This is a genomic window from Bradyrhizobium sp. NDS-1 (genome assembly GCF_032918005.1).
GTDB classification, from domain to species: domain Bacteria; phylum Pseudomonadota; class Alphaproteobacteria; order Rhizobiales; family Xanthobacteraceae; genus Bradyrhizobium; species Bradyrhizobium tunisiense.
Map to the genome: position 1 here is coordinate 6820906 of NZ_CP136628.1, position 113153 is coordinate 6934058.

109 protein-coding genes and 1 other RNA gene (2 of these 110 only partly in view) are annotated in these 113153 nt (G+C 64.6%); 49 read left to right on the forward strand and 61 right to left on the reverse strand.

Features of this window, described 5'->3' with window-relative positions; genetic code table 11:
- The 4 genes from ruvB to RX330_RS31845 all read right to left on the reverse strand — a co-directional run.
- Nucleotides 1-324, reverse strand: partial view of a Holliday junction branch migration DNA helicase RuvB gene (gene ruvB, locus RX330_RS31830; protein WP_317244010.1) — the 5' portion only. It extends 714 nt beyond the left edge of the window; only the first 324 of its 1038 coding nucleotides appear in the window; the start codon lies at nucleotides 322-324; its stop codon lies beyond the left edge, outside the window.
- Between the two features lie 20 nt (nucleotides 325-344).
- Nucleotides 345-962 (reverse strand): Holliday junction branch migration protein RuvA, encoded by a 618-nt coding sequence (gene ruvA / locus RX330_RS31835; protein ID WP_194404391.1) that lies wholly within the window; start codon nucleotides 960-962, stop codon nucleotides 345-347.
- The gene (gene ruvC, locus RX330_RS31840) at nucleotides 959-1486 is read right to left on the reverse strand and encodes a crossover junction endodeoxyribonuclease RuvC (RefSeq protein ID WP_212088033.1); all 528 of its coding nucleotides are present in this window, start codon (nucleotides 1484-1486) and stop codon (nucleotides 959-961) included. Before ruvC ends, ruvA begins: the two co-directional genes overlap by 4 nt.
- A gap of 127 nt (nucleotides 1487-1613) precedes the next feature.
- A complete protein-coding gene (locus RX330_RS31845) occupies nucleotides 1614-2360 on the reverse strand; it encodes a YebC/PmpR family DNA-binding transcriptional regulator (protein WP_014492334.1) in 747 nt (248 codons plus the stop codon).
- A 223-nt stretch (nucleotides 2361-2583) separates the two neighbouring features.
- On the opposite strand from RX330_RS31845, the gene RX330_RS31850 reads away from it, so the two are divergent.
- Nucleotides 2584-4332 (forward strand): methyl-accepting chemotaxis protein, encoded by a 1749-nt coding sequence (locus RX330_RS31850; protein WP_317241123.1) that lies wholly within the window; start codon nucleotides 2584-2586, stop codon nucleotides 4330-4332.
- Nucleotides 4333-4440: 108 nt separating this feature from the next.
- Entirely contained in the window at nucleotides 4441-5865 is a 1425-nt protein-coding gene (locus RX330_RS31855; protein ID WP_317241124.1) for a methyl-accepting chemotaxis protein, read from the forward strand.
- 288 nt (nucleotides 5866-6153) lie between these two features.
- Here RX330_RS31855 and RX330_RS31860 read toward each other — a convergent pair whose 3' ends face one another.
- A complete protein-coding gene (locus RX330_RS31860; protein ID WP_317241125.1) occupies nucleotides 6154-7251 on the reverse strand; it encodes a cyclase family protein in 1098 nt (365 codons plus the stop codon).
- A 120-nt stretch (nucleotides 7252-7371) separates the two neighbouring features.
- On the opposite strand from RX330_RS31860, the gene RX330_RS31865 reads away from it, so the two are divergent.
- Nucleotides 7372-8439, forward strand: a complete 1068-nt coding sequence (locus RX330_RS31865; RefSeq protein ID WP_317241126.1) for a CobW family GTP-binding protein — start codon at nucleotides 7372-7374, stop codon at nucleotides 8437-8439.
- Nucleotides 8440-8456: 17 nt separating this feature from the next.
- Here the strand turns inward: RX330_RS31865 and RX330_RS31870 are convergent, their stop codons facing one another.
- The 5 genes from RX330_RS31870 to RX330_RS31890 form a co-directional block, all read right to left on the reverse strand.
- Nucleotides 8457-9281: a TIGR00282 family metallophosphoesterase gene (locus RX330_RS31870; RefSeq protein ID WP_317241127.1), complete on the reverse strand. Its 825-nt coding sequence runs from the start codon at nucleotides 9279-9281 to the stop codon at nucleotides 8457-8459.
- Entirely contained in the window at nucleotides 9259-9855 is a 597-nt protein-coding gene (locus RX330_RS31875) for a 5-formyltetrahydrofolate cyclo-ligase (RefSeq protein ID WP_317241128.1), read from the reverse strand. The genes RX330_RS31870 and RX330_RS31875 overlap by 23 nt, the downstream gene beginning before the upstream one ends.
- A 225-nt stretch (nucleotides 9856-10080) precedes the next feature.
- A non-coding RNA gene (gene ssrS / locus RX330_RS31880) (6S RNA) lies at nucleotides 10081-10241 on the reverse strand.
- A 216-nt stretch (nucleotides 10242-10457) separates the two neighbouring features.
- Nucleotides 10458-10841, reverse strand: coding sequence for a cell division protein ZapA (locus tag RX330_RS31885; protein WP_317241129.1), 384 nt, complete (start codon nucleotides 10839-10841; stop codon nucleotides 10458-10460).
- Complete coding sequence (locus RX330_RS31890) at nucleotides 10838-11158, reverse strand: DUF4164 domain-containing protein (RefSeq protein ID WP_020608063.1); 321 nt, start codon at nucleotides 11156-11158, stop codon at nucleotides 10838-10840. Before RX330_RS31890 ends, RX330_RS31885 begins: the two co-directional genes overlap by 4 nt.
- A 373-nt stretch (nucleotides 11159-11531) precedes the next feature.
- Here RX330_RS31890 and tkt point away from each other — a divergent pair, with 373 nt between their 5' ends.
- The 8 genes from tkt to RX330_RS31930 all read left to right on the forward strand — a co-directional run bounded on the left by tkt (nucleotide 11532) and on the right by RX330_RS31930 (nucleotide 21050).
- Nucleotides 11532-13517 (forward strand): transketolase, encoded by a 1986-nt coding sequence (gene tkt, locus RX330_RS31895; protein WP_317241130.1) that lies wholly within the window; start codon nucleotides 11532-11534, stop codon nucleotides 13515-13517.
- Nucleotides 13518-13665: 148 nt separating this feature from the next.
- Nucleotides 13666-14673, forward strand: a complete 1008-nt coding sequence (gene gap / locus RX330_RS31900; protein ID WP_212088019.1) for a type I glyceraldehyde-3-phosphate dehydrogenase — start codon at nucleotides 13666-13668, stop codon at nucleotides 14671-14673.
- A 134-nt stretch (nucleotides 14674-14807) separates the two neighbouring features.
- Entirely contained in the window at nucleotides 14808-16004 is a 1197-nt protein-coding gene (locus RX330_RS31905; protein ID WP_317241131.1) for a phosphoglycerate kinase, read from the forward strand.
- Between the two features lie 57 nt (nucleotides 16005-16061).
- Complete coding sequence (gene fba, locus RX330_RS31910; RefSeq protein ID WP_211415912.1) at nucleotides 16062-17129, forward strand: class II fructose-bisphosphate aldolase; 1068 nt, start codon at nucleotides 16062-16064, stop codon at nucleotides 17127-17129.
- Nucleotides 17130-17355: 226 nt separating this feature from the next.
- On the forward strand, nucleotides 17356-18381 hold the full coding sequence (locus tag RX330_RS31915) for a class I fructose-bisphosphate aldolase (protein ID WP_317241132.1): 1026 nt from the start codon (nucleotides 17356-17358) through the stop codon (nucleotides 18379-18381).
- A gap of 3 nt (nucleotides 18382-18384) precedes the next feature.
- Complete coding sequence (locus RX330_RS31920) at nucleotides 18385-19068, forward strand: thiamine phosphate synthase (protein ID WP_317241133.1); 684 nt, start codon at nucleotides 18385-18387, stop codon at nucleotides 19066-19068.
- An 8-nt stretch (nucleotides 19069-19076) separates the two neighbouring features.
- A complete protein-coding gene (locus RX330_RS31925; RefSeq protein ID WP_317241134.1) occupies nucleotides 19077-20144 on the forward strand; it encodes a tetratricopeptide repeat protein in 1068 nt (355 codons plus the stop codon).
- A 114-nt stretch (nucleotides 20145-20258) separates the two neighbouring features.
- A complete protein-coding gene (locus RX330_RS31930) occupies nucleotides 20259-21050 on the forward strand; it encodes an inositol monophosphatase family protein (RefSeq protein ID WP_317241136.1) in 792 nt (263 codons plus the stop codon).
- A gap of 145 nt (nucleotides 21051-21195) precedes the next feature.
- Here the strand turns inward: RX330_RS31930 and RX330_RS31935 are convergent, their stop codons facing one another.
- The 4 genes from RX330_RS31935 to RX330_RS31950 all read right to left on the reverse strand — a co-directional run bounded on the left by RX330_RS31935 (nucleotide 21196) and on the right by RX330_RS31950 (nucleotide 29741).
- Nucleotides 21196-24354, reverse strand: a complete 3159-nt coding sequence (locus tag RX330_RS31935; protein ID WP_212088001.1) for a multidrug efflux RND transporter permease subunit — start codon at nucleotides 24352-24354, stop codon at nucleotides 21196-21198.
- Nucleotides 24355-24360: 6 nt separating this feature from the next.
- Nucleotides 24361-25557 (reverse strand): efflux RND transporter periplasmic adaptor subunit, encoded by a 1197-nt coding sequence (locus tag RX330_RS31940; RefSeq protein WP_212088000.1) that lies wholly within the window; start codon nucleotides 25555-25557, stop codon nucleotides 24361-24363.
- A gap of 267 nt (nucleotides 25558-25824) precedes the next feature.
- A complete protein-coding gene (locus tag RX330_RS31945; RefSeq protein ID WP_317241138.1) occupies nucleotides 25825-28422 on the reverse strand; it encodes an autotransporter outer membrane beta-barrel domain-containing protein in 2598 nt (865 codons plus the stop codon).
- Nucleotides 28423-28715: 293 nt separating this feature from the next.
- Nucleotides 28716-29741 carry an SAM-dependent methyltransferase gene (locus RX330_RS31950; RefSeq protein ID WP_317241139.1) on the reverse strand — a complete coding sequence of 342 codons (1026 nt, stop codon included), beginning with the start codon at nucleotides 29739-29741 and terminating at the stop codon, nucleotides 28716-28718.
- Between the two features lie 169 nt (nucleotides 29742-29910).
- Between RX330_RS31950 and RX330_RS31955 the strand changes: the two genes are divergently transcribed.
- Genes RX330_RS31955 through RX330_RS31965 form a run of 3 tightly spaced genes read left to right on the forward strand, consistent with a single transcriptional unit; the run spans nucleotide 29911 to nucleotide 32409 of the window.
- On the forward strand, nucleotides 29911-30930 hold the full coding sequence (locus RX330_RS31955; protein ID WP_212087997.1) for a flagellar motor protein MotA: 1020 nt from the start codon (nucleotides 29911-29913) through the stop codon (nucleotides 30928-30930).
- 4 nt (nucleotides 30931-30934) lie between these two features.
- Nucleotides 30935-31963, forward strand: a complete 1029-nt coding sequence (locus RX330_RS31960) for a peptidoglycan -binding protein (protein ID WP_212087995.1) — start codon at nucleotides 30935-30937, stop codon at nucleotides 31961-31963.
- Complete coding sequence (locus RX330_RS31965) at nucleotides 31963-32409, forward strand: GNAT family N-acetyltransferase (protein ID WP_317241140.1); 447 nt, start codon at nucleotides 31963-31965, stop codon at nucleotides 32407-32409. The genes RX330_RS31960 and RX330_RS31965 overlap by 1 nt, the downstream gene beginning before the upstream one ends.
- Nucleotides 32410-32465: 56 nt before the next feature.
- On the opposite strand, the gene RX330_RS31970 is transcribed toward RX330_RS31965, so the two are convergent.
- A complete protein-coding gene (locus tag RX330_RS31970) occupies nucleotides 32466-34328 on the reverse strand; it encodes an ABC transporter ATP-binding protein/permease (RefSeq protein ID WP_375848081.1) in 1863 nt (620 codons plus the stop codon).
- 194 nt (nucleotides 34329-34522) lie between these two features.
- On the opposite strand from RX330_RS31970, the gene rpmE reads away from it, so the two are divergent.
- Nucleotides 34523-34750 carry a 50S ribosomal protein L31 gene (gene rpmE, locus RX330_RS31975; RefSeq protein WP_007599895.1) on the forward strand — a complete coding sequence of 76 codons (228 nt, stop codon included), beginning with the start codon at nucleotides 34523-34525 and terminating at the stop codon, nucleotides 34748-34750.
- Nucleotides 34751-34963: 213 nt separating this feature from the next.
- Here rpmE and RX330_RS31980 read toward each other — a convergent pair whose 3' ends face one another.
- Both RX330_RS31980 and RX330_RS31985 read right to left on the reverse strand, forming a co-directional pair.
- Entirely contained in the window at nucleotides 34964-35473 is a 510-nt protein-coding gene (locus RX330_RS31980) for a DUF1465 family protein (protein WP_212087990.1), read from the reverse strand.
- Between the two features lie 497 nt (nucleotides 35474-35970).
- A complete protein-coding gene (locus tag RX330_RS31985) occupies nucleotides 35971-36162 on the reverse strand; it encodes a DUF1192 domain-containing protein (RefSeq protein WP_212087988.1) in 192 nt (63 codons plus the stop codon).
- 106 nt (nucleotides 36163-36268) lie between these two features.
- Between RX330_RS31985 and RX330_RS31990 the strand changes: the two genes are divergently transcribed.
- Entirely contained in the window at nucleotides 36269-37267 is a 999-nt protein-coding gene (locus RX330_RS31990; protein WP_212087986.1) for an NAD(P)H-quinone oxidoreductase, read from the forward strand.
- A gap of 163 nt (nucleotides 37268-37430) precedes the next feature.
- Entirely contained in the window at nucleotides 37431-40307 is a 2877-nt protein-coding gene (locus tag RX330_RS31995; protein ID WP_212087984.1) for an EAL domain-containing protein, read from the forward strand.
- A gap of 79 nt (nucleotides 40308-40386) precedes the next feature.
- Here the strand turns inward: RX330_RS31995 and RX330_RS32000 are convergent, their stop codons facing one another.
- Complete coding sequence (locus RX330_RS32000; protein ID WP_212087982.1) at nucleotides 40387-40656, reverse strand: hypothetical protein; 270 nt, start codon at nucleotides 40654-40656, stop codon at nucleotides 40387-40389.
- A 147-nt stretch (nucleotides 40657-40803) separates the two neighbouring features.
- On the opposite strand from RX330_RS32000, the gene RX330_RS32005 reads away from it, so the two are divergent.
- Nucleotides 40804-42300: a diguanylate cyclase gene (locus RX330_RS32005; RefSeq protein WP_317241144.1), complete on the forward strand. Its 1497-nt coding sequence runs from the start codon at nucleotides 40804-40806 to the stop codon at nucleotides 42298-42300.
- Nucleotides 42301-42406: 106 nt separating this feature from the next.
- Here the strand turns inward: RX330_RS32005 and galU are convergent, their stop codons facing one another.
- Nucleotides 42407-43282, reverse strand: a complete 876-nt coding sequence (gene galU / locus RX330_RS32010; RefSeq protein ID WP_317241145.1) for a UTP--glucose-1-phosphate uridylyltransferase GalU — start codon at nucleotides 43280-43282, stop codon at nucleotides 42407-42409.
- Between the two features lie 205 nt (nucleotides 43283-43487).
- Here galU and RX330_RS32015 point away from each other — a divergent pair, with 205 nt between their 5' ends.
- Both RX330_RS32015 and RX330_RS32020 read left to right on the forward strand, forming a co-directional pair.
- A complete protein-coding gene (locus tag RX330_RS32015) occupies nucleotides 43488-44885 on the forward strand; it encodes a lytic murein transglycosylase (protein WP_375848080.1) in 1398 nt (465 codons plus the stop codon).
- Nucleotides 44886-45055: 170 nt separating this feature from the next.
- On the forward strand, nucleotides 45056-46744 hold the full coding sequence (locus RX330_RS32020) for an SGNH family hydrolase (protein ID WP_317241146.1): 1689 nt from the start codon (nucleotides 45056-45058) through the stop codon (nucleotides 46742-46744).
- A 181-nt stretch (nucleotides 46745-46925) separates the two neighbouring features.
- Here RX330_RS32020 and RX330_RS32025 read toward each other — a convergent pair whose 3' ends face one another.
- A complete protein-coding gene (locus RX330_RS32025; protein ID WP_212087974.1) occupies nucleotides 46926-47294 on the reverse strand; it encodes a CsbD family protein in 369 nt (122 codons plus the stop codon).
- A gap of 83 nt (nucleotides 47295-47377) precedes the next feature.
- Nucleotides 47378-48115, reverse strand: a complete 738-nt coding sequence (locus RX330_RS32030; protein WP_212087973.1) for an SDR family NAD(P)-dependent oxidoreductase — start codon at nucleotides 48113-48115, stop codon at nucleotides 47378-47380.
- Between the two features lie 97 nt (nucleotides 48116-48212).
- On the opposite strand from RX330_RS32030, the gene RX330_RS32035 reads away from it, so the two are divergent.
- Both RX330_RS32035 and RX330_RS32040 read left to right on the forward strand, forming a co-directional pair.
- Nucleotides 48213-48992: an SDR family NAD(P)-dependent oxidoreductase gene (locus RX330_RS32035; protein WP_317241147.1), complete on the forward strand. Its 780-nt coding sequence runs from the start codon at nucleotides 48213-48215 to the stop codon at nucleotides 48990-48992.
- A 97-nt stretch (nucleotides 48993-49089) separates the two neighbouring features.
- Complete coding sequence (locus RX330_RS32040) at nucleotides 49090-49977, forward strand: TauD/TfdA dioxygenase family protein (protein ID WP_212087969.1); 888 nt, start codon at nucleotides 49090-49092, stop codon at nucleotides 49975-49977.
- Between the two features lie 93 nt (nucleotides 49978-50070).
- Here RX330_RS32040 and RX330_RS32045 read toward each other — a convergent pair whose 3' ends face one another.
- Nucleotides 50071-50715, reverse strand: a complete 645-nt coding sequence (locus tag RX330_RS32045) for a YqgE/AlgH family protein (protein ID WP_317241148.1) — start codon at nucleotides 50713-50715, stop codon at nucleotides 50071-50073.
- Between the two features lie 141 nt (nucleotides 50716-50856).
- On the opposite strand from RX330_RS32045, the gene RX330_RS32050 reads away from it, so the two are divergent.
- The 3 genes from RX330_RS32050 (at nucleotide 50857) to RX330_RS32060 (ending at nucleotide 54254) form a co-directional block, all read left to right on the forward strand.
- Nucleotides 50857-51696 (forward strand): protein-disulfide reductase DsbD domain-containing protein, encoded by an 840-nt coding sequence (locus RX330_RS32050; protein ID WP_317241149.1) that lies wholly within the window; start codon nucleotides 50857-50859, stop codon nucleotides 51694-51696.
- A gap of 167 nt (nucleotides 51697-51863) precedes the next feature.
- The gene (locus tag RX330_RS32055; RefSeq protein WP_375848079.1) at nucleotides 51864-53231 is read left to right on the forward strand and encodes a lipopolysaccharide biosynthesis protein; all 1368 of its coding nucleotides are present in this window, start codon (nucleotides 51864-51866) and stop codon (nucleotides 53229-53231) included.
- 198 nt (nucleotides 53232-53429) lie between these two features.
- Nucleotides 53430-54254, forward strand: coding sequence for a sulfite exporter TauE/SafE family protein (locus RX330_RS32060; RefSeq protein WP_317241152.1), 825 nt, complete (start codon nucleotides 53430-53432; stop codon nucleotides 54252-54254).
- A 122-nt stretch (nucleotides 54255-54376) separates the two neighbouring features.
- Here RX330_RS32060 and RX330_RS32065 read toward each other — a convergent pair whose 3' ends face one another.
- The 12 genes from RX330_RS32065 to cysG all read right to left on the reverse strand — a co-directional run bounded on the left by RX330_RS32065 (nucleotide 54377) and on the right by cysG (nucleotide 65678).
- Complete coding sequence (locus RX330_RS32065) at nucleotides 54377-55165, reverse strand: 3-hydroxybutyrate dehydrogenase (protein ID WP_212087953.1); 789 nt, start codon at nucleotides 55163-55165, stop codon at nucleotides 54377-54379.
- Entirely contained in the window at nucleotides 55158-56342 is a 1185-nt protein-coding gene (locus tag RX330_RS32070; protein ID WP_212087951.1) for a DUF3734 domain-containing protein, read from the reverse strand. Before RX330_RS32070 ends, RX330_RS32065 begins: the two co-directional genes overlap by 8 nt.
- Nucleotides 56343-56420: 78 nt before the next feature.
- The gene (locus RX330_RS32075) at nucleotides 56421-56924 is read right to left on the reverse strand and encodes a CAP domain-containing protein (protein ID WP_212087949.1); all 504 of its coding nucleotides are present in this window, start codon (nucleotides 56922-56924) and stop codon (nucleotides 56421-56423) included.
- A 199-nt stretch (nucleotides 56925-57123) separates the two neighbouring features.
- A complete protein-coding gene (locus RX330_RS32080; protein WP_212087947.1) occupies nucleotides 57124-58158 on the reverse strand; it encodes a sulfate/molybdate ABC transporter ATP-binding protein in 1035 nt (344 codons plus the stop codon).
- On the reverse strand, nucleotides 58148-59053 hold the full coding sequence (cysW, locus tag RX330_RS32085; protein ID WP_212087945.1) for a sulfate ABC transporter permease subunit CysW: 906 nt from the start codon (nucleotides 59051-59053) through the stop codon (nucleotides 58148-58150). Before cysW ends, RX330_RS32080 begins: the two co-directional genes overlap by 11 nt.
- A gap of 10 nt (nucleotides 59054-59063) precedes the next feature.
- Complete coding sequence (gene cysT, locus RX330_RS32090) at nucleotides 59064-59849, reverse strand: sulfate ABC transporter permease subunit CysT (protein WP_249153371.1); 786 nt, start codon at nucleotides 59847-59849, stop codon at nucleotides 59064-59066.
- An 88-nt stretch (nucleotides 59850-59937) separates the two neighbouring features.
- A complete protein-coding gene (locus tag RX330_RS32095; protein ID WP_375848078.1) occupies nucleotides 59938-60939 on the reverse strand; it encodes a sulfate ABC transporter substrate-binding protein in 1002 nt (333 codons plus the stop codon).
- A gap of 112 nt (nucleotides 60940-61051) precedes the next feature.
- On the reverse strand, nucleotides 61052-61777 hold the full coding sequence (locus RX330_RS32100) for a phosphoadenylyl-sulfate reductase (protein ID WP_317241154.1): 726 nt from the start codon (nucleotides 61775-61777) through the stop codon (nucleotides 61052-61054).
- The gene (locus RX330_RS32105; protein ID WP_212087933.1) at nucleotides 61774-62289 is read right to left on the reverse strand and encodes a DUF934 domain-containing protein; all 516 of its coding nucleotides are present in this window, start codon (nucleotides 62287-62289) and stop codon (nucleotides 61774-61776) included. The genes RX330_RS32100 and RX330_RS32105 overlap by 4 nt, the downstream gene beginning before the upstream one ends.
- Nucleotides 62276-63931 (reverse strand): nitrite/sulfite reductase, encoded by a 1656-nt coding sequence (locus tag RX330_RS32110; protein WP_212087932.1) that lies wholly within the window; start codon nucleotides 63929-63931, stop codon nucleotides 62276-62278. The genes RX330_RS32105 and RX330_RS32110 overlap by 14 nt, the downstream gene beginning before the upstream one ends.
- 11 nt (nucleotides 63932-63942) lie before the next feature.
- Entirely contained in the window at nucleotides 63943-64260 is a 318-nt protein-coding gene (locus RX330_RS32115) for a DUF2849 domain-containing protein (RefSeq protein WP_135166566.1), read from the reverse strand.
- The gene (gene cysG, locus RX330_RS32120; RefSeq protein ID WP_317241155.1) at nucleotides 64257-65678 is read right to left on the reverse strand and encodes a siroheme synthase CysG; all 1422 of its coding nucleotides are present in this window, start codon (nucleotides 65676-65678) and stop codon (nucleotides 64257-64259) included. Before cysG ends, RX330_RS32115 begins: the two co-directional genes overlap by 4 nt.
- Nucleotides 65679-65923: 245 nt before the next feature.
- Here cysG and cysD point away from each other — a divergent pair, with 245 nt between their 5' ends.
- The 4 genes from cysD (at nucleotide 65924) to RX330_RS32140 (ending at nucleotide 71499) form a co-directional block, all read left to right on the forward strand.
- Nucleotides 65924-66718 (forward strand): sulfate adenylyltransferase subunit CysD, encoded by a 795-nt coding sequence (gene cysD / locus RX330_RS32125; protein ID WP_212089073.1) that lies wholly within the window; start codon nucleotides 65924-65926, stop codon nucleotides 66716-66718.
- 22 nt (nucleotides 66719-66740) lie between these two features.
- Nucleotides 66741-68678, forward strand: a complete 1938-nt coding sequence (gene cysC / locus RX330_RS32130; protein ID WP_317241156.1) for an adenylyl-sulfate kinase — start codon at nucleotides 66741-66743, stop codon at nucleotides 68676-68678.
- Between the two features lie 325 nt (nucleotides 68679-69003).
- Nucleotides 69004-71169 carry a malate synthase G gene (locus tag RX330_RS32135; protein WP_317241157.1) on the forward strand — a complete coding sequence of 722 codons (2166 nt, stop codon included), beginning with the start codon at nucleotides 69004-69006 and terminating at the stop codon, nucleotides 71167-71169.
- A 129-nt stretch (nucleotides 71170-71298) separates the two neighbouring features.
- Nucleotides 71299-71499: a CsbD family protein gene (locus RX330_RS32140; protein ID WP_164718867.1), complete on the forward strand. Its 201-nt coding sequence runs from the start codon at nucleotides 71299-71301 to the stop codon at nucleotides 71497-71499.
- Between the two features lie 68 nt (nucleotides 71500-71567).
- On the opposite strand, the gene RX330_RS32145 is transcribed toward RX330_RS32140, so the two are convergent.
- From RX330_RS32145 to RX330_RS32155, 3 genes are all read right to left on the reverse strand, one after another.
- Complete coding sequence (locus RX330_RS32145; RefSeq protein ID WP_008546817.1) at nucleotides 71568-71723, reverse strand: Thivi_2564 family membrane protein; 156 nt, start codon at nucleotides 71721-71723, stop codon at nucleotides 71568-71570.
- A gap of 192 nt (nucleotides 71724-71915) precedes the next feature.
- Nucleotides 71916-72566 (reverse strand): DUF2865 domain-containing protein, encoded by a 651-nt coding sequence (locus RX330_RS32150; protein WP_317241158.1) that lies wholly within the window; start codon nucleotides 72564-72566, stop codon nucleotides 71916-71918.
- 16 nt (nucleotides 72567-72582) lie between these two features.
- On the reverse strand, nucleotides 72583-73356 hold the full coding sequence (locus tag RX330_RS32155) for a L,D-transpeptidase (RefSeq protein WP_317241159.1): 774 nt from the start codon (nucleotides 73354-73356) through the stop codon (nucleotides 72583-72585).
- A 209-nt stretch (nucleotides 73357-73565) separates the two neighbouring features.
- Here RX330_RS32155 and RX330_RS32160 point away from each other — a divergent pair, with 209 nt between their 5' ends.
- The 5 genes from RX330_RS32160 to RX330_RS32180 all read left to right on the forward strand — a co-directional run bounded on the left by RX330_RS32160 (nucleotide 73566) and on the right by RX330_RS32180 (nucleotide 77677).
- Entirely contained in the window at nucleotides 73566-74678 is a 1113-nt protein-coding gene (locus tag RX330_RS32160) for an AI-2E family transporter (protein ID WP_317241160.1), read from the forward strand.
- Between the two features lie 78 nt (nucleotides 74679-74756).
- The gene (locus tag RX330_RS32165) at nucleotides 74757-75128 is read left to right on the forward strand and encodes a YqjD family protein (RefSeq protein ID WP_212087921.1); all 372 of its coding nucleotides are present in this window, start codon (nucleotides 74757-74759) and stop codon (nucleotides 75126-75128) included.
- Nucleotides 75129-75221: 93 nt separating this feature from the next.
- Nucleotides 75222-75677, forward strand: a complete 456-nt coding sequence (locus RX330_RS32170) for a hypothetical protein (protein WP_317241161.1) — start codon at nucleotides 75222-75224, stop codon at nucleotides 75675-75677.
- Nucleotides 75678-75841: 164 nt separating this feature from the next.
- Complete coding sequence (locus RX330_RS32175) at nucleotides 75842-76984, forward strand: OpgC domain-containing protein (protein ID WP_317241162.1); 1143 nt, start codon at nucleotides 75842-75844, stop codon at nucleotides 76982-76984.
- 78 nt (nucleotides 76985-77062) lie between these two features.
- Nucleotides 77063-77677: a TetR/AcrR family transcriptional regulator gene (locus tag RX330_RS32180; RefSeq protein WP_317241163.1), complete on the forward strand. Its 615-nt coding sequence runs from the start codon at nucleotides 77063-77065 to the stop codon at nucleotides 77675-77677.
- Nucleotides 77678-77688: 11 nt separating this feature from the next.
- Here the strand turns inward: RX330_RS32180 and RX330_RS32185 are convergent, their stop codons facing one another.
- The 16 genes from RX330_RS32185 to urtA form a co-directional block, all read right to left on the reverse strand.
- Nucleotides 77689-79347 (reverse strand): HWE histidine kinase domain-containing protein, encoded by a 1659-nt coding sequence (locus tag RX330_RS32185; RefSeq protein ID WP_212087911.1) that lies wholly within the window; start codon nucleotides 79345-79347, stop codon nucleotides 77689-77691.
- Between the two features lie 294 nt (nucleotides 79348-79641).
- Nucleotides 79642-80265, reverse strand: a complete 624-nt coding sequence (gene ureG / locus RX330_RS32190) for an urease accessory protein UreG (RefSeq protein WP_008131868.1) — start codon at nucleotides 80263-80265, stop codon at nucleotides 79642-79644.
- Between the two features lie 41 nt (nucleotides 80266-80306).
- A complete protein-coding gene (locus RX330_RS32195) occupies nucleotides 80307-81035 on the reverse strand; it encodes an urease accessory protein UreF (RefSeq protein WP_317244012.1) in 729 nt (242 codons plus the stop codon).
- Nucleotides 81016-81654 (reverse strand): urease accessory protein UreE, encoded by a 639-nt coding sequence (locus RX330_RS32200; RefSeq protein ID WP_317241164.1) that lies wholly within the window; start codon nucleotides 81652-81654, stop codon nucleotides 81016-81018. The genes RX330_RS32195 and RX330_RS32200 overlap by 20 nt, the downstream gene beginning before the upstream one ends.
- 14 nt (nucleotides 81655-81668) lie before the next feature.
- A complete protein-coding gene (locus RX330_RS32205; protein ID WP_317241165.1) occupies nucleotides 81669-81968 on the reverse strand; it encodes a putative quinol monooxygenase in 300 nt (99 codons plus the stop codon).
- 125 nt (nucleotides 81969-82093) lie between these two features.
- Nucleotides 82094-83809, reverse strand: a complete 1716-nt coding sequence (gene ureC / locus RX330_RS32210) for an urease subunit alpha (protein ID WP_212087904.1) — start codon at nucleotides 83807-83809, stop codon at nucleotides 82094-82096.
- Nucleotides 83810-83843: 34 nt separating this feature from the next.
- The gene (locus RX330_RS32215; protein ID WP_317241166.1) at nucleotides 83844-84383 is read right to left on the reverse strand and encodes an HD domain-containing protein; all 540 of its coding nucleotides are present in this window, start codon (nucleotides 84381-84383) and stop codon (nucleotides 83844-83846) included.
- Between the two features lie 2 nt (nucleotides 84384-84385).
- The gene (locus RX330_RS32220) at nucleotides 84386-84715 is read right to left on the reverse strand and encodes an endonuclease domain-containing protein (RefSeq protein ID WP_317241167.1); all 330 of its coding nucleotides are present in this window, start codon (nucleotides 84713-84715) and stop codon (nucleotides 84386-84388) included.
- Nucleotides 84716-84807: 92 nt separating this feature from the next.
- Nucleotides 84808-85113, reverse strand: coding sequence for an urease subunit beta (locus RX330_RS32225; RefSeq protein ID WP_317241168.1), 306 nt, complete (start codon nucleotides 85111-85113; stop codon nucleotides 84808-84810).
- Between the two features lie 9 nt (nucleotides 85114-85122).
- Nucleotides 85123-85425 carry an urease subunit gamma gene (locus RX330_RS32230; RefSeq protein ID WP_007605424.1) on the reverse strand — a complete coding sequence of 101 codons (303 nt, stop codon included), beginning with the start codon at nucleotides 85423-85425 and terminating at the stop codon, nucleotides 85123-85125.
- Between the two features lie 37 nt (nucleotides 85426-85462).
- Nucleotides 85463-86293, reverse strand: coding sequence for an urease accessory protein UreD (locus tag RX330_RS32235; protein WP_317241169.1), 831 nt, complete (start codon nucleotides 86291-86293; stop codon nucleotides 85463-85465).
- A gap of 31 nt (nucleotides 86294-86324) precedes the next feature.
- A complete protein-coding gene (gene urtE / locus RX330_RS32240; RefSeq protein WP_317241170.1) occupies nucleotides 86325-87020 on the reverse strand; it encodes an urea ABC transporter ATP-binding subunit UrtE in 696 nt (231 codons plus the stop codon).
- Nucleotides 87021-87023: 3 nt separating this feature from the next.
- Entirely contained in the window at nucleotides 87024-87785 is a 762-nt protein-coding gene (gene urtD / locus RX330_RS32245) for an urea ABC transporter ATP-binding protein UrtD (RefSeq protein ID WP_317241171.1), read from the reverse strand.
- Nucleotides 87786-87789: 4 nt separating this feature from the next.
- Nucleotides 87790-88959, reverse strand: a complete 1170-nt coding sequence (urtC, locus tag RX330_RS32250; protein ID WP_317241172.1) for an urea ABC transporter permease subunit UrtC — start codon at nucleotides 88957-88959, stop codon at nucleotides 87790-87792.
- Nucleotides 88956-90563, reverse strand: a complete 1608-nt coding sequence (gene urtB, locus RX330_RS32255) for an urea ABC transporter permease subunit UrtB (protein WP_317241173.1) — start codon at nucleotides 90561-90563, stop codon at nucleotides 88956-88958. Before urtB ends, urtC begins: the two co-directional genes overlap by 4 nt.
- 83 nt (nucleotides 90564-90646) lie before the next feature.
- Nucleotides 90647-91975 (reverse strand): urea ABC transporter substrate-binding protein, encoded by a 1329-nt coding sequence (urtA, locus tag RX330_RS32260; RefSeq protein ID WP_212087875.1) that lies wholly within the window; start codon nucleotides 91973-91975, stop codon nucleotides 90647-90649.
- A 480-nt stretch (nucleotides 91976-92455) separates the two neighbouring features.
- Here urtA and RX330_RS32265 point away from each other — a divergent pair, with 480 nt between their 5' ends.
- The 3 genes from RX330_RS32265 to RX330_RS32275 all read left to right on the forward strand — a co-directional run bounded on the left by RX330_RS32265 (nucleotide 92456) and on the right by RX330_RS32275 (nucleotide 94833).
- Nucleotides 92456-94039 carry a DEAD/DEAH box helicase gene (locus RX330_RS32265; protein WP_212087873.1) on the forward strand — a complete coding sequence of 528 codons (1584 nt, stop codon included), beginning with the start codon at nucleotides 92456-92458 and terminating at the stop codon, nucleotides 94037-94039.
- Between the two features lie 25 nt (nucleotides 94040-94064).
- The gene (gene infA / locus RX330_RS32270) at nucleotides 94065-94352 is read left to right on the forward strand and encodes a translation initiation factor IF-1 (protein ID WP_008131890.1); all 288 of its coding nucleotides are present in this window, start codon (nucleotides 94065-94067) and stop codon (nucleotides 94350-94352) included.
- A gap of 268 nt (nucleotides 94353-94620) precedes the next feature.
- On the forward strand, nucleotides 94621-94833 hold the full coding sequence (locus RX330_RS32275; protein WP_007599788.1) for a cold-shock protein: 213 nt from the start codon (nucleotides 94621-94623) through the stop codon (nucleotides 94831-94833).
- Nucleotides 94834-94933: 100 nt separating this feature from the next.
- Here RX330_RS32275 and RX330_RS32280 read toward each other — a convergent pair whose 3' ends face one another.
- The 4 genes from RX330_RS32280 to RX330_RS32295 all read right to left on the reverse strand — a co-directional run bounded on the left by RX330_RS32280 (nucleotide 94934) and on the right by RX330_RS32295 (nucleotide 97867).
- Nucleotides 94934-95548, reverse strand: coding sequence for a TadE/TadG family type IV pilus assembly protein (locus tag RX330_RS32280; protein WP_249153341.1), 615 nt, complete (start codon nucleotides 95546-95548; stop codon nucleotides 94934-94936).
- A 23-nt stretch (nucleotides 95549-95571) separates the two neighbouring features.
- The gene (locus RX330_RS32285) at nucleotides 95572-96153 is read right to left on the reverse strand and encodes a TadE/TadG family type IV pilus assembly protein (RefSeq protein ID WP_317241175.1); all 582 of its coding nucleotides are present in this window, start codon (nucleotides 96151-96153) and stop codon (nucleotides 95572-95574) included.
- 233 nt (nucleotides 96154-96386) lie between these two features.
- Nucleotides 96387-96884: a pilus assembly protein N-terminal domain-containing protein gene (locus RX330_RS32290; RefSeq protein WP_212087869.1), complete on the reverse strand. Its 498-nt coding sequence runs from the start codon at nucleotides 96882-96884 to the stop codon at nucleotides 96387-96389.
- A 155-nt stretch (nucleotides 96885-97039) separates the two neighbouring features.
- Nucleotides 97040-97867: a sterol desaturase family protein gene (locus RX330_RS32295; RefSeq protein ID WP_212087867.1), complete on the reverse strand. Its 828-nt coding sequence runs from the start codon at nucleotides 97865-97867 to the stop codon at nucleotides 97040-97042.
- A 270-nt stretch (nucleotides 97868-98137) separates the two neighbouring features.
- Here RX330_RS32295 and RX330_RS32300 point away from each other — a divergent pair, with 270 nt between their 5' ends.
- The 10 genes from RX330_RS32300 to RX330_RS32345 all read left to right on the forward strand — a co-directional run bounded on the left by RX330_RS32300 (nucleotide 98138) and on the right by RX330_RS32345 (nucleotide 107067).
- The gene (locus RX330_RS32300) at nucleotides 98138-98302 is read left to right on the forward strand and encodes a Flp family type IVb pilin (protein WP_027544253.1); all 165 of its coding nucleotides are present in this window, start codon (nucleotides 98138-98140) and stop codon (nucleotides 98300-98302) included.
- 74 nt (nucleotides 98303-98376) lie between these two features.
- Nucleotides 98377-98517, forward strand: a complete 141-nt coding sequence (locus RX330_RS32305; RefSeq protein ID WP_317244058.1) for a hypothetical protein — start codon at nucleotides 98377-98379, stop codon at nucleotides 98515-98517.
- Between the two features lie 123 nt (nucleotides 98518-98640).
- A complete protein-coding gene (locus RX330_RS32310; RefSeq protein WP_212087865.1) occupies nucleotides 98641-99165 on the forward strand; it encodes a prepilin peptidase in 525 nt (174 codons plus the stop codon).
- A 128-nt stretch (nucleotides 99166-99293) separates the two neighbouring features.
- On the forward strand, nucleotides 99294-100091 hold the full coding sequence (gene cpaB / locus RX330_RS32315) for a Flp pilus assembly protein CpaB (protein WP_212087863.1): 798 nt from the start codon (nucleotides 99294-99296) through the stop codon (nucleotides 100089-100091).
- 11 nt (nucleotides 100092-100102) lie between these two features.
- Nucleotides 100103-101578 (forward strand): type II and III secretion system protein family protein, encoded by a 1476-nt coding sequence (locus tag RX330_RS32320; RefSeq protein ID WP_212089067.1) that lies wholly within the window; start codon nucleotides 100103-100105, stop codon nucleotides 101576-101578.
- Nucleotides 101579-101598: 20 nt separating this feature from the next.
- A complete protein-coding gene (locus RX330_RS32325) occupies nucleotides 101599-102333 on the forward strand; it encodes a CpaD family pilus assembly protein (RefSeq protein WP_212087861.1) in 735 nt (244 codons plus the stop codon).
- Complete coding sequence (locus RX330_RS32330; protein WP_212087859.1) at nucleotides 102330-103598, forward strand: CpaE family protein; 1269 nt, start codon at nucleotides 102330-102332, stop codon at nucleotides 103596-103598. Before RX330_RS32325 ends, RX330_RS32330 begins: the two co-directional genes overlap by 4 nt.
- 21 nt (nucleotides 103599-103619) lie before the next feature.
- Entirely contained in the window at nucleotides 103620-105089 is a 1470-nt protein-coding gene (locus tag RX330_RS32335) for a CpaF family protein (protein ID WP_317241176.1), read from the forward strand.
- Between the two features lie 16 nt (nucleotides 105090-105105).
- On the forward strand, nucleotides 105106-106083 hold the full coding sequence (locus RX330_RS32340; protein WP_317241177.1) for a type II secretion system F family protein: 978 nt from the start codon (nucleotides 105106-105108) through the stop codon (nucleotides 106081-106083).
- 9 nt (nucleotides 106084-106092) lie between these two features.
- Nucleotides 106093-107067: a type II secretion system F family protein gene (locus RX330_RS32345; protein ID WP_212087853.1), complete on the forward strand. Its 975-nt coding sequence runs from the start codon at nucleotides 106093-106095 to the stop codon at nucleotides 107065-107067.
- A 50-nt stretch (nucleotides 107068-107117) separates the two neighbouring features.
- On the opposite strand, the gene RX330_RS32350 is transcribed toward RX330_RS32345, so the two are convergent.
- The 3 genes from RX330_RS32350 to RX330_RS32360 all read right to left on the reverse strand — a co-directional run bounded on the left by RX330_RS32350 (nucleotide 107118) and on the right by RX330_RS32360 (nucleotide 109992).
- Nucleotides 107118-107948, reverse strand: a complete 831-nt coding sequence (locus RX330_RS32350) for a tetratricopeptide repeat protein (protein WP_212087851.1) — start codon at nucleotides 107946-107948, stop codon at nucleotides 107118-107120.
- A gap of 71 nt (nucleotides 107949-108019) precedes the next feature.
- Complete coding sequence (locus RX330_RS32355) at nucleotides 108020-109531, reverse strand: metallophosphoesterase family protein (protein ID WP_317241178.1); 1512 nt, start codon at nucleotides 109529-109531, stop codon at nucleotides 108020-108022.
- 257 nt (nucleotides 109532-109788) lie between these two features.
- On the reverse strand, nucleotides 109789-109992 hold the full coding sequence (locus RX330_RS32360) for a hypothetical protein (RefSeq protein ID WP_212087840.1): 204 nt from the start codon (nucleotides 109990-109992) through the stop codon (nucleotides 109789-109791).
- A gap of 197 nt (nucleotides 109993-110189) precedes the next feature.
- Here RX330_RS32360 and RX330_RS32365 point away from each other — a divergent pair, with 197 nt between their 5' ends.
- Nucleotides 110190-111563 (forward strand): leucyl aminopeptidase family protein, encoded by a 1374-nt coding sequence (locus RX330_RS32365; RefSeq protein WP_317241179.1) that lies wholly within the window; start codon nucleotides 110190-110192, stop codon nucleotides 111561-111563.
- Nucleotides 111556-112410: an NlpC/P60 family protein gene (locus RX330_RS32370; protein WP_317241180.1), complete on the forward strand. Its 855-nt coding sequence runs from the start codon at nucleotides 111556-111558 to the stop codon at nucleotides 112408-112410. Before RX330_RS32365 ends, RX330_RS32370 begins: the two co-directional genes overlap by 8 nt.
- Before the next feature lie 6 nt (nucleotides 112411-112416).
- Here the strand turns inward: RX330_RS32370 and RX330_RS32375 are convergent, their stop codons facing one another.
- Nucleotides 112417-113153 carry the end of an ABC transporter ATP-binding protein gene (locus RX330_RS32375; protein WP_317241181.1) on the reverse strand. Its footprint extends 901 nt past the window's final position, so 737 of the gene's 1638 nt are visible here — the last part of the coding sequence; its start codon lies off the right edge, out of view; its stop codon occupies nucleotides 112417-112419.

Sequence of the window (113153 nt, forward strand, 5' to 3'; positions counted from 1 at the left end):
GATCTCGTCGATGAAGAGCACGTCGCGCTCTTCGAGATTGGTCAGCAGCGCAGCAAGATCGCCGGCCTTGGCGATGACAGGCCCTGACGTGGCGCGGAAACCGACGCCGAGCTCCTTGGCCACGATCTGCGCCAGCGTGGTCTTGCCGAGGCCGGGGGGACCGACGAACAGCACGTGATCCAGCGCCTCGCCGCGCTTGCGCGCCGCCTCGATGAAGATCGAGAGGTTCTTGCGCGCCTGCTGCTGGCCGACGAAATCGGACAGCGATTGCGGACGCAGCGCGGTATCGCCGACATCGTCGCTGCGGCGTTCGGGCGAGACCATGCGGTTGGCCTTGGGATCGCTCACTTCGCGAGCTCCTTCAGGCCGAGACGAATGAGCTGTGCCGTTTCGGCATTCTCACCGGCACTACGCGACGCAGACGCAATCGCCGCAGCCGCCTGCGGCTGGCCATAGCCGAGATTGACCAATGCAGAGATCGCATCCGCCACGGGGCGCGGCGCGCGCTGGTCATCGACGGCGCCGGCGAGATGCACCACGGCCGGATCGACATTGGCGAAGGCCGGCGCCTTGTCCTTCAACTCGGTGACGATGCGCTCGGCGACCTTGGGGCCGACGCCGGGCGTCCGCGCCACCGCCGCCTTGTCACGCAACGCAATGGCATTGGCGAGATCGGACGGCGCCAGCGTGCCGAGCACCGCGAGCGCGACCTTGGCGCCGACGCCCTGCACGGTCTGAAGCAGGCGAAACCATTCGCGCTCCTGATCGGTGCGAAAGCCGAACAGCTTGATCTGGTCCTCGCGGACATAGGTCTCGATCGACAGCACGGCGGCTTCGCCCGGCGAGGGCAGATGCTGCAAGGTGCGCGAGGAGCAATGCACCTGATAGCCGACGCCGCCGACGTCGAGGATGACGAAATCCTCGCCGTAGGAATCGATCAGGCCCTTGAGCTTGCCGATCATATCCCCACCACCTTCAGCCTGAGCGCGGTGCTCTGGCGGTGATGGGCGTGGGTGATGGCGATGGCGAGTGCGTCGGCGGCATCCGCGGACGGCGGCTCGGCCTTGGGCAGCAGGATCTTCAGCATCATCGCGATCTGTTGCTTGTCGGCGTGACCGGCGCCGACCACGGTTTTCTTGACCTGGTTCGGCGCGTATTCGGCGACCGGGATGCCGAACATCGCGGGCGCCAGCATGGCGACGCCGCGGGCCTGGCCGAGCTTCAGCGTCGCAACGCCATCCTTATTGACGAAAGTCTGCTCGACCGCGGCTTCCATCGGCTGATGATTCGCGAGCACGGCCGCGAGCCCTTCATGGATCGCGAGCAGCCGGCTCGCCAGCGGCAGATCGTCCGGCGGCTCCACCGAACCGCAGGCGATGTAGATCAGGCGGTTGCCCTCGGTCTCGATCACGCCCCAGCCGGTGCGGCGCAGGCCGGGGTCAATGCCGATGATGCGAACGGGGCCACGAATCGGGAGCGCAGTCATGGGCCAGTGATAGCGGCTGGCCGTCGCGGGGGAAACAGAAACAGAACGGAAGTAACAGGGGAGTGGGGGGTCCCGGCTCTGCGCGGCCGCGTTCACGCTGCAGCGCGTCCGGGACACGAGAGCGGCATCAGCCGCCCATCTTCGCCATCAGCGCGTCCGACACCTCGAAATTGGCGTAGACCTGCTGGACGTCGTCGTGCTCGTTGAGCAAATCCATCAGCTTGAGCAGCTTCTCGCCGGTCTCGTCGTCGACCGCGACCGTGTTCTGCGGCTTCCAGATCAAAGCGGCCTTGCGCGGCTCGCCGAACTTGGCTTCCAGCGCCTTGGCGACGTCGCGGTAGCCTTCGGTCGAGGCGTAGATCTCGTGGCCGCCCTCGCCGGAGACCACGTCGTCGGCGCCGGCCTCGATTGCGGCATCCAGCACGGCGTCATCGGAGGCGACGCTGCGGTCGTATTCGATGATGCCGGTACGGTCGAACATGAAGGAGACCGAGCCGGTTTCGCCGAGATTGCCGCCCGATTTGGTGAAGAAGGAGCGGATGTCGGAGGCGGCGCGGTTGCGGTTGTCGGTCAGCGCCTCGACGATGACGGCGACACCACCGGGGCCATAGCCTTCGTAGCGGATCTCGTCATAGTTCTCGCCCTCATTGCCGAGCGCCTTCTTGACGGCGCGCTCGATATTGTCCTTCGGCATGTTCTCTTGGCGCGCCGCGATGATGGCGGCTCGCAGGCGGGGGTTCATGTTGGGGTCGGGCGTGCCCAGCTTGGCGGCGACCGTGATTTCCCGCGCCAGCTTGCCGAACAGCTTCGACTTCTGCGCATCCTGCCGCCCCTTGCGGTGCATGATGTTCTTGAATTGGGAATGTCCGGCCATGCGTGGTCTCTTGAATGGTCTTTGGAGGTGTTCGCCGATGGGGTGGGAAGCGCGGCCTTATAGGCCGCCGGCCCACCGGAATCAAAGGGCTCTGGTGCCCTAAGGTAGCACTGTAGAGGTAGCCGCCGTAATGGTTCGTGCCTAGAGGTCGGGCATCGTTAACCCTGATTTCATTCCGGACTGCGAAAATAGCGTCCACCCGTTCCACGACAAGAGAGACGTGATGGCGTTCGGACTATTTCGGAAGCGTCTGCCGGAGGCGGCTGCGCCTGCACCAGCCCCGCAGGCTGCGCAGCCGGCGGCCCATTCCGATCTCGTGGCCGCGGCCCAAACTGATTCGGCCCGGGAAATCCTCGAACTGCTGGAACTCGAGCTCGGCGCCATGATCCGCCAGCTCGAGCGCGCCGCCAATTCGGTGGCCGGCGGCGCCGAGGCGACCGCGACGACGCTTGCCGCCATTCGCGACCGCACCGACGCCCTGACCGGCCGCACCAATGCCGCGCAATCGAACGCCTCCACCTTCGCCCATGCCGCCGACAAATTCACCCAGTCCGCCCTCGGCATCGGGGCCCAGGTCCGCGAAGCCGGCAAGCTTGCCGACGAGGCCAGTGCCGCGGCGCAGGAAGCCCGTGCCAATGTCGACCGCTTGCGCGAATCCTCTGCCGCCATCGGCAACGTCGTCAATCTGATCGCCCAGATCGCGCGGCAGACGACGCTGCTCGCGCTGAACTCGACCATCGAGGCCGCGCGTGCGGGTGCCGCCGGCAAGGGCTTTGCGGTCGTCGCGACCGAGGTCAAGGCCCTCGCGGTGCAGACGCAAGGCGCCACGGAAGAGATCACGAAGAAGATCGACGCGCTCCAGCGCGACGCCGCCGGCTCCGCAGATGCCGTGCACCGCATTTCGCAGGCGATCGAGGCGATCCGCCCCGTGTTCGAAACCGTCAACGGCGCGGTCGCCGAGCAGAACGCCACCACCAGCGAAGTCTCCGGCAATGCCGCCAGCGCCTCGGAGTTCATCGTCGCGGTCGGCGAGAGCGCGGCCGAAATCGACGCCGCGACCAAGGCGGCCGAGAGCCACGGCGAAAACGTCGCCAGCGCCGGCAAGGCCGTCACGACTTTTGCTCAAAAGCTGAAATCGCGCTGCGCCGTGCTGCTCCGCCAGAGCGAGCACGACGATCGCCGCAAGACGGAACGGCTGCCCTGCCACCTCAAGTTCGAGAGCGCGCGCGGCGTGATGCCGGTCTATGAAATCTCGATGGACGGCGTGTTGATCGGCGGCGCGGATGCAGGTCGGCTCACACCGCAAGCGATGATCGAAGGCACGCTCGAAAACGTCGGCGCCTGCCGTCTGCGCGTGATCGAGCAATCCAAGGCCGGTGCCCGCGCGCAATTCGCCAGCCCCGATGCCGAGCTCCGCGAAAGGATCGAGGACAGGCTCTGGTCGATCCACGAGGAGAACACCGAGTTCGTCACCCGCGCCATGGAGGCGGGCAATGCGCTGACGAAGATATTCGAACAGGCGGTTGCGCGCGGCGAGGTCAAGATCGACGACCTCTTCGATACCGACTATGTCGAAATCGCCGGAACCGACCCCCAGCAATACCGTACGAAATATCTCGACTGGGCCGACCGCGCCCTGCCGCCGTTCCAGGAAGCATTCCTGGCGAAGGACCCGCGCATGGCGTTCTGCGCCATGGTCGATCGCAACGGCTTCCTGCCGGTGCACAACAAGATCTATTCGCATCCGCAGCGGCCGGGCGACGTCGCCTGGAACACGGCCAACAGCCGCAACCGGCGGATATTCAACGATCCGGCGGGGTTGGCCGCCGCACGCAACCTGCGATCGTATCTGGTCCAGAGCTATGCGCGCGACATGGGCAACGGGAATACCGTCATGATGCGGGAGATCGACGTCGCGATCCGCGTGCAGGGCCGTCACTGGGGTGGATTCAGGACGGCCTACAAACTGTAGTGCACGCTCAGGCAAGACGCCGGGCGCGAATCATCCCTTAAGATCGAGATTGGAATGGGAATGCCGCCGCGAGCCGGCTTACGGCTCTGACTGGAGGACTCATCGAACATGTCCGTCGCACAACTTGCCGTCATGGACACCGGCTCCAACCGCACGCTGGCCGAACGGCTGATTGATCAGCTCGCCGACCGCATCGGCGGCCTCGGCGTGGAACTCGCCGACATTGCCGGCAACGTTCAGGAAGTCGCAAACCGCGTCGCGAACCAGTCGGAACGGTTCCACCACCTCCAGAAGACGGCCGAGACGATGGTCTCGGCCAACCACGACATCGCCAATGCATCGCAGGCGGTGCAAACGACCACGACCGCCGCGGTCGGCGAGATCGCGCAGTCGCGCGGCGCCGTCGACACCGCAGTCAGCCACATCTCCGAGCTGGTCGCAGCGGTGGAGCGCATCGAAACGCGCCTCAGCGCCGTCGGCTCGGCGCTGGCGCAGGTCGCGAAAGTCTCCGGCTCGATCGAGGCGATCGCGAAGCAGACCAATCTGCTCGCGCTGAATGCGACGATCGAAGCCGCGCGCGCCGGCAACGCCGGCCGCGGCTTCGCAGTGGTCGCAAGCGAGGTGAAGAACCTCGCGGAGGCCACCCGCCAGGCCACGCATCAGATCTCCGACACCGTGCGCGATCTCGACGGCCAGATCGAAGGCCTGATCGGCGAAAGCAGCGACGCATCGCAGCGCGCGAAGACCGCAGGTGAAGGCGCGCAAGCGATCTCCGGCATCATCTCGCGGGTCCAGCAGGGCTTTGCCTCCGTGGAGGCGGAGATCGGCAGCGTCACGCGCGCGGCGACCTCCAATCTCGGACATTGCGACACCGTCATCAGCGAGCTGAACGAGCTCGCCAAGGGCGTCGACCTCTCCTCTCGCGATCTCAGAAGCGCCGATCAGCGGGTGACGAAGCTGCTCGACACCTCGGAAGGCCTGATCGCGTTGATCGCGGACAGCGGCGTCGAGACATCGGACGCACCGCTGATCCGAATCGTCGTCGAGACCGCGAAGCGGATCTCGGCCGAATTCGAGGCCGCGATCGACCGCGGCGACATCACGCTCGACCGGCTCATGGACGAGACCTATCGCGAGATCCCCGGTACCGATCCGAAGCAGTACCTCACCAACTACGTCGACTTCACCGACCGCGTGCTGCCCGCGATCCAGGACCCGATCCAGAAATCCGATCCCCGCATCGTGTTCTGCGTCGCCTGGGCCAGGGGCGGCTATCTGCCGACCCACAATCCCAACTACCGCCTGCCGCAGGGCAAGGACCCGGTCTGGAATAACGCCAACTGCCGCAACCGCCGCCTGTTCACCGATCGCGCGGTGCAGAAGGTCGCAGGCAACACCAAGCCGTTCCTGCTGCAGACCTACCGCCGCGACATGGGCGGCGGACAGTTCGTGCTGATGAAGGACCTGTCCTCGCCGATCATGGTTCGCGGCAAGCACTGGGGCGCCTTCCGGATGGGTTTCCGGCAGAGCTGACGGCCGCGGGAAGGCGTCCTTGAAACCATAAAATCTCGAAAACAACCCCATGCACAGTAGCCGGGGCGTGCGGAATCAATGGCTTGCGACGGCAGGTCATGGGCGTATTTTGACACGTCGGGCAAAACAGGAGCGTGATGCTCCTGTTCTGAAAGACCATCGTCGCGTTGCCGTCGTCTCCGCCGGGATAGAGCTGCTCCGCGCTGCAGCCCGGGCTTTTCCAAGCATTGGTTCGGCACATCGTGCATCGGTGCAGGCATCTCGTCCGCCCGCACCGATGCGCTTTTCTCATGTGATCGCGATGGGGCAGCCGTTGCTTCCGGTAGCGCCCTTGATCGGGGCCGGGGTGAAACTATAGACGAACTGGTACTTCTTGTCGGCGATCAGCTCGTCGAAGATCAGGTTCTCGTGGTTGTGGATGCCGTTCTTGGTTTGCAGTTCGGCGTGAACCACGAAGGCGAGCGTCTTGTCGGGATTGGGCACCACCTCGACTGCCCAGGTGTCGGCCCCCGTCAGCGCGAGATCCTTCTCGACGATCCATTTCGCAGCGTCGAGGCCGATGCCCGGCTCTCCGCTGTTGAAGCGATCGTTGTTCTTCATCCAGAGCGAGCCCCAACCGGTGTGGAACATGATCGCGTCGCCGGGCTTGATGTCGCTCTCGGGGATATTCTGCTTCGCCAGCGCCGCCTTGATATCGGCTGAGGTGATCTCCTGCCCCGCATCCATCATGCCGCCCTTGAGCGCGACCATGTCGATCAGATGCGCGCGGGTGAAAATCGGCTTGAGCTTCTCGATGCCGAGCTTCTTCAGGCCGTAGGCGTCGCTGATCTCGGCCGCTGTGAAGCCGTTGTAGAATCGCATCTCGCTCTTGTCGCCCTCCTTGCCCATCTGGATGCCGATGTGACCAAGACCGTCGAACTGCGTGCCGGTCTGGCCGATCTCGGTCGCAAGAAACTCGTCGTGATACACGAGCTTGTTGTCGCCGAACGGTCCGCCAGTCGGGCTGCCGGGAATACGCAGTGCGAACACGCGCGCGCCGAACAGCGGCATCGCGGCCTCATAGACGCGACCGATCTTGTAGATCTTGCCGTCCTTGATCCATTTCGCCGCGTCGAGGACCTTCGCCGGGGTGATGTGGTTGGATGCGCCAGCCTCGTCATCCTTGCCCCATTTCGAGGGCCACCATGGCTTGTCGACGTTCTTGGGCATGGAGGCTGCAGTCTGTGCCTGGGCTTGGCTGATCGGCGCGAGCGAGAACTTGCCGTGCATCGAGCCGGCGAGCGCCGCGCCGGCGACGCCAGCGATGCCCGCAGTGCGGAGCAAGGTCCGGCGGTCGGTCGTGGCGCCGCTGGCATCTTGATCTACGTCGTTGATCTCATTAGACATTGCACCCTCCCAGGTTGTGGCCCAGATAAGCCTGGACTCTAAAATGATTTCTGCCACCCTCCCCCTCCGCTAGGTTGTTGTCCAGCGACAAAAATAAGACCGTTGGTGCGAGTGATTCCAATGAGCCTATTTGAAGGCGACAAATCCGCGCAGCGACTTCCTGTTTCGCTGATCACCGGCTTTCTCGGCAGCGGCAAGACGACGTTGCTCAATCGCCTGCTGCGCCACGACGGTATGAAGGACAGCGCCGTTATCATCAACGAGTATGGCGAGGTCAGTCTCGATCATCTTCTGGTCGAGCGCGTCGATGGCGAGGTCGCCGTGCTCGCAAGTGGCTGCATCTGCTGCACCATCCGCAGCGATCTCGAGGAGACGCTGCGAAGCCTTCTTGTGAAGCGCGACCGCGGCGAGATTCCGCCATTCCGGCGTATCCTGGTCGAGACCACCGGTCTTGCCGACCCCGCGCCGATCGTGCAGCTCCTGCTCAACAATCCCCTCGTCTCCCACTTCCTGCGGCTCGACACGGTCGTGACCACGGTCGATGCCATCAACGCGCCGCATCAGCTCGATCGGCAATATGAGGCGGTGAAGCAGGTGGCGCTGGCCGACCGGCTGCTGATCACCAAGAGCGATCTGGTCGAGAACATCGCGACGCTGGAGCTACGCCTGCGGCGGCTCAATCCCGGGGCCAGAATCGAAAGCGTCAGTCATGGCGAGATCGATCCCGCACGGCTATTCGGTGCCGGCCTGATCGATCCCGAGTTGAAGAGGATAGACGTAGAGCGGTGGCTCAACGAGCGGGCCTTCGCGGAACCCCATACGCATGCCGGTCAATCGCATCGCGATCATCACGCGCACCATGACCACGGCCATCATGATCACGATGCGTCGATTGCCAGCTTCATGCTAGCGTTCGACGAGCCGCTCGACTGGATGGCGGTGACGCACTGGCTTTCCTATCTGCGCAACGCGCGCGGAGAGGACCTGCTGCGAGTAAAGGGAATTCTCAATCTCCGTGGGGAGCCGACGCCGATCGTGATCCACGGCGTGCACCACGTCTTCCATCCGCCGGTCGCGCTTGGTGACTGGCCCGACAGCGATCGCCGCTCGCGCATCGTTTTCATCACGCGCGGGATCGCGCGTGATGAAGTGCTCGAGCTCTGGCAGGCCGTCCGCGCGGCGGCCTGAGACAGCCGAACTTGCCGTCAGCTCAACCAGAATTTCGGCGTTGCCGGCTCCAGCCTTCCCCCGACGCGCACCGGCGCAATCCTGAGCGCAAGCCCCGTCGCGTCGTCCGTCTCGACCGCCACGCCGCTGAGCGTTGCAGCGCCCGCGGCCGGCTCGAACCGGCCTGACGGAATTCCCGATGTGAACCGCCGCAGCGGTTCTTCCTTCTGCATGCCGATGATGGAATCGTAGTCGCCGGTCATGCCGGCATCGGTCATGTAGGCGGTGCCGCCTGAGAGGATCTGGTGATCGGCGGTGGGCACATGGGTGTGGGTGCCGACGACGAGGCTGGCGCGGCCGTCGCAGAAGAAGCCGATGCCCTGCTTCTCGCTCGACGCCTCGCAATGGAAATCGACGACGATGGCGTCGGCGGCAACGCCGAGCGGGCAGGCCCCTAACTCGCGCTCCAGCGCGGCGAAGGGATCGTCGAACGGAGTCATGAAGACGCGGCCGAGCGCGTTGACGACGAGCGCATGCTTGCCGTTCTTGGTCTCGACCAGAGCGGCACCGCGGCCGGGCGTGCCGCGCGGATAGTTCGCCGGACGCACCAGCCGCTCGGCGCGTTCGATGAACACCAGGGCTTCGCGCTGATCCCAGGAGTGATTGCCGAGCGTCACCGCATCGGCGCCGGCATCGAGAAACTCCTGATAGATCGCTTCCGTGATGCCGAAGCCTCCGGCCGAATTCTCGCCGTTGACGACGACGAAATCGAGCGACCAGTCCTTGACCAAGCCGGGCAGATATTCGGCAATGGCATTGCGGCCGCTGCGGCCGACGACATCACCCACGAAGAGAATGCGCAACTTCAGAACTCCGGAAATCGAACACGTCCGATTCCGTTAGCACATAATCCAGCGCCACGTCGTGGGCCAATGCCGGAACCGCCTTGATCTCCTGCGCTGCAAAAGCGAGCCCGATGCCGACGATGTTCTTGGTCTTGCGCAGATGCGCGAAGGTGAAATCGTAATGCCCCGCACCATAGCCGATGCGGTGGCCGAGACGGTCGAACGCCGCGAGCGGCGTCAGCATGACGTCCGGAATGACTTCAGCCGCCGCCGGCGACGGCTCAGGGATGCCGAGCGGGCCCAGCATCAGACGATCGTTCGGATGGAAGATGCGGAAGATCAGCGACTGCCCGCGCGCGGAGACGCAAGGCAGCGCCAGCCTGGCCCCCTGCTCCGCGAGCCTCGTGAGCAGCGGCATCGGATCGATCTCGCTGCGGATCGGCGAATAGCCGGAGACGATGCTGCCGAGCAGCAGGTCGAACGGCAGCCCGCGCTTGGCGAGCTTTGCGGCGGCGGCGGCGCGCTTCTTCTCGCTCAGCGCGTCACGCGCCGCGAGAGCTTTGGCGCGGAGTTCGGCTTTGGAAGCAGGCATGTGCGTTTTCCCCCGAAGACAGAGCCTTGCTCCGCCGTCATCGTCCGCCTTGTGCGCCTTTGCGCACTGGGGCGGACGATCAGTATTCCAGAGACGCCAGTGCTAGACCTCGACGCCGCGGCGTACCGGATGCCCCGCTTTCGCGGGGCATGACACCGAGATTGATTGAACCGCAGGCGTGTCGGGGACGCAATTCGACAGGCACGAACCAGAAGGAAGAAACAGTGCGAAGCCGCGTACGCCGTTGAAGCACTCGATCCCGGAGTTCCCTACGAAAGTAGGTGGGCACCATATGTCCGGGCCCACGGGCCCGGCCAGGGACAGTTCCCTAAAGGATCGATAAGGCCCCGGGGATATATGGCTCCTGACGCGCGTCGCAGCCTCGCGGAGCCAATGTAACAACGATACTGACGAATCGCCAGTGGCGTGAAGTGGGGCTGTGGCCATCCTTCGAGACGCCCGCTTTGCGGGCTCCTCAGGATGAGGACTGAGCGCTTGGCAGCAATTCTATAGGCAAAGCTGTCGGTCAGCCTCATCCTGAGGAGACCGCGGAGCGGTCGTCTCGAAGGACGAGGCGCTTGCGCAGGCCGCGCGGCAGCCCCCTAGCCGATCGCGATGCCGTTGCCGACGGTGCGGTTCAGGACCTGGGTCGACTTCTCGATGCGTTCGGCGGCGGCGTTCAGGGCGTTCACTACCGCGGTCTGCGTCATCCTGGCGCGCTCGACGGCGGCATTGCGGAAATCGCGAAGCTCGGTCAACTCCTGCTCCAGGGCGCGGACACGGTTGCCGACGTCGACAAGCTCGTCGCAGACGGTCAGCGCCGCCATCACGGTGAGGCGCGCATCGCCGATCTCGCCGAATTTTCCGCGCAGCGACTGAATCCGTGTCTCCAGGCTTTCGGCGAGCTTGAGCAGCCGCACCTCCTGGCCCTCCTCGCAGGCCATGCGGTATTGCCGGCCGTTGATGGTGACGTTGATGTGGCTCATCCGTCCTCTCCGGTATCGAGCACCGAGCGTATCGTGACGATCGCGGAATCCAGCCGGTCGGAGATCTCGCGATTGGTGCGCTCGAGCTTGCGCGCCTTCACCAGCGCGCCGTCGAGCTCGTCGGCGAGGCGCGAGCGGTCGGCGCCGAGGGCCTGGATCCGCGCCGCGAGCTCGTTCTCGTCGCGATCGGCATCGCGCCGCCGCTCCACCGCGCTTTCGAGCGCGTCGAGCGCTGCCATCAGCCTGCGGGTCGCGATCTCGATCTCGACCGCGGAGGACTCCGTCATGGCGGAACTGTTGGACACGCGATCGTTCATTGCAGTCAGCGGTGGAACCTGGCGGCCTTTGCCCAGTGGCCTTTTTCCTGGGGCTTGCCGCCCGGCAAAAGACTCGGTTCGGCAAGCGGTTAGAAGCAGAAATTTACGTGGCAAGCTAGGGAAGCGCAACGTCGCCGCGAAACTATGCACCGATAGATCGGATGGAGCTCGTCCCAATTCGACCGTTGCTCCCACGCGCGAGCCCGGTGGAAAAGCGATCTCCACAGAGGCAACTTTTGCGGCCAAATCCGCGTTTGACTGCCTTGGACTCCCGGAACCGAGGTGCTATCCCAGCCCCGACCTTCAGTGGCCGCCAGGCTCCTCCCGCGCGGGCGTGCATCGCCAAGCGCCTCATTTCAGACGGATTTCAGACATGACGCAGGTCGATCACTCCCGTATGGCCAACGCGATCCGCGGCCTTTCGATGGACGCTGTCGAGAAGGCGAAATCGGGCCATCCCGGCCTGCCGATGGGCGCCGCCGACATCGCCACGGTGCTGTTCACGCAGTTCCTGAAATTCGACGCCGCCGCGCCCGCCTGGCCGGACCGCGACCGCTTCGTGCTCTCGGCCGGTCACGGCTCGATGCTGCTCTATTCGCTGCTGTATCTGACCGGCAATGCCGAGATGACGCTGGACCAGATCAAGCAATTCCGCCAGGTAGACTCGCTCACCCCTGGCCATCCCGAGAATTTCCGTACCAAGGGCATCGAGACCACGACCGGTCCGCTCGGCCAGGGCATCTCGACCGCGGTCGGCATGGCGCTCGCCGAGAAGATGCTCGCCGCCGAGTTCGGCAAGAAGATCGTCGATCACCACACCTATGTGCTCGCCTCCGACGGCGACCTGATGGAGGGCGTGTCGCAGGAAGCGATCGCGATGGCCGGGCACTGGAAGCTCAACAAGCTGATCGTGCTCTACGACGACAACGGCATCTCGATCGACGGCCCGACCTCGATCTCCGATTCCGTCGACCAGGTGAAGCGCTTCAAGTCGGCGGGCTGGGCCGCCGAGAAGATCGACGGCCACGACCAGGCGGCGATCGCCGACGCGATCACGCGCGCCAAGAAGTCCAACAAGCCGACGCTGATCGCCTGCCGCACCACCATCGGCTTCGGCGCGCCCACCAAGGCCGGCACCTCGAAGGTGCATGGCGAGGCGCTGGGGGCCGACGAGCTCAAGGCCGCCAAGGAGAAGCTCGGTCTCTCGCTCGAGCCGTTCGCGGTCGCCGAGGACGTGCTGAAGGCGTGGCGCGCAGCCGGTAGCCGCGGCGCAGCCGCACGACAGGAATGGGAAACACGACTTGGCGAGCTCGGCAGCCGCAAGCGCGCCGAATTCGAACGCCGCCTGCGCCATGAGCGTCCGGCCTCGCTGGCAAAGGCGCTGCGCGCGTACAAGAAGGAATTGCTGGAAAAGCCGATGACCGCGGCGACCCGCAAATCCTCGGAAGCCGTGATCGAAGTCATTGCCGGCGCGATGCCGATGGAATTCCTGGCAGGCTCCGCCGATCTGACCGGCTCCAACAACAACAAGGCGAAATCGGCGACCGCGTTCTCGGCCAAGACGCCGAAGGGGCGTTTCATCCATTACGGCATTCGCGAGCACGGCATGGCCGCCGCGATGAACGGCATCTTCCTGCACGGCGGCTACGCGCCGAACGGCGCGACCTTCCTGGTGTTCACCGACTACGCACGTCCAGCGATGCGGCTTGCCGCGCTGATGGGCTCCGGCGTCGTCTATGTGATGACGCATGATTCCATCGGCCTCGGCGAAGACGGTCCGACCCATCAGCCGGTCGAGCATCTCGCCGCGCTTCGCGCCATTCCGAACATGCGCGTGTTCCGCCCGTGCGATGCGATGGAGGTCGCCGAATGCTGGGAGCTCGCGCTCAATCGCGTGGACGGACCGACCGTGCTGGCACTGACGCGCCAGAACCTGCCGCAGCTCCGCACCACCGCACCGAACGACAATCCGTGCGCGGCCGGCGCCTATGAGCTGGTCGCAGCCCAGGGCGAAGCCAAGGCGACGCTGTTCGCGTCCGGCTCCGAGGTCGAGATCGCGGTCGCCGCCCAGAAGCAGCTTGCGGAACGCGGCATCGCCTCGCGCGTTGTCTCCGTTCCCTCGCTCGAGCTGTTGTTAGCGCAACCAGAGGCCAAGCGCGCAGCCATCATCGGCAACGCGCCGGTCAGGATTGCAATCGAGGCCGCCGTGCGCTGGGGTTGGGACGCCGTGATCGGCCAGGATGGCGAATTCATCGGCATGCATTCCTTCGGCGAAAGCGGTCCTGCCAAGGAGCTATACAAGCATTTCGGCATTACCGCCGAGGCCGCGGTTAACGCCGTGCTGAAACGCGTTTCCTGAGAGTTGAGCTTGCCCCAAAAAAGGACTACGTAGTCTCTCATATGATCAAGCACCGCCCGGCCGAACCGGGCGCCCGCCCCTAAAAAACCCTCGCAGGCGCGCATAGCGCGTTGTGCGGGATGACAACGGTCATTGAAGGAGACGAAACATGGCAGTCCGCGTTGGAATTAACGGTTTTGGCCGCATTGGCCGCAACATCCTGCGGGCTATTGCCGAGTCGGGCCGCAAGGACATCGAGGTCGTCGGCATCAACGACCTCGGTCCGGTCGAAACCAACGCCCATCTGCTCCGCTTCGACAGCGTCCATGGCCGTTTTCCCGGTACCGTCACCGTCGACGGCGACTCGATCAACCTCGGCGGCGGCAAGATCAAGGTGACCGCCGAGCGCGATCCCTCGAAGCTGCCGTGGAAGGATCTCGGCGTCGACATCGCGATGGAATGCACCGGCATCTTCACCTCGAAGGACAAGGCTTCCGCGCACCTGACCGCCGGCGCCAAGCGCGTTCTGGTCTCCGCGCCCGCCGACGGCGCCGATGCCACCATCGTCTACGGCGTCAACCACGACACGCTGACCAGGGATCATCTGGTCATCTCGAACGGTTCCTGCACCACCAACTGCCTCGCGCCAGTCGCCAAGGTGCTGAACGACCTCGTCGGCATCGAGACCGGCTTCATGACCACGATCCACGCCTATACCGGCGACCAGCCGACGCTCGATACAATGCACAAGGATCTCTATCGCGGCCGTGCGGCTGCGATGTCGATGATCCCGACCTCGACCGGTGCGGCGAAGGCGATCGGCCTCGTGCTACCCGAGCTGAAGGGCAAGCTCGACGGCGTCGCGATTCGCGTGCCGACCCCGAACGTCTCGGTGGTCGATCTCAAGATCGTCGCCAAGCGCGCCACCGACGCCAAGGAAATCAACGCGGCGATGAAGCGCGCCAGCGAGCAGCAGCTCAAGGGCATCCTCGGCTACACCAGTGCGCCGAACGTCTCGATCGACTTCAACCACGACCCGCACTCCTCGACCTTCCACGAGGACCAGACCAAGGTGCAGAACGGCACGCTGGTGCGCGTGATGTCATGGTACGACAACGAGTGGGGCTTCTCGAACCGCATGGCGGACACCGCCGCTGCGATCGCGAAGGTGATCTGAGTATCCGGCGTTCCAGTTGCACCGTCATTCCGGGATGGTCCGAAGGACCAGACCCGGAATCTCGAGATTCCGGGTTCGTGCTAGCGCACCGCCCCGGAATGACCTCCTAGAGGCCCGGGACAAGAGAGCCGAGCATGACCAACAAATTCCGCACCCTCGACGACGTCGACGTGAAGGGCAAGCGCGTGCTGCTGCGCGTCGATCTCAACGTCCCCATGGACAATGGCCGCGTCAGCGACACGACCCGGCTCGAGCGCGTCGCGCCGACCATCACCGAAATCGCGGACAAGGGCGGCAAGGTCATCCTGCTCGCGCATTTCGGCCGGCCGAAGGGACGCGATGCCAAGGACTCGCTCAAGCCGGTTGCCGAGGCGCTGTCGAAGGTCGTGAAGAAGCCCGTCGCCTTCGCTGAGGACTGCATCGGCGAGCCCGCGGCCAAGGCGGTCGCCGGCCTGAAGGACGGCGATATCCTCTGTCTCGAAAACACCCGCTTCCACAAGGAAGAGGAAAAGAACGATGCCGCCTTCGTCGCGGAGCTCGCAAAGCTCGGCGACATCTGGGTCAATGATGCGTTCTCGGCGGCGCACCGCGCCCACGCATCGACCGAAGGTCTCGGCCACAAGCTGCCCGCCTATGCCGGCCGCACCATGCAGGCCGAGCTCGACGCGCTGGAGAAGGCGCTGGGCTCGCCGACCAAGCCTGTCATCGCGATCATCGGAGGCGCCAAGGTCTCGACCAAGATCGACCTGCTCGAAAACCTCGTCAGCAAGGTCGATGCGCTGGTGATCGGCGGCGGCATGGCCAACACTTTCCTGCACGCCCAGGGCGTCGGCGTCGGCAAGTCGCTGGCCGAGAAGGATCTCGCCGCCACCGCGCTACGCATCATGGAGAAGGCGGAAGCCGCCAACTGCGCCATCATTCTCCCCGTGGATGCCACCGTCGCCTATCATTTCGCCGCCAACGCGCCCTCGCATGCCTATGGGCTCGACGCGATCCCGGCCGACGGCATGATCCTCGACGTCGGTCCGCAGTCGATCGCCCGCGTCCACGCCGCGATCGACGACGCTGCGACGCTGGTCTGGAACGGACCGCTGGGCGCCTTCGAGATGCAGCCATTCGACCGCGGCACGGTCGCGGCCGCCAAGCACGCTGCCGAGCGCACCAAGGCCAAGAAGCTGATCTCGATCGCGGGCGGCGGCGACACCGTCGCGGCGCTCAACCAGGCCGGCGTCGCCGGCAGTTTCACCTATGTCTCGACCGCCGGTGGCGCGTTCCTTGAATGGATGGAAGGCAAGCCCCTGCCCGGCGTTGAGGTGCTGCGCGTCAAGTAAGCTTCGATCGGCAAACATTGAGCGGCCTTGGAAGGCCCAAACGGGAGAAAAAGACAGATGGCTCGGATCACGTTACGTCAATTGCTCGACCACGCGGCGGAGAACGATTACGGCGTACCGGCCTTCAACATCAACAACATGGAGCAGGCGCTGGCGATCATGGACGCGGCCAACCAGGTCGATGCCCCCGTCATCATCCAGGCCTCGCGCGGCGCGCGCTCCTATGCCAACGACATCATGCTCAAGCACATGATGGACGCGGTCACCGAAATCTACCCGCACATCCCGGTCTGCGTTCATCTCGACCACGGCAATGAAGCGGCGACCTGCATGACCGCGATCCAGGCCGGCTTCACCTCGGTGATGATGGACGGCTCGCTCAAGGCCGACGGCAAGACCCCCGGCGACTGGGCCTACAATGTCGGCGTCACCAAGACCGTGACCGACATGGCCCATCTCGGCGGCATCTCGGTCGAAGGCGAGCTCGGGGTGCTCGGCTCGCTCGAAACCGGCATGGGCGACAAGGAAGACGGCCACGGCGCCGAAGGCAAGCTCAGCCACGACCAGCTCCTGACCAATCCGGACGAGGCCGTGAAGTTCGTCCAGGAGACCAAGGTCGACGCGCTCGCGATCGCGATGGGGACTTCTCACGGCGCCTACAAGTTCACCCGCAAGCCCGATGGCGACATCCTCGCCATGAACGTGATCGAGGAGATCCATCGCAAGCTGCCGAACATGCATCTCGTCATGCACGGCTCCTCCTCCGTACCGCAGGACCTGCAGGAGATCATCAACGCCAATGGCGGCAAGATGAAGCCGACCTGGGGCGTGCCGGTGGCCGAGATCCAGCGCGGCATCAAGAACGGCGTGCGCAAGATTAACATCGACACCGACAACCGCATGGCGATGACCGGCCAGATCCGCAAGGTGCTCAAGGACAGCCCGGAAGAGTTCGATCCGCGCAAGTACCTGAAGCCGGCGATGGAAGCCATGACCAAGCTGTGCAAGCAGCGGCTCCAGGAGTTCAACACCGCGGGGCAAGCCTCCAAGATCAAGCGGGTCCTGACCACCGCCGAGATGGCCAAGCGCTACGCCAAGGGCGAGCTGGATCCGAAGGTGGCGTAAGCGACGTAAGGGCAGGCACCGTCATTCCGGGGCGCGCGCAGCGCGGGCCCGGAATCCACGGTGCCACCGTCGACGCGGATCAATGGATTCCGGGCTCGCGCCAAGGGGCGCGCCCCGGAATGACCGGCCTCCCCCCTTTACCCTGCGACGAACGTTAACTCGGCAATTGCCCGAGAACGGTCTATTTTCACGGGCAAGGGCAGAATCGTTTTGGGAGGACCTCTCGATGAATCTGACTGAGCTCAACAGGGTGGCGACCGCCATGGTCGCATCAGGCAAGGGTATCCTTGCCGCCGACGAATCCTCCGGCACCATCAAGAAGCGCTTTGACGCGATCGGCGTGGACTCGACCGAAGAGAACCGCCGCGACTATCGCGAGATGCTGTTCCGCTCCAAGGATGCCATGAGCCAGTACATCTCCGGCGTAATCCTCTATGATGAGACGATCTGGCAGGATGCCAAGGACGGCACACCGCTGGTCAGGTTGATCGAACAGAGCGGCGCCATTCCCGGCATCAAGGTGGACGAGGGCACGCAAGCTCTGCCGATGTGCCCGGGAGAACTCGTCACAGTCGGGCTCGACAAGCTCGCCGAGCGGCTGAAGAAATATCATGAGCGCGGTGCACGCTTCGCCAAATGGCGCGCCGTGATCGACATCGGCGGCGGGATTCCCTCGATGACCGCGATCAGCGTCAACGCCCACGCGCTGGCGCGCTATGCCGCGCTGTGCCAGGCCGCCCAGATCGTGCCGATCGTCGAGCCCGAGGTGCTGATGGACGGCGACCACGACATCGACCGCTGCTATGACGTCACGCAACGCGTGCTCAACAAGACGTTTCAGGAATTGCGGGTGCAGCGGGTCGCACTCGAAGGCATGGTGCTGAAGCCCAACATGGCGATCTCAGGCAAGAAATGCGCGAAACAGGCCTCCGTCGAGGAAGTCGCGGAGAAGACGATCCGGCTCTTGAAGGCCTGCGTGCCCGCGGCGGTGCCCGGCATCGCCTTCCTGTCCGGCGGACAGTCGGATGAAGAGGCGACCGCGCATCTCAACGCCATGCACAAGCTGGGCCCGCTCCCCTGGGGCCTGACGTTCTCCTACGGCCGCGCGCTGCAGGCCGCGCCGCAGAAGGCCTGGTCCGGCAAAGCCGAGAACGTCGCGGCCGGACAACGCGCCTTCAGCCATCGCGCGCGGATGAACGGACTAGCTTCCAAGGGCGAATGGCAAAGCAGCCTGGAAAAGAAGGCGGCCTAGATCTTGTCGAACAAACCACCTCCGCCGCGCCCGGCGCCGCGTCTCTATCTCGCGACGCCTGTCGTCGATGATCCCGCTTCGCTTCTTGCCGAGCTGCCGGGCCTGCTCGCCGCCGCCGATGTCGCGGCCGTGCTGCTGCGGTTGAAGGAGACCGACCAGCGCACCATGATCTCGCGTATCAAGGCCTTCGCACCGCCGGTGCAGAAGGCGGGCGCCGCGCTGCTGGTCGACGGCCACGCCGAGCTGGTCGCGCGGGGCGGTGCCGACGGCGCGCACCTGCCCGGCATCGCCGCGCTGAAGGAGGCGCTGCCATCGCTGAAGCCCGATCGCATCGCCGGCGTCGGCGGGCTGACGACGCGGCACCATTCCATGGATGCGGGCGAGATGGGGGCGGATTATTTGCTGTTCGGCGAGCCCGATGCGAAAGGCCAGCGTCCCCAGGCGCAAGCGATCGCGGAACGGCTGGACTGGTGGGCCGAGCTGTTCGAGCCGCCCTGCGTCGGCTTTGCGATGTCGCTGGAAGAAGCCCACGACTTCGCCGCCAGCGGCGCCGATTTTGTGCTGGTCGGCGACTTCATCTGGTTCGATCCGCGCGGGCCCAAGACCGCGCTGATCGAGGCGGATGCTGCGATCAAGAAGGCCCATGCGACCGCGAGCCAAGATCCTGCGAGCCGGGAGCACGGCTAGCGCCCGACATGAAGCTCCCGCGCATCACCATCCTGATCACGCTGCTGCTCACGACGCCCGCGGCGGCACAGCTCCAGATCACCCCGCCGGCCACGACGCCGAGCGCGGCGCCTGAGAAGCAGAAGGCCAAGCCGCCCGCGCCTGCCAAGAAGAAGGAGGCGGCGCCGAAGGCGTCACCATCCCCCAAGCCGTCGCCGTCGCCCAAGCCCGCGACCGTCATCCCTGCGCCTCCGGCCGACAATCCCAATGTCGATCTGGTGTACGGCGCCTATCAGCGCGGCCAGTACAAGACGGCGTTCGAGCTGGCCACTGCCCGCGCGCAAGCCGGCGATCCCAAGGCGATGACCATGCTCGGCGAGCTCTATTCCAACGCCATGGGGATCCGGCGCGACTACGCCAAGGCCGCCGAATGGTACAAGCGCGCTGCGGACGCCGGCGACCGCGAGGCGATGTTCGCGCTCGCCATGCTGCGCATTTCGGGCCGCGGCGGCACGGTCGACAAGGGCGAAGCGGTGAAGCTGATGGCGTCCGCCGCCAAGCTCGGCGAACCCAAGGCGGCCTACAACCTCGCTTTGCTCTATCTCGACGGCCAGACCCTGCCGCAGGACGTCAAGCGCTCCGCCGAGCTACTGCGCCAGGCCGCCGATGCCGGCCTGCCCGAGGCGCAATACGCGCTCGCGACCTTCTACAAGGAAGGCACCGGCGTCGCGAAGGACGCCGAACGCGCCGTGCGGCTGCTTCAAGCCGCCTCGCTCGCCGACAATGTCGACGCCGAGGTCGAATATGCCATCGCCATGTTCAACGGCACGGGCACGCCGAAGAACCAGCCGGCCGCCGTGGCCCTGCTCCGCAAGGCATCCCGCCAGGGCAGTGCGGTCGCGCAGAACCGGCTGGCGTGGGTGCTGATCAACGGCGTGGGCGCATCCGTGGACAAGGTCGAGGGCTTCAAATGGCACCTGGTGGCCAAGACCGCCGGCAAGGGCGACCCGGAGCTCGACAAGCAATTGTCCGACTTGCCGGCCGAAGACCGGGCCAAGGCGGAGGCCGCCGCCAAAAAATGGCTCGGAACCAAATGACTTGACCCCGAAATGACTTGACCCAATGACTTGACGCAAGCGCCCTCGCAGGGCACCCCATTGCTCAAACAGGCGCGATTTCCCGCCCTTTCCCCCGATCAAATCCGAAGGCTCATGCTGTATTCCGCCACTATCAATGTCATGGTCAAGGCCGCGCGCCGCGCCGGCCGCAGCCTCAAGCGCGATCTCGGCGAGATCGAGCATCTCCAGGTCTCGCTGAAAGGGCCGGCAAATTTCGTGTCGCTCGCCGACAAGCGCGCCGAGGAGATCGTCTATCAGGATCTCGCCAAGGCCCGTCCCGGCTACGGCTTCATCGGCGAGGAAGGCGGCACCCGCGAGGGCTCCGACAAGAGCCACACCTGGATCGTCGACCCGCTCGACGGCACCACCAACTTCCTGCACGGCATTCCGCAATTCGCGATCTCGATCGGCCTCGTGCGCGAGGGCACGATCATTGCGGGCGTGATCTACAACCCCGCCAATGACGAGCTCTACATCGCCGAGCGCGGCAAGGGCGCCTTCCTCAACGACCAGCGTCTGCGGGTGGCCGGGCGCCGCCAGCTCAACGAATGCGTGGTCGCCTGCGGCCTGCCCCATATCGGCCGCGGCGACCACGAGGAATTCCGCCGCGAGATGACCGCGATCCAGGACCGCGTCGCAGGCCTGCGCCGCTTCGGCGCCGCCTCGCTCGACCTCGCCTTCGTCGCCGCCGGCCGCCTCGACGGCTATTGGGAGCGCAACCTGCAATCCTGGGACATCGCCGCCGGCATGCTGATGGTGCGCGAGGCAGGTGGAACGGTGAGCGACATCGCGACGCCCGGCGATCCGCTGGTCACGGGCCACGTGGTATGCGGCAACGAGTTCGTCCACGGGGAATTGGTGAAGATCTTGAGGAAGCCCGCGTAAGGCGGCGCTCCGTCATCGGGGCCGCGCCTTTTGGCGCTGGCCTGGAATCCATTGGTCTGCATCGCTACTGTCGCGATGGATTCCCAGATGCGCATTTGCGCATCGGAGTTCGCGCTACGCGCGCCCCGGAATGACGGAAAAACCGTCAGTGGCCGGTCCTTGCCGGCGCGGGCGGTCCGTACGCCGCGCCCTCCTTCGCCTTCGGCTCCCGGTCTCCCGCGAGCACGCGCTGCACGGAGACGAAGAACACCGGCACCATCAAGAGCGCCAGGATCACGACCGCGATCATGCCGCCCATCACGACGCTGCCGAGCGCCTGCTGGCTGGCGCCGCCGGCGCCATGCGCAATCGCCATCGGCAGCACGCCGCAGATGAAGGCAAGACCCGTCATCAGGATCGGGCGGAAGCGCAGGCGGCAGGCTTCGATGGTCGCTTCCACCAGCGGCTTGCCCTCTTTTCGCAGATCCTTGGCGAATTCGATGATCAGGATCGCGTCCTTTGCCGCAAGGCCGATGATGGTGATCAGGCCGACGGTGAAGTAGACGTCGTTGGGCAGGCTCCGCAGCGTCGCTGCGACGACCGCGCCGACGATGCCCAGCGGCACGGTGAGCAGCACCGCGAGCGGGATGGTCCAGCTCTCGTAGAGTGCCGCGAGGCACAGGAACACCACGAACACCGACAGCGCCAGCAGGAACGGCGCCTGCGAGCCCGAGAGCTTCTCCTGCAGCGACTGCCCGGTCCATTCATAGCCGAAGCCGCGCGGCAACCTGCCGGCGAGCCGCTCCATCTCGGCGATGGCGTCGCCCGAGGTGAAACCGGGTTTCGCCTCACCGGAGATGCGCACCGCCGGATAATAATTGAAGCCGGCGATCTGCGTCGGTCCCCGCGCCCATTCCACCGTGGCAAAGGACGAGAACGGCACAAGCTGGCCGCGGCTGTTCTTGACGTTGTAGTTGAGGATGTCCTCGGTCCGCATGCGGTCGCGGGCGTCGGCCTGCACCACGACGCGCTGCATGCGGCCGCGGTTCGGGAAGTCGTTGATGTAGTTCGAGCCGAGATTGGTCGAGATCGTGTTGTTGATGTCCTCGAAGGTGACGCCGAAGGCGCCGGCCTTCTCGCGATCGATCATGAGATTGACCACGCCCGCCTCGGGCAGGCCCTCGATATAGACCTTCTGCAGCACCGGGCTCGCATTGGCCTCGGCAATCAGTTGATCGGCGGCGCGCATCAATTGCTGATAGCCCTTCTGGCCGCGGTCCTGGAGGCGGAACGAGAAGCCAGAGGAGTTGCCGAGATTGTCGATCGGCGGCGGCTGCAGCGCCGAGATTTTTGCGTCGCGGATCGACGAGCCCAGGTCGCGGTTGACGTCGTTGACGATCGCTGAAGCGGAATCCTTCGGCCCGCGCTCCGACCAGTCCTTCAAGGTGATGAAGGCCTGCGCGGTGTTCATGCCCTGGCCGGAGAAGCTGAAGCCGGTGAGGAAGGTGACGTTGTCGACGCCCGGCCGTGCGGCAAGGTATTTTTCCACCTTCTCGATCACGGCCTCGGTACGGGCATAGGACGAATCCGAGGGCGTCTGCACGTCGGTGGTGATGAAGCCCTGGTCGTCGACGGGCAGGAAGCCGCCAGGCAGATTGACGAAGGCCCAGGACAGGCCGACCAGCAGAGCGACATAGACCAGCATCAGGCGGCCGGTGCGGTTCAGCGAGAAGCCGACGGTGCGCGAATAGCGTTCCTTGATGCCTTCGAGCAGGCGGTTGAACCAGCCGAACACGCCCTTCTTCGCATGACCGTGCCCGGCCGCGACCGGCTTGAGCAGGGTCGCGCACAGCGCCGGTGTCAACGACAGCGCAAGGAAGGCGGAGAAACCGATCGCGGCGACCATGGTCACCGAGAACTGGCGATAGATGATGCCGACCGACCCCGGGAAGAATGCCATCGGCACGAACACTGCCATCAGCACCAGCGTGATGCCGATGATGGCGCCGGATATCTGCGACATCGCCTTGCGCGTCGCTTCCTTCGGCGGCAGTCCTTCCTCGGACATGATGCGCTCGACGTTCTCGACCACGACGATGGCGTCGTCGACGAGGATGCCGACCGCGAGCACCATGCCGAACATCGAGAGCATGTTGATGGAGTAGCCGGCGAGCAGAAGCGTGGTGCAGGCGCCCAGAAGCGCCACGGGCACCACGATGGTGGGGATGATGGTATAGCGGATGTTCTGGAGGAACAGGAACATCACCACGAACACCAGCACCACGGCTTCGACCAGCGTCGTCAGCACCTTCTTGATCGAGGCCTCGACCACGGGCGTGATGTTGTAGGGGATCTCGTAGGTGATGTTGGCCGGGAAGAAGCGCGACAGCTCCTTCATCTTCTCTTCGACCGCGCTCGCGGTCGCCAGCGCGTTGCCGGTCGGCGACATCAGGACGGAGAGGCCCGCGGTCGGCTTGCCGTCGAGCCGCGTGTTGAACTGATAGCTGAGACCACCGACCTCGACACGCGCGACGTCGCGCAAGCGCACGGTCGAACCGTCGGCATTGGCGCGCAGGATGATGGCGCCGAACTCGTCCGGTGACGAGAGCTGGCCTTTGACCAGCACCAGCGCGGAGGTGCGCTGGCTCGACGTCGACGGCTCGGCGCCGATGCTGCCCGAGGCGACCTGCGCGTTCTGTGCGGTGATGGCCTTGTTGACGTCGTCGGCGGTCAACCCGTAGCCGACGAGCTTGGCCGGATCGACCCAGACGCGCAAGCTGCGCTCGGTAGAGTACAGCGTGGCGCGGCCCACGCCGGGAATGCGGCGGACCTCGCCCAGCACGTTGCGGATCATGAAGTCGCCGAGGCCGACCTCGTCGAGGCTGCCATCGGTCGAATTCAGCGTGATGATCTGCAGCACCGCGCTGGATGCTTCCTCGATCAGAATGCCCTGCTGCATCACCGCGCGCGGCAGGCGCGCCTCGACGCGCTTGATGCGGTTCTGCACCTCGACCGAGGCGGCGCTGGTATCGGTGCCCGGCTGGAAGTTGGCGATGATCTCGACCTGGCCGAGCGAGTCGCTGGTCGATTCGAAGTTGAGGATGTTGGCGGCGCCGTTGAGCTCCTCCTCGATCAGCCGCGTGACGCTGTTGTAGAGGTTTTCCGGCGAGGCGCCGGGATAGCTGGTCGAGATAGAGATCGAGGGCGGCGCGATGATCGGATATTGCGCGATCGGGAGCAGCGGCACGGCGATCGCGCCGATCAAGCAGATGAACAGCGCGACCACCCAGGCGAAGATTGGCCTGTCGATGAAAAAGCTCGCCATGCCGCGTTACCGCGTGAGTTGCTGGGCGGCGTGCCGGTTGTCCGCGGTCGCGTCGGCTTCCGACCAGGATTGCGGTTTGACCTTGTCGCCGGCTGCGAACTTCTGGAAGCCTTCGACCACGACCTTGTCACCGGCTTTCAGGCCTTCAGTGACGAACCAGAGGCCGTCCTGCACCGAACCGGTGCGCACCGCCTGCACGGCGATGTGGTTGTCGTCCTTGACGACGAACACCTCGCTGCCGCCGCCGCCATTGCGCTGGATCGCCTGCTGCGGCACCGCGATCGCGTCGGAATCGAGACCCTGGTCGAGACGGACGCGGACATACATGCCGGGCAGGAGCTCACGCTTGGGATTGGGAAACTGGCCACGCAGCGTCACCTGTCCGGTATGGGCATCGACCTTGGCATCGGAGAACAACAGCTTGCCGTCGAGCGCATAGATCGTGTTGTCGTCGAGCACGAGCCGGACCTTGGCGGTGTCGGACGCAATACGCTCGAGATCGCCGGTTTCGAAGGCGCGGCGAAGCTGATTGAGTTCGTTCACCGACTGGGTGAAGTCTGCATAGATCGGATCGAGCTGCTGGATGCTGGCGAGATTGGTCTCGTTCTGCACGACGAGCGCGCCCTCGCTGACGAGGGCCGCACCGACGACGCCGTCGATCGGCGCACGCACGGTCGCATAGTCGAGATTGAGCTTGGCGCGCGCGAGGTCCGCCTTGCGTCCCTCGACGTCGGCATGGGCCTGGCGCTCGGCCGCGATCGCCTTCTCGTTTTCGGCCTCCGGCGCGGCGCGGTCCTTGGTGAGCGCAGCGACGCGGCGTGCCTGCTGATGCGCCTGCATCGCAGCGGCCTCGGCCTTGGCCAGCGCCGCCTCGTTAGCCTGCACCTCGACCTCGAACGGGCGCGTATCGATGCGGTAGAGCGGATCGCCCGCCTTCACCTCGCTGCCCTGGCGGAACAGGCGCTCCACCACGATGCCGGAGACGCGCGGCCGCACGTCGGAGACGCGGGTCGGCGCGATGCGGCCCGGCAGCTCACGCACGATGGCGCGCGACTGTGGCTTCACGATCACGATGCTGACGTCAGGAGCCGACGGAGGCGCGGCAGAAATCGCGGAGCTGGATTCATCGCAGCCCGCCAACAGCGGCGCCAAGGCCGCGAGCATCATTGCAACGCATGCCGATCGCGCACGAAGTCCTGACATGAAGTGGGGTGCCCCAAAATTGTTGAAACTGGTCATGCTCGCGCGAGGCCCGTTCTGGGCCTTTTGCACGCGGCTGATGCCGCCAAAATAGAGTGCATCTGCTGCAATGCAACGCATCGCGCGGGCGGCTCAATGTCACACGGGCTATGGTGCTGAGTTCTTGGCGTTTTTTACAGCTCACCCGATTGTGAGTCCGGTTCCATCCCCGCGTGCCGCGACAGAAGACCGCAACGAGCGGTGCTCCCGCCCACCGGCAGGCGGCGTCGATCACCAGGTGAGGCGGAAGCCGCCGGTACCCTTGTAATTGCGGTTGTCCGCACTGTTGTTGAGGCTCGCATTGTAGGAGACCTCGCCGAACACAGCGTAGCGCCCATTGGCCCAGCTATAGGTGCCGCCACCGCCGATGCTGCCCCACAGCCGGTCCTGCGCATTGGCAAAACCGGTGCCGGCGACATCGACGTTGGTGCCGTTGAGAAACTCGTAGCGCAGGTTGGCGATGCCGTAGACGTCGGAGCGCACGATGCCGGTGCCGTCGTTCCAGGTCCTCTGATGGTTGAGGGCAAGCCCGGCGCGGCCGAGCAGGCTGTCGCCATCGCGCAACGCCACCGGCGCGCCGAACCGATCGGCAAAGCCGTCGAAGGCAACCTTCGAATAGGACAGCTGCGCCTGCGGCGTCAGCAGCCAGCCGTTGCCCAAACCGATCCGCTTGCCGGCTTCGGCGCTGAAGGCGTAGCCGAAGCCTTCATTGCCGTGGATCAGGCTGCCGGCCGGCACGGAGGACAGATCGCTGCGATAGAACATCGACTGCGCCTGACCGTCGACATAGAAGCCGTTGTCGCCATACCAGGTCAGGGTGCTGCCGACGCCCGTGCCCTCGACGCGGATACGCCCGTTGCCGAAGAACGAGGCGACATCGGCGGTCGTCAGGCCGTATTGCGCCGTGAGGCCGACGAACAAGCGGCCCCGCTCGTTCTCCAGCACAAGGCCGTCGAGCCCGGTCTGCACTTTCAGATGGTCGGCCTTGTAGGTCGAGCCGGTGGTGCTGGCAGGCTGCAGGTCGGAATGCCCGCCTTCGATACGGCCCCAGAACGCCGTCGGCGGCGGTGAAGCCGCGCCCGGCATCGTCGTCGCGCCACCGGCGCGCGCAAACGCATCGCTGCCGCCCCAATAACGGTTGCCGACGCGCTGCTGCAGCGTCGGCAGATCGTTCATGCCGAGCAGCACCTGCGCATAATTCTCGTACAGCGGAACGCCGGGCTGGTAGAGCGGACCGGGGGGTGTCACCGGCGGCGGGTTGATCAGGCTCGAGCGCAGATACCAATCGCCGTCGCCGAGACTAGCGATGCCGTTCTTCTGCAACGTATAGGCATAGGCCCCGCCGACCACCGCCTGCTCGCCGTGAAAGACATAGCTGCCCAGCAGCGAAAAGCTGCCGTTGGACGCGCCTGCTACGTCGACCACCTTGATGCCCTCGACGGTCTGCGCGCCGCTGCCGCCGACATTGGTGATGCGCAGCGACGATGTGCCCGACGTGCTCCCCTGCACCCGCAACAGGTCGGTCGGCGAACTGTCGTCGCCGAGCCGGGTGTTGAGCTGCACGGTGCCGCCATTGCCGACATAATTGCCGGCCACGGTCAGCGTGGTGCCCGACGCGCCGCCGAGGCTGACCGTGCCGGCATTGTCCAGCGAAGTCAGCGTTTGATTGAAGCCGGCCAGGTCGAGCGTGCCGCCGGAGGCCACGGTGAAGGCCGAGGCGGCGCTGAATGTATTCGCGGCTCCGGCGCGGAGGATGCCGCCGTTCACAGTGGTCGCGCCGGTGTAATTGTTGCTCCCCGACAGCGTCTGGGTGCCGCCAGCGAGCGTCACGCCGCCGGTGCCGCCGATCACTCCGGCGAACTGATCGTTCGCGTTGGTGATGGTGAGATTCTTCGCGCCCAGCGCGACGGTGCCGGTTCCTGCCAGGCTTTGAATGCTGGTGCCGGCAGCAGTGATGCCCGAGATGCTGAAGGCTCCGTTTGCGACGACCCGGCTCGACGCTGCAACCGAGCCACTGCTAGCGAGGGCGAGCGTGCCGGCCTGGATCACCGTCGCACCAGCATAGGTATTGGCTGCGCGGAGATTGAAGGTGCCCGCGCCGGTCTTGGTCAATCCGCCGACGCCGGAAAAACCGGCGCCCGCGCTCACAGTGAAAGCCTGGCTGTCGACGGTCAGGCCGCCCGCCGCGATATTGAGCGTCCCTGGCGAAAATCCACTGATGAAGAAGTTGTTGTTTATCCGGGCGCGCAGGGTGGCGTTATCGAAATTGACCTGCCCGGCTCCTGAACCGCCCTTCGCGAGGTTGATCGTCTCGAGCGTGCCGCCACTATTGATATTCAGCGTGCCTGTGCCGCCTGCGAAGGTTCCGAGAAAAACCCCTGTTTGGGCGACGACTCTGGCGCCGCTCTGGATGTTGAGCGTACCGTTGCCACTGGCGCCGATTTCGATCTGATCGCCGGATGTGATCCATTGCGATCCGGCGCCGCTGACAGTCACGGTGCCGTTATTCCCGCCTGCGACTCCAATCGCGAGAGACGCGCCGTTGCTCGTCAGCGTGCTGCCGTTCTGAATCGTCAGACTGCTGGAAGATCCGCCAAGGAAGAGGCTTCCGGTCGCTCCGACCGCTGCGCCACTGGCGCCGAGCACGGTCGGGTTTGGCGAGGTCGAATTGATGTTGACGACGTTGCCTGCGATTGGGACCACTCCGCCCGACCAGTTGCTGCCGACCGTCCAGTCGTTGCTGGTCGCGCCGGTCCAGTTGGCCTGGGCCGAGGCCGATCCTATCGAGGCGACCGTCAGCGCCGCTGCCGACAGGCTGGCCAGAAGCAAGCGAAATATTCGGGTACAGAGGGAAGATGGTCTGGTTCGAAACTGATTCCGGAAGGGCCGATTTTCCTGCCGTCTACGGATCGAGGCAGCCCGGATGCATTCACGCATACACTATTCCAATTGGGTCCACAGCTTCGAGGGTGCGGATTTTCTTATCATGTGATTCACGAAGGACGTCTGCGAGGCTTAAGCGAGCGGAAACAATCAGACAACAATCGAAACGTGTTTGCTCGAAGAAATACCCGGCGTGTGCCGTCCGCACAACGCAACACACTTAACGACTTCTTTAGAAGTCAATCCGCTCCGGCCGCTTTCATCCGATACTGGCTGACGCCCCATTCGGTTCCATCGGCGTAGCCGAACAGGCCCGAGGTCGCGAGCAGGAACCAGCGCCAGCGCCGCAGCCAAAGTGCGGTCTCCTCGCCATGGGCCTTGCGCAACGACGCCTCGATCGCGTCCCGATGCGTATCGAAATTGGCGAGCCAGTCGTTCGCGGTGCGCTGATAATGCGTGCCGCTCCAGCACCATTCCTTTTCGACCGTGAAGATGTCGCCGAATTGCCTCACGAGGTGATGGCTCGGCATCAGCCCGCCGGTGAAGACGTGCTGCGCGATCCAGTCGTCGCGATCCAGCCGGTCGAACAGCTGCGAGCCGGAGCGATGGGTGACGATCTGCATGAAGAAGCGGCCGTCGGGCGCGAGCCATGTCCGCAGGCGCGTCATCAGCTTCCGCCAGTTCATCATCCGCTCGAACATCTCGACCGAGACGATGCGGTCGAACTGGCCGTCGGGCGCGAACACGTTCATGTCCGCTGTGACCACGCGAAGGTTCGGCAAACCGCGCCGCTGCGCCTGCTCCTCGACATGGGCGCGCTGCGCCTGCGAGATCGCCACCGCCGTCACCTCAGCATGCGGAAACTGCCGGGCCATCCACAGCGACAGCGAGCCCCAGCCGCAGCCGAGCTCGAGGATGGTCTGGCCGTCGGCAAGACCGGCATGCTCGACAGTCTGGCGCAGCGCCTCCTCCTCCGCCTCCTGCAGGGTGGTCGCACCGGTCTTGTAGAAACAGCAGGAGAATTTGCGGCTGGGGCCGAGCATCTCGGCGAAGAACGAAGCGGGCACCTCGCCGCCCCCGGCCTCGGCATCCCCAGCGATCGGCCGCAGCATCATCCGGCCGGCGAAAGCGGCATCGGCGGCGGCGTCATGTGCGGCGAGGCGGGTTGCGCTGCGGGAGCACAGGCGCTGGATCGCGGCACGGACCACCACGTCCGGAAGCGGCACCCGTTCGGCAGTCCCGATGATCGCGGAAACGACGCTCATGCGCCCCCCCGAATGGCGAACTTCTGCAGATACCCGGCTATCAAAGCGCCGCTTCGGCTCCGGGTTCCCCGAGCTGTCCCCGAAATCGGCGCATCCGGCGCTTTTTTTGGGCCGGCGCTGTGCCATAGTGCGCGCCGCAAGCAAGCTTTCGTAATGGATGATACCGGCCATGCCGCCTGGCACTTCCCGCTCCACCATGGATATCGAGTACACCAAACTGTCCTCACCCAGCGTCTTCCTGGTGCGGATGCTCGTCTTCCTGGTGCTGTGCACGCTGGTGGGCGTGGTGCTCTACAAGCAGATCATCCAGGCCTTCTTCGCCAATCCCGGGCTCAACGCCCTGATCGGGGCGGTGCTGTTCATCGGCATCATCCTGGCCTTCCGCCAGGTCATCCGGCTCTATCCTGAGGTATCCTGGGTCAACAATTTCCGCATTGCCGATCCCGGCCTGGCACCGGCGCGGCACCCGAAACTGCTGGCGCCGATGGCGGCGATCCTCGGCGGCGAGCGCTCGGGGCGGATGTCGATCACCCAGACCACCATGCGACACCTGCTCGATTCGATCGCGACTCGCCTGGACGAAGCCCGCGACATCTCGCGCTACATGACCGGCCTTTTGGTCTTCCTCGGCCTGCTCGGCACCTTCTGGGGCCTGATCGAGACGGTCGGCTCGGTCGGCAAGGTGATCGACGGGCTCAAGGTCGGCGGCGATTCCGGCGCATTGTTCGACACGCTGAAGGAGGGCCTCGCCGCCCCGCTCGGCGGCATGGGCATCTCGTTCTCGAGCTCCCTGTTCGGCCTCGCCGGCTCGCTGATCCTCGGCTTCCTCGATCTGCAATCGAGCCAGGCGCAGAACCGCTTCTACACCGACCTCGAAGACTGGCTCGCCACCACGGTGCGGGAATATGGCAGCGGCGAAGTCGCGGTCGCTTCCGGGGGCGGCGGCGGTGTCGCCAGCGGCGAGCTCCAGGCCGCGGTCGAACGCTTGCGCTCCGTGCTCGAGGAAGGCAGCGCCAGCCGCGGCACCACGGCCGCGATGGCAAGCCTTGCCGAAGCCATCCAGGCACTGGTCTCGCACATGCGCACCGAGCAGCAGATGATCCGCGAATGGGCCGATGGCCAGGGCGAGCAGAACCGCGAGATCCGGCGGCTGCTGGAACGGCTCGCACGCCAGCCGGAGAAGAGTTAGCGATATGGCTCTAGCGCGCGGCCGCCGCAGCGACGGCGGCCTCAACTACTGGCCCGGCTTCGTCGACGCACTGTCGACGCTGGTGCTGTCGATCGTGTTCCTGCTGTCGGTATTCCTGGTGGTGCAGTTCTTCCTGTCGCAGGAGGTCACTGGCAAGGACAAGGCGCTGGAGCAACTCAACGCCAAGATCGCGCAGCTCAACGAGCTGTTGTCGCTCGAAAAGCTCGGCAAGCTCACGCTCGACGATCAGGTCTCATCGCTGAAGGCCGGCCTCGCCTCCGCCGAGAGCGAGCGCGACCGCATCAAGGGCCTCTATGACGGCCTGGCTGCCGCCGGCAACGACGCGCAAGGCAAGACCTCGGAGCTCGGCAAGGCGCTGGACTCGGAGAAGGCCGTTTCGGCGCGGGCGCTGGCGCAGATCGAGGTGCTGAACCAGCAGATCAGCGCTTTGCGCCGGCAGCTGGCGGCGCTGGAAGAAGCGCTCGACGCCAGCGAGAAGCGCGACAAGGAATCACAGAACCGGATCGCCGATCTCGGCTCTCGCCTCAACGTGGCACTGGCGCAGCGCGTGCAGGAATTGTCGCGCTACCGCTCGGAGTTCTTCGGCCGGCTGCGCGCCATCCTCGGCAACCGGCCCGACATCCGCATCGTCGGCGACCGCTTCGTGTTCCAGTCCGAAGTGTTCTTCGACACCGGACAGGCGATGCTGCTGCCCGAGGGCCGTGCGGAACTCGACACATTGGCGACCGCGCTGATCGAGCTCGACAAGAAGATCCCGAGCGAGATCCCCTGGGTGCTGCGGGTCGACGGCCATACCGACGTCCGCCCGGTGAGCGGTGCGAACTTCAAGTCGAACTGGGACCTGTCGGCTGCGCGCTCGATCTCGGTGGTGCAATATCTGGTCTCGCTCGGCGTGCCGGCCCAGCGCCTCGTCGCGGCCGGCTTCGGCGAATTCCAGCCGCTCGATGCCGGCAACACGGAAGAAGCCTACAAGCGCAACCGCCGCATCGAGCTGAAGCTGACGGAGCGGTAGTGAGCGCCCTCCACCTCCGCGCCTATCGCCCCGAGGACGAAGCAGCCTCGATCGACCTCTGGCATCGCACCTGGCAGCAGGCCTATCCGCAGATCGACTTCGCGGCCCGTCTGGAATGGTGGCGCGAGCGCTGGCGCAAGGATCTGGTGCCGAAAGCCCGGATCGTGGTGGCGGAACTGAATGGCGGGCCGATCGGTTTCGTCACGATCGATGGCGAAGGCTATCTCGACCAGCTCGTGGTCGACCCCGATCACTGGGGCTCGGATGCCGCAAAGCTGCTGGTCGAAGAGGCCAAGCGCCTGTCGCCGTCGGGCATCACGTTGCTCGTCAACAAGGACAACAGCCGCGCCATCCGCTTCTACGAACGCAACGGCTTTGCCCATGCCGGGGACGATGTGAACCCGACCTCGGGGCGACCGGTGCTGAAAATGGAATGGCGGGCGTGATGACAGTGCGGGTGAGGCGACGATCGCAGCGCTGCACGTCGCCCCGGCTCGGCGCCTCAAGCGCCCTCGAACTGCAGCCGCGCCAGCCGCGCATAAAGCCCGTTCGCAGCGACGAGCTCGGCATGCGTGCCCTGCTCGACGATCCTGCCCTGGTCCATCACTAGGATGCGGTCGCAGGACAGCACGGTGGCGAGGCGGTGCGCGATCACAAGCGTGGTGCGGTGGCGCATCAGCTCTTCGAGCGCGGTCTGCACCAGCGTCTCGCTTTCGGCATCGAGCGCGGAGGTGGCTTCATCGAGCAGCAGCAGAGGCGCATCGCGCAGGATCGCGCGGGCGATCGCGATGCGCTGGCGCTGGCCGCCCGACAGCGTCACGCCGCGCTCGCCGAGCGGGGTGTCGAAACCTTCGGGCAGGCGGCGGATGAATTCGGCGGCATGGGCGAGCTCGGCGGCGCGCTCGACCTCGGCGTCGGTCGCATCGGGCCGTCCGAAGCGGATGTTCTCGCGCGCGCTCGCGGCGAACACGTTGGATTCCTGCGGCACCAGCGCGATGCGCGCGCGGAAATCCCGAGGATCGGCGGATTTGACCGGCACGCCGTCGAGCGAGATCGCGCCGCTGCGCGGATCGTAGAAGCGCAGCAAGAGGTGAAAGATCGTGCTCTTGCCGGCGCCGGACGGACCGACGATCGCGACCTTCTCGCCGGGGCGCACCGTGAATGACACGGCATCGAGCACATTGACGTCGCGCCGCACCGGATAGGCAAAGCTGACCTGATCGAAACTGACCTCGCCGCGCGCCGGCACCGGCAGCGCTCGGGGGGACGCAGGCGCCTCGATGTCCGGCTTCACGTGCAAGATCTCGAACAGGCGCTCGGCCGCGCCTGATGCCGCCGACACCTCGCCCCAGACCTCGCTGAGCTGGCCGAGGCCGGCTGCGGCGAACACCGCATACAGCACGAACTGACCGAGCCGGCCCGGCGAGATCGCGCCTGACAGCACGTCGTGCGAGCCGATCCAGAGGATCGCGACCACGCTTGCGAACACGATGAAGATGATGATGGCCGTGAGCACCGCGCGGGCCTGCGTCGAGGTGCGCGCCGCCTCATAGGCCTGCTCGACCTCGCCGCCGAAACGCTTCTCGGCGAATTGCTCGCTGGTATAGGCTTGCACGGTGCGGATCGCGCCAACCAGCTCGCCGGCATAGGCCGAGGCGTCGGCGAGCGTGTCCTGCGCATTGCGCGACAGCCGCCGCACCCAGCGGCCGAAGGCGACGAGCGGCAGCACGATCAAGGGGATGGCCAGCAGCACGAAGCCCGACAGCTTGGGGCTCGTGATCACCATCATCGCCGCGGCGCCCAGGAACATCATCAAATTGCGCAGCGCGATCGACACCGAGGCGCCGACGGCCGATTTGAGCTGGGTGGTGTCGGCGGTGAGCCGCGAGATCAACTCGCCGCTGCGCGCGGAATCGAAGAAGGCTGGGGAGAGCGAGAGCAGATGAGCGAAGACGTCGCCTCTGAGGTCGGCAACGATGCGCTCGCCAATCGTCATCACGAGGTAGTAGCGCGCGGCGCTGGCGAGCGCGAGCACGGCGACCACCGCGAGCATCACCGAGAAGTAGCTGTTGATCAGCTCGATGCCCTCGGGCGTCAGGCCGAAATCGATCATCCGGCGCACCGCGATGGGCACCAGCAGCGTGGTCATCGCCGCGACCGTGAGTGCGACGAAGGCCAGCGCCGCCCGGCCGCGATAGCGGATGACATAGGGCGCCAGCGCGAGCAGCGGCCGCAGCTTGGCGCGACCTTTGGCCGGCTCTTCGATCAGCTCGGCTTCGATCGAGGGGGTCTCGGCCGAATTCACTTGGGGATTCATTCCAGGCCGATCGACATACTGGTCATCAAGCCGTTCCACTGCGCTCATGAGATCCGACCCATTGCATTCGTTTGCTCCCAATAGGCCGGTGCAAGAGTAGTGGCAAATCCGGGATGTCCCTTAGGGGGAAGCCCGGTTCGCGGCCTGCCACGTCTTGTTTTACCTGATATCGTGGGGTATAGAGCCGCCCAAATCCGTCATTCGTTAGCCACCAGAAGGCGCCGGGGCGCCGAGGAATTGCCATGAAAGCCGAAATTCACCCGAACTATCATACGATTAAGGTCGTGATGACCGACGGAACCGAGTACCTGACCCGCTCCACCTGGGGCAAGGAAGGCGACACGCTGAACCTCGACATCGACCCGAAATCGCACCCGGCCTGGACCGGCGGCAACGCCCAGCTGATGGATCGCGGCGGCCGCGTCTCGCGCTTCCAGAAGAAGTTTTCGGGCTTCCTCAAGAAGGACTGATCCGGCCCGCAAGGTTGGACACGAAAAACGCCCCCGGGAGAGCCGGGGGCGTTTTTGTTTGTGAGGTGCCTGAGCAAGGCCGAGATTTCGAAAGGTGGGCAAAGCGAAAGCGTGCCCACGAAACTCCAGCTGTAGTGCCAGGTGAAAGATGTGGGCACAGCGCTACGCGCCTTTGCCCACCCTACGGCAGCGTGCCCTTACGGCACGTAAGGTTTAACGCTCGAACGCCGCCTTCAGCGCGTTGAGGTGCGGCACCAGCGGATTGCCGATCGCGACGTGCTCGGCCGGCGGGGTGTGGATGGTGGTGTCGAGGCGGCGCACGCGGGTCTGCAGGCTCATCGAGCGATGGATCAGGTCCTGGAGCTGCGAGGGCAGCTTCTCGATGGTGTCGACGGGGCCGGGATCGGCCGCGCTGAGCTTGACCTTGGTCTTCTCGCGATTGGCCTGGCTCAGCGTCATCTCGCCTTCCTTCACCGCGCGGTGCAACAGCAGCCACGAAGCGAGCTGCATCAGGCGGGTGGTGAGACGCATGCTCTCGGTTGCGTAGGTGAGGCTCACGGCACGGTCGAGGGCCTTGGCCTCGGTGCGGCCGTCGCCGTCGAGATAGGCGGCAGTCTCTTCGACGAGGTCCATGCCCTCGCGGAACAGGACGCCGAACGCCGCAGAATTGGTAAACCGCTCGCTGAGTTGAACGAGAGCGCCGTCGGCCTGCAAACGTTCCATGGTTAACGCCTCTTACGCAACTGTTTGACGATCCGGCTTTGGCGCCGGCTTATGATGAACAAATCATTGCGCGCCGGGAGCGCCGAGTCCAGTGACAAGCGCGGATATGGTTTCCGCGGGTCAATCCCGGGAATTCAACCGCAACGCGATGCAAAAACGCAAAAAAAGAGCCGCCGGAGACCGGCGGCTTTGAAAGTTGATAACAGGGAGGCGTCAAACAGAGTGGACAGGAGCCACTCGGTGTCCAAACGAGGACAGCTCCAGTCATAAACCCGAAAGCTTAATCTGGAGTAAACGAGCTAAATTTTTGAGAGTTCGTTAGCCATATCGGCCAGTGGCCGAGCCAGGTCTCGTGCCCCGGACGCGGTGCGGCACGAAGTGCTGCGCTGCTGAGCCGGGGCCCAGTTCTTTGGCCGAGCGTTCGGTGAGGCATGGGTCCCGGCTCTGCGGAGCGTCACTGCGTGCCGCACCGCGTCCGGGACACGAGAGCGTGAATCCTATTTCTTGAAGAAATGATCCGCCGCATCGCGCGAGGCGCGCTTTTTGGTGGCGGCTTCCTCCAGTCTGGCGATCTCGGTCTTGAGCAGCGTGACGCGCTCGGTCAGTTCCTCCACCGACAACAGTGAGAGATCCTGTCCGATTTCATGCGTGATCTTCTTGCGCGGGCGGTCATCGTCTTCCGTCGCCATCTCGTTCCTCCTGCGTTCGCGGCACAATGCTGAGGCGGTTGCCAGCGTCGGCCGCGCTGGCTAAGCAATGGCCTCGTTCTCCCGCACCTTTGCTCAAGGACACATCATGGACAAGCTGCCCGCGCAAATGACCGTGGTCGCCATCTCCAAGCCCGGCGGACCGGAGGTGCTGGTTCCGGAACAACGCGCGCTGCCGCAGCCGGGACCGGACGAGATCCTGGTCAAGGTGATGGCTGCCGGCGTCAACCGGCCCGACGTCGCGCAGCGCTCCGGCGCCTATCCGCCGCCGCCCGGCGCCAGCGACCTGCCGGGTCTGGAGATTGCGGGCGAAGTGGTTGCGGTCGGCAGCAACGCCAAGCGGCACAAGATCGGCGACAAGGTGATGTCGCTGGTCGCAGGCGGCGGTTATGCGCAGTACTGTATCGCGCAGGACGCCCAGGCGATGAGCGTGCCGCCGGCGCTGTCGATCAAGGAAGCCGGCGCGCTGCCGGAAACGCTGATGACGGTCTGGCACAACGTGTTCGAACGCGGCGGCCTGAAGGCCGGCGAGACGCTGTTGATCCATGGCGGCTCCTCCGGCATCGGTACCATGGCAATCCAGCTCGCGAAGGCGTTCGGTGCGAAGGTGTTCGTCACCGTGGGATCGCAGGACAAGATCGATGCCTGTCTCAAGCTCGGGGCCGATCGCGCCATCAACTACAAGAACGAAGACTTCGTCGCCGTGGTCAAGGAAGAGACAGGCAAGGAAGGCGTCAATCTGATCCTCGACATGGTCGCGGGCGACTATGTCGATCGCAACTATGATGCCGCCGCGATCGACGGCCGCATCGTGCAGATCGCGACGCTGAACGGGCCCAAGGTCAGCGTCAACATCGCCAAGGTGATGGTCAAACGCCTCACCCATACCGGCTCGACCCTGCGCCCCCGTAGTAATGCGGACAAGGCGGCCATGGTGGCGGCGATCGAACAGAAAGTGATGCCGCTTTTGCGTGAAGGCCGCGTCAAGCCGCTGATGGACAGCACTTTCCCGCTGGAAAAGGCAGCCGATGCTCATCGGCGCATGGAAACCAGCGCACATATTGGCAAAATTGTGTTGGAAGTGTAGGCCGCCGGCCCACAGGGCTGGGCGGAAACCCTTTGATTTTCCTTGCTTTCGTGGCATCTATCGCGACGCACCGGACGTTTCCGTCCGGCCGAAATCGCCTTTTAGAATCGCCTTGTAGAGTTGCCTTGCACTCGAAATTTGCGTCAAACGCGGAGAACTGACCTTGCGTCTGATCAGGTGCCTCGCGCCCATCGCGCTGGGCCTCATGATGCTCGTTGCCGCGTCTCCTGCACGCGCGCTCGACGCTGTCAGCGTTCGCAGCGACGCGCCCGCGATCGACCTCACCGGCGTGCTCGAGCACCAGCGCAGTGACGCCGATCGTATCCAGGTCTCCACCGCGCCCGGCACCGACGGCATCGTCCGCCGCATCGAGGTGCGCGCCCGCGAGGGCGGCCAGAACTGGATCGTGTTCGCGCTCGCCAACAACACCGACGACCAACTCGACCGGCTGATCGTCGCTCCGCATTACCGCATCGTCTCCTCGGGGCTGCTGTGGCCCGACCTCGGCCTGTCGCGCATCGCCACCATCACGCCCTCGATCGGCGATCGGCCTGAGCGTCAGGAAAGCGCAACCGCCGACGTGTTCCGCATCACGCTCGACCCCGGCGCCGTCGTCACCTTCGTCGCCGAGCTGCGCACCGACAAGCTGCCGCAGCTCTATCTGTGGGAGCCGGAATCCTACAAGGACAAGGTCAACTCGTTCACGCTGTACCAGGGCATCGTGATCGGCATCTCCGGCTTGCTCGCGCTGGTGCTGACGATCCTGTTCGTGGTGAAGGGCAGCATCATGTTCCCGGCAGCCGCGGCGCTGGCCTGGGCGGTGCTGGTCTATATCGGCGTCGATTTCGGCTTCTGGGGCAAGGTGCTCGACATGTCGAACAACGCCGAGCGCATCTGGCGCGCGGCGGGTGAAGCGATCCTGGCGGCAACGCTGCTGGTGTTCCTGTTCGCCTATCTCAATCTCAGCCGATGGCATGTGCGCTATTCGCACATCACCGTGGGCTGGCTGGCCTTCCTGGGCTCCCTGGTCGCGCTCGCGCTGTTCGATCCCGCCGTCGCCTCCGGCATCGCGCGCATATCGCTGGTGCTGATCGCCTTCGCGGGCTTCGCGCTGATCGTCTATCTCTCCACCCACGGCTTCGACCGTGCCGTGCTCTTGATCCCGACCTGGTTCCTCCTGGTGGTCTGGGTGGTCGCGGCCGGCATGACGGTCGCGGGTTCCGTGACCAACGACATCGTGGGCCCTGCCCTGCTCGGCGGCCTCGTGCTGATCGTGATGCTGATCGGCTTCACGGTGATGCAGCACGCCTTCGCCGGCGGCGGCGCCAGCACCGGCGTCGTCTCCGACATCGAGCGGCGGGCGCTCGCCCTGGCCGGCTCCGGCGATCTGATCTGGGACTGGGACGTTTCCGCCGACAAGGTCTTCACCAGCCCCGAGACCGAAGCCCTGCTCGGACTGAAGCGCGGCACGCTCGAGGGACCGGCGGCCTCGTGGCTCGAGGTGCTGCATCCGCTCGACCAGGATCGCTTCCGCGCCGCGCTCGACAGCGTGCTCGACCAGCGCCGCGGCCGCCTGGTGCAGGATTTCCGCCTGCGCACGCCGGACGGCCATTTCATGTGGTTCGCGCTGAAGGCGCGCCCGGTGGTCGGCTCCGACGGCGAGGTCTCGCGCGTGGTCGGAACGCTCACCGACGTCACCGATCTGCGCAACGCGGAAGAGCGCCTGCTGCACGATTCCGTGCATGACAACCTCACCGGCCTGCCGAACCGCAAGCTGTTCATGGACCGGCTGGGTGCGGTCGCGCATTTCGCCAAGACCATGCCGACGCTGCGGCCGACGCTGATGGTGATCGATCTCGACCGCTTCAAGCAGGTCAACGATTCCGTCGGCATCGCGGTCGGCGATTCCATCCTGCTGACACTGGCCCGGCGTCTCACCCGCATCCTGAAGCCGCAGGACACGCTGGCCCGCATGGCCGGCGATCAGTTCGGCCTGATCCTGCTGTCGGAGCAGGACCCGGCCCGCATCACGGCCTTCGCCGAGACCATCCGCAAGACCATCCGCGCGCCGATCGCCTTCAACGACCGCGAGATCTTCCTCACGGCGTCGATCGGTCTGGCTCTGTCCGATCCGCAAGTTCAGCTCACGGACGAGATCATCAAGGACGCCGAGCTGGCGATGTATCACTCCAAGCGCATCGGCGGCGACCGTATCGACGTCTACAAGCCCGCGATGCGGGCGCGGAAGACGGACCGCCTGACGCTGGAGAGCGAGCTGCGCCGCGCCATCGAGCGGCAGGAGCTCACCATCCTGTACCAGCCGATCGTGCGGCTGGAGGATCGCTCCGTCGCCGGCTTCGAAGCGCTGGTGCGCTGGGATCACCCCAAGCTCGGACGCATGGCGCCGTCGGAGTTCATCACCATCGCGGAAGAGACCGGCCTGATCGTCGACCTTGGCATGTTCGTGCTCGACCAGACCGCCAAGCAGCTGTCGATCTGGCAGCGCGCGATGCGCTCCCGCGAGCCGATCTTCGCCTCCGTCAACGTCTCGTCACGGCAATTGCTGCGCCACGACCTGATCCATGACATCCGCACCGTGCTGTCGCGCTCCTCGGTGGCGCGCGGCACGCTCAAGCTCGAATTGACGGAATCGCTGGTGATGGAGAACCCGGAGCACGCGGCACAGATGCTGACGCGAATTCGCGAGCTCGGCACCGGGCTCTCGCTCGACGATTTCGGCACCGGCCATTCTTCGCTGGCCTATCTGCAGCGCTTCCCGTTCGACACCATCAAGATCGACCAGTCCTTCGTCCGCACCACCAACCGTGGCACGCGGCCGGTGATCCTGAAGTCGATCATCGCGCTCGCGCACGACCTCGGCATGGACGTGGTGGCCGAGGGCGCCGAGACCGATTCGGATGCGGTCGAGCTCTACCAGATGGGCTGCGAATACGCCCAAGGCTTCGCCTTCGGCGAGCCGATGGACGCCGATGCCGCGATGCGCCTGCTGACGGAAGTGCGGCTGGAAGCGGCGAGCTAGGTTGCAGCGCCCGCCGCCTTCCCTTCTCCCCTTGTGGGAAAAGGTGGCGAGAAGCGCCCACAAGGGAAACAACGGCGCTCTATCCCGGCCTGCGCCCGTCCTTCTTCAGCTTCGTGAACCGCACGCTCGCCCCGTCGGGCATCCGCACGGCCTTGAACCCCGCGGCGAGGCAGGCTTCGCGCTGCGGCATCTGGATGTCGGGGCTGCGCAGGCTGTCCCACCATGAGGCACGATTGGCCGCGCGCGGCAGCGCCGCGCCGATGATCTCCTCGATCTGCTCGAAGCTCAGGACGAATTCGGCTTGCTTCTGCCGCATCAGATAGTCGCGCAACGCGTCGTAGTCGTTCACAATCGCCCTCTCGCCCGGACCGTCCCATTGAGATCTGCCCAAAACCGTGGGCCGTGTAAACCGATCCTTAACTCATTGCGGCAGCGAAATCCCGCCTTAAACACTGCTCAAGCTTTCGGGCGCATCCACTGATGTCGGGAGCAAGCGATGTTGTCTGGATGGCGCGAGTTCACGGTCCGCCGGCCGTGGCGGATTTCGGCGAAGCTGCTGATCATCTCGTCCGTGGTGACGGTGATCGGCTTTTCCGCCGTTTGCGTCAACGTGATGCTCGACATGCGCAAAGGCGAGGAGGCGCTCGCCCGCCAGACGCTGGAGAACCTCGCGACGAGCATCGAGTCCGACGTCAGCCGCAACGTCGAGATCTACGATTTGTCGCTGAAGGCGGTGGCCGGCAACATGCTGCTGCCCGAGCTCGCAACCGTCTCCAAGACGATCCGTCACCTGATCCTGTTCGACCATGCAACCACCGCCAAGCATTTCGGCGCCATCCAGGTGTTCGATGCCGAGGGCCGGCTGACCATCGACGCCTCCACGCTCGATCCCCTGCCGGAGAGCCGGGGCGAGGAGGACTACTTCAAGGTTCATCGCGACAATCCCAATGCCGGGCTCTTCATCAGCCGCCCGATGCTGTTCCGCGGGGCCTATTCCATCGTGCTGAGTCGGCGCATCAGCGACACCGCCGGCGGGTTCCTCGGCGTCGTCGCCGGCTCGATCCGCTTCAGCTATTTCCACGAATTGTTCGAAAGGCTGAACCTCGATCCCGAAGACACCATCACCGTGCTCAAGCGTGACCGCACCATCATGATGCGGCGGCCTTTCGACCTCGACGTGATCGGCACGAACCTGAACGACCGCAAGGCCTGGAAGCCCGAGAATCTCCCGATTGGCGCCTCCTATTCGGGACAGGGCCCGGTCGATCCGACGCCGCGGCTCTATGTCCGCAGCTCGGACAGCGGACCGCTGTTCGTGGTGGCGGGCAAGCCTCTGGCTGCAGTATTTGCGCTCTGGCAGAGGGAAGCGTTTCGCATTGGCGCGGTGGTGCTGGTCCTTGCCCTGTTCGTGCTGGGATCGACGCTGGTGCTGGCGCGCGAGATCGGCCGGCGCGCCGAGGCCGAGCGCAAGCTCGAGGAGATGGCGACGACCGATGCGCTCACCGGCCTGAAGAACCGCCGCAAGTTCGATTCCGTCATCGACGTCGAATGGCGGCGCGCCATGCGCCAGAAGACCCCGCTCGCGCTGCTGATGATCGATGCCGATCACTTCAAGGCCTACAACGACACGTTCGGCCATCAGGCGGGCGACCAGGTGCTGGTCGGCATCGCCATTTGCATTTCCGATTCGGTGAGCCGGGCCGGCGACTGCGCCGCCCGCTATGGCGGCGAGGAGTTCGCCGTGCTGCTGCCGAACGTTTCGGCCAGCGATGCCTTCAAGGTCGCCGAGGCGATCCGCCTCAAGGTGCAGGGCTGGTCCGACGAGCCGGTGATTTCAACGGTCTCCTGCGGCGTCGCCAGCCTCATTCCCACTGCCGGCATGGACTGGCCGGTCCTGGTCGCCGCCGCCGACAAGGCGCTCTACGCCGCGAAGGCTGGCGGGCGAAACCAGTCGGTGGTTGCGAGCCTGCCGAAGCTGTCGCTGGTGGCGTGAAGCGCTCCCTCCACGTCATTGCGAGCGAAGCGAAGTAATCCAGACTTTCTCCTCGGAAGCAGTTTGGATTGCTTCGTCGCTTCGCTCCTCGCAATGACGAGGGGCGCTACTGCCCCAGATACTTCTTCATCTCTGCGATCAGCCCGTCGTGCAGCTCCGGCCGCTTCAGGCCGTAGGCGATGTTGGCGCGGAGGAAGCCGGGCTTTGAGCCGCAATCGTGGCGCTCGCCCTCGAACTCGACGCCGTAGAATTTCTGCGACTTTGCGAGCCCGATCATGGCGTCGGTGAGCTGGATCTCGCCGCCGGCGCCGCGCTCCTGCGTCTCCAGGATCTTGAAGATCTCGGGCTGGAGGATGTAGCGGCCGGTGATCGAGAGGTTGGAGGGCGCGGTGCCCTTGGCCGGCTTCTCGACCATGCCCTCGACCTCGAACATCTTGCCGCTGCGCTTGCCGACGCCGCAGATGCCGTATTGATGTGTGAGATGGTCGGGCACCGCCTCGACCGCGACCAGATTGGATTTCTCGCCAAGCGAGGATGCCATCTCGATCATCTGCTTGAGGCAGCCCGGGGTGTTGAGCACGAGCTCGTCGGGCAGCACGACCGCGAACGGCTCGTCGCCGACGATGTCGCGCGCGCACCAGACCGCGTGACCGAGGCCGAGCGGCGCCTGCTGCCGGGTGAAGCTGACGGCGCCAGCTTCGGGCTGGTTCTGCGCCAGGATGTCCTGCTCGGCCTTCTTGCCGCGCGCCGCGAGCGTGGCGTCGAGCTCGAACATCCGGTCGAAATGATCTTCAATGACATTCTTGTTGCGGCCGGTCACGAAGACGAAGTGCTCGATGCCGGCCTCGCTCGCCTCGTCATAGACGTATTGGATCAGCGGCTTGTCGACGATGGTCAGCATTTCCTTCGGCATCGCCTTGGTGGCGGGCAGGACGCGGGTGCCGAGGCCGGCGACGGGGAATACGGCTTTGCGAATTTTCATGTGATTGTTCGAATACCTGGGGGCACATGGGGACGGAGCAATCGGATCTTGCTAACCTGTTTGCAACCGCCAACAAAGGCGGTTGTGGGGCCTCATCCGCGCAGAGTTAAGAAAAAGGCCGCCACCAAAATTTCACCTTTGTTAAGCTATTGGCAACCGTAACCAGGCCTCCTGATGGCGGATTCCAGAGGCCGACGGGTGGGACATGATGCAATCGGTGGCAGGGCAGGCAGGACGGGTGGTATCCGCGACCGGCGCAATGATGATTGCCGCCGCTTTGCTGCTGCCCACCAGCGCGCACGCCCAGGCACAGAACGGCCTTTCCAACCTGTTCGGCGGCATCTTCTCCGGTGCAAGCCCCGCACCTTCGCAAGCGGCGCCCAGCCCGGGCGGCGCGCCAACGGGGGCGATCCCCTGGAGCGGCGAGGACGGCGGTTCGGGCCATCCGCTGATGACGGCCGCGGCGATCCGCGAGGCCGCCGGCAATTTTGGCAATTGCGTCGCCGGGATGTGGCCCGATGCCGCACGGCGCAACATCACCCAGGAGAATTTCCAGCGCTTCACGGCCGGGCTCTCGCCTGACCTGCGCATCATGGACCTGATGGATTCGCAGCCGGAGTTCACCAAGTCGATCTGGGCCTATCTCGACATCCTCGTGAACGACAACCGCCTCGCCAGGGGCCGCGAGATCCTCACCCAATACAAGGCGCAGTTCGACGCCACGGAAAAGGCCACCGGCGTCGACCGCTACATCATCGCCTCGATCTGGGGCATCGAGTCCAATTACTCGACGCAGATGGGCGACCGCAGCGTGTTGCAATCGACCGCGACGCTCGCCTGCATTGGCCGCCGCCAGGCCTATTTCAAGGACGAATTCCTCTCCGCACTGGAAATCCTGAACCGCGGTGATCTCAGGCCCGAGCAGCTGCGCGGCTCCTGGGCCGGCGCGTTCGGCCCGACCCAATTCATGCCGACCGCGTTCAAGCGCTTTGCCGTCGATGGCGACGGCGACGGACGGCGCGACGTCGTCGACAATCCGACCGACCTGATCGCCTCGACCGCCAACAATCTGAAGAAGGACGGCTGGCAGGCCGGCCAGACCTGGGGCTTTGAAGTCGTGGTGCCGCAAGGCTTCAACTACATGCTGGCCGACCGCGCCAAGGCGATGACCATCGCGCAATGGGAGAAGCTCGGGCTGAAGCGGGCGACGGGGCAGCCATTCCCGCATCCGGCGGAGAAAGCCTATTTGCTGGCCCCGGCGGGCGCGCAAGGGCCCGGCTTCCTGATGCTGCAGAATTACCGCGTCATCATGAAGTACAATCCGGCCGAGGCCTATGCGCTGGCGATCGGCCATTTCGCCGACCGCCTGCGCGGCGGGCAGCCTTTCGTGCAGCCCTGGCCGCGGCAGGAGCGCGAACTGTCGCGCACCGAGCGGCTGGAACTGCAGCAGCTGCTGGCCCAGCGCGGCTTCTACAAGGGCACTCCGGACGGCCAGTTCGGGGGCCAGACCAGGGAAGCGCTGCGCAACTTCCAGGCCTCGATCGGGGTCCCCGCGGACGGCTTTGCCTCCTCGAATGCACTGGATCGACTGCGCGGACGGTAAAATCGCCCCGAAAGTAACCCTGAACAGGGATTTTGGCACGCAGCCTTGACGGAGGCGGCTGTTCCCCGGTGTATGGGGCAAGAATCTGCAACGGAATTTGCCTGTTTGGCGCCCGATTCCGTTATTATGTTAAGCCGCTTCCGATCCCCGTTGCGCGTGCCCGAGATCGCATGTCGAAAAAGTCCCTGTTCAAGGCGCTGACCGAGACCGGCCCATTGATCGCGCTGGGGACGGCGCTTGCGATTCTGGTGGCGGTCGCAGGGCCCGCCTCTGCGCAGTTCTTCAACTTCCCCGGCTTCGGCGGCCCGCCGCAGCGCGCGGCCCCACCGCCACAACGCGGCGGCGGTGGCGGCGGCTGGTTCGGCGGCGACTTCTTCGCGCCGTTCCAACAGCAGCAGCAGCAGGCACCGCGCCAGGATTTTTCACGCGCGCCGGCGCCTGCGAAACGCGACACCATCCCCGAGAAGAACGTGCTGGTGATCGGCGACGCCATGGCCGACTGGCTCGCCTACGGACTGGAGGACGCCTACAGCGAGCAGCCCGACATGGGCGTGATCCGCAAGCACAGGACCACCTCCGGCCTGATCAAGTACCAGCCGAAGGGTGAGCCCTCGGATTGGGCGGCAGCGGCCAGGGGTATCCTCGAGACCGAGAAGCCCGACGTCATCGTCGTCATGCTCGGACTCAACGACCGCGCCGCAATCCGCGAGCCTGTCGCCGACAAGTCGGACAAGGCCACGGAGAAGGACAAGAAGAACGACAAGGGCGCCCGCGCCAAACCACCGGCAAAACCCGGCGAGACCAAGCCCGGCACCGACAGCGCCGCCAAACCGGACGACAAGCCGGCCGATGCCGACTTGCCGCAGGACGACGCCGACAATGCCGACACACCTGCGGCCACGCCGGAAAAGACCGCACGCAATCCGAGCGGCCTCTACGAATTCCGTGACGAGCGCTGGATCGAACTCTACGGCAAGAAGATTGAGGAACTGGCCAATATCCTCAAGGCCAAGGGCGTGCCCGTGCTCTGGGTCGGCCTTCCCGCCATCCGCGGCCAGAAGGGCACGGCCGACATGCTGTTCCTCGATTCGCTCTATCGCGAAGGCGCGGCCAAGGCCGGCATCACTTATGTCGACGTCTGGGACGGTTTTGTCGACGAGGCCGGCCGCTTCCTTCAGAAGGGCCCCGATTTCGAAGGCCAGATCCGTCAGCTCCGCAGCTCCGACGGCGTCTTTTTCACCAAGCCCGGCGCGCGCAAGCTCGCCCACTACGTCGAGCGCGAGATCACACGCCTGCTCGCAGGACGCTCCGGCCCGATCGCGCTGCCGAGCGAGCCGGCGACACCCGACACCAGCGTCGAGCCCGGCAAGCCCGCGCCACGGCCGCTGGCGGGCCCGATCGTGCCACTGGTTGCGGCCTCGATCTCGGCCGATCAATTGCTGGGCGGACCGGGCTCGCGTCCCGCCGCCGTCGATGCGCTCGCTGCGAAAACGATGGTGAAGGGCGAGCCGCTGACGGCTCCGGCCGGCCGTGCCGACGACTACGCCTGGCCGCGCCGCGAAGTCGGCCGCGAGCAGGCCAAGGGCGATACGCCTGTTGCGGCGACGACGCCTGACGGCAATACGGCTGCGGGCGCAGCGGCCGTGATCGCGCCGCCAAAGCTCGCACCGAAAAGGCCGCCGATGCAGCAGCCGGCCCAGGCCCAGCCGTTATTCCGGGATTTCTTTGGCTTCGGTTCGCCGCAGCCACCGCCGCCGCGTCAACTGGCGCCGCCGCCCGGGCCACGCAATCCGAATCTCAATCCCGGGGCTCCACGTCCGCCCGGGAACGTCGGGCGCTCAGCCGAGATGTTCCGGTAATTGCCGCCATGTCTGCCGCCGTGTCCTGGACGCGGCGCAGCACTTCTTGGTGATGCGCCGCAGCCGGGACCCAGCTCTCTCACGCCAACTCTCTTGCAAAAGAATGGGCCCCGGCTCTGCGCAGCAGCGCTCTGGCGCTGCGGCGCGTCCGGGGCACGAGTGCGTGCTTGTCGCCCAGCTGTTAGTAGCGCCAGCGCGGCGGCGGACGGCGGGCAGGCCGCGACATCAGGAGCGCGAGCGCAAACCCGATGCCGCCGGCCACCAGCAGCGAGCCGAGCGGATTGTCCTGCACCTTCTTCGTCAGTGCCTGTGTTCCGTCGCGGAAAGTCTCGCCGCTGTTCTCATAGGCATCCTTGGCGTAGCCGGCCGCAGTTTCGCCGGCGTCGCGCACGGCATCCTTGGCTTGGCCGTACAGATTCTGCACCGTACCCGCGGCTTCCCGAGCCTTGCCCGATGCCTGCGTCTTCGCATCGCCTGCCATGTCTCCGATCGCGCCTTCCGCGCGTCCGGCATATTCCTTGGCCGATCCAACAATCCGATCCGTGTCCATGATGATCCTCCTCGGGGGTCAGCCGAAGTAACCGATCAGGCGCGGCACAGTTCCAAGTCGCGACGAAAGTGTAGCTCGCTCGACTACAAGATCAGCCCGCCGTCGACGACCAGCGTCTGGCCGATGATGTAGGACGACAGCGGCGAGGCCAGGAACAGCGCGGCGCCCGCCATGTCGGCCGGCGTGCCTAATCGCCGCAGCGGAATACGCGCAAGCGCGCCTTCGAGCCGCTTCGGATTGTCAGTCGTCACCTTCGTCATCTTGGTGTCGACGAGCCCGGGCGCGATGCCGTTGACGCGGATGCCGTCCTCGGCCCAGGCCTCGCCCAGCGTCCGCGTCAATCCGACAGCGCCGGTCTTCGAGGCGTTATAGGCGGGATTGCCCATGGTGGAATGATAGGCCGCGGTCGAGGACACCATGATCAGCGAGCCCTTCGCATCCCGCAACATGGAATGAAACCGCGTCGCGCAGGCCATCAGACTCATGAGATTGACCTCGACCACCTTGCGGAAGCCGCTCATCTCGAACTCGCCGCGGCGATAGAGCACCGCGCCTTGCGCGAGCACGAGCACGTCGAGCCTGTCGAAGGACGGCTTGAACGCCTCGATCGCACTGGGGTTACCGACATCGAGCTGCGCATAAGAGAGGCCCGTGAGATCAGAGCCTTCCTCGATCGAATAGTCCTTCGGTTGTGCCCGCGTGCCGCAAACCGCGACAAGCGCGCCCCTCGTGCGAAAAGCCTGCGCGATGCCGTTGCCGATCCCGCTCGAACCGCCGACGACCAGCACCTGCCTGCCTGAGAAATCCAGCTCGTTCGCCATCGCGGCCTCCCTTTATGTCTTGTTTGTTTGACCTGTCTGCGGATCGATGCCAGCCTTGTCAATCATAACAAGAACAAGCAGGCCGCGAGGAAACAGCATGCCCGATTTCAAGCAGCTCAGCCGGTCCGTCAAGGGCTTGACCGTTCTCGTCACCGGCGCGGCCAGCGGCATGGGGCGCGCTACCGCGCGCGTGTTCGCCGCGGAAGGCGCCAACGTCGCCGTCACCGACTTCGATGCGCATGGCGCGCAGGCTGTGGCCGGGGAGATTGCCGCGAGCGGCGGCGCAGGAAGGGCGTGGAAGCTCGATGTTGCCGCTGGTGACGAGATCAAGCGCGTGGTCGGCGAGGCCGCCGCGCATTTCGGCGGGCTCGACATCGTCGTCAACAATGCCGGCATCTCCGTGCGGGTTGCGATCGACGACGAAGGCTATGAGGACGCCTGGGCCAAGGGGATCGCGGTGATGCTGACGGCGCATCCGCGCATCATCCGCGCTGCGCTGCCCTATTTACGCAAATCGAACAGTCCGCGGATCGTCAACATTGCCTCGACCGAGGCGCTCGGCGCGACCGCATTGCACAGCCCTTATTCGGCAGCGAAGGGCGGCGTTGCGAGCCTCACCCGCTCGCTCGCCGTCGAGCTCGGTCGCGAGGGCATCACCGTCAACTGCATCTGTCCGGGCCCGATCCGCACGGCGATCACCGACCGCATCTCGGAGGAGCACAAGACCATCTACGCCAAGCGCCGCACCGCACTCGGCCGCTACGGCGATCCCGAGGAGGTCGCGCATATGACGCTGAGCCTGTGCCTGCCGGCCGCGTCCTTCCTCACCGGCGCGGTGATCCCGGTCGACGGCGGGCTGATGGCGCGGAACGCGTGAGTGCCATGCGTGCTGCGCGTTGACATCGCCGGACGCGCGAGTCATTTTTTCCGTAAACAGAGCGGAGAAACCGCTCGCAGATGCGGGAGAGAACGCCATGACGATCGCCATCCGGCAGCTTCAGAAGCATTTCGTCGGCGAGGTGTCCGGCCTCGATTTGCGCAAGCCGCTCACGGCAGATGAGGCGCGCGAGATCGAGGCCGCCATGGACAAATACGCGGTTCTCGTCTTCCACGACCAGGATATCACCGACGAGCAGCAAATGGCGTTCGCGCTGAATTTCGGCCAGCGCGAGGAAGCGCGCGGCGGCAACATCACCAAGGCGGATGAATACCGCCTCACCTCGGGCCTGAACGACGTCTCCAACCTTGGCAAGGACGGAAAGCCGCTGCCGAAAGACAGTCGCGCCAATCTGTTCAACCTCGGCAATTGCCTGTGGCACTCCGACAGCTCGTTCCGTCCCATCCCTGCAAAATTCTCGCTGCTGTCGGCGCGCGTGGTGAACCCGAAGGGCGGCAACACCGAATTCGCCGACATGCGCGCGGCCTACGACGCGCTCGACGACGACATCAAGGCGGAGATCGAGGATCTCGTCTGCGAACACTCGCTGATGTATTCGCGCGGATCGCTCGGCTTCACCGAATATACCGACGAAGAGAAGGAGATGTTCAAGCCCGTGCTGCAACGGCTGGTGCGCACGCACCCCGTGCATCGGCGCAAGTCGCTGTACCTCTCATCGCATGCCGGCAAGATCGTCGGCATGAGCGTGCCGGAAGGCCGGCTGCTGCTGCGCGATCTCAACGAGCACGCGACGCAAGGAGAGTTCGTCTATGTGCACAAATGGAAGCTGCACGACCTCGTGATGTGGGACAACCGCCAGACCATGCACCGCGTCCGCCGCTACGACCAGTCGCAACCCCGCGACATGCGCCGCGCGACGGTGGCGGGCACGGAGCCGACGGTGCAGCAGCAGGCGGCGGAGTAGGCGCGGCACAGCCCCGCTCGGCAAATGGTGTCGTCGCCAGGTCAAGCCGGGCGACGACAGCGGTGGGCGGGGCAGATACAGCGGAGCCTAACGCTACGCGTGCCCGGCCTCGTTCGAGAGCATGCCGGGATCGATACCGATCTTGCGGAGCGCGCGGGAATATTTGTCGTCGACGTCGTCGCCGAAAATCAAATCCGCGTCTGCATCGCAATGCAGCCAGCCGTTGCTCTGGATCTCGGTCTCGAGCTGGCCCGGCGCCCAGCCGGCATAGCCGAGCGCGAGAATGGCGTGCTTGGGGCCGGAGCCGTTGGCGATGGCGCGCAGGATGTCGACGGTCGCCGTGAGGCAGACGCCGTCATCGATCCGCAACGTCGCGTTTTCGATGTAGAAATCGCTGGAATGCAGCACGAAGCCGCGGCCGGTATCGACCGGGCCGCCACGCAGCACCTTCATGCTTTCGGCATTCTCCGGCAGCTTGATGTGCTCGCCCTTCCTGATGATGCCAAGCTGCTGCAAGAGCTCGGGGAAGTCGATGCTGCCGGCCGGGTGGTTCACGATGATGCCCATCGCTCCCTCCGCCGAATGGGCGCAGAGATAGATCACCGAACGCTCGAAGCGGGAATCGCCCATCACGGGCATCGCGATCAGCAGCCGGCCGTCCAGATAACCGGCCGAATTGGGAAGAGCGGGGCTTGCGCTGCGGGTGCTTTCGCCCGTCCTCTTGCCTGTGGGAGCCATCGGTGAAGCACTCCGGTTTCAATTCCTATCCTGATGTCGGACCTGGCCGCTGTCAAATCAAGGCTTGCAGAGGCTCGATTCAAGTGCACCATCACAAGCAATTCAATGGTTTGCCTAGGTTCGACCCTGTAAAGACGTGCCATGCTCACAAGAGTTCCCCTGCGTGCGGCGATTGGCGTCGCGACCGCCCTGCTTGCGTCGTCGCTGGCCATCGTAGCCCGCGCCGATGACGCTTCGCCGTGGCAGCGCGACGGACATTCCGCGGTGCGGCTATTGGCGGGATCGCGCAGCGGCGCTGTCCTGCTCGGCGGTATCGCCTTCCAGCTTCAGCAGGGGTGGAAGACCTATTGGCGCACCCCCGGGGATTCCGGTGTGCCGCCACGATTCGACTTCTCGAAGTCGGACAATGTCGAGGCGGTGACGGTGATGTGGCCGGCGCCGCTGAAATTCGCCGATGGCGCGGGCGGCCATTCGATCGGCTATCACAACCAGATCGTGCTACCCTTGCGGATCGTCCCCAAGGCGGCCGACAAGCCGGTGACATTGCGTGCCGAGATCAACTACGCGGTATGCGAGAAGCTATGCATTCCGGTCGAGGCAAGCGTCGAACTCGGCTTCAACAGCGTCGCCTCGACCGAGGATGCCAATTTGCGTGCCGCGCTCGACACAGTGCCCAAGCCCGCCAATATCGGCGATCCCAATCCGCTCACCATCCGCGACGTCAAGCGCGATGGACCCAAGAACGTGGTGGTCGACGTGGTGACGCCGGACAGCCGCAACGTCAATTTGTTCGTGGAAGGGCCGACGCCCGATTGGGCGTTGCCGATCCCGGCCCCGGTGCAGCATAGCCCGCCCGGGGTGATGCGATTTTCCTTCGAGCTCGACGGCCTGCCGCCGGGCGCCAAGCCCGAGGGAGCAGCGCTGAAATTCACGCTGGTCGGGCCGGAGAAGTCTTACGAGTTCAATACGAATTTGGAGTGAGCAATAGTCGCGGCCTGGTTGCGCGGGCGCGACCGGATCACGATCGGACTGCACCGCCAATCCAATCACCGTGCCGGGATGGGACGCCCACCCAACCCAATCTTAACGAATGGTTGCTAATCCCTCACCTGCCACAGCATGCCTAGCGACCTGAGGGACCGTTCGAATTGGCCGTGATGGATGCAGAACCCGCAACGACTGGACCGGCCGGGCCGATCGCACGGCTGCGGGCCAAGCTGACGGGCGGCCCGAGCGAAGCATCGCTGACGCGGCGGCTTGCCGGCACCATCTTCATCATCCGCGTGATCAGCGCCGGGCTCGCCTATGTCTCGCAGGTGCTGCTCGCCCGCTGGATGGGCACCTCCGATTACGGCGTCTATGTCTATGTCTGGACCTGGGTGCTGCTGCTCGGCAGCATGATGGATTTCGGCATCTCCGCCTCGGCGCAGAAAATCATTCCCGAGTATCGCAGCAGCGGCGAGCAGGCGTTGCTGCGCGGCTTTCTCTCCGGCAGCCGCTGGCTGACCTTTGCCGTCTCCACGCTGGTCTCGCTCGCCCTTGCCGGCACCGTCAGGCTGCTGTCGCCCTGGATCGACCCGGCCGAAATACTGCCGCTCTATATCGGCTGCATGACGCTGCCGGCCTTCGTCGTTGCCAACACCCAGGACGGCATCGCGCGCTCGCATGACTGGATGCAGCTCGGCCTGATGCCGCAATTCATCATCCGCCAGGCGCTGATCATCGGCATCACGGGCGCCGCCTTCCTGCTCGGCTACCATCTCGGCGCAGTCGCCGCGATGGCCGCGAGCGCCGGCGCGGTGTGGATCGCGATGACGGGGCAGATGGTGGTGCTGAACCGCAAGCTCGCCGACCACATCGAGCCCGGCCCCAAGACCTACGACATCGGCGGCTGGCTCGCCGTCTCGCTGCCGATCCTGCTGGTCGAGAGCTTCTACCTGCTGCTGTCCTACACCGACGTGCTGGTGCTGCAGCAATTTCGCCCCTCCGAAGAGGTCGGCGTCTATTTCGCTGTCGTGAAGACGCTGGCGCTGGTCTCCTTCATCCACTACGCGATGTCCGCGACGACGGCGCATCGCTTCGCCGAATACAACGCAAGCGGCGACAAGACACGGCTATCGGCCTATGTCGCGCATGCGATCAGCTGGACGTTCTGGCCGTCGCTGGCGGCGACGATCGTGCTGCTCGCGCTCGGCAAGCCGTTGCTCTGGCTGTTCGGGCCGCAATTCACGATCGGCTACGACATCATGTTCGTCGCCGCGATTGGCCTGGTGGTGCGCTCTGCGATCGGGCCGGTCGAGCGGCTGCTCAACATGCTCGGTCAGCAGAAGATCTGCGCGCTCGCTTATGCGCTGGCCTTCGTGATGAACCTCGTGCTCTGCATCGCGCTGGTGCCGCGCTACGGCGGCCACGGAGCCGCGGCCGCAACCTCGATCTCCCTCACATTCGAGACCGTCCTCTTGTTCTGGATCGTACGGCAACGGCTCGGACTGCACGTGCTGGCGTTCGGCAAATAGGCGCCGCGCGCTCGCCGTGCCCGCTGCTTTCCAGGGGAACGGCTTTGTCAGAGCGCCCAAGCAAACGAGGCAAACCGCCTCCCCTTATTGAACCTAAAGCAAAATATTTCTTATTCCGCCCAAGCAGTTGCGCATTGGGGGAACTTTATTCTACGCCATATTGCCCAGCCAACGAGATCAACCTAAGATTCCCCTGACATGTTCGATCCACTTTACGTCGCCTCCGGCTTCGGCGTCGGCCTGCTTGTCGGGATGACCGGCGTGGGCGGCGGCTCGTTGATGACGCCGCTCTTGATCCTGCTGTTCGGCGTCCACCCCTCCACAGCGGTCGGAACCGACCTGCTCTATGCCGCAGCCACCAAGACCGGCGGCAGCGTGGTGCACGGCTGGTCGCGCAGCGTGCACTGGCCGGCGGTGCTGCGGCTTGCCTGCGGCAGCATTCCGGCGAGCGCGCTGACGCTGCTGGTGCTGTGGAAGCTCGACCTCAGAAGCGATTCCGAACGGAGCCTGGTCAATCTGGTGCTGTGCTTCGCGCTGCTGCTGACCGCGACCTCACTGATCTTCCGCAAGTCCATCATGGAGCGTTATCGCGGTCGGCTCGAACGGGTCGACGAGCGCACCACCGCGATTGCGACCGTCGTCACCGGCATTCTGCTCGGCGTGCTGGTATCGATCTCGTCGGTCGGCGCCGGTGCGGTCGGCGTGACCGTGCTGCTGCTGCTCTACCCTCGCCTGCCCATGGTGACCATCGTCGGCTCCGATATCGCCCATGCGGTGCCCCTGACGCTGGTCGCCGGCATCGGACACTGGGCGCTCGGTGACGTGGATTGGGCCCTGATGGGCGTGCTGCTGCTGGGTTCGCTGCCCGGCATCATCGTCGGCAGCTTCAGCGCCACACGCGTGCCCGAGACGGTGCTGCGCCTGACGCTTGCCAGCGTGCTGTTCGTGGTCGCAGGCAAGATGTTGTTTGCCGAGCTGAACTTGTCGTCCGCCTTTGTGACGGCGCTGGCCTGGGGACATTGAGCGGGAAACGAACGCCGGAATCGCAGGGTAGGCAAAGCGCAAGCGTGCCCACCCTTTTCCCAATCACGGACAGGTGGTGGGCACGGCGCAAGTGCGCCTTTGCCCACCTATGGCACCGCGCCCTACGCCGCGGTCCAGCCGCCGTCGATCGAGAGGTTGGTGCCGGTGATCTGCGCGGCATCGTCGCCGCACAGGAACAGCGCCAGCGCGGCGACCTGCTCGGAGGTGACGAACTCCTTGGTCGGCTGCGCATCGAGCAGCACGTCGTTGATGACCTGCTCGCGCGTCAGGTTGCGTGCCTTCATCGTATCGGGGATCTGTTTCTCGACCAGCGGCGTCCAGACGTAGCCGGGGCTGATGCAGTTGCAGGTGATCTTGTGGGTCGCGACCTCCAGAGCCACGGTCTTGGTGAGACCGGCAATGCCGTGCTTGGCCGAGACATAGGCCGACTTGAAGGGCGAGGCGACCAGCGAGTGCGCCGATGCCGTGTTGATGATGCGGCCCCAGCCCTTCTTCTTCATGCCGGGGACGGCTGCGCGGATGGCATGGAAGGCCGAGGACAGGTTGATCGCGATGATCTGGTCCCACTTCTCGAGCGGAAACTCCTCGATCGGCGAGACGAACTGGATGCCGGCATTGTTGACGAGGATATCGACCGAGCCGAAGGTCTTCTCGCCGAGCGCGATCATCCCGGCAATTTCGGCCGGCTTGGTCATGTCGGCAGGCGAATAGATCGCCTTGACGCCGAATTCGGACTCGATCTTCGCGCGTTCCTTTTCGATGTCCTCCGCCGAGCCGAAGCCGTTGATGACGACGTTGGCGCCGGCTGCGGCGAAGGCACGCGCATAAGCGAGCCCGATGCCGCTGGTGGACCCGGTCACGACGGCGTTCTTGCCTGACAGACTAACCATTTGATTCGCTCCTTTTTGCCGGGGATGCGGAGACGTCCCCCGTGAGATCGTAGGTCACCATGGTCTCGCCGGACTGCGGCCGCTCGAGCCAATCCCTGTGGCGCATCGACAGATGCACGTCGTTCACGCCGGCGTCCCAATGCTCGACCATGGCGACGTGCGAGAAGTCGTAATCCTTGGACGAGGATTCGTAGTTCTTGCTGCGGTAGATCAGATGCACCACGGTGACGGTGCTTTCGCGCGACACCTTAGCGAGGAATTCGACGGAAGGATCGTTCTTGAGATAATCAGGCAATTTGCCGATCAGGTCGCGCACAGCCCTGCGGGCGTTGTGCAGCTGCTTGTTCTTGTCGGTGTTCATCCGCGTGCGGCTGGAATAGCGGATGTCCTTCTCGCGCTCGGCGGCTTCCAGCAGCGACGTGGGCAGATCGCCGCGCGCGGAAAACAGGTCGACCTGGAAGATCAGCATATCGCGATCGACCTCGGCATCGAGCACATAGTCGAGCGGGGTGTTGGAGGCGATGCCGCCGTCCCAATAATGCTCGCCGTCGATCATGACGGACGGAAAGCCGGGCGGCAGTGCGCCGGAGGCCATGATGTGCTCGGGGCCGATGGTCTTGCCGAGCTTCTTGAACTCATAACTGTCGAAATACCTGAAATTGCCGGAGGTGACGCCGACCGCCCCAACCGACAGGCGCGTCTTCAGGTCGTTGATGCGGTCGAAATCGACCAGACGCTCCAGCGTCTTCTTCAGCGGTCCGGTATCGTAATAGCTCTCAGCTTCGGCATGCCCCGGCGGCCAGAACGGCGCGGGCGGCACGCGCGGAACGAAGAAGCCGGGCACCCCGAAAGTGGCGATCAGCGCGGCGCTGGTCGAGTTGAACAGCTCGCGGCTGTGATCGCTCTTGCCGAGCGGCTTCCACGGCACCGGCGCGGAGACCATTTCCCAGAATTCCTTGAGCCGCCTGACGCGCGTCGGGCCCTCATTGCCGGCGATGATGGCGGCATTGACCGCGCCGATCGAGATGCCGGCGACCCATTCCGGCTCGAAGCCGTGGCCGCACAGCGCCTGATAGGCGCCGGCCTGGTAGGAGCCAAGCGCGCCGCCGCCCTGCAGGACCAGGACGCGTTGCGCATTCGCGGGGATGCTGGGGGATTCCGGGCTATGATCGGTCATGGAGGATTAATAGCAAATGGCGCGCCACCGTGGCGACACACCGCCGCGGCGTCAATGCATGCCGGGATCAAGTCTGGCTTATCGAGGCTCGGTGGAGGCCAGGATCATGGTCCAGAACACCTTGTATTTGGTGCCGGGAGCATAGCTCGCCGCGATGCCCAATTTTGTGACACCGCCCTTGAGCATGTTGGCGCGGTGCGGAGGCGAGTCACGCCAGCCGGAAAACGCTTCCGCCAGCGTATGATAGCCGGCCGAGATGTTCTCGACCGCCACGGTTGCGGGATAGCCGCCGGCGGCCAGGCGCTTGGCCAGCGGCGCGCGGACGTCATGGTCCATCTTGTTGGCAGCGGCCATGGCATTGGACTGGGATTCGGCAAGCCGCATCAGGTCGGGGTCGATGACCACGGTGCCGAGGGCGTTGTTCTGGCGGTATTGCGAGATCATGATCGCGGCCGCCTGCGCATCGAGCTTGGAGCCCGGGACCGCCATATCGGTATACATGGACGGCTGCTGGACCGGTGCCTCGTTGCCGGCACAGCCGGCGAGCAGCAAAGTGATGAGAATTGCGGCCGCAGCGCGCATGGAGGTGCCCCCGAATGAGCGGCCGTTGTTGCATACCAACCGTGGCTGAAAGGTGAATTTTGAAGAAAATCTGACCGGTGTCATTCCGGGGCAGCGCGAAGCGCTTAACTATGGTGCGCAATCGCGCCCCTGAGAGTCTCGCGCCACAATCCCGGGATTCCGGGTTCGATGCTCCGCATCGCCCCGACATGACGGTCGCTTACCCCGCAAAAATCCGGTAGTGGCGGGGCTCGAGCCCGATGGTGTCGCCGGCGCGCAGTTCCTTGCCGCGGGGCGCGTCGATCTCGATCGTCTGGCCGCCCGACAATGCGACCTCAGCCCGCTGCACCGGACCGAAATTGCGGACATGCTGCACGGCGCCCTCGAAGGCGCCGCTGCCGGGCGGGCCGACCAACATGTCATGTCGCCGCACGAACAGTTTCGACGCGCCAGACGCAAGCCCGTCCGCCGCCAGCCGCAGCGGCCGGTCGCCGAGCCTGACGACGCCGCCTTCGACCTGAACCGGCAGCTCGATGGATTCGCCGATGAACCCGTGGACGAACGCGCTTGCCGGCCTTTCATAGACGTCGTCGGGCGAGCCGATCTGCTCGATCCGGCCCTTGTCCATCACTACGACGCGGTTGGCGACTTCCAGCGCTTCCTCCTGATCGTGGGTGACGAAGATCGAGGTGACGTGGATCTCGTGATGCAGCGAGCGTAGCCACCTTCGCAACTCTTTCCGCACCTTGGCATCGAGCGCACCGAACGGCTCGTCGAGCAGCAGGATGCGCGGCTCGATCGCCAGCGCGCGGGCGAGTGCGATGCGCTGGCGCTGGCCGCCGGACAGCTGGCTCGGATAACGATCGGCGAGCCAGTCGAGCTGCACGAGATCGAGCAGCTCTTTCACCCGCGCACGGATCGTGGCCTCGTCTTTCCGTATCGCGCGAGGCTGCACGCGCAGCCCGAAGGCGACGTTCTCGAACACCGTCATGTGGCGGAACAGCGCGTAATGCTGGAACACAAAGCCGACATGCCGCTCGCGCGCGCCCTGTGCCAGCGCGTCCTCGCCGTTGAAGAAGACCTCGCCGGCATCGGGCCAGTCGAGGCCTGCGATGATCCGCAGCAGCGTGGTCTTGCCGGAGCCGGAGGGGCCGAGCAGCGCGAGCAGCTCGCCGTCATTGACCTTGAGGTCCACGCCGTCGAGGGCCGCAAAGCCTCCGAATTTCTTGACGAGATTTCTGACTTCAATGGTCACTTGCGTCGTATCCTTCGTCGAGGTGACGTTCGAGAATGGTTTTCGCGATCAGCGTGATCAGCGCCAGCATCGCCAGCAGCGAGGCGATCGCGAAGGCGGCGACGAACTGGTATTCGTTGTACAGGATCTCGACCAGCAGCGGCATCGTATTTGTCTCGCCGCGGATGTGGCCCGAGACGACGGAGACCGCGCCGAACTCACCCATCGCGCGCGCGTTGCAGAGCAGGACGCCGTAGAGCACGCCCCACTTGATGTTGGGCAGCGTGACGCGGAAGAACGTTTGCAGGCCCGAGGCGCCGAGCGAGATCGCGGCCTCCTCCTCCTGCGTGCCCTGCTCCTGCATCAGGGGGATCAGAGCGCGCGCCACGAAGGGGAAGGTCACGAAGGTGGTGGCAAGCGCGATGCCGGGCACCGCGAACAGGATCTGGATGTCATGACCGCTGAGCCAGCTGCCGAAATAGCCCTGCGCGCCGAACAGCAGCACGAAGACGAGGCCCGAGATCACCGGGCTCACCGAGAACGGCAGGTCGATCAGCGTGATCAGGAAAGACTTGCCCGGGAATTCGAATTTGGCAATCGCCCAGGCGGCGACGAGGCCGAAAACGAGATTGAGGCCGACCGAAATCGCCGCAACCAGCAGCGTCAGCTTGATCGCCGCCAGCGCTTCGGGCTCGGCGAGCGCGGCAAAATAGGCGAGGATCCCCTTCGAAAACGCCTGCGCGAACACCAGGACAAGCGGCAGCACGACGAAGACGGAGAGAAACAGGACCGCCAGTGTGATGATGACGATGCGCACCGCAGGCGACTCGGTACGAAGACTGTCGCGCGCCGCGGCGGCGCGCGCACGCGCATCGGGCGAAGGTAGCGAAACTGAATCTGCGATTTGCATCGTCATGGTCCGCCCCTCAATGCGCCGGCATCCGGCTCTGCGCCCAGCGCTGGAGCCGGTTGACCGCGAAGATGATCACGAAGGAAACGACGAGCATGACCACCGCGATCGCGGTCGCGTCGGCGTAGCGGAATTCGGACAGGCGGATCACGATCAACAGCGGGGCGATCTCGGACACGTTGGGCAGATTTCCTGCGATGAAGATCACCGAGCCGTATTCACCGACCGCGCGCGCGAAGGCGAGCGCGAGCCCGGTCAGCAGCGCCGGTGCCAGCGAGGGCAGGATCACGCGGATGATGGTCTGCCAACGGCTGGCCCCCAGGCTGCCCGCGGCCTCCTCGATCTCGGGATCGAGATCCTGCAGCACCGGCTGCACCGTGCGCACCACGAAGGGAATACCGATGAAGATCATGGCGACGAAGATACCGACCGGCGTAAACGCCACCTTGATGCCGGCCGCGGCCAGCGGCGCGCCCAGCCAGCCCTTCTCGGCGAACAGCGCGGTCAGCGCCACGCCGGCGACCGCCGTCGGCAGCGCGAACGGCACATCGACGATGGCATCGAACAGCCGCCGGCCGGGGAAGCGGTACCGCACGAGCGCCCAGACGATGATGCTGCCCATCACGAGATTGACGCAGGCCGCCGCGAAGGCAAGGCCAAAGGACACGCGCAAGGCATTCAGGGTGCGGCGGCTGGTGAGGATATTCCAGAACTGCTCGGGGCTGAGCTCGAGCGATTTCAGGAACAGCCCGGCGAGCGGAATCAGGATGATGACGGACAGCCATGACAGCGTCAGTCCCATGGTGAGACCGAAGCCCGGCAATGTCCGACGTCTTGCTGCGAGTGCGCTCACCAGGCCCCCCTGCTAAAGCCCTTAAGACGGCGCTCGATCAGTTCTTGTAGATCCGGTCAAAGACGCCTCCGTCGGCAAAATGTTCCTTCTGCGCCTTGGTCCAACCCCCGAAAACGTCGTCGATCGTGAATAGTTCGACCTTGGCGAAGGCGTTTTCGTATTTTTTTGCGATATCGGCATCGCGCGGGCGGTAAAAATTGCGCGCAGCAATCTCCTGCCCCTCTTTGGTGTACCAGTACCGCAGGTAGGCGTCAGCCGCGTTGCGGGTGCCCTTTTTGTCGGCAACCTTGTCCACGATGGTGACCGGCGGCTCGGCGAGGATCGACTGCGGCGGCGCCACGATCTCGAACTTGTTCGCGCCGAACTCCTTCAGCGCGAGGAACGCCTCGTTCTCCCAGGCCAGCAGCACGTCGCCGACACCGCGCTCGACGAAGGTGACGGTGGCGCCGCGCGCGCCGGTGTCGAGCACCGGCACCTGCTGGTAGAGTTTTCCGATGAAATCCTTGGCCTTGTCGGCCGAGCCGTACTTCTTCTGCGCAAAGCCCCAGGCCGCCAGATAATTCCAGCGCGCCCCGCCCGACGTCTTCGGGTTCGGCGTGATCACGGCGACACCAGGCTTGACCAGATCGTCCCAGTCCTTGATGGCCTTGGGATTGCCCTTGCGCACCAGGAAGACGATGGTCGAGGTGTAGGGTGACGAATTCTGCGGCAGCCGCTTCTGCCAATCGGCCGTGGTGAGGCCCTTGGCAGCGATGGCGTCGACGTCATAGGCGAGCGCGAGGGTCACCACATCGGCCTGCAAGCCGTCGATCACCGCGCGCGCCTGCGAGCCGCTGCCGCCATGCGACTGCTTGATCTCGACGCTCTTGCCGGTCTCCTTCTGATAGGCGTTTGCAAACGCCTTGTTGAACTCGGCATAGAGCTCACGCGTCGGATCGTACGACACGTTCAACAGGTTGATTTCAGCAGCGAGAGCCGAGCTTGCCCAGAACAGTCCTGCGGCGAGCAGGACGATGCGGCGCATCATGTCCATCTCCATTCACCTCGACGACATCGGCGTCGTCGATGGCACGCGGGCATAACTCAGGGCGAAAGGCGCTCAAGTCAACGGAACCAGATTTTCTTGTTCGCAGCGTGGCAGCGCAAGCGTGCTACGAAGCCTTCATCGTGTGAATGCCGCATTCTGTCTTGGCCCGTCCGCGCCAGCGTCCGGCTCGAGAATCCTCACCTTCGGCCGTTCTGCTCGTGCAAGGCATGCAACCGACCGACAAGAATCCTGACACAACCAGAGGATGCCGCGGCAATTCAGCGCGGACAAAGATCGCCTCGAGTTCCTCGCGCGAGACGTTGGCGAAGGGGTTGAACTTCAACCGGGCGCCATCCTCTTCGACGACCGGAATGTCGGCGCGTGCATTACCCTGAAAGCGCTTGCGGCCGTTGATCCAGGCCGAGAACGGCTTCAGCGCACGCGCCAGCGGTTCCACCTTGCGGATGCGGCAGCAGGCGTCGGGATCGGAGAACCAGAGGTCGCGATCGGGATCCTCGCGCGACAGCGCTTCGTCGGCCGGCTTGATCGAACGGACGTCCTTCAGGCCCATGGTGGCGATCAGCGTGTCGCGATAGGCGAGCGTCTCCTCGAACAACCAGCCGGTGTCGAGGAAGATCACCGGGATCGCCGGATCGACATCCGCCATGACCTTGAGCAGCGTCGCCGATTCCGTGCCGAAGGATGACACCAGCGCGAGCTTGTCGCGCCCGACCGTCTTCAGGGCCGCGGCGATGATCTCCGCGGGCGAGGCATCGCGCAGAGCGCGATCGAGTTCGTCCGCCGAAGGTAGCGCGGACACGGAGGATACCCGAGGAGCGATCGCGTTCACGTGCCGACTCCTTCGGAGTGGCGCAGCTGCATGCGCCGGTGCAGCGCCGTGATGCGGCCGTCACCGGTCGGCTGATAGAACACGGAATAGCGCTTGGCAGTCTGCATGAAGGCTTCCGCATCAGCCTGCTTCTTGACCTCGAAGGCATCGAAGCCGGCGCGCAGCATGAACACGAACTGGTCGCGCAGCACCTGACCGGTGGCGCGCAATTCGCTGCGGTAGTTATAGCGCTCGCGCAGCAGGCGGGCCTGGCTGTAGGCACGGCCGTCGCGGAAAGTCGGAAACACCAGCGCGACGACCGCGATCTTGCCGAGAAACGGCACGAGCTCGGCGATATCGCGACTGTTCGGCCAGATCACGCCGACCTTGCCGGCGCGCTTGACCAACGCATCCGCCTCGCCGAGGAACCGCTCGGCCGGCACCAGGATGTCGCCGCCCTCGGGCAGCGGCGTATCGACGGCCAGCTTCACGAAGCTGTCGTCGGCGATCTTTCCGCCGTTAACGAGTGGCATAGACGCGCTCCTTGAAGGGTTCGACGCCGAGACGCTTCACCGTGTCCATGAACAGCTCTTCGGGCCGCTCGCGCAGCGCCAGATAGGCTTCCACGACGTCCTCGATGACATCGGCGACTTCGTCGAATTTGACGCCGGGCCCAATCAGGGTTCCGAGCGCAGCGTTCTCGTCGGCACGGCCGCCGATGGTGATCTGGTAGACTTCCTCGCCGTTCTTCTCGACGCCGAGAATGCCGATATGGCCGACATGGTGATGGCCGCATGCGTTGATGCAGCCGGAGATGTTGATGTGGAGCCGGCCGATCAGGTTCGCAAGCTCGTGATTGGCAAAGCGCCGCGTCAGCTCCTGCGCGATCGGGATCGAGCGCGCATTCGCCAGCGAACAGTAGTCGAGCCCGGGGCAGGCGATGATGTCGGTGATCAGATTGACGTTCGGCGTCGCGAGCCCGAGCTTGTCGAGCGCCTTCCACAGCGCCGGCAGGTCGCGCTTGGCGACATGCGGCAGCGCCAGGTTCTGCTCATGGCCGACGCGGATCTCACCGAAGGAATATTTGTCGGCGAGATCGGCCAGCGCATCCATCTGCTCGGCGGTGGCATCGCCCGGAGGGGCTCCGATCGGCTTCAGCGAGATCGTGACGATGGAATAGCCCTGCACCTTGTGCGGAGCCACCGAGTTCTTGCGCCACGCCTCGAAATCCGGATCGGCCGCGGCCTGCCGCAGCTCATCCGGCATGTGCGGCAGTTTCTCATAAGAAGGATAGGTGAAGCGCGAACGGATGTCCTCGATCACCTCGTCGTCGATCTGGAGCGAGGAATTGCGGATATGCTGCCACTCCTCCTCGACCTCGCGGGAGAACTTCTCGATGCCGAGCTCGTGCACCAGAATCTTGATGCGCGCCTTGTAGATGTTGTCGCGCCGGCCGTACTGATTGTAGACGCGCAGGATCGCCTCGATATAGCTGAGGATATCGCGGCCGTGCACGAAGTGCTTGATGGTCTTGGCGATGAACGGCGTACGGCCGAGACCGCCGCCGACCAGCACTTCGAAGCCGGTCTCGCCCTTCTCGTTCTTGATCAGCCTCAGGCCGATGTCGTGGATCTTGATCGCGGCGCGATCATGGTCCGATGCGGTGATCGCGATCTTGAACTTGCGCGGCAGGAACGAGAATTCCGGATGCAGCGTGGTGTGCTGGCGGATCAGCTCCGACCAGATGCGAGGATCCTCGATCTCGCCCGGCGCAACGCCGGCCCACTGGTCCGAGGTGACATTGCGCATGTTGTTGCCGGAGGTCTGCATCGCATGGATGCCGACCTTGGCGAGATCCTCCAGCGCGTCCGGCAGCTCGGCGAGCTTGATCCAGTTGAACTGGATGTTCTGCCGCGTGGTGAAGTGGCCGTAGCCGCGGTCGTATTTGCGCGCGACATGGGCAAGCGCCCGCAACTGGTCCGTCGCCAGCGTCCCGTAGGGGATCGCGACGCGGAACATATACGCGTGCAGTTGCAGATAGACGCCGTTCTGCAGGCGCAGGATCTTGAACTCGTCCTCGGTGAGCTCGCCGGAGAGGCGCCGCTTCACCTGGTCGCGGAACTCCGAGACGCGCTCGTTGACGAGCGTGCGGTCGATTTCGTCGTAAGCGTACATAGGAAGGTGCCTTAAGCCTGGGCCGACTGTCCGATGGTCACGCCGGTGCGGCGGATCTGTTCGCGCAGATTGCCGGGTTCGATCTTGCCGTCCGCGCCGACCTGCACCGGGGCGATATAGGGCCCGATCGCGCCGACGTCGTCGGCGACGGACTCAGCAAGCAACGCCTTGGCCTCGTCGGAGTTGCGCACGATCGCAGCTTCCGACAGGTCCGCAGACCAGCTCTTGGCGGCGGTGCGATACACCACGATGCCGTCCCAGGTCCGGTTGGCGGTTACGATCGAGGGGCCGGCGATCTTGATCTTCTTCTGTTCAAGCGGGGAGGTCATTCGGCTGCATCCAGGAGGTCAGAGATGATTTGCTTTGGGGTGTGGCGGCTAAGCGGGCCGGCATGCCGGACCACCTCGCCGATGATGAGGATGGCGGGGCCGCCTTGGATCCGCCGCACCAGTTCGGGCAGATCGCGCAGCGTGCCGATCGCGCCCTGCGCATCGGGACGCGTGACGCGGGCGAACACGCCGACCGGCGTCTCCGGCGAGCGGCCGGCGGCGAAAAGGCCGGCGCGTATCGCGGGCGCCGCGGTCATGCCCATGTAGACCACGACGGTCATCTTGGTGTCGGTCAGCGTCGACCAGTCCACGACTTCCGCATCGCGCGCCTTGTGCGCGGTGAGGAAGGTGATGCGCGTCGCTTCGTGACGATAGGTGAGCGGCACCTCGAAATCGGCGGCGCCGCCGAGCCCTGCGGTGATGCCGGGAATGATCGAATAGGCGATGCCGGCGGCGCGCAGCGCTTCCACCTCTTCGCCGCCACGGCCGAACACGAAGGGATCGCCGCCCTTCAGCCGTACCACGCGCTGGCCGGATTGCGCGGCCTCGATCATGCGCTTGTTGATGGCGTCCTGGCCGATGCCGGGCTTGCCGACGCGGCGTCCGACGGCAACGCGCGTGGTGTCGCGGCGGATGCGGTCCAGAATCTCGGGCGAGACCAGCTCGTCGTGGAAGACGATGTCCGCGTCCTGCAACGCACGCAGCGCCTTGATGGTGAGAAGGTCGGGATCGCCAGGTCCGGCGCCGACCAGCGCAACCGAGCCTTCCGGCTTGTCTGCGCGCGCGAATTCGGAGGGATCGGGGATAGCTTTGAGCGAGGCCTCCGCCTCGGACCTGCGGCCTGAGAGCACGGCGGCGCCGATCGAGCCGTCGATGACGCGCTCCCAGAACCGGCGGCGCAGCGGAAACTCGGCGATGCGCTCGTTGATGGACTTGCGAAAGCCGCCGATGAACTCGGCGAGCTCGCCGATGCGCGCGGGAAGCAGCGCCTCGATCTTCTCGCGCACGCGCCGCGCGACCACCGGAGACGTGCCGCCGGTGCCGACAGCGACCACGACATCGCCGCGATCGACGATCGCAGGAAAGATGAAGCTGGAATGCTCGAGATCGTCCATGACGTTGACGGGGAGGCCGAGCGCCTTGGCGCGAACGGACATCGCAATGCCGACATCGCCTGCTCCCGCGCAGACGATCGCGATGACGCCCGAGAGATCAGCGGTCAGCGGGTCACCTGCTGCGATTTCGATGCGCGCGTCGTCAGAGCCGAGGCCAAGATCCCGATTGCCGTCGATCGCATGCACGCGCACGCGTGCGCCTGCGGCGGCGAGCACGCGCAGCTTGGCGCGCAAAAGCTCGCCCGCGCCGATGAGGACCACCGGACCGGCCTTGAGATCAAGAAACACCGGCAAGAACCGCATACGATACTCGCTCCCCCCACAAACGGGGTTGACTGGAATTATTTTCTATATATGTCTCATTTCGAAGGCGCAAAGAGAAAATTTTTTCTTCTCTTCCGCGCTGCAACTATAGAATTTTCGCCTTCAAACGCAAAGTGGCAGAGATGCATCTTCTCAAGAACGATTCCGCTGCTGATCGAATGACCAACCCGGCGCTGGCCGAGCGCGTGCGCGCGCAAGAATTTTCTGCCGAACTTGCCCCGGGCATGGACCATCTCGACCAGCTCGAGGCGCAGAGCATCTACATCTTCCGCGAGGCCTTCGCCCGCCTCAAGAAGATTGCCCTGCTGTGGTCGCTCGGCAAGGACTCCAACGTCATGATCTGGCTGGCGCGGAAGGCCTTCTTCGGCAAGATGCCGTTCCCCGCCCTTCATGTCGATACCGGCAAGAAGTTTCCGGAGATGTATCGGTTCCGCGATCATTACGGCAAGGAGTGGGATCTCGATTTGCGCGTCGAGCCCTGCCCGCCGATCGATGCCGTCGACCCAACGCTGCCGCCGGCCGCGCGTTCCGCCGCGCGCAAGACCGAAGGCCTCAAGATGGCGCTCGCCAAGTACGGCTTTGACGGCCTGATCGCCGGCATTCGCCGCGACGAGGAGGCGACGCGGGCCAAGGAGCGCGTGTTCTCGCCGCGAGGCCTCGAAGGCAATTGGGACGTGCGCGACCAGCCGCCCGAGTTCTGGGACCATTTCAACGCCTCGCCGCCGCAGGGCGCACACTTGCGCATCCACCCGATCCTGCATTGGACCGAGGCCGACATCTGGGCCTACACCAAGCGCGAGAACATCCCGATCATCCCGCTCTATCTGTCGCAGAACGGCAAGCGCTACCGCTCGCTGGGCGATCAGGACATCACCAACCCGGTCGTCTCGACTGCGTCGAGCATCGACGAGATCCTGATCGAGCTCGAACAGACCAAGGTGCCGGAGCGCGCCGGACGCGCGCTGGACCATGAGACCGAGGACGCCTTCGAGCGCCTTCGCGTCGCCGGCTATCTCTGATTCCTGAGGACGCGAGCGCGTTATGAATATGATCGTCACCCCCGCTTCGCCCGCCACCCCGACTGGCACCACGTCGATGCCAAATGGCACGACGCGTCCGCAAGTGCGCATCGTCATCGTCGGCCATGTCGATCACGGCAAGTCGACGCTGGTCGGCCGCCTGCTGCACGAGACCGGCAGCCTGCCCGACGGCAAGCTGGAAATGCTGAAAGCGGTCAGCGCGCGGCGCGGCATGCCGTTCGAATGGTCGTTCCTGCTCGATGCGCTCCAGACCGAGCGCGATCAGGGCATCACCATCGACACCACCCAGATCCGCTTCCGCACCAATTCGCGCGACATCGTGCTGATCGACGCGCCCGGCCATGCCGAATTCCTGCGCAACATGATCACCGGCGCCTCACAGGCCGACGGCGCGGTGCTGATCATCGACGCGCTCGAAGGCGTGCGCGACCAGACCAGGCGGCACGGCTATCTCCTGCATCTGCTCGGCGTGAAGCAGGTCGCGATCGTCGTCAACAAGATGGACCGCGTCGACTTCTCCGCCGATCGCTTCAGGGAAATCAGCGATGAGATCACGGCTCATCTCAATGGTCTCGGCGTGAAGCCCACGGCCGTGATTCCGATTTCCGCCCGTGACGGCGACGGCGTCGCCGAGCGTACCGACCGGATCGGTTGGTACAAGGGACCGACGGTGGTCGAGGCGCTGGACCAGCTCGAGCCGGCACGCCCGCTGGAAGCGCTGGCGCTGCGCCTGCCGGTGCAGGCGATCTACAAGTTCGACGATCGCCGCATCGTGGCGGGCCGCATCGAATCCGGCAGCCTCATTGCCGGTGACGAGATCGTGATCATGCCGGCCGGCAAGATCGCCAAGATCAAGTCGGTCGAGAGCTGGCCGGCGACGCCGGTCGCGGGACGGCAGGGCGCGGGCCGCTCCGTCGGGATCACACTCGACCGTGAATTGTTCATCGAGCGCGGCGACATCGTCGCGCATGCCGGCACTGCCCCGCGCGAGACGCGCCGGCTGCGCGCGCGCATCTTCTGGCTGCACGACAAGCCGCTCGCCAAGGGCGACCAGCTCCTGGTGCGCTGCGGGCCGAAGGAAAGCCGTGCCACGGTGGTCGCCATCGAGAAGGCGGTCGATCCCGGCGAATTGTCGAGCAGCGAGAACAAGGCGATCGGCCGCAATCATGTCGGCGAGATCGATATTTCTCTTTCGAATCCGATTGCCACCGATCCCTATACCGAGAACCCGCGCACCGGCCGCCTCGTGATCGAAGTGTCCGGACGCATTGCCGGCGGCGGCCTGGTGTTGTCGGTCGATGCCGGCCAGCGCGCCGTGCCCGTCGACATCGTGCCGGTGGAATCGGCGCTGCGTCCCGACGAACGCTCCGCGCGCTACCGCCACAATGGTGCCGTGGTCTGGCTGACCGGCCTGCCCGCTTCCGGCAAGTCGACGCTGGCCAAGGCACTGGAGCGGCGGCTGTTCACCAATGGCGGCTCGCCGATCCTGCTCGACGGCGACACGCTGCGCGCGGGGCTCAACAGCGATCTCGGTTTCTCCGCGGCCGATCGCAGCGAGAACATCCGCCGCCTCGCAGAAGTTGCGACGCATCTGGCGCGTAACGGCCACATCGCCATCGTCGCCGCGGTCTCGCCGGCCCGCGAGGATCGCGCGACCGCGCGCCGCATCGCCGACACCGCGTTCCGCGAGATCCACGTCGCGACACCGGCCGAGGTGTGCGAAGAGCGCGACCCCAAGGGTCATTATAAAAAGGCGAGAGCCGGCGCGCTGGCTTCCTTCACCGGCATCGGCAACGACTACGAGCAACCTGAGTCCGCCGAGCTCGTGATCGACACATCGAAGCGGACGGTCGCCGAGGCCGCCGACGAGATCGAGCTGATGCTGAAGACCACGGGCGTGCTGTTCGACGAAGTCGTCGACCTCGCCGCGAATATTTGAGGCGCGCCTCTCACGTCACATCATCGGTGTCGTCCCGGCGAACGCCGGGACCCATACCGCGTGATCTTTCGGTGGGGCTCGATCGCCGTCCCGGACGACGTATCTTCGCCAAACTGCTCCCTGGGGTGATGGGTCCCGGCGTTCGCCGGGACGACACCTGCGCTTGTCGCTCGATCTCCTTGACATTTTGACAGACCTTTGAGGTCTTCTCACCGCCCCTTTTTTGGGGCTAATAAGGCCCCGAAAGTCGCTCTCTATGGGCGCATTTTGCTGCTGACGGGTCAAAAGCAGCCAAAAACAGCCATTTCCAACAAGAAAGCCCATCATGAAACGCGTCGACGCCCACGGATTGAAGATCGCTCCCGTCCTGTTCGATTTCATCGCCAAGGAAGCTGCCCCGAAAACGGGGATCGCGCCGGATGCGTTCTGGGCCGGGCTTGCCGCCATCATCAAGGAGCTGGGGCCGAAGAACCGTTCGCTGCTGGCATTCCGCGACACGCTGCAGGCCAAGATCGACGACTGGCACCGTGCCAACAAAGGCAAGGCATTCGACCTCGACGCCTATACCGCCTTCCTGAAGGAGATCGGCTATCTCGTCCCGGAGCCTGCGACGCAGAAGGTCGAGACCGCCAATGTCGACGAGGAGATCGGCAAGATCTGCGGCCCGCAGCTCGTCGTGCCCCTCACCAACGCGCGTTACGCGCTCAACGCGGCAAATGCGCGCTGGGGCTCGCTCTATGACGCCTTCTACGGCACCGACGCGATCCCGCACGACGCCGCCGAGAGCGGCAAGGGCTACAACAAGGCGCGCGGCGACAAGGTGATCGCCAAGGCCAAGGCGTTCCTCGATACCGCCGTGCCGCTCGCGACCGGCAGCCACACCGACGTCACCGCCTACAGCGTCGTCGCGGGCCAGCTCGCGGTGAAGCTGAAGAGCGGCAACGCCACCGCATTGAAGAACGCCGCGCAATTCGCCGGCTTCCAGGGCGATGCGGCGGCGCCGAGCGCCGTGCTGCTCGCCAACAACGGCCTGCATGTCGAGGTCAAGATCGACCGCAGCAGCGCGATCGGCAAGGACGATCCGGCCGGCGTCGCCGACATGATCATGGAGTCTGCGGTCTCCACCATCCTCGACATGGAGGACTCGGTCGCCGCGGTCGATGCCGAGGACAAGGTGCTTGTCTACCGCAACACGCTGGGCCTCATGAACGGCACGCTGTCGGCCGATTTCGAGAAGGGCGGCAAGACGCTGACGCGCTCGCTCAATGCCGACCGCAGCTACAAGACGCCAGACGGCAAGGGCGAGCTCAAGCTGCATGGCCGCAGCCTGCTGCTGATGCGCAATTGCGGTCACCACATGTTCACCGACGCCGTGCTGGACGAGAACGGCGAGGAGATTCCGGAGGGCCTGCTCGACGCCGCCGTGTCCGGCCTGCTCGCCATTCACGATCTCAAGGGAAATTCAAAGGTCAAGAACAGCCGCACCGGCTCTGCCTATATCGTCAAGCCGAAGATGCACGGCCCCGACGAGGTGTCCCTGACCTGCGAGATCTTCGACCGGGTCGAGAAGATGCTGTCGCTGCCCGAGAACACGCTCAAGGTCGGCATCATGGACGAGGAGCGGCGTACCACCGTGAACCTCAAGGCGTGCATCCAGCGCGCCTCCAAGCGCATCATGTTCATCAACACCGGCTTCCTCGATCGCACCGGCGACGAGATCCACACCTCGATGGAAGCCGGCCCCATGATCCGCAAGAACGAGATGAAGGCGCAGGCCTGGATCAAGGCCTATGAGGACTGGAACGTCGACATGGGCCTGACCTGTGGCCTGCCCGGCCATGCCCAGATCGGCAAGGGCATGTGGGCCGCGCCCGACAAGATGGCGGACATGCTGGCGCAGAAGCTTGGCCATCCGCAGGCCGGCGCCACCACCGCCTGGGTGCCCTCGCCGACCGCCGCAACGCTGCACGCGCTGCACTACCACCAGATCAACGTCATCGCGCGCCAGGAGGAACTGACCAAGGACGGCCCCCGCGCCAAGCTGTCCGACATCCTCACCATTCCGGTGTCGAAGTCGAACTGGGCCCCCGACGACGTCAAGCAGGAGATCGACAACAACTGCCAGGGCATCCTCGGCTATGTCGTGCGCTGGATCGACCAGGGTGTCGGCTGCTCCAAGGTGCCCGACATCCACGACGTCGGCCTGATGGAAGACCGCGCGACGTTGCGCATCTCCAGCCAGCATCTCGCCAACTGGCTGCACCAGGGCGTGATCACCGAAGCTCAGGTGATGGAATCGCTCAAGCGCATGGCGGTCGTCGTCGACAAGCAGAACGCCGGCGATGCGATCTACAAGCCGATGGCGCCCGCCTTCGACGGCGTCGCCTTCAAGGCCGCTTGCGACCTCATCTTCAAGGGGCGAGAGCAGCCGAACGGCTACACCGAATACATCCTCACCGCGCGCCGCCGCGAAGCCAAGGCGGCCGGTTAGGTTCAGTCACGCGAATGGCAAAAGCCCCGGCATCGCCGGGGCTTTTTTGTTGGACGAAACGTCGCGCTGCGCATCGGAACGGCCGTGCGCGCCTCGCGTTGTTCGGCCATCAACCAACGGGAGATGGTCATGGACTGGAATCGGATCGAAGGAAATTGGAAGCAGTTCAAGGGCTCGGCCAAGGAGAAATGGGGCAAGCTCACCGACGACGACCTCAGCTTGATCGAGGGACGCCGCGAGCAGCTCGAGGGCCGGCTCCAGGAACGCTACGGCAAAGCCAAGGACCAGGTTCGACAGGACGTCGACGACTGGCTGAAATCGCTGCATTGAAGCAGGTACAAACCAAGCCCCGGCTCACGCCGGGGCTTTTTGGTTCGGCACAGCGGCAAGCGCCTCCGCTAGAACACCGCGAGATATTTCAGCAACGAGACGATACCGATGATGATGACGATCACGCGCGCGATCTGTTTGGCGCGGCCGTCCATCGGCAACATGTTGATGAGATAAAGGACGAGAATGACGACAAGAAAAGTGACGAGTACACCCACCAGCATCGCGAGACCCCCTTCAGGCAAATTGCGACCGCTGCTCTAACGCGCGTCTCGGGTCCTGGTTCCATCACTGCAACCCGCTGCAATGTCTCGCGAATATGCACTTGTCCGACTGGCTGCATGCGACATCGGCCGGAATTCAGGCTCCGGGGCGCCGCGAACGCGGGCTAGCGCGGCAATGCAGCTAACGCCCCCCTACTCCTTCGCTACCACCGGCACCTGGCGGAATTTGGCGCGCACCGAGTCCGGCAGCGGCGAGAAGTTCATCGCGACACCACCGCGGTCGTTGGCATTGCGGCTGGCGACCACGAGGCCGTCGGCGCCGGCGACGATATCACCCTTGCGTAAGGTCGGATCGTCCTCGACCTTGACCGATGCCAGCCCGGCCGGATCCTTGCCGTTGCAGGTGCAGCCCGCGACGATCTCGTTGCGATAGCGGAAGGCGTTCGGCAGGCTGGAATAGGATTTTCCGCTGTCCGTGGTGGCGTCGTCGATATTGCTGCCATAGACCAGCGAGGTTTCGGAAGCCGGACAGAAGCTCTTGCAGGATTGCACCTTGCTCTCGGCGTCGTTGCCTTGCGCCGGGAAGTAGCGGCCATCGCAGCTACGCACGCAGTAGGCTGTGCCCCCGCCATAGGCGGCCCGTTGGCGCGGCACATCGTAACGCGGCATGTCGTCATGGGGAAACGGCGCCCGGATTTGCGGAGGTCGGCCCCCGAACGCGCCGAACAGCGCCGAGAAGAAATCTTGCGCTTGTGCCGACGACGTCAGCGCAAGTCCGGAGAGAGCAACGGCGAGCATTGCCGCCGTACCCGGGGCCAGTTTGCGGATCGAGCGTTTACTCATGTGACCTCACTGAAGCCTAGTTCACGGACGACGCCGATATATTCAGGGCCTGCCGCCCCGGGGGCATCGCCGTCACCACCGGGCGCTTGCGCATGGTGTCGCCGCCCTTGGCCATCAATGGCGCGTTCTTCGGCAGCACCACGACCTTGGCACCGACATTGACGCGGCCGAACAGGTCGATGACGTCCTCATTGGTCATGCGGATACAGCCGGAGGATACGAACTTGCCGATGGTAGAGGGATCGTTGGTGCCGTGGATGCGGTACGCGCTGGAGCCGAGATACATCGCACGAGCGCCGAGCGGGTTGCCGGGTCCGCCGGCGACGAACCGCGGCAGATAGGGCTGACGCGCGATCATCTCGACCGGCGGATGCCAGTCCGGCCACTCCGCCTTGCGGCTGACGCTCTGCACGCCGGACCAGGTAAAGCCTTCGCGGCCGACGCCGACGCCATAACGGATCGCACGGCCGTTGCCGAGCACGTAGTAGAGATAGGTATTGTTGGTGTCGATCACGATGGTGCCGGCCGGCTCGCTGCGGTCGAAGCCGACGGTCTGCCTGCGCAGGCGATCGGGCAGCTGGGCATCCTCGTCCGCCGCCTGCGGCGCCTCGTTCACGTAGCCGTGCGAGTAATCCTGGTCCTGAGGGTACGCTTGCGGCTGCATCGGCACGTAGCCGAAGGTCTGCCCGCTCGCGCCGCCGAAGGGCACCGCGGTCAGAGCGGCTGCGAAGGCAAATGCGGCGACGGCGCGCGGCGAAAGGCTGCGACGGACTGCAGAGAATTTTGTCATGTGCTGCCCCGTTGGATGTGTGCATCAGGGTGATGCGCGTCCCAGTGAACTCCGCAGATGCGATCCAAGTTCCGGCGCGGTGCGCGGCAGCCTTGTCACAGTCAAGCGAGCGCGTGTTCACGAAGCCGCGATGGAACCGCCGCGATGCTCGCGCATTGTCAATCAGTCAATGGGCGCGCGGATCGAGGCTTCCGTGCGGGAGAGAGATTGTGCGCGTCCTTCCCAGTGAACGTCTGATTCCGGGCAACGGCGAAGGCGAGCCGCTCCCCGAGAGACATAGCGAGCTACCGCCGGTCATCCGCCGCACCGAATTTGTCGCCTTCGCGCTCGCTGGCTTGCTCTTGATTGCCGTCGTCGCCGTGCTCTATCTCGGGAGGGCGTTCTTCCTGCCCGTGGTGATGGCCTTCGTCACCGGCACGATGCTGTCGCCGGCTGCGAATTTCCTTGAGCGATGCAAGGTGCCGCGCGGGCTCGGCGCCGCCCTGATCGTGATCGCGGTGACCGCCGTCGTTGCCTTCATTGTCGCACTGATCGCTGCTCCCGCCATGGAATGGAGCACGCGCCTGCCGGAGCTCGGCGCGCAGTTGAAAGACAAGCTGCACGTGTTCGATCGGCCGCTGGCGCTTTGGCGTGAGCTGCAAGGCATGGTCGGCGGCTCGGAGGGGTTTCCCAGCATTCACATGCCGAAGGTGGAGTGGGTGCAGCCCACGCTGGAATACCTGTCGCCGACCTTTACCGAATTCCTGCTGTTCTTCGTCACCCTCATCCTGTTCATCGCAAGCTGGCGCGACCTGCGGCGGGCGGTGATCATGACTTTCAGCGATCATGAGGCGCGGCTGCGTACGCTCCGGATCCTCAACGAGATCGAGGTCCATCTCGGCAATTACCTGTTGACCGTCACCATCATCAATGTCGGCGTCGGCGTCGCCACCGGGATCATCTGCGCGCTCACCGGCATGCCCAATCCGGCGGGGCTCGGCGCGCTGGCGGCAACGCTCAATTTCATCCCGATCATCGGGCCCATCGCAATGTTCGTGGTGCTGGTCGTGGTGGGGCTGGTCGCCTTCCCGACCATCAGCGGCGGCCTCATGGCGGCGCTCGCCTTCGGCGGCCTCACCTTCCTGGAAGGACACTTCATCACCCCGACCATCATCGGCCGGCGGCTGGCGCTGAACGCACTTGCGGTCCTGCTTGCGCTGGCATTCTGGACCTGGATGTGGGGCCCGATGGGCGCCTTCCTGTCGTCGCCGCTGCTGATCGTCGCGCTGATCCTCAAGGAGCATCTGTTGCCGGCGGATGCGCCGCAGCTGCCGCAGGACTGACCGGTTTCCGCGATCGGAACTTCCCCGACGACGAAACGTTCTCCGGCTATCTCAGCCGTCAACAGTGCGGAGCTCCTGATGTCCATGCCCAACGCCGAAGCCGGGATGAGAGACTGGACCGACAAAGCCACCAGAGAACGCCTCGAGAAGGATGTAGCAGCCGTGAAAAGCGATATCGCCGCCCTCACCGACCAGATTACCGACGCGCTCAATACCTTCGCCAATTCCACCAGCAAACAGGCCCGCCGAGGCTATCGCCAGGCCCGCGAGAACGTGGACTCCGCGATGGACGACATGTCGGAGCGCGGCAGCGCAATGATGGGCGCGGCCCAGGAGGCCTACGGATCGATCGAAGAGACGCTCGAAGACGCGATCACGCAGCGCCCGCTCGCGACCGTCGGGCTCGCGCTCGGCATCGGCTTCCTGATCGGCGCGGCCTGGCGCCGGTAGGCAGCGCAAACGGATATTGAGACGGCGGCGCTACCGCGCCGCCGATGACGGCCTGTGGACGATTCGGCTTGTGGGGATTTGAGGAGCAAGGCCATGTTTCAGCGCATCATCGACGGGATCAGTGCGTCCACCGGCACGACTGTGCGGCTGACCTCCCTGGCCGCGGGCGCGGCGTTCGCGCTGTTCATCACCACCTGCTTCCTGTGCGCGGCGGCGTTCATCTCGGTGCTCAACAAGTATGGTCCGGTGCAAGCCTGCCTCGCGGGTGCCGGCGTTTTCTTTCTCCTGACCGTGGCCGCAGCGGTGAGCTACTGGGTCTACAAGCGGGAGCTGCGCAAGCAAGCCCAGATCGCGGCCGAGCGGGCCGCCAAGTCGGCGGCGCAAAGCATGCTCGCGGATCCCATGCTGCTCGCCACCGGGCTCCAGATCGTTCGTGCCATCGGCGTCAAGCGGCTGCTGCCGATCCTGGCGATCGGCGGCGTCGCCCTCGGCATCATGGCGAGCCGCGCCGGCGTGTCCGACGAGGTATCGGCCGAACCGGCCGAGTAACGGTCTGATCGGGTTAGAAATTTCGTTACAATTATTGCATGCAGACGGCGCCGCTCAATTTGTCGCCATGCGGCGGGAATGCCCCCGCTCACGCAAACGCTACTCGGATGGGCAGGCGGTTGCCGGTAAAAGCATCACCCTGATTCCCAAAGCTATTTTACTCAATGAAACCTTCCGTCAAGGCGAACCTCTCCGCATTCCAGCACGACGCCAGGCTGTACTTGACGCTCGGCATCGCCAATTGGTCGATTTTCGTCGACCATATCCCGAACAACGTCGTCAACCTGCTGACGCTGCGCAACTTCGGCTTCAGCGGCGCCGCCGATTTGTTCGTATTCGTGGTCGGCTATGGCGTTGCCATCATCCACGGCCGGATGGCGCTGGAGCGCGGCTACATGGTCGCGGCGACGCGCATCTTCCGCCGCGTCTGGCGGCTCTATGCCGCCTATGTCGTGCTGTTCGTGATCTATATCGACACCATCGCCTATGTCGCCTCGCAGTCGATGGCGCCGGAAATCATCCACCAATACAACATCTCGGGAATTCTCGAGCACCCACTGCGCATCCTTGTCCGCGGCCTGGTGCTCCAGGAGGAGCCGCTGAACCTCGACCTGCTGCAACTGATGATCCCGTTGATGGCCTTCTTTCCATTTGCACTGTGGGGCCTGTTGCGGCGGCCGAACGTGACGCTGGCGGCATCGGTCGCGCTGTATCTCGCCGCACGCTGGTTCGACTGGAATTTCCGGGTCTATCCGGACCAGGAGTGGACCTTCAATCCGCTCTGCTGGCAGATGCTGATGGTGCTCGGGGGCTGGTTCGCCGTGACAGGCGCGCCCGGACGCGCGTTACGCGACATGCCCTGGCTGCGGATACTGGCCGGGACCTATCTCGTGTTCGCGATGGCCGTCACCTTGCTGCGCCGTTCGCCGGAACTGTCCGCTTATTTGCCGGACCTTGTGCTCGACAGCATCGCGCCGACGGACAAGGAAAACCTTGCACCCTATCGCGTGGTTCACTTCCTCGCGCTCGCCTTCCTGGCGACCCATCTCATTCCAGCCGATCACTCCGGATTGCGGCTGAAGCCGCTCCAGGCGGTCATCAGATGCGGCGAGGAATGGCTCGCCGTGTTCTGCGTCGGAGTGTTCCTGTCCTTCGCCGGCCATCTCATCCTGATCACCAGTGCCAATCTGATGGTGATGCAGGTCGTGGTGAGCCTCGCCGGATTCGCCGCCATGACCGCAGTGGCCTACTACGTCGCCTGGTCGAAATGGCAGGATCTGCCCGCCGCTTTGCGGCAGCAAGCCTAGCCGGTCGCGATTCCGCTAGGTTGACCGTCGCGGCTGCGCTATCCCGGAGCGAGAGCGGATTGCGCGAGGAGACCGGGCGTGGTGACGGCGAATGGCGGGGGTGACGGGACCGACAGCGCTCCTCGACGCGGCCGGCCGCGGTCGATCGAGACCAGCAACGCCATTCTCGAAAGCGCCTACACACTGATGGCGTCCACCGGACTTGCCGCCACCACCATCGACGCGGTCGCCCGCCACTCCAGCGTCTCCAAGATGACGATCTACAAATGGTGGCCGTCGCGCGAGGCGCTTTTGATCGACGCCTTTCTCCAGCATGCCGCGCAGATGCTGCCGCTGCCCCCGGCGAGTTACGGCAGCCCCGCGGCGCGCACTCGCCGCCATGCGGCGGCCTACGCCGAAGCGCTCCAGGGCGAGTTCGGCAGGGTTCAACTCGCCGTCATCTCCGAATGCATTTCCAAGACGGGCTCGGCCGAGTTGTTCTACGCCCGCTATCTGCAATTCCGTCGCGACGCGCTGGTGGAGATGATTGCGGCGGGCCAGGACGACGGCAGCATACTGGCCGAAGGCCCGGCTGAGGATCTCTACGACGCGATCTACGGCGGCCTCTTCTATCGCTACGTCTTCGGCATCGCGCCGATCACGCCTGGCTACGCCCGCCATCTGGTCGACGTCGTGTTGCGGCCGAAACCTTAGCCGCACGACGTTTATCGCGCAGGCCTCACCGGGGCCGAGATCCTGTCCGTGCGATCGCGTTCGGTCATGTCGACCACCGTCTCCATCGGTGCGGTCAGCTCATAGACGTACGAGGCATCGGTGAAATAGCGCTTGGCCGTACCGCCGAGCGCCTCGGGGGCGACACGGTCGAGCAGGATCAGCCCGAAATCGGAATCGGGACGGCGCGTCGCCTCGCTGGTGTTGAGCTCCTCCCAGCGGAAATGGAAGACCTCGTCGGTCCCCTCGCCTGTCACCGTCCAGCTGGCGGTGATGTGCGGATGCTTTCCGACCAGCGACAGTCCCTCGTCGGAATGCGAGGCCAGTTCGAAGAACAGCAGTGAGAGGCTCTGCGCCGCGCGCGCACTGACGGCGATGTCGGGACCGGTCACGGCGATGCGGTCGGCATGCGGAATGGCGCGGGCCTCGAACAGGCCCTTCAGCTTGACTCCCTGCCATTGGCTCTCGCTGAGCAGAGAAACCACGTTCGACATGGCGTGGATGCGACCGATCAGGAGCTCTCGGGCGACGTCGATGTCCGAGCCGTGACGCAAGGTTCGCGTCACGATCGACTGGATGACCGCAAGGATGTTCTTGACCCGGTGGTTGAGCTCGTCGATCACTGCGGTCAGTCGGCGCTCGAAGCCGATTCTTACCTGGATTTCCCGGCTGAGCCTCAGATTGTTGTAGGCAACATAGCCGAACAGCCCGCAGACCATCGCAGTGATCGCAAAGCCGATCGCCGCCACGATGATTGCGGTCTGCTCAGCACGACGCAGCGAGTTGGTCTTCGCGTAGTAGCCGAGCTGCCAATCGCGGCCACCGAAGCTCACGGTGCGCGTTGCCGACGGCGCCGGTCCGTCCACCAACGCCCTGCGCGTCGAAACCACGCCTTGGTCGTTGGCGATCAGCTCGCCGCCTTCCTTGCGCGGATCCCTGAGCGCGACCGAAAACAACGACATGTCGTCATTGGTCAGCATCAGCGAGGCGAGCTCGTAGGAGAACGTAACGAACCCGGCCGGCTCGGTTGCCCCCTCGGGAACGACGGGGGCGGCCACGATGACGCCAACCGGCCCGTTGGCGTGCAACAGCGGAACCGGATCCGAAGCCACCGACCTCTTCTCGATCCGGGCGCGTGTCAACATGGCGCTGCGAACCGGGTCCTGATCGTAACTACGGCCCGGCAGGGCCTTGGTCTCGTCGCTGCGCGGCTCGAGATCCAACAGCACGTCGATCGGCTGCGTGATCTCGGCGGGATTGATCGGCTTGTCGTCATAGGTGCGGATCTTCGGATTGGGGAAGCCGGCGCCGCCTATGGCAGCCTGCGCCGCCGTAAGCTCGTTCGGCTTCAGCCGGGCGATCCAGCCGGCCACCACGAAATCCGTCTTGAAGGCGTAGATGGCCGAGCGCAGCGGCTCCAGCATGTTCGGCTTGATCACGGATGGCGTGCGGAACAGGCCTGAAGCGACGCGTGCGAGCAACTCGCGCTCGGTGAGTCGATCCTGGACCAAACTGGCGTGAACGTCGATCGCACGCGCGAGCGCGATCCGATCCAGCGCCAGCTCCTGATCGTGGACGCGATAAGCCGCAAGCCCCGAGAGCAAGACTCCGAGCAGAGCAATGAAACCAATGATGAAACCCAGCCGGACCACGCGACTACTCAGGCGAACGCTGGAGGTCGGCAATAAACAACAAGCATATGAACGCCGTTCGAACGGCCACGTGCCGAAACAGGGTGGACCCCAGTGGCAGAGATAATGGAGGAGGAGACATCGGTACGCAACTTAGGTCGCCTGAAAAGCTTAATCGGCCCGGCCGAGGGTCTGGCCGGGATGGACTGCCCAGCGCCGGAGGTAATCAATCGCCGTGTCCGAAATTTGTTCCGCAGGTGCGGCTTGCCCCCCAACGTTAACGACGAAAAGCGCGTGCGCCAAGTCGTCGCGCCGTCAGCCGGCCCGTTTCAAACCGCCTTTGGCCTCGATGAAGCCGACGATGCGGTCAAGCCCCTCGCTCTTCTTCAGGTTGGTCATGACGAAAGGGCGCTCGCCGCGCATGCGCCTGGCATCCGTGTCCATCTTCTCCAGGGAGGCGCCGACATGAGGGGCGAGGTCGATCTTGTTGATGACCAGAAGGTCAGACCTGGTGATGCCGGGGCCGCCCTTGGACGGGATCTTGTCGCCGGCGGCGACGTCGATGACGTAAATAGTCAGGTCGGCCAGCTCCGGGGAAAAAGTGGCAGCGAGATTGTCGCCGCCGGACTCGATCAGCACGAGATCGAGCCCGGGAAACTTGGCGCGCATGTCCGCGACCGCGGCGAGATTCATCGAGGCATCCTCGCGGATCGCGGTGTGCGGGCAGCCGCCGGTCTCGACGCCGGCAATGCGGTCCGGCGTCAGCGAGCCCGAGCGCACGAGGAACTCCGCATCCCATTTGGTGTAGATGTCGTTGGTGATTGCGGCGATGTCATAGCGTTCGCGCATGGTCTTGCAGAGCAGGTCCATCAGCGCCGTCTTGCCCGATCCGACCGGGCCGCCGACGCCAACACGCAAGGGACCGTGAGATTTCGACATGGAATTTGCTCGCTCTCGATGGGTTGAAGGCCGCCTCGCTCTCACGATCGAAACAGCCTGGTATATTGCGTCTCGTGCCGCAGGCTGGCGAGATCGGCGCGAAAGGTCGCGCTGCCGAGATCATCCAATATCGCATTCAATGCACGATTGGCGGTCGCGGCCACAATGGCTTCCAGCCTCACCAGCACGCGCTGGCTGTCGGTCTGGCCGAGCGGGATGAGCCGGCTGGCCGCGGAAATCCAGTTCGAGACCAGCGCATGCAGAAAGGCGTGAAGCGTCGGCGCCAGCGGCACACCGTGCTTGGCCGCGACCACGCCGACCGCGACCGGATAGACCAATGGCGTGCGGCATGCCGCAACCATGGCATCCAGGCCGTCGGCATCCCACGCGGCGCGGGTGATGGCGATGAAGGCGCGGCCCTGCGAGCTCGTCTCCAGCTGCCGCTCGCGCGACGGCACGAAAGCAGCAGCGAGCTCTGCGATATCGTTCAAAGTGACCTCATCGCCCGCCTCCGTGGCGCGATAGGAATGGACCAGAAACGTCGCATCGCAGAAGCCGGAGCCGTCGCAGAGCATCGCGTCGAGCCAATCCGCCAGCGTCGCAATATCCGTGATGTCGCCGGCCTCGACCGCCCATTCGATGCCGCTGGAGTAGGAGAATCCGCCGACCGGGAATGCGGGCGACAACCAGGTCATCAACCGGTACAGCGCCGCCGCCTCGCGCGCGGCGAGGTCACCGGCGCCGACCGGCTCATTTGTGGTCATGAGCATGCGTGTGGCCGTGGTGATGATCGGGATGGTCGCAATGCTCGTCGTGGTGATGGTGGTGATCGTGCCCATGGTCATGTGCGGCGTGATCATGGACATGATGATCGTGGCCGTGATGATCATGGTGATCGTGATCATGATGATGGCCGTGGTCGTGATGCGCATGGTCGTCGTGCCCATGCGCGTGGCCGGCATCGGCATAGGCGCCGCCTTCGGGATCGAACGGCGCCTCGATCTCGATCACGCGCGCGCCGAGCCCCTTCACCATGGCTTCGATGACGTGGTCACGGCGGATGCGCAAGGCTTTGGCCATGATCTGCGTCGGCAGATGACGATTGCCGAGATGCCAGCCGACGCGAATCAGATGGTGCGGATCGTGGCCGCGGATCTCGAGCAGCGGCTCGGGCGCCGCGACCACCTCGACCAGCCTTCCGTCCTCCAGTACCAGCGCATCACCGCCGCGCAGCGCGACGGCGTGCTCCAGGTCGAGCAGGAATTCGAGCCCCCGCGTCCCCGTCATCGCCATGCGGCGGCGGTGCCGATCGTCGAAATCGAGCACGACCGTATCCGCCGGCGCTTCCGTAAAGCGGTGCTGTCCCTTAACCTGCGTCGCCCGGATCATGCGCTTTTACCTTGTTACCGTGTCTCGACCTTCTCGGGCGTGATCACCTCGATCTTCGGCGGCGCGGTGAAGCACTTCACCGCGACCCGACCGAAGGTCTTCATGTGCTCCATGGCACGATGCGGCACCAGCGCCTCGGCATTCTCCCACTGCTCGACGAACACCATCTTGCTGGGGTCGGTGACGCTCTCATGCATGTCATAGGCGATATTGCCGGGCTCTTTGCGCGTCTCCTTGATGCAGGCGGTGGCGGCTGCAATGAATTCGGCGCGCGTTTCAGGCCTGATGGTCAAGGTAGCAACGACGTAGATCACGAGAAATCCTCCCGGCTTTTCTTCTGGGTTACGATACCGGGCGGGACATTAGACCAGGCGGGATCGAACGCAACACCGGAAAGGCCATCCTGGACACGTACCAGGACATACGTTGAGGTGCTATTTCAGTACATGAAATATCGCTGCGCCATCGGCAGCACTTCGGCGGGGGCGCAGGTCAGCAGCTCGCCATCGGCCCGCACCTCGTAGGTCTCGGGATCGACCTCGATATTGGGCGTGGCGTCGTTGTGGATCATGCTTTTCTTGGAGATCCTGCCGCGGGTGTTCTGGACAGCATAGAGCTTCTTGTCGATGCCAAGCTTTCGCGCGAGGCCGCCGGTGACGGCAGCCTTCGAGGTGAACACCACGGAGGATGCCGTGCGCGCCTTGCCGTAGGCGCCGAACATCGGCTGATAGTGCACCGGCTGCGGTGTCGGGATCGAGGCATTCGGATCGCCCATGGGAGCGGCCACGATGCTGCCGCCCTTAACGATGCAATCCGGCTTGACGCCGAAGAAGGCGGGCGACCACAGCACGAGATCGGCGAGCTTGCCCTTCTCCACGGAGCCGATCAGTTTCGAAACGCCATGCGCGATCGCCGGATTGATGGTGTATTTGGCGATGTAGCGCTTGACGCGAAAGTTGTCGTTGTCCTTGCCCTTGTCCTGCGGCAACGCCCCACGCTGCTTCTTCATCTTGTCGGCGGTCTGCCAGGTCCGGATGATGACCTCGCCGAGCCGGCCCATGGCCTGCGAGTCCGAGGACATCATCGATAGCGCGCCGAGATCGTGCAGGATGTCCTCGGCGGCGATGGTTTCCTTGCGGATACGGCTCTCGGCGAAGGCGAGATCTTCGGCGATCGAGGGATCTAGGTGGTGGCACACCATCAGCATGTCCAGATGCTCGTCGATGGTGTTGCGCGTAAAGGGCCGCGTCGGGTTGGTCGAGGACGGCAGCACGTTTTTGAGCCCGGCGACCTTGATGATATCGGGGGCGTGACCGCCGCCGGCGCCCTCGGTGTGGAAGGCGTGGATGGTGCGGCCCTTGAAGGCCTTGATGGTGTCCTCGACGAAGCCGGACTCGTTCAGCGTGTCGGTGTGGATCATCACCTGGATGTCGTGAGCATCGGCCACCGACAGGCAGTTGTCGATCGCCGCCGGCGTCGTGCCCCAATCCTCGTGCAGCTTCAGCGCGCAGGCGCCTGCCTTGATCATCTCGACCAGTGCGGCCGGGCGTGATGCGTTGCCCTTGCCGGAAATGCCGAGATTGACCGGGAAGGCGTCGAACGACTGGATCATCCGCGCGATGTGCCACGGGCCCGGTGTACAGGTGGTGGCGAAGGTGCCATGCGAGGGGCCGGTGCCGCCGCCAAGCATCGAGGTGACGCCAGACATGAGCGCGTGCTCGATCTGCTGCGGGCAGATGAAATGGATGTGGCTGTCGAACCCGCCGGCGGTAAGGATCTTGCCTTCGCCCGCGATCACATCGGTGCCGGGGCCGATGATGATGGTCACGCCCGGCTGGATGTCAGGATTGCCGGCCTTGCCGATGCCGGCGATCATGCCGTCCTTGATGGCGACGTCCGCCTTCACGATGCCCCAGTGATCGACGATCAGCGCATTGGTGATGACGGTATCGGCGGCGCCCTGCTTGTTGGTGACCTGCGACTGGCCCATGCCGTCGCGGATCACCTTGCCGCCGCCGAACTTAACCTCCTCGCCATAGGTGGTGAAATCCTTCTCGACCTCGATGATGAGATCGGTGTCGGCGAGCCGCACCTTGTCGCCGGTGGTCGGGCCGAACATGTCGGCGTAGACAGAACGCTTCATCTTGACGGACATCACAAGCCCCGTTTGCGTTTGAATGTTTGGTGGGTCACAGCAAGGCCCTCGCTGCTTTCACGGCATCATCGAATTTCTCGTCGAGCCAGACATTGCCGCCGCGGCAGCCCGCAACGACCTGCGTGGCCCAGCCGATGTAATCGGCGAGATCATCACGCTCCTCGGCGCTCAGGTCGGTGTGCATGCGCGCCCCTGTATTGCTGATCTTGTCGGCGATCTTGATCAGCTTGGCTCCCGGCGATTTGTTGGGCGCGTCCTCGATCTGCTTCTGCCGCCGCTGCGCTTTCGGCAAGCTCATGTCGTCGGTGCACTCGGCGACGAGCGAGGCGACACGCTCCGAAAATCTGTGCGCAAGCTCCTCGCGCGTGGTGTCGGTATCCTCGATGGTGTCGTGCAGCCAGCCGGCCGCGACCAGCTCGGCATCAGCACCGTCGGTCGCAGTCGCGAGCAGGTTCGCGACCTCGGCGAGATGATTGGTATAGGGCTCATTGCCGCGGCCCTTGCGCGCCATGCCGTTATGACGATGCGCGGCGAGCTCGGCAGCTTCTGAGACGAGGCGGATGGGGGACAGCATGATCATGCCTCCTCGACGCCGGGAGACGCGCCACTCTTGTCATCAGTCAGGGACGCATCGCTGGACGGGTTCCCTCCCCCCTTGCGGGGGAGGGTTAGGGAGAGGGGTACCGCTTGCTCCGCTGCTTCGATAATGGAAAGAACAACCCCCTCGAGATTTTTCATCACGTCGTCGTTGGTGAAACGCAGCACACGGTATCCGCGGGATACGAACCATTGGTCGCGTCGCTCATCGTGGCGTATGCGGTCTTCGAGATCGTGGCTCTCACCATCGAGCTCAACGATGAGCTTGGCGCGGGTTCTTTGCAACTGAGGGACCTCGTCGTGTGGCATACCCCTCTCCCCAACCCTCCCCCGCAAGGGGGGAGGGAGCCCGACCGGCGTGCTAACCTCACTGTGGACCACGGCACTCGCCTCGGCTTACGTCACAGCTTCCCCATGACCTCGCCACGGAAGCCGTAAATCGTCTTCTTCCCCGCCACCGCGACGAGTTGCACGTCGCGGGTCTGGCCGGGCTCGAAGCGGACTGCCGTGCCGGCGGCGATGTCGAGGCGCATGCCACGAGCTTTCTTGCGGTCGAACTTCAGGGCCGGGTTGGTTTCGAAGAAATGATAGTGCGAGCCGACCTGGATCGGGCGATCGCCGGTGTTGGCCACCGTCAGCGTCACGGTCTTGCGGCCGGCATTGAGCTCGATCTCGCCGTTCTGGATGAAGAGTTCGCCGGGGATCATGTCGCGCTCCTACCTGATTGGCTCATGCACGGTCACGAGCTTCGTCCCATCCGGAAAGGTCGCCTCGACCTGGATGTCGTGGATCATCTCGGGAATGCCCGGCATCACCTGGTCGCGGGTGAGCACCTGCGCGCCGGATTGCATCAGCTCGGCGACGGTGCGGCCGTCGCGCGCGCCTTCCAGGATGAAATCGGAGATGATCGCAATCGCCTCGGGATGATTGAGCTTGACGCCGCGATCCAGCCTGCGGCGCGCCACGATCGCCGCCATCGAGATCAGAAGCTTGTCCTTTTCGCGGGGAGACAGGTTCATGCAGAATCTCTTCCGTTCAACTCGTCAATTCAGCCAGTCAGTTCAGCCAGAGCCGCGGCAGGGCCGCACCGGTGCGCGCCAGCACGGCCATCATGTCGGCGCGCAAACGCGCCGCATCTTGGGCACAGAACCGCGCCATTGCAAAGCCATTCCACGCGGAGATTCCGACCTCGCCGGAGAACGACTCCGAGGCCTCCCGAATGCGCTCGACAAGTGTCTCGTCACCGGGCACGATCAGGGCGGTCCCGATCGCGGCGCCGGCTTTGGCCACGGCAGATCGCCCAAGTCTTGCGCCGATATCGCCGTCGAGCCTGACCGTCTCGGCGAATACCAGCCCGCCGCCGCGACGCAGCCGCCAGCGATCGACGAACTCGCCCTGCTCCATCCGCTCGCCCATAGCGGTCCGGCCGAATACGACAATTTCACAAAGGAGCAGCGAGGCCGCCTCGTCGAGTTCGATGTCGAAGCAGCGATGGACGCGCGCGCGGTCGAACAGGATGGTTTCCTGCGGCAGCCAAGACAAATGCGCGCCTGTGCCGACCTTCAGTGCGATGCCGAGCTGCGCCGCCGCGCCCGGCGCGCGATAGACCTTTTCGGCCGCCGCCGTCGTCAAGGTCAGCCGCGAGCGATCCGTCGCCGAGATCTCGATGTCGAAGCGATCGCCGCCGGCAACGCCGCCGGCCGTGTTGACGAACACGCCGGAGAGTCCGTCGTCTTCCGGCGAAGGAAAGCGCACGCGCAACGAGCCGGATTCATGCAAAGTCCCGCGCCGTGTCACACCATCGCGCGCATGCACGTCGAAGCGCACCGCGCCGCGGGCCCGGTTCGCCTCGAAAACCCCTGACGTGACCAAAACGTCGCTGCGCATCCGCCTCCCCAGCCGATCGCGGCAGAATGGCTTACAGCGCCATCTGGCGGCTGATCTCGCCCGGATCGAGATTGGAGCGGTCGCAGCTGAACTTCACCGCGCCGCGATCCATCACGGCGAAACTGTCGCCGAGTTCGCAGGCAAAGTCGAGATATTGTTCGACCAGCACGATGGCGATGTTGCCGAGATTGCGCAGGTACGAGATCGCACGGCCGATGTCCTTGATGATCGAGGGCTGGATGCCCTCGGTCGGCTCGTCGAGCAGCAGCAATTTCGGTCGCATCACCAGTGCGCGGCCTATCGCGAGCTGCTGCTGCTGACCACCGGAGAGATCGCCGCCGCGCCGGCCCAACATGGACTGCAGCACGGGAAACAGCGAGAATACGTCGTCCGGAATGTGCCTGTCCTCGCGCTTGAGCGGACCGAAGCCGGTCTTGAGGTTTTCCTCGACCGTCAGCAGCGGAAAGATCTCGCGGCCCTGCGGCACGAAGCCGATGCCCTTACGCGCCCGCTCGTAGGGCTTCAGGGCCGTGATGTCGCTGCCGTCGAGCATGATCGCACCCGACGAGATCGGATATTGCCCGACCATGGCGCGCAACAGCGAGGTCTTGCCGACGCCGTTGCGTCCGAGCACGCAAGTGACCTTGCCCGGCTCGGCCGCGATGGAGACGCCGCGCAGCGCCTGCGCCGCGCCGTAGAACAGGTTGATGTCCTTGACCTCAAGCATCACTCAGCGCCCCAGATAAACTTCAATGACCCGCTCGTTGGACGAGACCTGGTCGATGGTTCCTTCCGCCAGCACCGTGCCTTCGTGCAGGCAGGTAACCTTGACGCCGAGCTCGCGCACGAACGTCATGTCGTGCTCGACCACCATCACGGTATGTGTCTTGTTGATCTCCTTGAGCAGCTCGGCGGTGAGATGGGTCTCGACGTCGGTCATCCCGGCGACCGGTTCGTCGACGAGAAGCAGCTTCGGATCCTGCGCCAGCAGCATTCCGATCTCGAGCCACTGCTTCTGGCCGTGGCTGAGGCTGCCTGCGAGACGGTTGCGGGCGTCGGTGAGACGGATCGTCTCCAGCACCTTGTCGATGCGCTCGGACTCGGCCTTGCTGCCGCGCCAGAACAGCGTGCCGCGGACCGAGTGGTCGACATTGAGCGCAAGCAGGAGATTGTCCTGCACCGTCTGGCTCTCGAACACGGTCGGCTTCTGGAACTTGCGGCCGATGCCGAGCTCGGCGATGCGGGTCTCGTCCAGGCGCGTCAGATCGGTGACGCCGTCGAGCAGCACGGTGCCCTCATCCGGCTTGGTCTTGCCGGTGATGATGTCCATCATCGTGGTCTTGCCGGCCCCGTTGGGGCCGATGATGGCGCGCATCTCGCCGGGCTCGAGCGTCAGCGAAAGATTGTTGATGGCGTGGAAGCCGTCGAACGAGACGTGCACGCCGTCGAGATACAGCATCGCGGAAGTCGTGCGAGTATCCATGACGTTCATCGCGCTACTCCGCCATCTTGGGTTCGGTGACGCCCTCTTCGGCCGCAGCGCTCGCCAGGTTCGCGGCGTTGCGCTTTTCCTTCGACTGGTCCCACCATGCATTGAAAGTGCCGACGATCCCCTTCGGCAGCAGCAGCGTCACCAGGATGAACAGCGCGCCCAGCATGAACAGCCAGTACGGCGCCAGCATGCCGGAGGTGAAGAACGTCTTGGCATAGTTGACGACGACGGCACCGAGCGCGGCGCCGACCAGCGTGCCGCGGCCGCCGACCGCGACCCAGATCACCGCCTCGATCGAATTGCCCGGCGCGAATTCGGATGGATTGATGATGCCGACCTGCGGCACGTAGAGCGCGCCGGCGACGCCGGCCATGCAGGCCGACACCGTGAACACGAACAGCTTGTAGGATTCGACGCGGTAGCCGAGGAAGCGCGTGCGCGATTCCGCGTCCCGCACCGCAATCAGCACCTTGCCGAGCTTGGACGAGACGATGGCGCGGCAGATCAGGAAGCCGATGATCAGCGCCAGGCAGCTCAACGCGAACAATGCGGCGCGCGTGCCTTCGGCCTGGACGTTGAAACCGAGGATGTCCTTGAAGTCGGTCAGGCCGTTGTTGCCGCCGAAGCCGAAATCGTTGCGGAAGAAGGCGAGCAGCAGCGCATAGGTCATCGCCTGCGTGATGATCGACAGATAGACTCCCGTGACGCGGGAGCGGAAGGCGAGCCAGCCGAAGCAGAAGGCGAGCAGGCCGGGCACGACCAGCACCATCAGCGCGGCGAAGCAGAACATGTCGAAGCCGTACCAGTACCAGGGCAGATTCGAATAGTTCAGGAACACCATGAAATCGGGCAGAACAGGGTTGCCGTAGACGCCGCGGGTGCCGATCTGCCGCATCAGATACATACCCATGGCGTAGCCGCCGAGCGCGAAGAAGGCGCCGTGGCCGAGCGAGAGGATGCCGCAATAGCCCCAGATCAGGTCGATCGCGAGCGCGAGGAGGGCATAGCAGACATATTTGCCCCAGAGCGCGACGAGATAGGTCGGCACCTGCAGGAACGAGCCTGCGGGCAGCAGCAGGTTGGAGAGCGGGATGAGAATGCCGCAAGCCGCAACGACGGCAAGGAAGATCGTCGCGCTGCGGTCCAGCGATCGCGTCAGCATGTGAGGGGTCATGCTTCCACCGCACGGCCCTTGAGCGCGAACAGGCCGCGCGGCCGCTTTTGAATGAACAGGATGATCAGAACCAGGATGGCGATCTTGCCGAGGACGGCGCCGGCGACCGGCTCCAGGAATTTATTGGCGATGCCGAGCGTGAAGGCACCGACCAGCGTGCCCCAGAGATTGCCGACGCCGCCGAACACCACGACCATGAAACTGTCGATGATGTAGCTCTGGCCGAGATTGGGGCTGACATTGTCGATCTGCGACAGCGCCACCCCGGCGATGCCTGCAATGCCCGAACCCAGGCCGAAGGTCAGCGCGTCGACGCGCGAGGTGGCGATGCCCATCGAGGCCGCCATGCGGCGGTTCTGCGTCACCGCGCGCATCTCGAGGCCCAGCGCGGTGTAGCGCAGCATCGCGAGCAGGATGGCGAACACGGCAAGCGTGAACACCAGGATCCAGAGCCGGTTATAGGTGATGGTGATCTGCCCGAGCTCGAATGCGCCGCTCATCCAGGAGGGGTTGCCGACCTCGCGGTTGGTCGGGCCGAACATGGTGCGCACCGCCTGCTGCAGCACCAGCGACAGGCCCCAGGTCGCCAGCAGCGTCTCCAGCGGACGGCCATAGAGGAAGCGGATGATGCTGCGCTCGATCAATACGCCGATCGCGCCGGCGACGACAAAGGCGAGCGGCACGGCGATCAGCAGCGAATAGTCGAACAGGCCGGGATAGCGGGTGCGGATCACCTCCTGCACCACGAAAGTGGTGTAGGCCCCGATCATCACCATCTCGCCATGCGCCATGTTGATCACGCCCATCACGCCGAAGGTGATGGCGAGTCCGATCGCGGCGAGCAGCAGCACCGAGCCGAGCGAGAGGCCGTACCAGGCATTCTGAACCGTGGACCAGATGGCGAGCGAAGACTGGATTGATCCGATCGCGCTCGCGGCGGCCTTGGTCACCGAAGCCGGCTGGTCGCCCATGCCGGTGAGCAGCGCCATCGCCTCCTGGTCGCCGCGGGCCTTGAGCGTGGCAACCGCGTCGAGCTTCTCGACCTCGGAGGCATCCGCCTTGAACAGCAGGATGGCCGCGCGGGCCTCGCCCAGCACCGTCTTGACGGATCTGTTGGTTTCCTTGGCAAGCGCGGCGTCGACGGCCTCGAGCGCGGTCTCCTCATGCGACTTGAAGACGGATTGCGCCGCCTGAAGCCGCGTCCCGACGTCCGGCGACTGGAGCGTCAGGCCGCCGAGCGCGGCATCGACGCTGCGGCGCAGGCGGTTGTTGAGGCGTACCGCGCTCGCGCTGTCGGGAACGCTGGCCACCGCCTGACCCGTCGCGGCATCGATCGACTTGCCGTCGGTGCCGGTGACGTAAACCTTCTTGCTGTCGGGGTCGGCCATGAGGCGGCCGTCCTGGAGCGCGCTGATGATGGGGAAAGCCAGGGGATTGCCGCTGCCCGCGACCACGCCGATTGCCTCTTCCGTGTCCGAAAAATCGTCATTGGCGAATTTGGCGACCCCGTCCTCGAACGGACCGGCGAAGGCCGGCAGTGCGAACGCGATCAGCAACATCGAGAGCGCAAGCGAGCAGAGGCGCGCGGACAAATAGGCTGGCACTGTGAATGACCCCGGCGGAAATGAGTGGAGAAGGCGGCGGGATCGCCGCCTTCTCCTATCGTGCAATGCGTGTCAGATCCGGATCAGGAGCCCGAACCGAGGCACTTGTTGGTCTTGGTGTTGAAGTTGCCGCACTTCTTGCCGACCCAGTCGCCGATCAGGTCCTTGGAACCGTCGAGCTCCTTCGACCAGGCATCGCCCGCCACGAGACCGGGGGTCTTCCAGACCACGTCGAACTGGCCGTTGGCCTTGATCTCGCCGATGAACACCGGCTTGGTGATGTGGTGGTTCGGCAGCATCTTCGACACGCCACCGGTCAGGTTCGGCGCCTCGATGCCGGGAAGCGCATCGATCACCTTGTCCGCATCGGTCGACTTCACCTTCTCGACGGCCTTCACCCACATGTTGAAGCCGATCACATGCGCTTCCATCGGATCGTTGGTCACGCGCTTCGGGTTCTTGGTGTAGGTCTGCCAGTCCTTGATGAACTTCTCGTTCGATCCGTCCTTGGTCTTGATCGATTCGAAGTAGTTCCAGGCGGCGAGATGGCCGACCAGCGGCTTGGTGTCGATACCGGCGAGTTCTTCCTCACCCACCGAGAACGCCACGACCGGGATGTCCTTGGCCTTGATGCCCTGGTTGCCGAGCTCCTTGTAGAAGGGAACGTTGGCGTCGCCATTGATGGTCGAGACCACCGCGGTCTTCTTGCCGGCCGAGCCGAACTTCTTGATGTCGGCCACGATCGTCTGCCAGTCGGAGTGACCGAACGGCGTATAGTTGATCATGATGTCTTCCTGGGCGACACCCTTGGACTTCAGATAGGCTTCCAGGATCTTGTTGGTGGTGCGCGGATAGACGTAATCGGTGCCCGCGAGCACCCAGCGCTTCACCTTCTCTTCCTTCATCAGGTAGTCGACGGCGGGGATCGCCTGCTGGTTCGGCGCCGCACCCGTGTAGAACACGTTGCGCTCGCTTTCCTCACCCTCGTACTGCACGGGATAGAACAGGACGCTGTTCAGCTCCTTGAACACCGGGAGCACCGACTTGCGCGACACCGAGGTCCAGCAGCCGAACACCACCGAGACCTTCTCCTTGGTGATCAGCTCGCGCGCCTTCTCGGCGAACAGCGGCCAGTTGGAGGCCGGATCGACGACGACGGCCTCGAGCTTCTTGCCGTTCACGCCGCCTTTCTTGTTCTGCTGGTCGATCAGGAAGAGGATGGTGTCCTTCAGCGTGGTTTCGCTGATGGCCATGGTGCCGGAAAGGGAGTGCAGCACGCCGACCTTGATGGTGTCGTCGGCGGCTTTCGCGCCGGTCAATGGAGCCAGGCCGAGCATCAGGCCGGCGGTGGCAGCGAGAACGCCGCGGCGGCTAAATGACGCCGCTATATCGTGAATGGATTTGCTAAGCATGAGTGTCTGTTCTCCCTGACGCAGACGTGAAAAACGCTGCGAAACGGCCCCACGGCCGCCTGCGATTAACGGATTCGCAAGAACCGTGCCATGGACGAAACACCCATCAACATCTTGATTTCGCTGGAATAACTGGCAGAAATCAAAGTTTGGCCACTATCAATCAGCTCAAATATTGAGCACTTCAAATGTATGCCAAAGCGGCATTGAGGTTATCTTTTAGGCAGATCGCCAGCTCTGGCTAAATTTCCGGCAAAACTATTTCTGCACCGCAATCGCTATTTCGGGCGCCCCTGCCTTGAAACCGCCCCCTCGATGTTCCATATGAACAACCGAGATCTCTTGCGAATCAAGGGGTCGTTGCGAGCCGCGTGTTCTTAAGCCCCTACGGGCCTCTGGCTTGCCCCATATCTCCCAAGCCATCCGACACCCTAAACACGCAGGTGTCTTCTCGACACCCTCTTGCGCGCGCCGCGCTGAATGCGCCGGGCGCCCGCTTTTGACATGGAAAGAACCCATCTTTTGACTTCGTTTCAGGATTTCGGCCTCGCCGAACCGATCGCGCGTGCTCTCACCGAAGAGAACTACGTCACTCCCACCCCCATCCAGGCCCAGACCGTTCCGATCGCACTGACCGGCCGCGACGTCGTCGGCATCGCCCAGACGGGCACCGGCAAGACGGCGTCCTTCGCGCTGCCGATTCTGCATCGCCTGCTGGAGAACCGCATCAAGCCGCAGCCCAAGACCTGCCGGGTCCTGGTGCTGTCACCCACCCGCGAGCTGTCGGGCCAGATCCTCGACAGCTTCAACGCCTATGGCCGCCACATCCGCCTGTCCTCGACGCTTGCCATCGGCGGCGTGCCGATGGGCCGTCAGGTCCGCGCTCTGATGCCGGGTGTCGATGTGCTGGTGGCCACCCCCGGCCGCCTGCTCGACCTCGTGCAGAGCAACGGGCTGAAGCTCGGAAGCGTCGAGTTCCTCGTGCTCGACGAAGCCGATCGCATGCTCGACATGGGCTTCATCAACGACATCCGCAAAATCGTCGCCAAGCTGCCGATCAAGCGGCAGACGCTGTTCTTCTCGGCCACCATGCCGAAGGACATCGCCGAGCTCGCCGACGCCATGCTGCGTGACCCCGCCCGCGTCGCGGTGACCCCGGTCTCCTCGACCGCCGAGCGGATCAACCAGCGCATCGTCCAGGTCGACTTCTCCGCCAAGCCCGCCTTCCTGACCAAGCTTCTGAAAGACGAGCCGGTCAACCGCGCACTGGTCTTCACCCGCACCAAGCACGGCGCCGACAAGGTGGTGAAGTCGCTCGAGAAGGCCGGCATCCCGGCCAGCGCCATCCACGGCAACAAGTCGCAGAACCATCGCGAGCGCACGCTCGCCCAGTTCCGCTCGGGCGAGATCCGGACCCTGGTCGCCACCGACATTGCCGCCCGCGGCATCGACGTCGACGGCATCAGCCACGTCATCAATTTCGACCTGCCCAACGTGCCGGAAACCTACGTCCATCGCATCGGCCGCACCGCGCGCGCCGGGGCCGACGGCACCGCGATCTCGCTGGTCGCAGGCGGCGAGGAGCTCAGCTATCTCCGCGACATCGAACGGCTGATCCGCGTGGCGCTGCCGCGCGAAGACCACCGCACCGACGCCGGCCGCCGCGATGCCGGCCCTCCCCCGGCGCAGCAGCGACAGGGCCGGTCAGGCCGCCCCGGCCAGCGCCCACAGGGTGCCCGGCACGGCGACGGACGGCGTAGCGACGACAGGCATGCCGACGGACGCCATCATAGCGCCAGCAGGCAGGGCGACGGACGACCCGGCGAAGGACGCCATGGCGAGGGCAGGCCTGTTGATGGCAGGCCCGGTGAGGGCCACAAGGCCTCCAAGGGGTCTCGCCGCCGCCACGGTTCCGGTGGTAAGATGAACTCCTCACCCGCCGATCGGTCGGAACAGCGTCCCGCGCATAGCGCCGGCAAGCCTGATGGAATACAAGGCGTTGCCTTTTTGCGTCGCGAGAGTCGCCCCAACGGCCGGCCGAATCGCAATCCTCATTCGAACTAACAGTCCACGACTGGAGACCCCCCACATGGCTAAGGAAGAGCTGATCCAGTTCGAAGGACTGGTCACCGAAATCCTCCCCGACGCCCGCTACCGCGTGCAGCTCGACGCCGGACATGAGATCGTTGCCTATACCGCCGGCAAGATGAAGAAGAACCGCATCAAGACGCTGGCGGGCGACCGCGTGACGGTGGAGATGTCGCCTTATGATCTCGAGAAGGGCCGGCTGATTTTCCGCCACAAGGACGAGCGTCCCAGCGGGGTGGGTGGACCGCCTCGTCCGGGCCAGCGCGGCGGCCAGTTCCGCCGCCGCTAGGCGGTTGCCGGCGCGCGCGCCGCCAGCCAGATTCCGGCCTGCCTGTCGATCCGCCGTGGCCCCCGCGGCGGATCAAAAAATCGTGCATGGCCGGATTGTTTTGAGGCCTCAATTCCGATAAAATGAATTAATCGATTTTCGGCCGGACGACATTAGCATCCACCGGTACAGCCGGTTCAGACACGCTGACGACCCTTCCAAAAATTCGATCTAACCGGCCTGCGCGAGCGGGCTCCAACATTGTGTTATCTGAGAAGGGACTACCCCCGTGAGCATGGGAACCGTGAAGTGGTTTAACGCGACCAAAGGCTTCGGCTTCATTCAGCCCGACGACGGCGGCCAGGACGTGTTCGTTCACATCAGCGCTGTTGAGCGTGCAGGCCTCGGCACGCTGCGTGAAGGTCAGAAGATCTCCTACGAGATCGTGGCCGACCGCCGTTCCGGCAAGTCGGCAGCGGACAACCTGCGCTCCGCAGGCTGAACCGCAGGGCGCCTGGCCGATCGGCTTGCGTCACCAAAGAAAGCAGGAAGGCCGTGCGCGACGCACGGCCTTTTTCATTCCGGAAGCCCGCTCGTGGAAGTCAGCACGAGGACGGCACGCCGTTGTAGGGAACGCAGGTGACCTGGCGCGGCCGCGTGTAGGACAGATCGCTCAGCGGTATGCTCGACTTCAGCACGTAGCCCACGGAAGGTATGTAAGTGTAGCTCGCCTCGCTGAGTATGAGGTAGGTCGACGGAATCAACAGGGTCGAGGGAAGCTCGCTGGTGACCTTGTCGCCGGCCTTCCGAGCCGAGGTCGCCAGCGTCGCCTGCGTCGCCCCGCTCGCAATGGTACCGGCCTTGCTCCACTGGACCGTGGCAATGCTGTTGGCGTCGATATAGATCTGGGAGATCGAGCCTTTCACGAGCGTCGCGTCGTAAGGCATGATGATCGAGATGCTTGCCGTGAACGCGTTCTGCATGTCGGAATCGGTCAGCGTCGTCGACTGCGATGTCAGGTCGGACAGCGTCCGTGCAATCAATGTGACCTTGCGATCGATCGCCACGGCCGACGAGAATTCGACGGTACCGAAGAACATCACCAGCATCAGCGGCACGATGACCGCGAACTCGGTCGCCGCGAGCGCGCGGCTGTCGTCGACGAAGTCGCGCATCGAACTGCGCACGTTCCTCGAGAAATTCGCAATCGTCTGCATCGGTGCGCTCGGATCCATCTGCCTCAGAAGGGTTCGTTCTTGAAGGCTGCGGTCGCCACCAGCAGCCGCTTGCTGCTGCAACCGATGTTGTAGCCGAGACCGGTGACGATGAGCGGCCACTGATAGAACAGCCGCACGACGACGACCTGGCTGGAGCTGCCGGGATTGTATTGCACACCGGTCGGATTGAAGTTGCAGGAATCGCCGTAGCTGGTGAGACTGAGCGCCGAGAAGGAGCTGGTGCTCACCACGTCGACGTAAAGCTTGCTGCAATCGAAGAGCGCCGGGATCTGGCTGCAGACATAGGTCTTGAACGTGTTTTGATCACACGCCGAGACCACGTTGGGCGTGGTCTGACAGGCTGCCACGGAGCCGCCCTGCGCTTGCGCCTGGCCGGTCAGAATGGCACGCGCGGAGTTCTGGGTGACGGTCTCGAGCACCTGGCCTGCGAAGAACACCAGCGCCGTCTCGATGATGGCGAACAGCAGCGCGAAGAAGATCGGAGCAACCAGCGCGAACTCGACCGCCGCGGAGCCGCGGCGGCTGCCATGAAACCGGGATAGCGCTTTCCGGAGCGTGAACCTCGTAGGTGGAAGCGATGGCATCGCGTCAAATTCTCCAGCAGAGGCGATCCTCTGCTTCGATCAATAGCTAAAACTGATTGTTTAAGTGTTGCAGGCGATTCACGTCCGGCGAACCGCATCGTCAAGGATGCGTTAACCGTGCGCGCCGCGAGACAGTGGAAAGACGGCGCGCGCGAAGCGAGCTCGCCCTGACATCCGGAAAATGCCCCGGCGGGATCATGCGACCCAGCCCGGCGAACCCGCCAGTCGGCGGGCTAGTTGGGCTTGGTGCCGGTACCGGCATTGCCGCTGGCACTGCTGCTCAGCGAACCGGCCTGGCTCATCGTGTTGTTGAAGTAGTTGTCACTGTCGCCGAGCGTCACGCGACGCTGGCAAAGCGGCACGCAGCTGTAGGACTCGCGCTCGATCCCGCGATAGACGGTGACGAGCCGGTCACTCGGACCCTCGACCTGGATCTGGCGGTCGACCAGAATCTCGCCGCTCCGGTCGAGCGCAATGAAATTGGTGGCACCATACCCCTTGCCGGTCACGACGATCATGCCGCCGGGCTGGAGGGTGACGTCCGCGATCAGGGGATTGCCGACCACGATGGTCGCTACCTTGCCGGGCAGCCGCACCAGCTTGGCCTGATCGACATTGACGGCGATGGTGTCGGCGGTGGGCTCGGCGAGGCCGGCAGCCGGCGATACCAGCATGGCGGCAGCAACCAGCAGACAGACGCGCCCATGACGGCGCAGCAATTCTTTACGCATACTCTTACCCCCGGGACGTCACAAACCGGCAGAAGCGACCAGATATTGGCGGAGCCAGTGCCCGACCCCGGTAACCTGCCTTTAATTCGTGAACGTTCCGCAAACTCGCCGACGATTGTTTGAACGGACTGCCTTTACGCGCCAATATTCCAATCCTATTGGCGGAACGGATAGGCCAGTTGGCCCCCGAACTCCTTCGGCATGGTCGCTTCATCCTTGCCGTAGTCCTGCGGCAACTGCCCCTCCGGCATGCGGAAGGTGCCGAACAGCACGTCCCAGATCGGGAACGTCCCGGCGAAATTGGTGTTGCCACCCTCTTCGAGTGATGTGTGGTGCCAACGATGGAATACCGGCGTTGCCAGCAAATATTTGAACGGTCCGAAGGTCCAGTTCAGGTTGGCGTGCACAAAGGCCGAATGAAAGGTGGTGAACGGGCCGACCCATATCATGACGTTCGGGGAGATGCCGGCCATCAACAACACGACGTCGACGCTGATCGTCCCGAGCATGAGATTGACGGGATGGAATCGGGCCGCGGAAATCCACCCGATTTCCTCCGACGAATGATGGACGGCGTGGTACTTCCAGAAGCCGCCGTCATGGAAGAGCCGGTGCAGCCAATACAACATGAAATCGGACAGCACCAGGAACAGCACGGCCTGCACCCACAGGGGCAGCTGCGCCAGCGGGCCATGGCCGTTGTCGTAGAAGGCGATGAGCCCGTCGGCATCGTGGATGTTGAAGATGGCGCTGGCGCCGACGATGAGAAGCCCGATCCGCATGGTGCGGGCGAACACCGGAACGAAGAACCAGTAACAGATGTCGGTGACGATCTCCCGCTTGCGCCACCACGGCGCACCGGGATTGCAGGCCCAGAAATGCTCGAGCACGGTAAACACGGCCGCGAGCGCGAAGGTGACGGGGATCACCTTCACGATGGTCTCGCCGAGCATCAGGGCGACTTGCATGGGCAGGCTCGACATCATCGCCTCTCTCCGCGGAATCCAGTTCTCCTACGCCTACTCCGCTAGATTTAAGGGACGGTGAAGCCGCCGTCGTGCTCCCGCTGCATCTGGAACCGGAGCGGATTGCACTCGCGGCTTTAAGGGGAAATTCACTCTGGGCGAAAGCATCGCGCCGGAATCGGGTTTGCTCGATCGAATTAACTCTACCGAAAGAGCTCGGCTCTCATGGTCAAGGGGTCAAAGACGGCGCCGAACGAGGCGATCTTCACCCCAGATGGAGTTTTGTTCATGAAGAACTTGATTGCGCGTTTCGCGAAGGATGAATCCGGCGCCACCGCCATCGAATACGGTCTGATCGCCGCCGGCATCGCGCTGGCCATCATCACCGTCGTCAACAATCTCGGCACCACGCTGAACACCAAGTTCACCTCGATCAGCACGTCGCTGAAGTAAGCGACCGACGAACGACGGCAAGAGCCCCGGATCTCCGGGGCCTTTGTTTTTGAAGACGGCGAGTTCCAGTGGCGTTGCGCGAGTACAGAACCGATGCCGCGGTCGCGGCGAACCAGGCAGGGGCTGCGCAGGCCGGCTCGCCGGTCTATTGGGTCTGCCTTGCGCTGCTGCTTGCGACAGTCGCGCTCGCCGCGCGCATTGCCGGCTCCTGGTGAGCCCGCGTTCCGCGGCTTCGGCGCCCGCACTCATACTGCCGTTGTCGGTTTATTTAGCACTCCCGACTAGCATCGCCCGACGCCAGTTCCCGCGGCAAAACCCTCGGCTACAAGACGCAGCCCATGATCCTCGACCTTGCGCGCCTTCTGCTTTTCCCGGCCCTGATGGCGTTCGCCGCCGCGAGCGATCTCTTCACGATGACGATCTCGAATCGCGTGTCGCTGGCGCTGGTCGCGGGCTTCTTCGCACTTGCCCTCGCCGGTGGCATGGCACCTTACGAGATGCTGACTCATGTCGGTGCCGGCGCGCTTGTCCTGGTCGTGGCCTTCACCTGCTTTGCGATGGGCTGGGTCGGCGGCGGCGACGCAAAGGTCGCGGCCTCGGTCGCGCTCTGGTTCGGATTCGCGCAGTTGATGAACTTCCTGCTCTACGCATCGCTGTTCGGCGGCGCGCTGACGCTGCTCCTGCTCCAGTTCCGGCAATGGCCGCTGCCCTATGGGCTGGCGGGGCAGGCCTGGCTTGCGCGGCTGCACGCCAAGGAGAGCGGCATCCCCTATGGCATCGCGCTCGCCCTGAGCGCGCTGATGGTCTACCCGGAGACCGAATGGGTGAAGGCGATCGACCTCGCCCACCTCGCGCTGCGCTGAACGCACTGGGTAAACCCAGCGTTAAGGCGATTTAGATACGCCTCATTAACCATGCTTTGACGAATAGCTGGTCAACTGCCGATTACGGCGGCGGCAGCGTCGCGGCGTTTTGTTGGAAAGTGAAGCGTATGAATAGGGCACGCATTGTCGTCCTGGCGGTCGCCATCTGCGCCGGCGGCGTCGCCGCGTACCTGGCGAGCGGCACGGACAATTCTGCGCCGCCTCCGGCCCCGGTCGCGCAGCTTCCGACCGTCGACGTTCTCGTGGCCAAGAACGACATCGGCCTCGGTCAGACCGTGAAGCTGGAAGACGTGCAATGGCAGACCTGGCCGGCCGCGACCGCCAGCGCCACCTTCATCCGCCGCAACGAGCGTCCCGAGGGCGCGACCCAGGTCAGCGGATCGATTGCGCGTGCCCCCTTCATCCAGGGTGAGCCGATTCGCGACCAGAAGCTGGTCAAGGCCGAGGGTTCCGGCTTCATGGCGGCAATCCTGCCCACCGGCATGCGGGCGATCTCGACCGAGATCTCGCCGGAGACCGGCGCAGGCGGCTTCATCCTGCCCAACGATCGCGTCGACGTCCTTCTCACACGCCGGCTGAAGAACCCGGACCAGAGCAGCGGCGCTCCCGACGTCGTCACCTCCGAGATCATCCTGGCCAATATCCGAGTCCTCGCCATCGATCAGGCGCCGAAGGAGAAGGACGGCCAGAACGCGGTGGTCGGCAAGACCGTCACCCTCGAGCTCAATCCCGCGCAGACCGCGACGCTCTCTGCAGCCCGCCAGAGCGGCACGCTGTCGCTGGCGTTGCGCAGCATCGTCGACGTCAAGATGAGCGAAATCACGCTCGATGATTCCGCGCAGAAGCGGGACGGTATTTCGATCATTCGCTACGGCATTCCAAGTCAGACGGCGAAAGCACGATGAAGACAGTCGATATGAAATGCAGGGTGGATCTGGCGACGATGCGGACCTCCGTGGTCCGCGCCCTGTCGTTTTCGGCCGCTATCGCGCTGGCGCTCAACCCGGTGCTGAGCCCCGTGGTCGCCGCCGATTACCGACCCGCGGCATCGGCTGCGGCGGACGGCCAGATGAACGCGCGCTTCCTCTCGCTCGGCGTCGGCAAGTCCATCGTGATCGACCTGCCCCGCGACATCAAGGACGTGCTGGTCGCCGATCCCAAGATCGCCAATGCGGTGGTCCGCTCGGCGCAGCGCGCCTATATCATCGGCGCCGCGGTCGGCCAGACCAACATCGTCTTCTTCGATTCCGCCGGGCAGCAGATTGCGGCCTATGACATCGCGGTCAAGCGCGACCTCAACGGTGTGCGGGCGGCGCTGAAGCAGGTCCTGCCCCATGCAGACATCCAGATCGACGGGCTCGGCGACGGCATTGTCCTGACCGGCACGGCGGCGAACCCCTTGGAAGCGCAGCAGGCCAATGATCTCGCCGCGCGCCTGGCCGGCGGCGCCGACAAGGTGGTGAACTCGATCATGGTCCGCGGCCGCGACCAGGTCATGCTCAAGGTGACGGTGGCCGAGGTCCAGCGCAACATCGTCAAGCAGCTCGGCATCGACCTGACCGCCAACCTCAACTACGGCACCTCCGTGGTGAGCTTCTCCAACTCGAATCCGTTCACGGCTCTCGGCAAGAATCTCGTGGACGGCAACAATCTGACCACGAAGTTCGGCGGCGCGCCGTCGGTGCAGGCCACCCTGCGCGCGATGGAAACCGCGGGCGTGATCCGCACGCTGGCCGAACCGAACCTGACCGCGATCTCCGGTGAATCGGCAACGTTCATCGCCGGCGGTGAATTCCCGGTTCCGGCAGGCTATGCGTGCGATCCCGTCACGCATGTCTGCACCACCCAGATCAGCTTCAAGAAGTTCGGTATCTCGCTCAATTTCACCCCCGTCGTGCTGAGCGAAGGCAAGATCAGCCTGCGGGTGATGACCGAGGTCTCCGAGCTCTCGAACGAAAATGCGATCACGCTGTCGCAGGCCGTCAGCTCAACGTCGGTGAACTCGCTGACGGTGCCCTCGATCAGGACCCGGCGCGCGGAGACCTCGCTGGAAATTCCCTCCGGCGGCGCGATGGCGATGGCCGGCCTGATCCAGCAGCAGACCAAGCAGGCGATCAACGGACTGCCGGGGCTGATGCAGCTCCCGATCCTCGGCACGCTGTTCCGCAGCCGTGACTTCGTCAACAACGCGACCGAGCTCGTCGTGATCGTGACGCCTTACGTCGTTCGCGCGGTGGCGCCGAAGGACCTGTCGCGGCCGGATGACGGCTTTGCCCCGCCGGCGGACCCGCAGGCCCAGCTGATCGGCAACATTAACCGCATCTACGGCGTGCCTGGCCGGACCGAACCGGCCAAGAACTACCGCGGCACCTACGGCTTCATCACCGACTGAAGCGGAACGGGGACTTCACGATGATCACAAGACCACCCCAGCTTCGCAAACGCGCCATCCGCCTCGGTGGCGCGCTCGTCGGCATCGCGCTGGCGCTCTGCGGCTGCCAGCACGACGAAGTCCTCACCGCTTCCATTCCCGACGACTACAAGCAGCGCCATCCGATCGCGATCGAGGAGCAGAACCGCTCGATCGTCGTCTTCGTCGGCCATGCCCGCGGCGGATTGACCGCCGCCCAGCGCGCGGACGTGATGGGTGTCGCATCGGCGTGGTTGCGCGAAGGTACGGGCGCCATCCGCATCGACGTTCCGTCCGGCACGCCCAACGCGCGTCCGGTCGCGGACACGATGCGTGAAATCCAGGCGATGCTGGCGGGCGCAGGCGTTCCGCCGCGCGGCGTCAACATTCGTCCCTACCAGCCGGAAGACAAACGTTTCCTGCCGCCGATCCGGCTCACCTATTCCAAGATCGCCGCGGTCGCGGGTCCTTGCGGCCTGTGGCCGGAGGACATCGGTCCTTCGATGAAGAACAAGAGGTGGTTCGAGAACAAGGACTACTACAATTACGGCTGCGCCTATCAGCGCAACCTCGCGGCGATGGTCGACAATCCGTCGGACCTGGAGCAGCCGCGGCCTGAAACGCCGTCCTACACGGCCCGACGCATCACTGGTCTCGAGAAGTACCGCAAGGGACTCTCGACGTCGACCACCTATTCCGACGCCGACAAGGCCAAACTCAGCGACACCGGCAAATGATCAGCTACGCTCGCCAGACACACGAAGAGCAGCCGGAAGCAGCTCCTCCCCCGGTCGAGGAGCATATTGCGCCCGCGCCGCGCGTCTCGGTCCAGGCCTTTTGCGAGACTGTGGAAACTGCTGCCGCCGTCCAGTCGGCCGGCGAGGATCGTCGGCTCGGCAAGGCTCATCTGAAGATCCAGATGGGCGGCATGGCGGCCGCGGTCGAAGCCTACCGCTCGGCCCCCACGCCGAACGTGATCGTGCTCGAGAGCGACGGCCGCAACGACCTCTTGGGCGGGCTCGACCAGCTCGCCACCGTCTGCGACGCCGGCACCCGCGTGGTCGTGATCGGCCGCATCAACGACGTCACGCTCTACCGCGAGCTGGTGCGCCGCGGCGTCAGCGACTATGTGCTCGCGCCGGTCGGCGCGATCGACGTCGTGCGCTCGATCTGCAACCTGTTCTCGGCCCCGGAAGCCAAGGCGGTCGGCCGCATCATCGCCGTGGTCGGCGCCAAGGGCGGCGTCGGGGCTTCCACCATCTCCCACAATGTCGCCTGGGCGATCGCGCGCGACCTTGCAATGGATGCCGTCGTCGCCGACCTCGACCTCGCGTTCGGCACCGCCGGGCTCGACTACAACCAGGATCCGCCGCAAGGCATTGCCGACGCCGTGTTCTCACCCGATCGCGTCGACACCGCCTTCATCGACCGCCTGCTGTCGAAATGCACCGACCATCTCAGCCTGCTGGCCGCGCCGGCGACGCTCGATCGGGTCTATGATTTCGGCAGCGACGCATTCGACTCCGTTTTCGACACGCTGCGTTCCACCATGCCCTGCATCGTGCTCGACATTCCGCATCAATGGTCGGGCTGGACCAAGCGCGCCCTGATCGGAGCGGATGACATCCTGATCGTGGCCGCTCCTGACCTCGCCAATCTGCGCAATACCAAGAACCTCTTCGATCTGCTGAAGGCCGCGCGTCCCAACGACCGGCCGCCGCTCTACTGCCTGAATCAGGTGGGCGTGCCGAAGCGACCCGAAATCGCCGCTGCCGAGTTCGCCAAGGCGATCGAGAGCCAGCCGATCGTCTCGATCCCGTTCGAGCCGCAGATTTTCGGCTCTGCGGCCAACAACGGCCAGATGATCGCGGAGATCTCGGCCAACCACAAGTCGATCGAGATGTTCCTCCAGATCGCCCAGCGCCTGACCGGCCGCAGCGAGACCAAGAAACAAAAGTCGTCCCTGTTTTCACCCCTGATTGACAAGTTGCGGGGAAAATAAGCCGCCGCATGGAGTTATTAAGTGTTCGGTAAGCGTAGCGGAACAGACACCGACCTTCGGGCGCCCAAGCCCGGCGCCGTGTCGCCCGAGCCTGTCCAGGCTCCGGCGCCGACGGTGTCGCGCGCCCCGCCTCCGCCGGCCGTCGCCTCCCCGCCGCTTGCGCCTGCCAAGGCTCCGCCACCTCCGCCCATGGAGAGCCGGCGCTCGGACAATTATTACGAGGTCAAGGCGACCATCTTCGGCGCGCTGATCGAGGCGATCGACCTGGCCCAGCTCGCCAAGCTCGATTCGGAGTCCGCGCGCGAGGAAATCCGCGACATCGTCAACGAGATCATCGCGATCAAGAACATCGTGATGTCGATCGCCGAGCAGGAGGAACTGCTCGACGACATCTGCAACGACGTCCTCGGCTACGGCCCGCTCGAGCCGCTGCTGTCGCGCGACGACATCGCCGACATCATGGTCAACGGCGCCAACACCGTCTACATCGAAGTCGCCGGCAAGATCCAGCGCACGGGAATTCGCTTCCGCGACAACCAGCAGCTCCTCAACATCTGCCAACGCATCGTCAGCCAGGTCGGCCGGCGCGTCGACGAATCCTCGCCGATCTGCGACGCCCGCCTGGCCGATGGCTCCCGCGTCAACGCCATCGTGCCGCCGCTGTCGATCGACGGGCCGACGCTCACCATCCGCAAGTTCAAGAAGGACAAGCTGACGCTGGATCAGCTCGTCAAGTTCGGCGCGATCTCACCGGAAGGCGCGGAGATCCTCCAGATCATCGGCCGCGTCCGCTGCAACGTGCTGATTTCCGGCGGTACCGGCTCGGGCAAGACCACGCTGCTCAACTGTCTGACCAACTATATCGAGCACGATGAACGCATCATCACCTGCGAGGATGCGGCCGAACTGCAACTGCAGCAGCCTCACGTGGTGCGACTGGAAACCCGTCCGCCCAACATCGAGGGTGAGGGCCAGGTCACCATGCGGGAGCTGGTGCGCAACTGCCTGCGCATGCGTCCTGAACGCATCATCGTCGGCGAAGTCCGCGGCCCGGAGGCGTTCGACCTGCTCCAGGCCATGAACACCGGCCACGACGGTTCGATGGGGACGCTGCACGCCAACAACCCGCGCGAGGCGCTGTCGCGCTGCGAATCCATGATCACGATGGGCGGCTTTTCGCTCCCTTCGCGCACCATCCGCGAGATGATCTGCGCCTCGATCGACGTCATCGTCCAGGCCGCGCGCCTGCGCGACGGCTCGCGCCGCATCACCCACATCACCGAGGTGATGGGCATGGAAGGCGACACCATCATCACCCAGGACGTCTTCCTCTACGACATGGTCGGCGAGGACGCCAACGGAAAGATCATCGGCCGGCACCGCTCGACCGGCATCGGCCGTCCGAGATTCTGGGAACGCGCCCGCTATTACGGCGACGAGAAGCGCCTTGCCGCTGCGTTGGACGCGGCGGAAGTCAAGCCGACGACGTGAGCAGGACGGCACCGCCATGAACATGCAAGTCCTCGCCCTCGCATTTCTTGCCACCGCAGCGGTCGGCGGCATCGCCTGGGTCTTTCTCTATCCGCTGTTGTCCGGGGAACGAAAGGCCGAAAGCCGCCGAGCCTCGATCTCGCGCGCCGAGGTGCCCACGGCTCGCCAGGCCGAGAAGACCCAGCGCTCACGCCGCGAGCAGGTCGAGACCACCCTGAAGGATCTCGAAGCGCGTCGCCTTCAGGAAAAGAGCGTTTCGCTCAGCGTCCGCCTGACACAGGCTGGGCTCGACTGGACGACACAGAAATTCTGGGTGGTCTCCGCCGTTGTGGCGGGCGTCCTCTTCGCGGTCGCCCTGTTTGCCGGCGGCGGCCTGATCGGTGCGGCCGGCCTTGCCTTTGCCGGCGGATTCGGGCTGCCGCGGTGGGCGTTGGGCTTCCTGAAGAAGCGTCGCGAGACCAAATTCCTGGCGGCGCTGCCGGACGCGGTCGACGTGATCGTCCGCGGCATCAAGGCGGGCCTGCCGCTGTTCGAATCGATCAAGGTCGTTGCCGCCGACGCGCCCGAGCCGCTGCGCAGTGAATTCCTGTCGATCATCGAGACGCAGGCGATCGGCATGCCCCTCGGCGAGGCCTGCTCGCGGCTCTATGAGCGCATGCCGCTGCCTGAGGCCAATTTCTTCGGCATCGTGGTTTCGATCCAGCAGAAGTCTGGCGGCAACCTTTCCGAGGCACTCGGCAACCTCTCCAAGGTGCTGCGCGACCGCAAGAAAATGAAGGAGAAGATCCAGGCGATGTCGATGGAAGCCAAGGCTTCGGCCGGCATCATCGGTTCGCTGCCGCCGATCGTGATGTTCCTCGTCTACCTCACGACGCCGCAATACATCTCGCTGCTTTGGACTCATCCCACCGGCCAGCTGATGCTGGTCGGCTGCGTCGTCTGGATGTCGATCGGCATCATGGTGATGAAAAAGATGATCAATTTCGATTTTTGACGGTGCCGTATGGTCGATTTTCTCGTCTCGAAACTGCACGACGTTCGCTTCATGACCATGCTGCTGGCGGCCATTGCCGCCAGTGCCACCGTGTATACGCTGGTGATGCCACTGCTCGCCGGCGAAGGGCTCTCCAAGCGCATGAAGGCGGTCGCGAGCGAGCGTGAACGCATTCGGCAGCGCGAGCGTGAGCGCCTTAACAAGAACGAAAAGGTCTCGCTGCGCCAGACCCCGAAGCAACTCGTCTCCAAGGTCGTCGAGGACTTCAACCTCACCAAATGGCTCGCGCAGGAGGCTGCGCGGGACAAGCTCATCATGGCTGGCTACCGCGGCCATGCGCCCTACATCACCTTCCTGTTTGCCCGCATGGTCGCGCCGATCGTGCTCTTCATCGGCTCGGTCATCTACGTTTTCGGGATCGCGCATATGGAGCAGGCGCTGCCGATCAAGATCGGCATCTGCGTGGGCGCCGCCTATCTCGGCCTCCAGGCGCCGATGCTGTTCCTCAGGAATGCGATTTCCAAACGTCAGCTCTCGATCAAGCGCGCCTTTCCCGATGCGCTCGACCTGCTCCTGATCTGCATCGAATCCGGCATGTCGGTGGAGATGGCGTTCCGGAAAGTCGCCACCGAGATCGTGGGGCAGTCGATCGCGCTGTCCGAAGAGTTCACGCTGACCACGGCCGAATTGTCCTACCTGCAGGATCGCAAGGTTGCCTATGAGAATCTGGCGCGACGCACCGGGCTCGAGGGCGTCAAGTCGGTGTGTCTCGCACTCATGCAGGCAGAGCGTTACGGCACCCCGCTCGGGCATTCCTTGCGGGTCATGGCGCAGGAAAACCGCGACATGCGCATGAACGAAGCCGAGAAGAAGGCGGCCGCCCTGCCGCCGAAGCTGACGGTGCCGATGATTCTGTTCTTCCTGCCGGTGCTGTTCGTCGTCATTCTCGGGCCGACCGGCATCAAGATCACCGAGCTGCATTGAGACGGGGCGATCCGCGCGGTTCCCCCTGACGCCGCAGTCTAGGGATCTGATCAGTCGGGCTGGCTGAGCGAAGCGACCGGTGTCCGCTTCGGTCCGCCGCGCGGGCCCTCGCTGCGGCTGAGCATGTCCTTGAGATAGGCGACGTTGGCGGCAGCCTGGTCCGGTGGCAGATCTGCCTTCACGATGGTCTCGGCTTCCGCGAAGCGGCCCTGAAGGCCGACGACGAGGCCGAGATTCTGCCGCACGCGGGTGCTCGCGCGCGGCGAAGCGTAGGCCTGCCGCAGCGCCTCTTCGGCCTTGGGAAGATCTCTCGACAACATGTAGGACAGGCCGAGATTGGAGAGCACGCCGGGATCGCCCGGTGCGATCTTGAGCGCGCTGGCGTAATAGGAACGCGCCTCCTCGTGACGGCCCATCTGGTCCAGCGCAGTGCCCTGCACCGAGAGCAGGCGCCAGTCCGGATTATCAGGCGAATGCGCTTTCGCCAGGACATCGTAGGCTTGCTGGAATTTGCCGTTGTCGGCGAGCGCGCGACCATACAGGGCGAGGAGTGTCTTGTTGCCAGGATTGGCGATGGTCGCCTGCTCGAGCACGGCCGCGGCCTGGGCGCGCTGGCCGTTGCTGCGCAAGGCCTGCCCATAGGCAAGCGCGGCGTCGGCATCCTTGGGATTGGCACGGTAGCGCTCGCCATAGACTTCGACAGCGTGCACCGGATCTGCCGGTGTGCGTTCGGTGGGAGGCGCCTCCGCCCGTGATCCGCCGACCGAGCCCGTCACGTCGGAGAGTTTCGACATGGCCGTGCAGCCGCCGAGGCCCATAGCCAATGCCGCGACCACTGACGTGGACGCAAGAAGCCGGGCTAGCCTGAACCGTTGACGCATGACGCCTTGACTCTCGAGCCGATTGATCGAGCCGAACGCGCCAGCAATAGACTGTTAACCCTAACGGCCGGTTAACGCCGCCTTGCAGCCGTTTGCGGCGGCGCCTCACCGCCGAGATCCAGATCGAGGCCGAGCGCCTTCAGCGGTTCGTTCATCTCCCGCAGCAACTCCCGCCTTTGCCGCGCCGCCTGCTGAGTATCGACACCCTCACCGGACAGGCTCGGCAGTTGGCGCAGGAAGTCGTCTCGGTTGATCGAGCGCCTGCCGGAGAGCGAATCGAGCTGAGCGCGGTCGACGCCGAGCACCTCGGCGGACTGCGCGATCAATCGAGCGAGCAGTGTTCTCACCGCGGACAATGCGCCGATGTCAGACCTCGGTCCCGACCTCGCGACCTTGCCTTCGAGGTCCGTCCAGGCATGAGACGAGACGACGTAGGTGTAGAACGCGTTCGCCCAGTCCGGTTCGGCTTCATCGTAGAAGCCGCGGCGCGCGAACAATCGGCGGGCGAACGCGGCGACCTGATTCCGCTTCAGCGAGACGCATGAGGCGATCTCGATTGCCGACTGAACCGCCGGATCACGGGAAAAGTCCCGCCCTGCCGGCAGCCTGATGATTCCGTCCGGCAGGTTCGAATCGAGCAGCCTGAAAGCGCCTTCGTTGCGCGGTCTCGAGTAGCGCGCGACCGCGAAACGGTAGTCCATACGGCCTGCATGGGACACAGGACTAAAATGGATGATGTTGAAGCCGGCATCGTCGCCGGCCTGCCCGGTCGAGGACGGACAGGAGAGCACGTAGATGGTGCGCCAGAACGCTTCGCCGCTCTCGCTCGAGGTCGCGCGTGGATCGGGGATGGAATAGCGGGTCAATCCCTCGACATGCCGGTGACCGTGCAGCATCAGATCGACGTTGAGGGAGGTTGCCGCTTCGAGGAAGGTTGCGGGCGATGCCAGATACATCAGCGGCTCGTCGGGCACGCCGAGAAAGCGCTTTCCTTCCCCGGTCGCCTGCGGCAGCGGATGATGATGCAGGGCCAGCACGCGCACCAGGTTCTCCGTCGGTTCGGCATAGTCGGCGCGCCCCGCAGACCCCATGCTGCCCGCGAGCTCGACGCTCAGCCGGGCGGAATCCGCGACCATCGTCTTGTACGTGCCCTCATCGATGTTGCCGCTCGCAAGCGTCGTCAGGCTTGCGCGGTTGGAATCCAGCAGCACCAAGTCGAGGCCGGCCTGCCGGTAATAGACGCTCTTCGAGGTCCGCGGCAGATTGAGGTAATCATAGACGTCGTGGCGGCCGGTCCAGCGGCTCGGCCGCTTGACGTCGTGATTGCCGGCAACGGCCTGGATGTCGGTGAACACGCGTGTCTGCCGCAGGGACGCGATGACGGCGAGCGCTTCGTCGAGCGCGCGCGGCGTCGGATCGTCCACGAGATCTCCCGTGATCAGCAGGATGCGGTCGGGGACGTCGGCGAGGCCCGCCATTCTCTCGCGGAGAGCGGCACTGAGCGTTTCGATCGCCGCAAGCAGCCGGCCCGATCCGTCGAGATGCAGATCGGAAATCTGCGCAATAACGAACGATCTATCCATTTTGCGCCGCTCATTTGCCGATGCTGCGCCGCCCAAAACGATGCGAGAAATACCTTTGACGAAACAGATCGAAGCCAGTCATAGCTCGGGCAAAGATCTTGCTCTTGAGTCGTGCAGAGGCGCACGACACAATCTAAAATATTCACCAATCATGACACAACCGTGGCGCTAGTAAAGCCCCGCGGCAACACTCGGGTGAACGGCAGTTCTCAACATGAAATACGAGACCTGCCGTACGACGGTTTCATTTCGTCCGATCAATATTCGATGGCAAGCCGCTTGCGGATTTCGTCGACGCGCCTGTCCAGCGCATCGAACCGCGCGTGGACGGATCGGTCATGGAGATAAAACACGTAACCGCCGACCAGGAGCGCGAAGATCCAGTGATGGTGCTCGATATAGCCAAAAATAGCCTCGACGGCCTGTCCGATGAATGTGACCACGCTCCACACAAATTCCATTGCGCTTCCTCCCGGCGGGCTTGTCGTCGGTCGCCCGGTTTCCATCTCTGGCGGCCTTGCCGGAACCTAGCATGGGCCCCTAGCCGCGAGTAGCGCTCGCTGAACGGTGACGGCAAAGCCGATTGCAGCAGCGGCCAAACTCTGCGAAGTCTCGTCCGGTCGTATGACCCGTTTGATCTGACGATCGGGACCCGCCAATGCCTTCTGTCTTCGAGACGTCACCCGCCGCCATCCCGATCATCTTCGTCACCAAAGCGAGCTGGGATCAGGTCGCCGAGACGCTGCCGCCAGCGCAACGCCTATTCGCCACGGCATGCGCCTTCACCGCCAAGCCGGGCGCCCATCTCGCGCTGCCCGCGCCCGACGGCGCGATTGCGCAGGTGCTGTTCGGCCTCGAGGACGAGGGCGCAAGATCGCGCGACCTGTTCCGGCCTGGCGCCCTGCCCGGGCTTTTGCCGCCGGGCACTTATCGCTTTGCCAATGCGCCGCATGATACGCGGCTGGCAGCGCTCGCCTTCGCACTGGGATGCTACCGCTTCGCGCGCTACCGCAAGGCTGATCGCCCCGACGTCCGGCTGGTGCCTCCTGATGGCGTCGATGCGGCCGGGATCGAGCGGGTCGCTGAGGCCGCAATGCTCGCGCGCGACCTCATCAACACGCCGTCCAACGACATGGGACCGGCAGAGCTGGCCGCCGCCGCGCAAGACCTCGCGGCCGAGTTCGGTGCAAGTTTCGCCTGCACCATCGGCGAAGAGCTGGAGAAGAATTTCCCGCTCATCCACGCCGTTGGCATGGCATCCAGCCGCGCCCCGCGGCTGATCGACATCGGCTGGGGCGACCTTGCTCATCCCAAGGTGACGCTGGTCGGCAAGGGCGTCTGTTTCGACACCGGCGGGCTCGATCTGAAGCCGTCGAGCGGCATGCTGATCATGAAGAAGGACATGGGCGGCGCTGCCAACGTGCTGGCGCTGGCACGCATGGTGATGGACGCCAAGCTGAAGGTGCGGCTGCGCGTGCTGATTCCGGCGGTCGAGAACGCGGTTGCCGGCAACGCCTTCCGCCCGCTCGATGTCTTCACCTCGCGCAAAGGCATCACGGTCGAGATCGGCAACACCGACGCCGAAGGGCGGCTGGTGCTCGCCGACGCGCTGGCGCTGGCCGACGAGGAGAAGCCCGACCTGCTGATCGATTTGGGCACACTGACCGGCGCGGCGCGGGTCGCGCTGGGTCCGGAACTGCCGCCGTTCTACACCAATGACGAAACCCTTGCCGCCGACCTCGCGCGCTGCGCGGTGCAGGAGAACGATCCGTTGTGGCGCATGCCGCTGTGGCCGCCTTACGATTCCTGGCTGGACTCCAAGACCGCCACCATCACAAACGCGCCGTCAGGCGGTTTTGCCGGCTCGATCACCTGCGCGCTGTTCCTGCAGCGCTTCGTCGAGCACGCCAGGAGCTGGCTGCATGTCGACATCTACGGCTGGACGCCGTCGGCCAAGCCCGCGCGGCCCGAAGGAGGCGAGTGCCAGGCTGCGCGAGCCATCTACACCTTGCTGGGCGAGCGCTATGCATAATCCAAAATACGATCCGCGGCTGACGCCGGCGCGGGGCGACCTCGCTGCGAAATATCTCGAAGGCGAAGTTGAGGCTGATCGCTTCGTCACCGGTGAGGAATTCGAGGTGGTCGAACCGATCGCGCCGGTGCGCGAGCAGGCGTCTTCGAACGCGATGCTGATGACGGAGGCACTGCGCGGCGAACGCGTCACGGTTTACGACCGCAACGGCGAAGGCTGGGCCTGGGGCCAGCTCAATGACGACGGCTATGTCGGCTGGCTGCCGGACGCGGCGCTCGCGAAGCCCACGGCGGGCCCGACCCACAAGGTCAGCGCCCTCAGGACGTTTGCCTTCCCCGGCCCCTCGATCAAGCTGCCGCCGGCCGACACGCTGGTGATGGGATCCAGGCTCGCGGTGGCGCGCCAAGACGGCAGCTTCGCCGTGACGCGGGACGGCAGGTATCTGCCGAAGTCCCATCTCGCCCCGCTCGATCACAGCGAACCGGACTTCGTCGCCGTCGCCGAGCGCTTCGTCGGCACGCCCTATCTGTGGGGCGGCAAGAGCAGTTCTGGCATCGATTGCTCCGGCCTGGTTCAAGTCTCGCTGACAGCGTCAGGCACCGGCTGCCCGCGCGACAGCGACATGCAGCAGGCCGGGCTGGGCCGCACCCTGGAGCAGCACGAGTGGGACCGCCTGCTGCGCGGCGATCTGATCTTCTGGAAGGGACATGTCGCGGTCGTCCGCGATGGCAGCACCATGGTTCACGCCAATGCGCATCACATGGCGACTGTGATCGAGCCGATCGAGCCGGCCATCGCACGGATCAAGCAGGCCGGCAGCGAAGTCGTCGCGATCAAGCGGTTGTGACGGGGCTTACGTCGCCGCCGAGCCGTTCCCGGCGGTCTCCAGCCGGAACGCCGCCGCGAACAGCGCCCGCGTGTAATCCGTCTTCGGGGACTTGAACAGCTCGGCGGCCTGTCCCTCTTCGACGACCTTGCCGCCGCGCATCACGATCAGGTGGCTCGCAAGGGAAGCGACGACGCGCAAATCGTGCGAGATGAACATATAGGTGAGCTCGCGCTTGCGCTGGAGCTCGCGCAAGAGATCGACCATCTGCGCCTGGAACAGCATGTCGAGCGCGCTTGTCGGCTCGTCCAGCACGACGAAATCCGGCTCCAGCACCACCGCCCGCGCGATGCTGATGCGCTGGCGCTGGCCGCCGGAGAATTCGTGCGGATAGCGAAAGCGCGTCTCAGGATTGAGCCCGACATCCTCGAGCGCCTTGACGACGCGCGCCTCGCGTTGTTCGCCCGACAGCTTCGGCTGATGCACGGAGAGACCTTCGGCGATGATATCGGCGACCGACATGCGTGGGCTGAGCGAGCCGAACGGATCCTGGAACACGATCTGCATGTCGCGGCGGAAAGGCCGCATCTCCTTGAAACGCAGTCCCTGGATGTCTTTTCCCAGGAATACGATGCGCCCGTTCGAGGAGATCAGCCGCAGCAGTGCCAGCCCCAGCGTGGTCTTGCCCGAGCCGGACTCGCCGACGACGCCGAGCGTCTCGCCCTTGCGCACGGCGACGCTGACGCCGTCGACCGCCTTGATGT

Excerpts from the sequence above, each read along its gene's own strand:
- RX330_RS32070 (WP_212087951.1), bottom strand. The coding sequence starts at position 56,342 with ATGACCGATCATAGCCCGGAATCCCCCAGCATCCCCGCGAATGCGCAA.
- RX330_RS32170 (WP_317241161.1), top strand. The coding sequence starts at position 75,222 with ATGTTTCAGCGCATCATCGACGGGATCAGTGCGTCCACCGGCACGACT.
- RX330_RS32345 (WP_212087853.1), top strand. The coding sequence starts at position 106,093 with ATGGTCGATTTTCTCGTCTCGAAACTGCACGACGTTCGCTTCATGACC.
- cysG (WP_317241155.1), bottom strand. The coding sequence starts at position 65,678 with ATGCGGTTCTTGCCGGTGTTTCTTGATCTCAAGGCCGGTCCGGTGGTC.
- RX330_RS32215 (WP_317241166.1), bottom strand. The coding sequence starts at position 84,383 with ATGCTGTCCCCCATCCGCCTCGTCTCAGAAGCTGCCGAGCTCGCCGCG.
- RX330_RS32025 (WP_212087974.1), bottom strand. The coding sequence starts at position 47,294 with ATGGACACGGATCGGATTGTTGGATCGGCCAAGGAATATGCCGGACGC.
- RX330_RS31970 (WP_375848081.1), bottom strand. The coding sequence starts at position 34,328 with ATGAGCGCAGTGGAACGGCTTGATGACCAGTATGTCGATCGGCCTGGA.
- RX330_RS32050 (WP_317241149.1), top strand. The coding sequence starts at position 50,857 with ATGCTCACAAGAGTTCCCCTGCGTGCGGCGATTGGCGTCGCGACCGCC.
- RX330_RS32095 (WP_375848078.1), bottom strand. The coding sequence starts at position 60,939 with ATGGAGATGGACATGATGCGCCGCATCGTCCTGCTCGCCGCAGGACTG.
- RX330_RS32265 (WP_212087873.1), top strand. The coding sequence starts at position 92,456 with ATGCGCCGGGCGCCCGCTTTTGACATGGAAAGAACCCATCTTTTGACT.
- RX330_RS32015 (WP_375848080.1), top strand. The coding sequence starts at position 43,488 with ATGATGCAATCGGTGGCAGGGCAGGCAGGACGGGTGGTATCCGCGACC.
- RX330_RS31950 (WP_317241139.1), bottom strand. The coding sequence starts at position 29,741 with ATGAGCGTCGTTTCCGCGATCATCGGGACTGCCGAACGGGTGCCGCTT.
- RX330_RS31990 (WP_212087986.1), top strand. The coding sequence starts at position 36,269 with ATGGACAAGCTGCCCGCGCAAATGACCGTGGTCGCCATCTCCAAGCCC.
- RX330_RS32030 (WP_212087973.1), bottom strand. The coding sequence starts at position 48,115 with ATGGCGAACGAGCTGGATTTCTCAGGCAGGCAGGTGCTGGTCGTCGGC.
- RX330_RS31915 (WP_317241132.1), top strand. The coding sequence starts at position 17,356 with ATGAATCTGACTGAGCTCAACAGGGTGGCGACCGCCATGGTCGCATCA.
- RX330_RS31935 (WP_212088001.1), bottom strand. The coding sequence starts at position 24,354 with ATGGCGAGCTTTTTCATCGACAGGCCAATCTTCGCCTGGGTGGTCGCG.
- RX330_RS32230 (WP_007605424.1), bottom strand. The coding sequence starts at position 85,425 with ATGAACCTGTCTCCCCGCGAAAAGGACAAGCTTCTGATCTCGATGGCG.
- urtD (WP_317241171.1), bottom strand. The coding sequence starts at position 87,785 with ATGAACGTCATGGATACTCGCACGACTTCCGCGATGCTGTATCTCGAC.
- RX330_RS31850 (WP_317241123.1), top strand. The coding sequence starts at position 2,584 with ATGGCGTTCGGACTATTTCGGAAGCGTCTGCCGGAGGCGGCTGCGCCT.
- cysW (WP_212087945.1), bottom strand. The coding sequence starts at position 59,053 with ATGACGATGCAAATCGCAGATTCAGTTTCGCTACCTTCGCCCGATGCG.
- RX330_RS32200 (WP_317241164.1), bottom strand. The coding sequence starts at position 81,654 with ATGATCCGGGCGACGCAGGTTAAGGGACAGCACCGCTTTACGGAAGCG.
- RX330_RS32300 (WP_027544253.1), top strand. The coding sequence starts at position 98,138 with ATGAAGAACTTGATTGCGCGTTTCGCGAAGGATGAATCCGGCGCCACC.
- RX330_RS32115 (WP_135166566.1), bottom strand. The coding sequence starts at position 64,260 with ATGACCTCCCCGCTTGAACAGAAGAAGATCAAGATCGCCGGCCCCTCG.
- RX330_RS32340 (WP_317241177.1), top strand. The coding sequence starts at position 105,106 with ATGAACATGCAAGTCCTCGCCCTCGCATTTCTTGCCACCGCAGCGGTC.
- RX330_RS32075 (WP_212087949.1), bottom strand. The coding sequence starts at position 56,924 with ATGCGCGCTGCGGCCGCAATTCTCATCACTTTGCTGCTCGCCGGCTGT.
- RX330_RS31885 (WP_317241129.1), bottom strand. The coding sequence starts at position 10,841 with ATGAGCCACATCAACGTCACCATCAACGGCCGGCAATACCGCATGGCC.
- RX330_RS32235 (WP_317241169.1), bottom strand. The coding sequence starts at position 86,293 with ATGCGCAGCGACGTTTTGGTCACGTCAGGGGTTTTCGAGGCGAACCGG.
- rpmE (WP_007599895.1), top strand. The coding sequence starts at position 34,523 with ATGAAAGCCGAAATTCACCCGAACTATCATACGATTAAGGTCGTGATG.
- RX330_RS31875 (WP_317241128.1), bottom strand. The coding sequence starts at position 9,855 with ATGCCTGCTTCCAAAGCCGAACTCCGCGCCAAAGCTCTCGCGGCGCGT.
- urtC (WP_317241172.1), bottom strand. The coding sequence starts at position 88,959 with ATGACCCCTCACATGCTGACGCGATCGCTGGACCGCAGCGCGACGATC.
- cysD (WP_212089073.1), top strand. The coding sequence starts at position 65,924 with ATGGACCATCTCGACCAGCTCGAGGCGCAGAGCATCTACATCTTCCGC.
- RX330_RS32360 (WP_212087840.1), bottom strand. The coding sequence starts at position 109,992 with ATGGAATTTGTGTGGAGCGTGGTCACATTCATCGGACAGGCCGTCGAG.
- tkt (WP_317241130.1), top strand. The coding sequence starts at position 11,532 with ATGACGCAGGTCGATCACTCCCGTATGGCCAACGCGATCCGCGGCCTT.
- RX330_RS32225 (WP_317241168.1), bottom strand. The coding sequence starts at position 85,113 with ATGATCCCCGGCGAACTCTTCATCCAGAACGGCGAGATCGAGCTCAAT.
- RX330_RS32110 (WP_212087932.1), bottom strand. The coding sequence starts at position 63,931 with ATGTACGCTTACGACGAAATCGACCGCACGCTCGTCAACGAGCGCGTC.
- urtA (WP_212087875.1), bottom strand. The coding sequence starts at position 91,975 with ATGCTTAGCAAATCCATTCACGATATAGCGGCGTCATTTAGCCGCCGC.
- RX330_RS32220 (WP_317241167.1), bottom strand. The coding sequence starts at position 84,715 with ATGCCACACGACGAGGTCCCTCAGTTGCAAAGAACCCGCGCCAAGCTC.
- RX330_RS32355 (WP_317241178.1), bottom strand. The coding sequence starts at position 109,531 with ATGGATAGATCGTTCGTTATTGCGCAGATTTCCGATCTGCATCTCGAC.
- RX330_RS32145 (WP_008546817.1), bottom strand. The coding sequence starts at position 71,723 with ATGCTGGTGGGTGTACTCGTCACTTTTCTTGTCGTCATTCTCGTCCTT.
- RX330_RS32290 (WP_212087869.1), bottom strand. The coding sequence starts at position 96,884 with ATGCGTAAAGAATTGCTGCGCCGTCATGGGCGCGTCTGTCTGCTGGTT.
- RX330_RS31980 (WP_212087990.1), bottom strand. The coding sequence starts at position 35,473 with ATGGAACGTTTGCAGGCCGACGGCGCTCTCGTTCAACTCAGCGAGCGG.
- RX330_RS32150 (WP_317241158.1), bottom strand. The coding sequence starts at position 72,566 with ATGAGTAAACGCTCGATCCGCAAACTGGCCCCGGGTACGGCGGCAATG.
- RX330_RS32065 (WP_212087953.1), bottom strand. The coding sequence starts at position 55,165 with ATGGTTAGTCTGTCAGGCAAGAACGCCGTCGTGACCGGGTCCACCAGC.
- cysT (WP_249153371.1), bottom strand. The coding sequence starts at position 59,849 with ATGGGACTGACGCTGTCATGGCTGTCCGTCATCATCCTGATTCCGCTC.
- RX330_RS32365 (WP_317241179.1), top strand. The coding sequence starts at position 110,190 with ATGCCTTCTGTCTTCGAGACGTCACCCGCCGCCATCCCGATCATCTTC.
- cysC (WP_317241156.1), top strand. The coding sequence starts at position 66,741 with ATGAATATGATCGTCACCCCCGCTTCGCCCGCCACCCCGACTGGCACC.
- RX330_RS32320 (WP_212089067.1), top strand. The coding sequence starts at position 100,103 with ATGAAATGCAGGGTGGATCTGGCGACGATGCGGACCTCCGTGGTCCGC.
- RX330_RS32020 (WP_317241146.1), top strand. The coding sequence starts at position 45,056 with ATGTCGAAAAAGTCCCTGTTCAAGGCGCTGACCGAGACCGGCCCATTG.
- galU (WP_317241145.1), bottom strand. The coding sequence starts at position 43,282 with ATGAAAATTCGCAAAGCCGTATTCCCCGTCGCCGGCCTCGGCACCCGC.
- urtE (WP_317241170.1), bottom strand. The coding sequence starts at position 87,020 with ATGCTTGAGGTCAAGGACATCAACCTGTTCTACGGCGCGGCGCAGGCG.
- RX330_RS32285 (WP_317241175.1), bottom strand. The coding sequence starts at position 96,153 with ATGCCATCGCTTCCACCTACGAGGTTCACGCTCCGGAAAGCGCTATCC.
- ureC (WP_212087904.1), bottom strand. The coding sequence starts at position 83,809 with ATGTCCGTCAAGATGAAGCGTTCTGTCTACGCCGACATGTTCGGCCCG.
- RX330_RS31905 (WP_317241131.1), top strand. The coding sequence starts at position 14,808 with ATGACCAACAAATTCCGCACCCTCGACGACGTCGACGTGAAGGGCAAG.
- cpaB (WP_212087863.1), top strand. The coding sequence starts at position 99,294 with ATGAATAGGGCACGCATTGTCGTCCTGGCGGTCGCCATCTGCGCCGGC.
- RX330_RS31960 (WP_212087995.1), top strand. The coding sequence starts at position 30,935 with ATGGCTCTAGCGCGCGGCCGCCGCAGCGACGGCGGCCTCAACTACTGG.
- gap (WP_212088019.1), top strand. The coding sequence starts at position 13,666 with ATGGCAGTCCGCGTTGGAATTAACGGTTTTGGCCGCATTGGCCGCAAC.
- RX330_RS31865 (WP_317241126.1), top strand. The coding sequence starts at position 7,372 with ATGAGCCTATTTGAAGGCGACAAATCCGCGCAGCGACTTCCTGTTTCG.
- RX330_RS32330 (WP_212087859.1), top strand. The coding sequence starts at position 102,330 with ATGATCAGCTACGCTCGCCAGACACACGAAGAGCAGCCGGAAGCAGCT.
- RX330_RS32060 (WP_317241152.1), top strand. The coding sequence starts at position 53,430 with ATGTTCGATCCACTTTACGTCGCCTCCGGCTTCGGCGTCGGCCTGCTT.
- RX330_RS32350 (WP_212087851.1), bottom strand. The coding sequence starts at position 107,948 with ATGCGTCAACGGTTCAGGCTAGCCCGGCTTCTTGCGTCCACGTCAGTG.
- RX330_RS32005 (WP_317241144.1), top strand. The coding sequence starts at position 40,804 with ATGTTGTCTGGATGGCGCGAGTTCACGGTCCGCCGGCCGTGGCGGATT.
- RX330_RS32035 (WP_317241147.1), top strand. The coding sequence starts at position 48,213 with ATGCCCGATTTCAAGCAGCTCAGCCGGTCCGTCAAGGGCTTGACCGTT.
- RX330_RS32045 (WP_317241148.1), bottom strand. The coding sequence starts at position 50,715 with ATGGCTCCCACAGGCAAGAGGACGGGCGAAAGCACCCGCAGCGCAAGC.
- RX330_RS31985 (WP_212087988.1), bottom strand. The coding sequence starts at position 36,162 with ATGGCGACGGAAGACGATGACCGCCCGCGCAAGAAGATCACGCATGAA.
- RX330_RS31855 (WP_317241124.1), top strand. The coding sequence starts at position 4,441 with ATGTCCGTCGCACAACTTGCCGTCATGGACACCGGCTCCAACCGCACG.
- RX330_RS31925 (WP_317241134.1), top strand. The coding sequence starts at position 19,077 with ATGAAGCTCCCGCGCATCACCATCCTGATCACGCTGCTGCTCACGACG.
- RX330_RS31860 (WP_317241125.1), bottom strand. The coding sequence starts at position 7,251 with ATGTCTAATGAGATCAACGACGTAGATCAAGATGCCAGCGGCGCCACG.
- RX330_RS31940 (WP_212088000.1), bottom strand. The coding sequence starts at position 25,557 with ATGTCAGGACTTCGTGCGCGATCGGCATGCGTTGCAATGATGCTCGCG.
- infA (WP_008131890.1), top strand. The coding sequence starts at position 94,065 with ATGGCTAAGGAAGAGCTGATCCAGTTCGAAGGACTGGTCACCGAAATC.
- RX330_RS31955 (WP_212087997.1), top strand. The coding sequence starts at position 29,911 with ATGCCGCCTGGCACTTCCCGCTCCACCATGGATATCGAGTACACCAAA.
- RX330_RS32370 (WP_317241180.1), top strand. The coding sequence starts at position 111,556 with ATGCATAATCCAAAATACGATCCGCGGCTGACGCCGGCGCGGGGCGAC.
- ruvC (WP_212088033.1), bottom strand. The coding sequence starts at position 1,486 with ATGACTGCGCTCCCGATTCGTGGCCCCGTTCGCATCATCGGCATTGAC.
- RX330_RS32280 (WP_249153341.1), bottom strand. The coding sequence starts at position 95,548 with ATGCAGACGATTGCGAATTTCTCGAGGAACGTGCGCAGTTCGATGCGC.
- fba (WP_211415912.1), top strand. The coding sequence starts at position 16,062 with ATGGCTCGGATCACGTTACGTCAATTGCTCGACCACGCGGCGGAGAAC.
- RX330_RS32040 (WP_212087969.1), top strand. The coding sequence starts at position 49,090 with ATGACGATCGCCATCCGGCAGCTTCAGAAGCATTTCGTCGGCGAGGTG.
- RX330_RS32135 (WP_317241157.1), top strand. The coding sequence starts at position 69,004 with ATGAAACGCGTCGACGCCCACGGATTGAAGATCGCTCCCGTCCTGTTC.
- RX330_RS31845 (WP_014492334.1), bottom strand. The coding sequence starts at position 2,360 with ATGGCCGGACATTCCCAATTCAAGAACATCATGCACCGCAAGGGGCGG.
- RX330_RS32295 (WP_212087867.1), bottom strand. The coding sequence starts at position 97,867 with ATGTCGAGCCTGCCCATGCAAGTCGCCCTGATGCTCGGCGAGACCATC.
- RX330_RS31890 (WP_020608063.1), bottom strand. The coding sequence starts at position 11,158 with ATGAACGATCGCGTGTCCAACAGTTCCGCCATGACGGAGTCCTCCGCG.
- RX330_RS32155 (WP_317241159.1), bottom strand. The coding sequence starts at position 73,356 with ATGACAAAATTCTCTGCAGTCCGTCGCAGCCTTTCGCCGCGCGCCGTC.
- RX330_RS32195 (WP_317244012.1), bottom strand. The coding sequence starts at position 81,035 with ATGCTCATGACCACAAATGAGCCGGTCGGCGCCGGTGACCTCGCCGCG.
- RX330_RS32140 (WP_164718867.1), top strand. The coding sequence starts at position 71,299 with ATGGACTGGAATCGGATCGAAGGAAATTGGAAGCAGTTCAAGGGCTCG.
- RX330_RS32105 (WP_212087933.1), bottom strand. The coding sequence starts at position 62,289 with ATGCCACTCGTTAACGGCGGAAAGATCGCCGACGACAGCTTCGTGAAG.
- RX330_RS31930 (WP_317241136.1), top strand. The coding sequence starts at position 20,259 with ATGCTGTATTCCGCCACTATCAATGTCATGGTCAAGGCCGCGCGCCGC.
- ruvA (WP_194404391.1), bottom strand. The coding sequence starts at position 962 with ATGATCGGCAAGCTCAAGGGCCTGATCGATTCCTACGGCGAGGATTTC.
- RX330_RS32325 (WP_212087861.1), top strand. The coding sequence starts at position 101,599 with ATGATCACAAGACCACCCCAGCTTCGCAAACGCGCCATCCGCCTCGGT.
- RX330_RS32165 (WP_212087921.1), top strand. The coding sequence starts at position 74,757 with ATGTCCATGCCCAACGCCGAAGCCGGGATGAGAGACTGGACCGACAAA.
- ureG (WP_008131868.1), bottom strand. The coding sequence starts at position 80,265 with ATGTCGAAATCTCACGGTCCCTTGCGTGTTGGCGTCGGCGGCCCGGTC.
- RX330_RS32175 (WP_317241162.1), top strand. The coding sequence starts at position 75,842 with ATGAAACCTTCCGTCAAGGCGAACCTCTCCGCATTCCAGCACGACGCC.
- RX330_RS32310 (WP_212087865.1), top strand. The coding sequence starts at position 98,641 with ATGATCCTCGACCTTGCGCGCCTTCTGCTTTTCCCGGCCCTGATGGCG.